90 protein-coding genes (2 of these 90 running past the window's edge) are annotated in these 115,343 nt (G+C 65.3%); 29 read left to right on the plus strand and 61 right to left on the minus strand.

What is annotated here, in order from left to right; genetic code table 11:
* Nucleotides 1–619: the 5' end (the start) of an efflux RND transporter permease subunit gene (locus V2L18_RS12040; protein ID WP_336178501.1), read on the minus strand. The gene continues 2,618 nt to the left of window position 1, outside the view; only the first 619 of its 3,237 coding nucleotides appear in the window; its start codon is at nucleotides 617–619; its stop codon lies off the left edge, out of view.
* Complete coding sequence (locus V2L18_RS12045; protein ID WP_336178502.1) at nucleotides 616–1,641, minus strand: efflux RND transporter periplasmic adaptor subunit; 1,026 nt, start codon at nucleotides 1,639–1,641, stop codon at nucleotides 616–618. The genes V2L18_RS12040 and V2L18_RS12045 overlap by 4 nt, the downstream gene beginning before the upstream one ends.
* 685 nt (nucleotides 1,642–2,326) lie before the next feature.
* Here V2L18_RS12045 and V2L18_RS12050 point away from each other — a divergent pair.
* Nucleotides 2,327–3,289 carry a cation diffusion facilitator family transporter gene (locus V2L18_RS12050; protein WP_336178503.1) on the plus strand — a complete coding sequence of 321 codons (963 nt, stop codon included), beginning with the start codon at nucleotides 2,327–2,329 and terminating at the stop codon, nucleotides 3,287–3,289.
* 263 nt (nucleotides 3,290–3,552) lie between these two features.
* On the opposite strand, the gene V2L18_RS12055 is transcribed toward V2L18_RS12050, so the two are convergent.
* On the minus strand, nucleotides 3,553–4,614 hold the full coding sequence (locus V2L18_RS12055; RefSeq protein ID WP_336178504.1) for a polysaccharide deacetylase family protein: 1,062 nt from the start codon (nucleotides 4,612–4,614) through the stop codon (nucleotides 3,553–3,555).
* Between the two features lie 103 nt (nucleotides 4,615–4,717).
* On the opposite strand from V2L18_RS12055, the gene V2L18_RS12060 reads away from it, so the two are divergent.
* Nucleotides 4,718–5,917, plus strand: coding sequence for a GNAT family N-acetyltransferase (locus V2L18_RS12060; protein ID WP_336178505.1), 1,200 nt, complete (start codon nucleotides 4,718–4,720; stop codon nucleotides 5,915–5,917).
* Nucleotides 5,918–6,131: 214 nt separating this feature from the next.
* Here the strand turns inward: V2L18_RS12060 and V2L18_RS12065 are convergent, their stop codons facing one another.
* Nucleotides 6,132–7,253 carry an anhydro-N-acetylmuramic acid kinase gene (locus V2L18_RS12065; RefSeq protein ID WP_336178506.1) on the minus strand — a complete coding sequence of 374 codons (1,122 nt, stop codon included), beginning with the start codon at nucleotides 7,251–7,253 and terminating at the stop codon, nucleotides 6,132–6,134.
* Nucleotides 7,254–7,350: 97 nt separating this feature from the next.
* Between V2L18_RS12065 and tyrS the strand changes: the two genes are divergently transcribed.
* Nucleotides 7,351–8,604 carry a tyrosine--tRNA ligase gene (tyrS, locus tag V2L18_RS12070; RefSeq protein ID WP_336178507.1) on the plus strand — a complete coding sequence of 418 codons (1,254 nt, stop codon included), beginning with the start codon at nucleotides 7,351–7,353 and terminating at the stop codon, nucleotides 8,602–8,604.
* A 348-nt stretch (nucleotides 8,605–8,952) separates the two neighbouring features.
* Here the strand turns inward: tyrS and V2L18_RS12075 are convergent, their stop codons facing one another.
* Nucleotides 8,953–12,270 carry an AsmA-like C-terminal domain-containing protein gene (locus V2L18_RS12075; RefSeq protein WP_336178508.1) on the minus strand — a complete coding sequence of 1,106 codons (3,318 nt, stop codon included), beginning with the start codon at nucleotides 12,268–12,270 and terminating at the stop codon, nucleotides 8,953–8,955.
* A gap of 259 nt (nucleotides 12,271–12,529) precedes the next feature.
* Between V2L18_RS12075 and bcp the strand changes: the two genes are divergently transcribed.
* Nucleotides 12,530–13,000, plus strand: a complete 471-nt coding sequence (bcp, locus tag V2L18_RS12080; RefSeq protein WP_336178509.1) for a thioredoxin-dependent thiol peroxidase — start codon at nucleotides 12,530–12,532, stop codon at nucleotides 12,998–13,000.
* A 278-nt stretch (nucleotides 13,001–13,278) separates the two neighbouring features.
* On the plus strand, nucleotides 13,279–14,661 hold the full coding sequence (locus V2L18_RS12085) for a peptidoglycan DD-metalloendopeptidase family protein (protein ID WP_336178510.1): 1,383 nt from the start codon (nucleotides 13,279–13,281) through the stop codon (nucleotides 14,659–14,661).
* 229 nt (nucleotides 14,662–14,890) lie between these two features.
* Here the strand turns inward: V2L18_RS12085 and V2L18_RS12090 are convergent, their stop codons facing one another.
* The 8 genes from V2L18_RS12090 to V2L18_RS12125 all read right to left on the minus strand — a co-directional run bounded on the left by V2L18_RS12090 (nucleotide 14,891) and on the right by V2L18_RS12125 (nucleotide 25,129).
* Nucleotides 14,891–15,727 carry a tetratricopeptide repeat protein gene (locus V2L18_RS12090; RefSeq protein ID WP_336178511.1) on the minus strand — a complete coding sequence of 279 codons (837 nt, stop codon included), beginning with the start codon at nucleotides 15,725–15,727 and terminating at the stop codon, nucleotides 14,891–14,893.
* 480 nt (nucleotides 15,728–16,207) lie between these two features.
* Nucleotides 16,208–16,471: a hypothetical protein gene (locus V2L18_RS12095; protein WP_336178512.1), complete on the minus strand. Its 264-nt coding sequence runs from the start codon at nucleotides 16,469–16,471 to the stop codon at nucleotides 16,208–16,210.
* Nucleotides 16,472–16,919: 448 nt separating this feature from the next.
* Complete coding sequence (recJ, locus tag V2L18_RS12100) at nucleotides 16,920–18,764, minus strand: single-stranded-DNA-specific exonuclease RecJ (RefSeq protein WP_336178513.1); 1,845 nt, start codon at nucleotides 18,762–18,764, stop codon at nucleotides 16,920–16,922.
* Nucleotides 18,765–19,063: 299 nt separating this feature from the next.
* Nucleotides 19,064–20,008 (minus strand): alcohol dehydrogenase, encoded by a 945-nt coding sequence (locus V2L18_RS12105; RefSeq protein ID WP_336178514.1) that lies wholly within the window; start codon nucleotides 20,006–20,008, stop codon nucleotides 19,064–19,066.
* Between the two features lie 337 nt (nucleotides 20,009–20,345).
* Entirely contained in the window at nucleotides 20,346–21,341 is a 996-nt protein-coding gene (gene glpX, locus V2L18_RS12110) for a class II fructose-bisphosphatase (RefSeq protein WP_336178515.1), read from the minus strand.
* A gap of 5 nt (nucleotides 21,342–21,346) precedes the next feature.
* Nucleotides 21,347–22,705, minus strand: a complete 1,359-nt coding sequence (locus V2L18_RS12115) for a homoserine dehydrogenase (protein ID WP_336178516.1) — start codon at nucleotides 22,703–22,705, stop codon at nucleotides 21,347–21,349.
* A 23-nt stretch (nucleotides 22,706–22,728) separates the two neighbouring features.
* The gene (locus V2L18_RS12120; RefSeq protein ID WP_336178517.1) at nucleotides 22,729–23,943 is read right to left on the minus strand and encodes an LL-diaminopimelate aminotransferase; all 1,215 of its coding nucleotides are present in this window, start codon (nucleotides 23,941–23,943) and stop codon (nucleotides 22,729–22,731) included.
* Between the two features lie 700 nt (nucleotides 23,944–24,643).
* Nucleotides 24,644–25,129: a hypothetical protein gene (locus tag V2L18_RS12125; RefSeq protein WP_336178518.1), complete on the minus strand. Its 486-nt coding sequence runs from the start codon at nucleotides 25,127–25,129 to the stop codon at nucleotides 24,644–24,646.
* A 683-nt stretch (nucleotides 25,130–25,812) separates the two neighbouring features.
* Between V2L18_RS12125 and phaC the strand changes: the two genes are divergently transcribed.
* Nucleotides 25,813–27,621: a class I poly(R)-hydroxyalkanoic acid synthase gene (phaC, locus tag V2L18_RS12130; protein ID WP_336178519.1), complete on the plus strand. Its 1,809-nt coding sequence runs from the start codon at nucleotides 25,813–25,815 to the stop codon at nucleotides 27,619–27,621.
* Nucleotides 27,622–28,030: 409 nt separating this feature from the next.
* Here the strand turns inward: phaC and speB are convergent, their stop codons facing one another.
* Nucleotides 28,031–28,993: an agmatinase gene (speB, locus tag V2L18_RS12135; protein ID WP_336178520.1), complete on the minus strand. Its 963-nt coding sequence runs from the start codon at nucleotides 28,991–28,993 to the stop codon at nucleotides 28,031–28,033.
* A 210-nt stretch (nucleotides 28,994–29,203) separates the two neighbouring features.
* On the opposite strand from speB, the gene V2L18_RS12140 reads away from it, so the two are divergent.
* Entirely contained in the window at nucleotides 29,204–29,851 is a 648-nt protein-coding gene (locus V2L18_RS12140; RefSeq protein ID WP_336178521.1) for a DUF922 domain-containing protein, read from the plus strand.
* A gap of 10 nt (nucleotides 29,852–29,861) precedes the next feature.
* Here V2L18_RS12140 and V2L18_RS12145 read toward each other — a convergent pair whose 3' ends face one another.
* The 3 genes from V2L18_RS12145 to rplM form a co-directional block, all read right to left on the minus strand.
* A complete protein-coding gene (locus tag V2L18_RS12145; RefSeq protein WP_336178522.1) occupies nucleotides 29,862–30,419 on the minus strand; it encodes a peroxiredoxin in 558 nt (185 codons plus the stop codon).
* Nucleotides 30,420–30,992: 573 nt separating this feature from the next.
* On the minus strand, nucleotides 30,993–31,472 hold the full coding sequence (gene rpsI, locus V2L18_RS12150) for a 30S ribosomal protein S9 (protein ID WP_336178523.1): 480 nt from the start codon (nucleotides 31,470–31,472) through the stop codon (nucleotides 30,993–30,995).
* Between the two features lie 2 nt (nucleotides 31,473–31,474).
* The gene (gene rplM, locus V2L18_RS12155; protein ID WP_336178524.1) at nucleotides 31,475–31,939 is read right to left on the minus strand and encodes a 50S ribosomal protein L13; all 465 of its coding nucleotides are present in this window, start codon (nucleotides 31,937–31,939) and stop codon (nucleotides 31,475–31,477) included.
* A gap of 503 nt (nucleotides 31,940–32,442) precedes the next feature.
* Between rplM and V2L18_RS12160 the strand changes: the two genes are divergently transcribed.
* Nucleotides 32,443–33,492, plus strand: a complete 1,050-nt coding sequence (locus V2L18_RS12160; RefSeq protein ID WP_336178525.1) for a cytochrome-c peroxidase — start codon at nucleotides 32,443–32,445, stop codon at nucleotides 33,490–33,492.
* A gap of 235 nt (nucleotides 33,493–33,727) precedes the next feature.
* On the opposite strand, the gene V2L18_RS12165 is transcribed toward V2L18_RS12160, so the two are convergent.
* Entirely contained in the window at nucleotides 33,728–34,264 is a 537-nt protein-coding gene (locus tag V2L18_RS12165) for a single-stranded DNA-binding protein (RefSeq protein ID WP_336178526.1), read from the minus strand.
* A gap of 722 nt (nucleotides 34,265–34,986) precedes the next feature.
* Here V2L18_RS12165 and V2L18_RS12170 point away from each other — a divergent pair.
* The gene (locus V2L18_RS12170; protein WP_336178527.1) at nucleotides 34,987–35,538 is read left to right on the plus strand and encodes an invasion associated locus B family protein; all 552 of its coding nucleotides are present in this window, start codon (nucleotides 34,987–34,989) and stop codon (nucleotides 35,536–35,538) included.
* Between the two features lie 129 nt (nucleotides 35,539–35,667).
* On the opposite strand, the gene V2L18_RS12175 is transcribed toward V2L18_RS12170, so the two are convergent.
* Nucleotides 35,668–36,477 (minus strand): SapC family protein, encoded by an 810-nt coding sequence (locus tag V2L18_RS12175; RefSeq protein ID WP_336178528.1) that lies wholly within the window; start codon nucleotides 36,475–36,477, stop codon nucleotides 35,668–35,670.
* A gap of 250 nt (nucleotides 36,478–36,727) precedes the next feature.
* Between V2L18_RS12175 and V2L18_RS12180 the strand changes: the two genes are divergently transcribed.
* Nucleotides 36,728–37,120 carry a hypothetical protein gene (locus V2L18_RS12180; RefSeq protein WP_336178529.1) on the plus strand — a complete coding sequence of 131 codons (393 nt, stop codon included), beginning with the start codon at nucleotides 36,728–36,730 and terminating at the stop codon, nucleotides 37,118–37,120.
* 154 nt (nucleotides 37,121–37,274) lie between these two features.
* Entirely contained in the window at nucleotides 37,275–37,568 is a 294-nt protein-coding gene (locus tag V2L18_RS12185; RefSeq protein WP_336178530.1) for a hypothetical protein, read from the plus strand.
* A gap of 114 nt (nucleotides 37,569–37,682) precedes the next feature.
* Here the strand turns inward: V2L18_RS12185 and V2L18_RS12190 are convergent, their stop codons facing one another.
* The 6 genes from V2L18_RS12190 to V2L18_RS12215 all read right to left on the minus strand — a co-directional run bounded on the left by V2L18_RS12190 (nucleotide 37,683) and on the right by V2L18_RS12215 (nucleotide 52,120).
* On the minus strand, nucleotides 37,683–38,240 hold the full coding sequence (locus tag V2L18_RS12190; protein ID WP_336178531.1) for a GNAT family N-acetyltransferase: 558 nt from the start codon (nucleotides 38,238–38,240) through the stop codon (nucleotides 37,683–37,685).
* Between the two features lie 169 nt (nucleotides 38,241–38,409).
* Nucleotides 38,410–39,750, minus strand: a complete 1,341-nt coding sequence (locus V2L18_RS12195; RefSeq protein WP_336178532.1) for a hypothetical protein — start codon at nucleotides 39,748–39,750, stop codon at nucleotides 38,410–38,412.
* A gap of 107 nt (nucleotides 39,751–39,857) precedes the next feature.
* Nucleotides 39,858–40,382, minus strand: coding sequence for a tail fiber protein (locus tag V2L18_RS12200; RefSeq protein ID WP_336178533.1), 525 nt, complete (start codon nucleotides 40,380–40,382; stop codon nucleotides 39,858–39,860).
* Between the two features lie 10 nt (nucleotides 40,383–40,392).
* Complete coding sequence (locus V2L18_RS12205; RefSeq protein WP_336178534.1) at nucleotides 40,393–40,917, minus strand: tail fiber protein; 525 nt, start codon at nucleotides 40,915–40,917, stop codon at nucleotides 40,393–40,395.
* Between the two features lie 10 nt (nucleotides 40,918–40,927).
* Nucleotides 40,928–41,428, minus strand: coding sequence for a tail fiber protein (locus V2L18_RS12210; RefSeq protein WP_336178535.1), 501 nt, complete (start codon nucleotides 41,426–41,428; stop codon nucleotides 40,928–40,930).
* Between the two features lie 153 nt (nucleotides 41,429–41,581).
* Nucleotides 41,582–52,120, minus strand: a complete 10,539-nt coding sequence (locus V2L18_RS12215) for a right-handed parallel beta-helix repeat-containing protein (protein WP_336178536.1) — start codon at nucleotides 52,118–52,120, stop codon at nucleotides 41,582–41,584.
* Nucleotides 52,121–52,640: 520 nt separating this feature from the next.
* Between V2L18_RS12215 and uvrA the strand changes: the two genes are divergently transcribed.
* The 3 genes from uvrA to V2L18_RS12230 all read left to right on the plus strand — a co-directional run bounded on the left by uvrA (nucleotide 52,641) and on the right by V2L18_RS12230 (nucleotide 57,706).
* Nucleotides 52,641–55,577: an excinuclease ABC subunit UvrA gene (uvrA, locus tag V2L18_RS12220; RefSeq protein WP_336178537.1), complete on the plus strand. Its 2,937-nt coding sequence runs from the start codon at nucleotides 52,641–52,643 to the stop codon at nucleotides 55,575–55,577.
* A gap of 708 nt (nucleotides 55,578–56,285) precedes the next feature.
* Nucleotides 56,286–56,435 (plus strand): DUF1127 domain-containing protein, encoded by a 150-nt coding sequence (locus V2L18_RS12225; RefSeq protein ID WP_107990360.1) that lies wholly within the window; start codon nucleotides 56,286–56,288, stop codon nucleotides 56,433–56,435.
* 1,121 nt (nucleotides 56,436–57,556) lie between these two features.
* Entirely contained in the window at nucleotides 57,557–57,706 is a 150-nt protein-coding gene (locus V2L18_RS12230) for a DUF1127 domain-containing protein (RefSeq protein ID WP_336178538.1), read from the plus strand.
* Between the two features lie 248 nt (nucleotides 57,707–57,954).
* Here the strand turns inward: V2L18_RS12230 and V2L18_RS12235 are convergent, their stop codons facing one another.
* On the minus strand, nucleotides 57,955–58,596 hold the full coding sequence (locus V2L18_RS12235) for a hypothetical protein (RefSeq protein WP_336178539.1): 642 nt from the start codon (nucleotides 58,594–58,596) through the stop codon (nucleotides 57,955–57,957).
* Between the two features lie 290 nt (nucleotides 58,597–58,886).
* Between V2L18_RS12235 and trmFO the strand changes: the two genes are divergently transcribed.
* A complete protein-coding gene (gene trmFO / locus V2L18_RS12240; protein WP_336178540.1) occupies nucleotides 58,887–60,290 on the plus strand; it encodes a methylenetetrahydrofolate--tRNA-(uracil(54)-C(5))-methyltransferase (FADH(2)-oxidizing) TrmFO in 1,404 nt (467 codons plus the stop codon).
* Nucleotides 60,291–60,707: 417 nt separating this feature from the next.
* Here the strand turns inward: trmFO and V2L18_RS12245 are convergent, their stop codons facing one another.
* From V2L18_RS12245 to yajC, 5 genes are all read right to left on the minus strand, one after another.
* Nucleotides 60,708–61,565 carry a phytoene/squalene synthase family protein gene (locus tag V2L18_RS12245; protein WP_336178541.1) on the minus strand — a complete coding sequence of 286 codons (858 nt, stop codon included), beginning with the start codon at nucleotides 61,563–61,565 and terminating at the stop codon, nucleotides 60,708–60,710.
* A 91-nt stretch (nucleotides 61,566–61,656) separates the two neighbouring features.
* The gene (locus tag V2L18_RS12250; RefSeq protein WP_336178731.1) at nucleotides 61,657–62,079 is read right to left on the minus strand and encodes an Mth938-like domain-containing protein; all 423 of its coding nucleotides are present in this window, start codon (nucleotides 62,077–62,079) and stop codon (nucleotides 61,657–61,659) included.
* Nucleotides 62,080–62,086: 7 nt separating this feature from the next.
* Nucleotides 62,087–63,031, minus strand: coding sequence for a protein translocase subunit SecF (gene secF, locus V2L18_RS12255; protein WP_336178542.1), 945 nt, complete (start codon nucleotides 63,029–63,031; stop codon nucleotides 62,087–62,089).
* A 19-nt stretch (nucleotides 63,032–63,050) separates the two neighbouring features.
* Complete coding sequence (gene secD, locus V2L18_RS12260) at nucleotides 63,051–64,667, minus strand: protein translocase subunit SecD (RefSeq protein ID WP_336178732.1); 1,617 nt, start codon at nucleotides 64,665–64,667, stop codon at nucleotides 63,051–63,053.
* Nucleotides 64,668–64,724: 57 nt separating this feature from the next.
* Nucleotides 64,725–65,060, minus strand: a complete 336-nt coding sequence (gene yajC / locus V2L18_RS12265) for a preprotein translocase subunit YajC (RefSeq protein ID WP_336178543.1) — start codon at nucleotides 65,058–65,060, stop codon at nucleotides 64,725–64,727.
* A gap of 327 nt (nucleotides 65,061–65,387) precedes the next feature.
* On the opposite strand from yajC, the gene V2L18_RS12270 reads away from it, so the two are divergent.
* Nucleotides 65,388–66,269 carry an ATP-binding protein gene (locus V2L18_RS12270; protein ID WP_336178544.1) on the plus strand — a complete coding sequence of 294 codons (882 nt, stop codon included), beginning with the start codon at nucleotides 65,388–65,390 and terminating at the stop codon, nucleotides 66,267–66,269.
* Between the two features lie 107 nt (nucleotides 66,270–66,376).
* Here the strand turns inward: V2L18_RS12270 and V2L18_RS12275 are convergent, their stop codons facing one another.
* The 14 genes from V2L18_RS12275 to V2L18_RS12340 all read right to left on the minus strand — a co-directional run bounded on the left by V2L18_RS12275 (nucleotide 66,377) and on the right by V2L18_RS12340 (nucleotide 82,935).
* A complete protein-coding gene (locus tag V2L18_RS12275) occupies nucleotides 66,377–67,762 on the minus strand; it encodes a peptidoglycan DD-metalloendopeptidase family protein (RefSeq protein WP_336178545.1) in 1,386 nt (461 codons plus the stop codon).
* A 293-nt stretch (nucleotides 67,763–68,055) separates the two neighbouring features.
* Complete coding sequence (locus tag V2L18_RS12280) at nucleotides 68,056–68,727, minus strand: protein-L-isoaspartate(D-aspartate) O-methyltransferase (RefSeq protein ID WP_336178546.1); 672 nt, start codon at nucleotides 68,725–68,727, stop codon at nucleotides 68,056–68,058.
* A gap of 108 nt (nucleotides 68,728–68,835) precedes the next feature.
* Nucleotides 68,836–69,594 carry a 5'/3'-nucleotidase SurE gene (surE, locus tag V2L18_RS12285; RefSeq protein WP_336178547.1) on the minus strand — a complete coding sequence of 253 codons (759 nt, stop codon included), beginning with the start codon at nucleotides 69,592–69,594 and terminating at the stop codon, nucleotides 68,836–68,838.
* A 34-nt stretch (nucleotides 69,595–69,628) separates the two neighbouring features.
* Complete coding sequence (gene serS / locus V2L18_RS12290; RefSeq protein WP_336178548.1) at nucleotides 69,629–70,909, minus strand: serine--tRNA ligase; 1,281 nt, start codon at nucleotides 70,907–70,909, stop codon at nucleotides 69,629–69,631.
* A gap of 104 nt (nucleotides 70,910–71,013) precedes the next feature.
* Nucleotides 71,014–71,811 (minus strand): twin-arginine translocase subunit TatC, encoded by a 798-nt coding sequence (tatC, locus tag V2L18_RS12295; protein WP_336178549.1) that lies wholly within the window; start codon nucleotides 71,809–71,811, stop codon nucleotides 71,014–71,016.
* Nucleotides 71,808–72,611: a Sec-independent protein translocase protein TatB gene (gene tatB / locus V2L18_RS12300; protein WP_336178550.1), complete on the minus strand. Its 804-nt coding sequence runs from the start codon at nucleotides 72,609–72,611 to the stop codon at nucleotides 71,808–71,810. The genes tatC and tatB overlap by 4 nt, the downstream gene beginning before the upstream one ends.
* Nucleotides 72,612–72,782: 171 nt before the next feature.
* Nucleotides 72,783–73,019 (minus strand): twin-arginine translocase TatA/TatE family subunit, encoded by a 237-nt coding sequence (locus tag V2L18_RS12305; RefSeq protein WP_336178551.1) that lies wholly within the window; start codon nucleotides 73,017–73,019, stop codon nucleotides 72,783–72,785.
* A gap of 180 nt (nucleotides 73,020–73,199) precedes the next feature.
* The gene (locus tag V2L18_RS12310) at nucleotides 73,200–74,390 is read right to left on the minus strand and encodes an ABC transporter ATP-binding protein (protein WP_336178552.1); all 1,191 of its coding nucleotides are present in this window, start codon (nucleotides 74,388–74,390) and stop codon (nucleotides 73,200–73,202) included.
* A 49-nt stretch (nucleotides 74,391–74,439) separates the two neighbouring features.
* Nucleotides 74,440–75,093, minus strand: a complete 654-nt coding sequence (gene scpB / locus V2L18_RS12315; protein WP_336178733.1) for an SMC-Scp complex subunit ScpB — start codon at nucleotides 75,091–75,093, stop codon at nucleotides 74,440–74,442.
* Nucleotides 75,094–75,184: 91 nt separating this feature from the next.
* A complete protein-coding gene (locus V2L18_RS12320) occupies nucleotides 75,185–76,039 on the minus strand; it encodes a ScpA family protein (RefSeq protein WP_336178553.1) in 855 nt (284 codons plus the stop codon).
* A 42-nt stretch (nucleotides 76,040–76,081) separates the two neighbouring features.
* On the minus strand, nucleotides 76,082–77,104 hold the full coding sequence (nagZ, locus tag V2L18_RS12325) for a beta-N-acetylhexosaminidase (RefSeq protein WP_336178554.1): 1,023 nt from the start codon (nucleotides 77,102–77,104) through the stop codon (nucleotides 76,082–76,084).
* 103 nt (nucleotides 77,105–77,207) lie between these two features.
* Nucleotides 77,208–79,619 (minus strand): SPOR domain-containing protein, encoded by a 2,412-nt coding sequence (locus V2L18_RS12330; RefSeq protein WP_336178555.1) that lies wholly within the window; start codon nucleotides 79,617–79,619, stop codon nucleotides 77,208–77,210.
* 217 nt (nucleotides 79,620–79,836) lie between these two features.
* Nucleotides 79,837–81,603, minus strand: coding sequence for an arginine--tRNA ligase (gene argS, locus V2L18_RS12335; RefSeq protein ID WP_336178556.1), 1,767 nt, complete (start codon nucleotides 81,601–81,603; stop codon nucleotides 79,837–79,839).
* A 99-nt stretch (nucleotides 81,604–81,702) separates the two neighbouring features.
* Nucleotides 81,703–82,935 carry a deoxyguanosinetriphosphate triphosphohydrolase gene (locus V2L18_RS12340; RefSeq protein ID WP_336178557.1) on the minus strand — a complete coding sequence of 411 codons (1,233 nt, stop codon included), beginning with the start codon at nucleotides 82,933–82,935 and terminating at the stop codon, nucleotides 81,703–81,705.
* Between the two features lie 313 nt (nucleotides 82,936–83,248).
* On the opposite strand from V2L18_RS12340, the gene erpA reads away from it, so the two are divergent.
* The 3 genes from erpA (at nucleotide 83,249) to V2L18_RS12355 (ending at nucleotide 85,799) form a co-directional block, all read left to right on the plus strand.
* On the plus strand, nucleotides 83,249–83,608 hold the full coding sequence (gene erpA / locus V2L18_RS12345; protein ID WP_336178558.1) for an iron-sulfur cluster insertion protein ErpA: 360 nt from the start codon (nucleotides 83,249–83,251) through the stop codon (nucleotides 83,606–83,608).
* 104 nt (nucleotides 83,609–83,712) lie between these two features.
* Complete coding sequence (gene xth, locus V2L18_RS12350; RefSeq protein ID WP_336178559.1) at nucleotides 83,713–84,501, plus strand: exodeoxyribonuclease III; 789 nt, start codon at nucleotides 83,713–83,715, stop codon at nucleotides 84,499–84,501.
* Between the two features lie 488 nt (nucleotides 84,502–84,989).
* On the plus strand, nucleotides 84,990–85,799 hold the full coding sequence (locus tag V2L18_RS12355; RefSeq protein WP_336178560.1) for a crotonase/enoyl-CoA hydratase family protein: 810 nt from the start codon (nucleotides 84,990–84,992) through the stop codon (nucleotides 85,797–85,799).
* 91 nt (nucleotides 85,800–85,890) lie between these two features.
* Here V2L18_RS12355 and V2L18_RS12360 read toward each other — a convergent pair whose 3' ends face one another.
* The 3 genes from V2L18_RS12360 to V2L18_RS12370 form a co-directional block, all read right to left on the minus strand.
* A complete protein-coding gene (locus V2L18_RS12360) occupies nucleotides 85,891–86,565 on the minus strand; it encodes a DnaA/Hda family protein (RefSeq protein ID WP_336178561.1) in 675 nt (224 codons plus the stop codon).
* Between the two features lie 70 nt (nucleotides 86,566–86,635).
* Nucleotides 86,636–87,733, minus strand: a complete 1,098-nt coding sequence (locus V2L18_RS12365; protein ID WP_336178562.1) for an AI-2E family transporter — start codon at nucleotides 87,731–87,733, stop codon at nucleotides 86,636–86,638.
* Complete coding sequence (locus tag V2L18_RS12370; RefSeq protein WP_336178563.1) at nucleotides 87,730–88,335, minus strand: CDP-alcohol phosphatidyltransferase family protein; 606 nt, start codon at nucleotides 88,333–88,335, stop codon at nucleotides 87,730–87,732. Before V2L18_RS12370 ends, V2L18_RS12365 begins: the two co-directional genes overlap by 4 nt.
* A gap of 233 nt (nucleotides 88,336–88,568) precedes the next feature.
* On the opposite strand from V2L18_RS12370, the gene purM reads away from it, so the two are divergent.
* Together purM and purN are read left to right on the plus strand one after the other, a co-directional pair.
* Entirely contained in the window at nucleotides 88,569–89,642 is a 1,074-nt protein-coding gene (gene purM / locus V2L18_RS12375) for a phosphoribosylformylglycinamidine cyclo-ligase (RefSeq protein WP_336178564.1), read from the plus strand.
* Nucleotides 89,639–90,295, plus strand: a complete 657-nt coding sequence (gene purN, locus V2L18_RS12380; RefSeq protein ID WP_336178565.1) for a phosphoribosylglycinamide formyltransferase — start codon at nucleotides 89,639–89,641, stop codon at nucleotides 90,293–90,295. The genes purM and purN overlap by 4 nt, the downstream gene beginning before the upstream one ends.
* 52 nt (nucleotides 90,296–90,347) lie before the next feature.
* Here purN and V2L18_RS12385 read toward each other — a convergent pair whose 3' ends face one another.
* Together V2L18_RS12385 and V2L18_RS12390 are read right to left on the minus strand one after the other, a co-directional pair.
* Entirely contained in the window at nucleotides 90,348–91,595 is a 1,248-nt protein-coding gene (locus V2L18_RS12385; protein ID WP_336178566.1) for a glycosyltransferase, read from the minus strand.
* Nucleotides 91,596–91,707: 112 nt separating this feature from the next.
* Nucleotides 91,708–93,795, minus strand: a complete 2,088-nt coding sequence (locus tag V2L18_RS12390) for a molybdopterin oxidoreductase family protein (RefSeq protein WP_336178567.1) — start codon at nucleotides 93,793–93,795, stop codon at nucleotides 91,708–91,710.
* A 188-nt stretch (nucleotides 93,796–93,983) separates the two neighbouring features.
* On the opposite strand from V2L18_RS12390, the gene V2L18_RS12395 reads away from it, so the two are divergent.
* Complete coding sequence (locus tag V2L18_RS12395) at nucleotides 93,984–94,538, plus strand: DUF3291 domain-containing protein (protein WP_336178568.1); 555 nt, start codon at nucleotides 93,984–93,986, stop codon at nucleotides 94,536–94,538.
* 43 nt (nucleotides 94,539–94,581) lie between these two features.
* Here the strand turns inward: V2L18_RS12395 and ndk are convergent, their stop codons facing one another.
* Together ndk and V2L18_RS12405 are read right to left on the minus strand one after the other, a co-directional pair.
* Complete coding sequence (gene ndk, locus V2L18_RS12400; RefSeq protein WP_336178569.1) at nucleotides 94,582–95,004, minus strand: nucleoside-diphosphate kinase; 423 nt, start codon at nucleotides 95,002–95,004, stop codon at nucleotides 94,582–94,584.
* Nucleotides 95,005–95,164: 160 nt separating this feature from the next.
* Nucleotides 95,165–95,857 carry a glutathione S-transferase family protein gene (locus V2L18_RS12405; RefSeq protein WP_336178570.1) on the minus strand — a complete coding sequence of 231 codons (693 nt, stop codon included), beginning with the start codon at nucleotides 95,855–95,857 and terminating at the stop codon, nucleotides 95,165–95,167.
* A 101-nt stretch (nucleotides 95,858–95,958) separates the two neighbouring features.
* Here V2L18_RS12405 and V2L18_RS12410 point away from each other — a divergent pair, with 101 nt between their 5' ends.
* Nucleotides 95,959–96,453 carry a DinB family protein gene (locus tag V2L18_RS12410; RefSeq protein ID WP_336178571.1) on the plus strand — a complete coding sequence of 165 codons (495 nt, stop codon included), beginning with the start codon at nucleotides 95,959–95,961 and terminating at the stop codon, nucleotides 96,451–96,453.
* Between the two features lie 9 nt (nucleotides 96,454–96,462).
* Here the strand turns inward: V2L18_RS12410 and V2L18_RS12415 are convergent, their stop codons facing one another.
* Both V2L18_RS12415 and V2L18_RS12420 read right to left on the minus strand, forming a co-directional pair.
* The gene (locus V2L18_RS12415; protein ID WP_336178572.1) at nucleotides 96,463–97,092 is read right to left on the minus strand and encodes a glutathione S-transferase; all 630 of its coding nucleotides are present in this window, start codon (nucleotides 97,090–97,092) and stop codon (nucleotides 96,463–96,465) included.
* Nucleotides 97,089–97,490: a DUF971 domain-containing protein gene (locus V2L18_RS12420; protein WP_336178573.1), complete on the minus strand. Its 402-nt coding sequence runs from the start codon at nucleotides 97,488–97,490 to the stop codon at nucleotides 97,089–97,091. The genes V2L18_RS12415 and V2L18_RS12420 overlap by 4 nt, the downstream gene beginning before the upstream one ends.
* A gap of 192 nt (nucleotides 97,491–97,682) precedes the next feature.
* Here V2L18_RS12420 and moaA point away from each other — a divergent pair, with 192 nt between their 5' ends.
* Together moaA and V2L18_RS12430 are read left to right on the plus strand one after the other, a co-directional pair.
* A complete protein-coding gene (gene moaA, locus V2L18_RS12425) occupies nucleotides 97,683–98,711 on the plus strand; it encodes a GTP 3',8-cyclase MoaA (RefSeq protein ID WP_336178574.1) in 1,029 nt (342 codons plus the stop codon).
* Nucleotides 98,712–98,735: 24 nt separating this feature from the next.
* Entirely contained in the window at nucleotides 98,736–99,029 is a 294-nt protein-coding gene (locus V2L18_RS12430; protein ID WP_336178575.1) for a hypothetical protein, read from the plus strand.
* Nucleotides 99,030–99,057: 28 nt separating this feature from the next.
* On the opposite strand, the gene V2L18_RS12435 is transcribed toward V2L18_RS12430, so the two are convergent.
* A complete protein-coding gene (locus V2L18_RS12435) occupies nucleotides 99,058–99,882 on the minus strand; it encodes a cyclase family protein (RefSeq protein WP_336178576.1) in 825 nt (274 codons plus the stop codon).
* A gap of 225 nt (nucleotides 99,883–100,107) precedes the next feature.
* On the opposite strand from V2L18_RS12435, the gene V2L18_RS12440 reads away from it, so the two are divergent.
* Nucleotides 100,108–101,985, plus strand: coding sequence for an ABC-F family ATP-binding cassette domain-containing protein (locus V2L18_RS12440; RefSeq protein WP_336178577.1), 1,878 nt, complete (start codon nucleotides 100,108–100,110; stop codon nucleotides 101,983–101,985).
* 199 nt (nucleotides 101,986–102,184) lie between these two features.
* Here the strand turns inward: V2L18_RS12440 and mfd are convergent, their stop codons facing one another.
* Together mfd and V2L18_RS12450 are read right to left on the minus strand one after the other, a co-directional pair.
* Nucleotides 102,185–105,706 carry a transcription-repair coupling factor gene (mfd, locus tag V2L18_RS12445; RefSeq protein WP_336178578.1) on the minus strand — a complete coding sequence of 1,174 codons (3,522 nt, stop codon included), beginning with the start codon at nucleotides 105,704–105,706 and terminating at the stop codon, nucleotides 102,185–102,187.
* A gap of 45 nt (nucleotides 105,707–105,751) precedes the next feature.
* Complete coding sequence (locus V2L18_RS12450) at nucleotides 105,752–106,045, minus strand: succinate dehydrogenase assembly factor 2 (RefSeq protein WP_336178579.1); 294 nt, start codon at nucleotides 106,043–106,045, stop codon at nucleotides 105,752–105,754.
* 201 nt (nucleotides 106,046–106,246) lie between these two features.
* Here V2L18_RS12450 and recG point away from each other — a divergent pair, with 201 nt between their 5' ends.
* Nucleotides 106,247–108,346, plus strand: a complete 2,100-nt coding sequence (recG, locus tag V2L18_RS12455) for an ATP-dependent DNA helicase RecG (protein ID WP_336178580.1) — start codon at nucleotides 106,247–106,249, stop codon at nucleotides 108,344–108,346.
* 85 nt (nucleotides 108,347–108,431) lie between these two features.
* On the opposite strand, the gene V2L18_RS12460 is transcribed toward recG, so the two are convergent.
* From V2L18_RS12460 to glmU, 3 genes are all read right to left on the minus strand, one after another.
* Nucleotides 108,432–109,118: a DUF502 domain-containing protein gene (locus V2L18_RS12460; RefSeq protein WP_336178581.1), complete on the minus strand. Its 687-nt coding sequence runs from the start codon at nucleotides 109,116–109,118 to the stop codon at nucleotides 108,432–108,434.
* A 269-nt stretch (nucleotides 109,119–109,387) separates the two neighbouring features.
* Nucleotides 109,388–111,214, minus strand: coding sequence for a glutamine--fructose-6-phosphate transaminase (isomerizing) (gene glmS / locus V2L18_RS12465; protein ID WP_336178582.1), 1,827 nt, complete (start codon nucleotides 111,212–111,214; stop codon nucleotides 109,388–109,390).
* 214 nt (nucleotides 111,215–111,428) lie between these two features.
* Entirely contained in the window at nucleotides 111,429–112,787 is a 1,359-nt protein-coding gene (gene glmU / locus V2L18_RS12470) for a bifunctional UDP-N-acetylglucosamine diphosphorylase/glucosamine-1-phosphate N-acetyltransferase GlmU (protein WP_336178583.1), read from the minus strand.
* Between the two features lie 204 nt (nucleotides 112,788–112,991).
* Here glmU and V2L18_RS12475 point away from each other — a divergent pair, with 204 nt between their 5' ends.
* A complete protein-coding gene (locus V2L18_RS12475; RefSeq protein WP_336178584.1) occupies nucleotides 112,992–113,819 on the plus strand; it encodes a hypothetical protein in 828 nt (275 codons plus the stop codon).
* Between the two features lie 74 nt (nucleotides 113,820–113,893).
* On the opposite strand, the gene V2L18_RS12480 is transcribed toward V2L18_RS12475, so the two are convergent.
* Nucleotides 113,894–114,640 carry a cytochrome c biogenesis protein CcdA gene (locus V2L18_RS12480; RefSeq protein WP_336178734.1) on the minus strand — a complete coding sequence of 249 codons (747 nt, stop codon included), beginning with the start codon at nucleotides 114,638–114,640 and terminating at the stop codon, nucleotides 113,894–113,896.
* Nucleotides 114,641–115,016: 376 nt separating this feature from the next.
* Here V2L18_RS12480 and V2L18_RS12485 point away from each other — a divergent pair, with 376 nt between their 5' ends.
* A protein-coding gene (locus V2L18_RS12485; RefSeq protein WP_336178585.1) for a metalloregulator ArsR/SmtB family transcription factor crosses the window boundary here: on the plus strand, nucleotides 115,017–115,343 show its 5' portion. It continues 21 nt past the right edge of the window; 327 of the gene's 348 nt are visible here — the first part of the coding sequence; its start codon is at nucleotides 115,017–115,019; the stop codon falls past the right edge of the window.

The raw sequence follows: 115,343 nt of genomic DNA on the forward strand, positions 1-115,343 counted from the left end.
CGCCGTAGAGCGACAGCTTTTCCGGGTCCGGCTCCACGCGGATCTGGTTCGCCGCCCCGCCTACCACGTAGGTGAGGCCGACATTGTCGAGCCGCGACAGCTCGATGCGCAATTCGTCGGCGAGATCGTAGAGCTCGTTGGCGCGCCAGCGGTCGGCGGCCTCGGGCTTCGGCGTCAGCGTGGCGACGACGATGGCGACGTCGTTGATGCCGCGCCCCACCACCAGCGGTTCCGGAATCCCGGTCGGGATGCGGTCCATGTTGGCGCGGATCTTTTCGTGAACCCTCAGGATCGCGTCATCCGCGTTGGTGCCCACATAGAAGCGCGCGGTGACCATGACATGGTCGTCGACGGTCTGGCTGTAGACGTGTTCCACCCCGTCGATGGCCTTGACGATGGTCTCCAGCGGCTCGGTGACGAGCTTGACCGCATCCGGCGCCTTCAGCCCGTCCGCCTGCACGATGATATCGACCATCGGCACGGAGATCTGCGGCTCCTCCTCGCGCGGCAGCGTCACGAGCGAGATCGCACCCAGCACCAGCGCGGCAAACAGCAGCAGCGGCGTCAGCGGGGAACCGATGAATCCGCGGGTCAGGTTTCCCGAAAGCCCGAGCTTCATGGCATCACCAGTTCGTCGCCGGCTTTCAGCCCGGTCAGGATCTCCACGCCCGGTTCCCGCCCCATCTCCCCGTCGATTTCATGCCGCTCGCCGAGCTGGACGACGATGTCGAGCGGCTCGCCGCCTTTGCGCGCAAGACGCACGAAATCGAGACCGAACCGGGTGCTGACGTATTTCAGCGGAATGATGATCGCCTGACGCGTGCCGACGGAAATCAGCACCTGCGTGCGCTCGCCGACGAAGAAATCGCCGAGGCCCGGCACCTTGGCGTCGGCGACCACGCGGCCTTGGGTGATCTCGGGATAGATTTTGACGATCTCGCCCGCGCGCGCACTCCCGTCATCGCCCAGCTCATCAGCGCCCAGGCGCACCGGATCGCCCACCTTCATGAAGCGGGCGTGGCGCTCGGGCACCTCGATGCGCAGCAGAAACCCGTCGACGGCGACCTTGGCGACCACCTCGCCGGCCATGATCACGGAGCCTTGCGTCACCGGCACTTGCAGCACGCGGCCCGTCGTCGGCGCCAGAACATCGCCCTCCGCCTTCTGCTGTTCGACGACGCCGCGGTCGGCCTCGTTGGCCTTCAGCGTGTTCTGCGCCACGGTCAGCGCGGTCTGGAGCTGGTCGATATTCGATTTGGAGACGGTGCCGCGCTTGAACAGTTCCTCCGCACGCTGGTAGTCGAGTGTCGCCTTGGTGACCTGCGAGCGGGCCGCCTCGATCCGGGCTTCCAGCGCCTTGGCCTGCAGCGACAACTTCTCGTCGACCACATGGGCGACCACCTCACCCTTTTGCACGAAGCTGCCCTCGTCGACGGAGAGCGTCTCCAGCGTACCGGAAATCCGGGCGCGCGCCGGCACTTCCACGGTTGCCTGGACCGTGCCGTAGACACGCTTGATGTCCTCGACCTGGCTGGATTTCACGGTGAAGACTTGCGCGAGCGCGGCCGCCGGCAGAAGTGCGAGACATGCGGCGAGCGCCAGCACGCGTACCGGACCGGACGCACCGCGCCGGCCCCGCATCCCGCCATCGGCTTCGCGAGCCGGCTCGGCCGGCCCAACCGGCCCGTGCCCGGTCCGCGCGGGAGAGGCATGGGAAACCATTCTGTCACCCCGTACATTAGTATATTCGAATATACATATATTATGAAATGAGTGGGATTCATACCCCTTCTTTTTTACCGCATCCGCGTCTTGGGGAAATTGATCATTCGCAGCGGATGGGAGCGGGAAAAGGTGGCTGTGCCCTGCTTCATTCGCCGTCCCCCTACAGCGTCATCCCGGACGCGACGCGGTGCGGCCGAGGATGATGTCCGAAGAGATCGGATGGGGGAGAGTGTCTGCTGCCGCCCCGTCGTCACCCGCCTCCTTGCCTCAACCTCTCCACCGTCATTGCCCGGACTTGCGCCGGGCAATGACGGTGGAGGGATTGAATGATCCCGCACCTCTCCGTTTGTCATTCCGGCGCAGGCGGGAATGACAAACGGAGAGTGTCGCCGTCTGACGTGCAAGGTATTTTCCGGAAAGCTCGTCTCCTCCGTGCGGTTCCTTCGTGCGTCCGATCCCCTTCCCCCATGGAACGCTCCCGCCGGACAATCGTTGTCAACGCGGCATTTCCATCCTGCCGTTCCCGGCTATAGTCGCCGCAGAGTGTCGCTCCGGCATTCCGGCTCCACCCCGAACCACACTCCCACGAGGCGCTTCCCGAATGGCCCATGGCTCGAAAAAGGTGATCTATGCGGCGCTTGCCGGCAACACGCTGATCGCCATCACCAAATTTGCCGCCGCGACCTTCACCGGTTCCTCGGCGATGCTGTCGGAAGGCATCCACTCCCTCGTCGACACCGGCAACCAGGGCCTGCTGCTCTACGGCATGAAGCGCTCCGCGCGAAAGGCCGACAGCGAACACCCGTTCGGCTACGGCGTGGAGCTCTATTTCTGGGCCTTCGTCGTCGCCATCCTGATCTTCGCGGTGGGCGCCGGCGTCTCCATCTACGAAGGCATCCAGAAGCTTCTGGAGCCGCATCCGGTCAGCGACCCGCTCGTCAACTTCATCGTTCTCGGCCTCGCCTTCGTCTTCGAGGCGGCGGCCTGGGTGATCGCGCTCAGGGAATTTTCCCGCGCCAAGGGCCGGCGCAGCTACATCGCCGCCGTGCGCCAGTCGAAGGACCCTACCGTCTTCACCGTCCTGTTTGAGGACAGCGCCGCGATGCTCGGCCTTCTCATTGCCTTCGCCGGCCTGCTGGCGGCCGAGATCACGGGCATCGAATGGTTCGACGGCGCGGCCTCCGTCGCCATCGGCGTCGTGCTCGGCGGCACCGCGATCCTGCTCGCCTACGAGACCAAGGGCCTGCTCATCGGCGAGGCGGCTGCGCCGGAACTCGTCGCCACCGTGGAGCGGATGGTTTCCGCCGACCATGCGGTCACCGGCATCAACGAGATGCGCACCATGCACCTGGGCCCGCACGACGTGCTGATGGTCCTGTCGCTCGATTTCAACGACATGCTGAGCGCGGGCGAAGTGGAGGAGACGACATCGGATCTGGAGGCGGCGATCAAGAGCCGGTATCCGGATGTCCGCCGCGTGTTCATCGAGGCGCAGAGCCGGCGCCGGCATCGCCAGGAGCAGGAGCGCGAGGCGCGCATGCTGGCCGAAAACGGCGAAGCCTGACGCCGGGACGAGACCGAAAGACGGGCCCCGGCGCGCCTGCCCTCAAGGTCCGACCCGGAAATGGTATCGGGTGGTGTGCGTTCGACCTCTCCCCTTCATCTCCCGCCGCCGTCATTGCCCGGCTCTGTCCGGGCAATCCACTGCCGGCCACGGCATTTGGCGCGCGCGCTGGATCACCCGGACAGAGCCGGGTGATGACGATGGAGGGGCATGAAGAGGGAAGATTCGGCGTGAAGGGCCCGCTGCCGTTTCCGAGCCGGCGCTCAGGCCACGTCCAGCCGTCGAAAACCGTTGTAGAGCGCAAACGGCGCGCCGCCGCGCAACAGCTCAACGTAGCGCCGCTTCTGGTAGAGCCCGTTCAGCGAGACGCGCGGCAGCGCCGTCAGGTGTTCGCGGTGGCAGGGAAAGATCTGGCCCGGGCGCGTGGTCACCGCGAGCTTGAAGCCGAGATCGGCCGCAATCGCGAAGTCCCGCGCCCCGGCCGCCTGCTTGCCGCCATAGGGATAGGCGAAAAACTGCGGCCGCTCGCCCAGCTCCGCTTCGTGCCGCGCGACGTCTTCGGCCATCTGCGCGCGCGCCTCCGCCTCGCTCATCCGCGCCACGGCATGATGGCCGACCGTGTGCGCGCCGACGGTTGCCAGCGGCTCCGCCTTGAGCCGGCGCAGGCCGTCCCAGTCCATCGCCAGCGATCGACACAGCGCGCGAAGATCAAGCCCGGCGTCCCGTGCCAGGGCGCGGATCGCGCGGCGCTGCGCATGCTCGTCGAGTTCGTAGCCGATCCAGTGGCAGAGCTGCACATAGGCGGCGTCCTTTTCCGCCGTCGTGCCGGCTTGCACAGTCTTTCTCTGGTCCTCGAAATCGATGCGAACCGCGCTGTTTTCCGCGATGATCCGTTCCAGTGCGAGCCACCACAACTCGCAGGAACCGTCGGCGATCCCGCTCGACGCGAAGACCGTGAAGGGCACCCGGTGACGGCGGAACACCGGAAGGGCGACGTCGAGATTGTCCTGGTAGCCGTCGTCAAGCGTCATGACCGCGAAGCGGCCGGCGAAATCGCCCTCGACGAGCCGGCGGTGCGCCTCGGTGATGGAGACGAACTCCACCCCCGCCGCCCTGGTATCGACGATGACCTCTTCGAGAAATTCGGGCGTGACCTCCAGAAAGGCATTGGGCTGGAAAGCCTCGTCGCGCGCCGGCGTCACCCTGTGCAGCATGTAGAGAAGGCCGCAGCCGCGCGTCAGCGGCGCCAGCATCCGATGGACGCCAGAGAAATAGAGCACGTCCATTGCCGTGCGGTACCCCAGCGTCTTCCAGAAATTGGTCACGTGAACGTCCCGACGATAAGCCCAGAATGTGTCCGATCGTAACCACCCTTTCTTTAGAACTCCTTGCTAGGAGTACGGAGGGGAATATGGCAGGGAGTTTCGGATGGCGAGGGCGAATTCGATGCCGGATGCGGGGGACGCGGCGGCCGGTCCCGGCCATGCGGCCGCACTCGATCTGCGGATCATCGACACGTTCGAAGAGATTGAACCGCTGTGGCGCACCTTCGAGGCCGAAGCCGTCATGTCGGTCTACCAGGGGTTCCGCTGGCTTCAGCTCTGGCATCGCCACGTCGGCCGCGCAACCGCCGACCGGCTGGCGCTGGTTGTCGGCGAGCGCGCGGGCGCGCCCGTCTTCATCTGGCCCCTCGGCATCTGGCGCACCGGGCCGCTGAAGGTCGCGCGCTGGCTCGGCGGGAAGTACAACAACTACAATCTCGGCCTGTGGTGTCCTTCCGAGATCACCGCGATCACCGAGGACGAGATGCGTCGCGCCCTGGGCGATATCGCCCGGCAGGCCGGCATCGACACGTTCGAACTCGTCAACCAGCCCGCCTCCTGGCACGGCCACGCCAATCCCTTTGCCGCCATCTGCGCGCAGCCGAGCCCAAGCAATTCCTACGTTCTCGATCTGGAGCCGGATTTCGACGCGCTCTACACCCGCCTGCGCTCCGCCCGCAGCCGCCGCACCCTGCGCCGCAAGCGCGAGACCATGGCCGAGGCCGGCGAGATCCGGTTTCTTCATGCCCGCGACGAGGCCTCGGTGCTCAGGATCGTGGAGGCCTTGATCGAACAGCGCAACGACCGGGCGGCGCAGGCGGGAATCCCTTCGGTCTTCGCGGAAGCCGGCGCGGCGGAAATGACCCGCGACATCCTCCTCGATGGGATGACGCCCGGCGACGGACCGGTCATGGAGGCGCACGCGCTGGAGGTCGGCGGCATCATCCGCGCGACCTATGTCGGCGGCGTCCATCGCGGGCGCTATTCCTGCTTCCTCAATTCCTTCCGCGACGACGAGCTGACCGCAACGAGCCCCGGCGACCAGCTTCTGCATGATGTGGTGGAATACTGCTGCCAGGCCGGAATGAGCCAGCTCGACCTCGGCATCGGCGAGGCCCGCTACAAGGATGCGTGGTGCGCGCCGGACCCGCTGTTCGACAGCTTCGTCGCCATGTCGGCCGCCGGCCGCATCCACGCCGGCTTTTACGAACTGCGCCAGTCGGTCAAGCGGGCGATCAAGGCGAACCCGGTGCTGTGGGGTGCGGTAAAGAAGGCCCGCCAGATCCGCAGCCGCGCAAAGCTGTAGGCGGGTGCGGTTCGAGATCTTTTGGGGGATGTGGCCCATCCTTCGAGACGGCGCTGACGCGCCTCCTCAGGATGACGTTATCGTGTTGTTATTCCTCTAAAACCAACAACAAACACAACGTCATCCTGAGGAGGCCGCAACGCGGCCGTCTCGAAGGATAGGCCACGCGTCGGCCACAACGCATGCCCGTCCCCGACACCCCATCTTCCGCGCCCTACGCCCCCACAAGCCGCCCGCCCGTCAGCGGAGCGGACACGCCCGTCGTTCCGGGAAACGTCAGCGGCAGCCCTTCCAGGCTGCGCACAGCAAGAAAGGCGAAGGCCTCGGCCTCCACGAATTCCGGCGACCAGCCGATCGCATCGCCGGTGGAAACCGCAAGCCCGCTCAGCCGCGCCAGATGATCAAGCAGCGTCGGATTGCGCGCCCCGCCGCCGACGACGACGAGCATCGAGGGCATCTGCGGCACGAGCGCCAGCCCGCGGGTGATCGTCGCGGCGGTGAACGCGGCGAGCGTGGCGAGCCCGTCTTCGGTCGCCAGATCCTCCAGCCCCTCGCAGGCAAAGGCGTCGCGGTCGAGCGACTTGGGCGGACGACGGGCGAAATAGGGATCGTCCAGCCAGCGCGCAAGCAGCGCCTCGTCCACCGTGCCCTTCGCCGCCAGCACGCCGCCCGCATCCATCGCGGCCCCCGTGCGGCGATGGACGAAATCGTCCATCAGCGCGTTGCCGGGGCCGGTGTCGAAGGCGATGAGGTCGTCCTCGCCCGCACCGATCCAGGTCGCGTTCGCGACCCCGCCGATGTTGACCACCGCCACCGGCCGGGCAAGCCCGGCGCCCGAAACCAGCGCCCGGTGATAGACCGGCACCAGCGGCGCTCCCTCCCCGCCGGCCGCGACATCGGCAACCCGCATGTCGGTGACGACCGGAATGGACAGCGCGGATGCGAGCGCGTCCGCATCCCCGATCTGCACCGTCAGGCCGCGCTCGGGCGCATGAAACACCGTCTGGCCGTGAAAGCCGATCACGGCGATATCCTGCGGCTGAAGGCCGCTCTCGGCGAGAAAGCTACGCACCAGTTCCTCGTGCGCGCGGGTGATGGCGGCCTCGGCCGCCGCCATCGCGGGCGTGCGTTCGGCCCGGTCCCGCACGATCCGGGCCTCCTGTAGGCTTGTCCGGATGAGCGCGCGTTCCATGTCGGTATAGGGCCTGAATGCGGCCCTGCGGGCCCCGCCGATCGTTTCGCCGACAGTCTCGCCGTCCGTCTCCACCAGAGCCAGATCGATACCGTCCATCGACGTGCCGCTCATCATGCCGATCGCCCGTTTTGGTGCCGACATCGCCGCTCCCTTTTTTAACCGTGAAATCCTTGCCGATATCCGCTATGACCCAGCCCGCGCCCGCCGGAGGGTGCCTTTTCAATCAAGGAAAAACGCCATGACTGTCTACAAATCGGATTTCATGAGGACCCTATCCGAGCGGGGCTTCATCTACCAGTGCTCCGACGCGGATGCGCTGGACAGGCTCTTCCTGTCCGAGACGGTCACGGGCTATATCGGCTTCGACTGCACGGCGAAAAGCCTGCATGTCGGCTCCCTCGTGCAGATCATGATGCTGCACTGGATGCAGGAAACCGGACATCGCCCGATCGCGCTGATGGGCGGCGGCACGACCCGCGTCGGCGATCCCAGCGGCAAGGACGAGGCCCGCAAGCTGCTTACGGGCGAGGAGATCGAGGCGAACAAGGCCGGCATCCACAAGGTCTTCGAAAGCTTCCTCACCTTCGGCGACGGGCCGAAGGACGCGATCATGGCCGATAACGCCGACTGGCTTCTCGGGCTGCAATACGTCGATTTCCTGCGCGACATCGGGCGCCATATCTCGGTCAACCAGATGCTCCAGCGCGACAGCGTGAAGCTCAGGCTCGAACGCGAGCAGCACCTGTCGTTCTTGGAATTCAACTACATGCTGTTGCAGGCCTACGATTACGTGGAGCTGACGCGGCGCTACGGCTGCCGGCTGCAGATGGGTGGCTCCGACCAGTGGGGCAACATCCTCTCGGGCGTCGATCTCGGTCGCCGGCTGACGGATACCGAGCTTTTCGCGCTCACCACGCCGCTTCTGACCACCGCGTCGGGGGCCAAGATGGGCAAGACGGCGGACGGCGCGGTCTGGCTCAACCCCGAGATGCGCTCGCCCTACGACTACTGGCAGTTCTGGCGCAACACCGAGGACGCCGACGTCGGCCGCTTCCTCAAGCTCTTCACCAAGCTGCCGCTCGACGAGATCGCGAAGCTCGCGGCACTTGAGGGCGTGGAGCTCAACGAGGCGAAGAAGATCCTCGCCAACGAGACGACCCGGCTGATGCACGGCGAGGCCGCGGCTGCGGAAGCGGCGGAGACGGCGCGCAAGACCTTCGAGGAAGGCGCGCTCGCGGAATCGCTGCCCTCGATCGAGGTGCCGCAGGCCGATCTCGCCGCCGGCATCGGGCTCCTGGCGGTCTATGTGCAGGCGGGCCTTTGTGCGTCCAACGGCGATGCCCGGCGTAACGTCAAGGGCGGCGCGGTACGCGTCAACGACGAGGCGGTCACCGATGAGCGCCGCATGCTCACCGAGGCGGACCTGACCGCCGACGGCGTGATCAAGCTGTCGCTCGGCAAGAAGAAGCACATCCTCCTGCGCCCGGTCTGAGGCGCGGGCGGCTCGTCCGCAAGATGAACCGCAACCATTGACAGGCCGCCGGCACCCGTTGCCGGCGGCTTTTCGTATTGGCCCGACCTGAGGCGAAAACGGCAAGAGTTTCCCCTCCCATGGGAGAGGTGAAGCCGGAGAACGGTCGCCATGTCGTTCTCGGTTGTCATCACCGCGAAGGCGGGGATCCAGCAACCACAGGATCGCGCTACAGTGCGAGACCGCAAACGCCTCTGGAATGCTGGATTCCCGTCTGCGCTGGAATGACAAGCGGACAGATCTCACAAAGAGCCGCAAGAAGACGACAAGCGGTCCGCACCGATGAGCGGAAACCGCAATGCCTCGCCCCTATTCGAAGATCTTCCTGAAAATCCCCGGCGCGATCGCCGACATCGGGTTCACGGACACCACGGGCGTGTCGAGTGCGCCGGTCACGCGGAAATTCACGCCCAGAAGGCCGCCATTGCGGCCGCCGACGAGTTGGCCCAGCACAGGGATCTGGCCGAACAGGTTGTTGACCGCATAGGCCGGCACCAGAGTGCCCTTCATGTTCACCTGCTGCGTGCTGAGGTTTATCGTGCCCTCCATCGCGCCGCCCAGAACCGAACCGCGCAGCGCGCCGGAATCGATCGTCAGCACCGGCCCCACCTTGTGGAAGCGTACGTCGAGCTTCTGGAACGACATCTCGCCGTTGGCCAGCACGCGACGGCGCGAGATCGGGCGGGAATCGGCGCCCAGCAGGGCCGGGTCCGCACTGACGATCTTCTTCAGCGCCGGGTCGTCGGTGATCGCCAGATCGGAGACAACCAGCCGACCGACCGCGCGACCGTTCGCCGGCAGGGCGACCGTGATCGTCGCATCGCCGCCCAGAAGCCGTTCGTAGAAATCGACGAAACGGAAAAGCCCGCCCGCATCGTCGGTATCGACCCGGAGCTGGCGCTGCGCGCCCGCGCCGGTCAGCGCCGCGGTCACGTCGCTGCGTCCGTTGACCAGACCGCTCGCCGCCATGTCGACGATGGTGCCGTCCGCGGAGTTGAGGTCGAGCGAGAAGTTGGTGATCGCGGTGTCGTGAAAGCCGAGCAGCCGGTCGGCGCGCATCTTCACGGTCAGCGTCCGCCCCTTCGCGCCGAATGCATCGTCTTCCCCGGAGGACCGCCGCAACTTCGAGATCAGCCCGCGTCCGTCGAAGCTCTTGGCGTCGTGCTCGACGGCGTAGCCGGATTTCGTGCGGGTGATGGAAAGCGATCCGTTGTCGGTCGTGCGCAGCGCGAATTTCGAGAAGTTGGCGTCCAGAAGCTCGCCGTCCTTGTCGAGACGCAAGCCGCCTTCCACATCGACCCCGTCCGAGGTCAGGCGGAAATCGTCGACGATCTGGATGCCCTTGCTCTCGTGCACGGTGAAGCGCGCCCTCGCCGGCACGCCCGCGCCCTTTGTCCAGCCGATTTCGGGAAGGCGCAGCTCGCTCTGGGTCAGGTCGGCGACAACGCTTCGCTCGCCGTCCTCGCTCGTCTGCATCGTGAGCCGCAGCTTGCCGTCGATGATCCCTCCGAGGTCGATGCCGCGCTCGCGCAGATCGCCCGCATCGAAGTCGAGAACGACGTCCTGGTTGCGGTCGCTGGGGCTGCCCTCCAGCGGCTGGTCGAGATTGATCTCCACCGGCAAGCCGTTCAGCACCCCGCGCCCGTGCACCTCCGCCGCCGCCGGATTGGCCTTCACCTGCAGGTCCGCGTTGCGCACCGTCTGGCCGCCGATCGGCTCGGAACTCGAAAAATCCTTCAGCTCCGCAGCCACCTTCCATGAAACCTCGCTGGCGGCGACGGGCTCGTCGTCGCGGCGCAGCGGGAAGGACGTGGAGATCGTGACCGTCGCCTTGCCCGACAGGCTGTCGGGACTGATGTCGAGCCGGCTGCGACCGTTGACCGGGTCCTGTGAGGCGATGCGCGCGATGTCGCCCGCCTCCCCCTTCAGCGTCAGGTCCAGCTTGCCGAGCTTCTCGTCCGGCCGCAGGTCGGGAATGGAGAACACCCCGCCCGCGACATCGACCTGACCGCCGCCGGGCGCCACCGTCTTCGCACTCTCGACATTCAGCGAAAAGCCGCCATTGCGGATCGTTCCCGTTGCCTTGATATCGGTCAGATCCGGCAGGTCTCCGATCGTCCGGAGCGCGCCGCCCTCGAGTGAAAAGTCAAGCCGCAGACCCTCGTCGGTCCAGCCGATGGTGTCGGGATCGCCGTCAAAGCCCAGCGGGTCGAGCGCCACGATGAAGCGGGCATCGCGGAACCGCCCCGACACCGCGTGGCGGATGAACCAATCGCGCGCCTCCGGCACCATCATGGCCGGCCACAGCCGCTTCAGGCTTGCGACCGTCAGCTCCGGCGAGGAGACGGCCACGGCCGCCAGCGGTCCGTCGGGACCGAATTCCACGCTGCCGGCCGCCGTCACGCTGATGGGACCCGCGCGCAGGTTGAATGTGTCGATGTCGATCAGCATGCGCGCGGGATCGAAGCTGCCGAAGGCGAGCCCGCGGTCGAGCGTCAGCGGCCGGCCGGGAACGTCACGCGGCTTGAGCCGGGCCTGCGGCGTCTCGATGGCGAACTGCCACTTGTCGCGCGTGGCATCCGGCGGGCGGATCTCGCCGTGGAAAACGATCCGCGTGTCGCCGAAGGCCGCAAAGGAGGGTTCCAGCACGATATTCGGCCGGTCCGGCGTCCATGACAGCCCCAGCAGCATCTCGTCGATCAGGATCGCGTCGTCGTTGTGCAGGCTGATGTAGCCGGCGCCGACGCCGAGCCGCATCTCGCCGCGCTTGAGCTTGCCGTCCGCATCCAGATGGAACATCGCCTGGGGAAACAGCGGCAGCCCGAGCCCGCGCCCGGCGCGCACCGGATAGTCGGCCGGCAACAGGTCGGCGATGGTGACGTCCGAGGCCGCGATGGAGAACCAGCGCCCGCCTCCCTTCTCCTCCTGCCCGTTGCGGAACCGGATGTTCCAGCGCCCGGCACGTCCCGCGACCGAGGCGTCGATCTGCATCATATGGCCGGTCTCATCCGGCGCGATCCGCATGTCGATGGTCTGGAAGCGGCGGTCGAGCGCGCCGGTAAGATCGACCTCGGCGTCGTCCACCTCGATGCTCTCGATGCCGAAGGTGGCGAAATCGGCAACCGCCGCGCCGAGCGTCGCATCCACGTCGCCGGCAAGTTCGGCGGCGGAGGGAAATGCAGTCGACGCCCCCTCGCCCCGATCGATCTGCACGGTCGGGCGCACGAGCTTGATCCTGCCGATGCTGAAATCGCCCAGAAAGAGCCCGGAGAGCGACCGGTCCACGCGGACCTCCGGCACCTCGGCGGAGATCGCGCCATCCTGGGAGCGGACGGTCATATCGAGCAGCGTCAGGGGCGCGGCGGCCGTGCCGGAAAGATCGATGCGCACCGCCTCCACGGAAACGGGCGCGCCGCGGCTGCGCTCGGAAAGCTGGGCGGAGACGAGCTGGCCCAGCCACACGCTGTCATAGGGCGCGGAGGCGAGCCGGGCCGCGACGAGGATCAGGAACGCGAGTACGACGAGGGCCGCCAGAGTGCGCAGGCGCGGAATCCGGCGCCGCGCCCGCCTCTTTTGGTTTTCCGCGGCGGCGGGTCCTGCGTGCCGACGAAATCGTGGCCGTTTCACAGGCGCTCTTTCCCCTTGATCCGGTATGCCGGGCCTGTACCCTCGGCCCGTTCAGCCCGCCGTCTCTCCGGCTCGGTTTGCGGTCGCGTCGCGCACCGTCTCACCCGCCGTTTCAAAGCCCCGTTAGGGCCTAACTTCTGACACGGATTCCGGCCGGGCGCACGTTCAAAACTGCCGTTTGCGTCAGTTGCGCACAGGTGCCCCGACCAGCGGCTCCGTTTGTTCTTTATGCGGCGAAAGCCGACGAAAGGAAGGCATCATGAGCGAATTGAGCGAAGGAAACCCGGCTCCCGACTTCACATTACCGACAGACAGCGGTGAAACCGTCCGGCTCGGCGATCTGAAGGGGCGCAAGGTCGTGGTCTATTTCTATCCCAAGGCCGACACGCCGGGCTGCACCACCGAGGCGCTCGACTTCACCGCCCGCAAGGCCGAATTCGAGGCCGCCGGCGCGACCGTCATAGCACTGTCGCCGGATGCTTGCGCAAAGCATGCGAAATTCCGCGCCAAGCACGATCTGGATGTGATCCTCGCCTCCGACGAGGACCATGCGGTGGCCGATCTCTTTGGCGTGTGGGTGGAAAAGAAGAATTACGGCCGCACCTACATGGGGATCGAGCGCTCCACCTTTCTCATCGACGCCGACGGCCGCATCGCGCGCATCTGGCGCAAGGTGAAGGTCAAGGACCACGCCGAGACCGTGCTCGCCGCCGTGCGCGAACTCGGCTGAACGACGCCTCGGCCCGGCGCCTATGCCGGGCCGGACCGGCTGGGCCATCGCCCCCGCATCGTCGGACCGCCCTCGCCCCATTCCCACCTTTCCGCCAGCCCGCGACCTGCATGAAAAGCCTTTGTTAACCATACTGATCTCTAATTCCGGATGGGTCGGGGGAACGCTCGTGCTCGCGGCAAGGCGAAGCAGTTCGCCGGGCCTTGCGAAGTTCGGCGCACGGCCGGTCAAGGCCGCCTCCCGACAGGAATTTTCCGGTTTCCCACGCGGTCAGTATCATGCGGCACTCATCCTCCTCCGGTCGAACGTCAGACAGGGAGCGGCTGCGAATCATTCTCGCGCACGGCGACCGGGCCACCGCCTTCACCGTACGGCCCGCGCTCGCCGTCTCCCTGCTTGCCGGCTGTGCACTGCTGATGGCCGGCTATGTCGGCGCCGCCGGTTATCTCATGTTGCGCGACGACGGCCCCGCCCGCCCCTCGGTCGCGCAATTGCGCCAGGCCCGCGCCTATGAGGACCGCATCGCGGACTTGCGCGCCCGCATCGACCGCATCACCAGCCGCAGCCTCGTCGCCCAGCACACCTACGAACAGCAGATCGAGGCACTGACGAAGCGCCAGGGCGAAATCGATGCCCGCCATGCCCGCGTCGCCGATGTGCTTGCGCGCGCCGCCGAAACGGGTCTCAGCATCGCCGCCGCCGGCCCCCTGCCGCCGGAAAAGCCGCGCTCCCCGCTCGGGCCCGCGATGGAAGCTGCCGCGACCGCGGGTCTGCCCGAAAGCCTGGAGACCGCGCCGGTCGATGCCAGCCCCACCGATTTCGCCCCCGTCGATTTCGCCCTGCGCGGCTCGATGGAGACGCCGGCGCGCAAGGCCAACCGCATGCCGGTCACCCGACCCGTGGCGGACACGCCTGCCGCAGACAATCCCCCGCTCCAGCCCGCCCCCGCGACCGACCCGGCGCGTTCCGACAAGATGGTCATGAACCGGATCGGCAACGCGCTGGAGGTGATGGACCGGCAGTCGGAGACGGCGCTCGACCTCATCGCGGTCACCGCCGAACGCCACATCGCCCGCATCGAGCGCGTGACGCGCTCGCTCGGCCTCAAGGTCGACGATACCGGAAACGATGCGGTGGGCGGTCCGTTCGAGCCGCTGGCGAGCGACACCAGTTTCGACGACCGGCTGGCGCGTGCCGAGCGCGCCGTGGCGCGGCTGTCGGCCTTGCGCGACGGCATCCGCTCGCTTCCGCTCGCCGCCCCGATCGACGGACCGCTGTCGGTCAGCAGCGAATACGGCGCACGGCTCGATCCGTTCCTGGGAACGCCGGCGATGCACACCGGCGTCGACCTGCGCGCGGCCTACGGCGCGCCGGTACATGCCACGGCAGCTGGAAAGGTCGTGTCGGCGGGGCCGAACGGCGGCTACGGGCTGATGGTCGAGATCGACCACGGCAACGGGATTTCCACCCGCTACGGCCACATGAGCCGCGTGCTCGTCACGCCTGGAGAACATGTCGCGGCCGGCGCCGTCATCGGCGAGGCCGGCAGCACGGGCCGCTCGACCGGCACCCACGTGCATTACGAAACGCGGCTGAGGTCCGGTCCCGTCGATCCGGAGACGTTCCTCGGCGCCGGCGAGAAGCTCGCCGGAATTCTGTAAGCCGTTTCAAGGCTTGAAAGAGAGCGATCGCCGGGGTTTCGGCTCGCGGCTCATCCTTCGGGACAGCGCTGACGCGCCTTCTCAGGATGACGTTGTATTTGTTGACGTAATTGAGGAAATTACAACACGGAGAACGTCATCCTGAGGAGGCCTGACAAGGCCGTCTCGAAGGACGGGCGACGAGTATCCGTGCAACCGTCGCCGGCTTCCGAACGCCCGGAGGGACGGGTCACCGCGAGGCGATGTCCTTCTGGTTCCAGTTCTGGGCGAGCTTCATCGCGCGGCGGCGTTCGGCTTCGCTGGCCAGCGAGAAGGCGCGCTCCTGGGTCTCTACGATCCAGGCGTCCTTCTTGCCATGCGCATGGGGCAGCGCGACCGTCAGCCACATCAGGCCGCGCACGCGGTTCTGGCCGACGGCATCATCGAAGAACAGCAGCTTGCCCAGGGTCGCCTGCGCCTCGTAATGGTCCTTCAGCGCGGCGAGCTTCAGCCAGCGCGCGGCCATGTGCGGGTCGGGCTTTTCGTTGGCGGACCCCGCCAGATAGAGCCGGCCGAGATTGTACTGGGCATCGGCGTTGCCGAAATAGGAGGCGGCGTAGGTGAAGATCTCGCGCGCCCGGCGCACGTTCGGCTTGATCGCGGTGTTCTGGATGCCGGTCAGGTAATAGGAGCCGAGCGCCACGAACGCGCTGGCGACATAGGGCGCCTGCTCCGAACCCGGCGAATCGTCGGCGTGCTGATCGGCGATGCGGGAGAAATACTTGAAGGCCTTGAGATCGTCCTCGGCCACGCCGTCGCCGTCGGCATACATGCGCCCGAGCTTCCACTGCGCCGCCGGAACGCCGTTTTCCGCGGCAAAGGACAGCGCGTCGACCGCCTTCTGCTTGTTGCCGGCGAAATAGGCCTGCGCGCCCTGGCGGAAGGCCTCCACCGGCGTCGTCTGCACGTTGGCCGCCGGCGCGGCGCCCGGGTCGAATGCGAAGCTCGCGTTGATCGGGCACATCGCCAGCACGCCGCCCAGACCAAGCACACCAGCCAGACAATGGATCGCGTTGGTATTCCGCATGATCATTTTCTGTTCGTTACTCCGCGAAAGCCCGCAGCGAAGGTGATGCCGGTCCGTGCCCTGCCCGCCGTCGGCGCGCCCATATGCCCGTGTGGCAGGCTCGCTCTTCCGGCAGCCGGGGTCGGCGTACCTTCCCTTGCGCGGCGGCTTCTTCCGCCACAGCAGCGACCGTGCCCCGCAAGGGGTAAACGTCGCGTATCGATATCGGCGTTATCGGACCTTGATGCAGGCTTCCGGAGGTTTCCAGGATCTGGATCAAGGTCTGCTGGATCAATGTCCACGCCGCTCCCTGTCGACACGGTACATGCTCGCAGAAACGTGGCCGAAAGGGGGCGCACGCCGCGTCACGGATTGTTAGCCGATACATTCACGAAGGTGTGTTGCGCGCCGGGCACATTGGCCGAAAAACAGCCGCCCGAAGGCCCGATTCGCGCCAGAGTGGCGCCCATATCCCGCCGTTTTCGCAGGTTCCGCGACCGATCATGCGTTGCCGCCGGTGGCGTGGTCCCGGTCGGCCGCAGCCTCTGTGTCATGGCCCGCGTCCGCGCGGGGCACGAAGATCGCGGAGACGGTGGCCGAGACGGTCGCCGGCAACGCCGCCAGCGCAAGTGTCGCCAGCATGCCGGGCGGCGGCATGAAGCGCGGATCGCGACGGAGCTGGACCTTGGAGAGCGCGGCCTCGGCGCGTTCTGCGCTCGTGCGTAGCTCGGCCAGCACCGCATGAAGTTCGGAGTGCGCGTCCATTCTGGACCTCCAGTTCATGGGAGGCCGCAACACTAGGCGCGAGACGGTTTCGCCTTGGTTAATGAGATATGACGCGGAGGAATATGTTCTGCTTAGGAGCCGTTCGGAGTCGGGCGGGAACGTGTGGCGCATCCTTCGAGACGGCGCGGGCGCACCTCCTTAGTGTCTGGCCCGAAATGCGCGCGGCTTGCTCCTGACTGTCATCCCCGCGCAGGCGGGGATCCAGCACTCCGTGAGGGTAGCTGTTCAATTCGATAAGAAAACCTTGTGGTTACTGGATCCCCGCCTGCGCGGGGATGACAATGGTGCTTGTGGTTCTCTACAGGGACAAACGCCTGTGTTACAGAACACACGTATTATAATACCATTCCCGGGCCAGCCTCTGAGGAGGCCGCGTGAGCGTCCGTCCGAAGGATGGCCCCCGACCGGAACGCCCGCAATCAGCCCCCTAGCGCTGGCCGAGCTTCGGCTCCGCCGCGTCGAGCACGCGCAGCTGCACCTTGGGCGTTCCCTGCCAGTGATCGAGCGACAGGCATCCCGCCACGTGCAGCATGTGGCCGCGCGCGCCCAGAAGCGCCTTGCCCAGCGGCTGGTCGGCGCAGCGGAAGGCGATCGCCTTGATCGACGTACGGTCCGATCCCGCCAGTGACAAGCGCACATGGCCATTGCCGACCGTATCGGCGAAGGTGACCCGATGGGAGGGCAGCGCGAAGATCGGCTCCGAATGGCCCGCACCAAAGGGGCCGGCCTTTTCCAGAAGCGCCATCAGCTCCAGCGTCGCGCCCGACGCCGTCACCGCGCCGTCGATCTTCAGGACATGGTCCTCGCGCGAGGCGGCGACAGCGGCCGACAGGCGCTCCTCCATGAAGGCCTTCAGGTCCTCCACCCGGTTGCGGTCCACCGTGAGGCCGGCCGCCATGGCATGCCCGCCGCCCTTGACGATGACGCCCGCGTCGACCGCCGCGCGAACGGCCGCGCCGAGATCCACCCCCGGTACGGAGCGCCCCGAGGCCGTGCCCCGTCCGTCCGCATCGAAGGCGATGGCGAAGGCGGGGCGGCGGTGGCGTTCCTTCAGGCGCGAAGCGATGAGCCCGACCACGCCCGGGTGCCAGGTATCGGAGCCTGTCACCAGAACCGACGGCCCCTCGCCGTCCAGCATCACGGCGGTCGCCTGCGCCTCGCCCTCTTCCAGCATGGCGGCTTCCATGGTCTGGCGTTCGGTGTTCAGCCGGTCGAGCTGCGCGGCGATCTGGCTTGCCGCCTGCGCGTCGTCGCACGACAGGAGCCGCGCGCCCAGCGCCGCATCGCCGATCCGCCCGCCGGCATTGATCCGAGGGCCAAGCAGGAAGCCGAGGTGGTAGGGCGTCAACGGCCCGTTCACACGCGAGACATCCGCCAGCGCCGCCAGCCCGGCGTTGCCGCGCCGGTGCATGGCGAAAAGGCCCTTGGTCACATAGGCCCGGTTGAGCCCCTGAAGCGGCACCACATCGCACACGGTGCCGAGCGCGACGAGATCGAGCCACGAGAGCAAATCCGGTGATTTGCCAGCGAAGTAACCACGTTTCTTCAACTCTCGCATGAGGGCGACGAGGACAAGGAACGTCACGCCCACGGCGGCCAGATGGCCCTGGCCGGAAAGATCGTCCTGCCGGTTCGGGTTGACCAGCGCCGCGCATGGCGGACGTTCCACGCCCATCTGGTGATGGTCGGCGACGACCACGTCGAGCCCGATACGCTCCGCCTCCTCCAGCGCTTCGAAGGAGACCGAACCGCAATCGAGCGTCAAGACCAGGCTCGCGCCGCCGGCCTTCAGGTCGCGCATGGCCGCGGGGTTGGGGCCGTAACCCTCGATGATGCGGTCTGGAATGTAGATGCGCGGATCGAGGCCGAGGCTGCGCAGGCCGCGCGCCATCAGCGCCGACGACGTGGCGCCATCCACGTCGTAGTCGCCGAAGATGGCGACGCCCTCGCCACGCTCCACCGCGTCCGCCAGCCGGCTGGCGGCTGCGTCCATGTCGACAAGCGTCGAGGGATCGGGCATCAGCGCGCGAATGGACGGTTCGAGGAATTCCGCCGCGCCCTGCACATCGACACCGCGCCCGGCGAGCACGCGGGCGACGACGTCGGGAATGCCGTTCTGCTGGGCGATGGCCTGCGCCTGGATCGCGCTTGCCGCATCGAGCCGCTCCCGCCAGGCCCGCCCCGTCGCGGAGCGCGAGACGCCGAGAAAGGCGCGCGTTTCCGGATCTTCGCGAAAACCGTCATGGCGGAGGGAGGCGGGCTTTGGCAGCAAGGGGGGCTCGTCCGTTCGTTGGAGTTTAACCGCGACTATACCGCGAGTCGGGCGAGGATGCGGCGGCGGGAGAAGAGGAAGGGATTAGGCGCGGCTTCGCCGCTGCTTGTTGCGCTGGATTCCGGATCAGCGCTCGGCCCAGTTCTGAATTGGGGCCTCTCTTGTCCGGAATGAGGGAGGGTGTGGGAAGCTTCAAGCCAGCCACACGCCCTCATTCCGGGCGGTCTGCACCGCAGGCGCATGGCCAGACCCGGAATCCAGCGCAACAAGCGCGCCGCAGGCGCACCTTGTCCCTTCCCCTACCCCGCCCGGAAATCGATCAGCGGCTTCGCGCCTCCCGGAACATGGAAGGCCGCAATCGCCTCGCGCCAGCGTTCCAGCGGAAAAACCTCGGCCTTCGGGAACGTCACCTGCCGCAACAGTGGCCACAGCCGATCGAACTCCCCCTGCCAGTCGGCCGCGCTCATCACCGCGAGATCGTCGCGCAGATGGAAGCGCTCGAAGGCCGCGCGCGGGAAACCATCGGGGGTGACCGGTTCGCCGCTCAACAGCCCGTAGCCGGCGAAGACCGAGCCTTCCCGCATCGCGTTCACTATGAGAGAGCCGAGTGGCCCGCCGACCGCATCGAAGGTCACATCCGCCTTGCGAGCCACCTCCAGAACAGCCTCGACGTCGCCTTCATGCAGCGGCGTGATACCAAGGCCGCGCATGCGCTCCAGCCGCGCCTGGGAGCGATAGAGGCCCACGACCTCGCGCGCGCCCTGGAGCCGTGCCCAGTGGCCGAGAAGCGTCGCGCAGCTCGAGCCGGCGGCGGTGAGCAGCACGCGTTTTCCGGCAACCGGCCAGCGCGTCAGCATGCGCAGGGCTGCCAGCGGATTGATGTAGCCGCGCGCGGCGGCCGGATCGTCGACGTCGTCCGGCACCGGCACGGCGAGCGTGGGGTCGCAATCGACGAAGCGCTGCCAGGTGCCGGGCCCGCGCAGCGGCAGCACGCGCCGGCCGACAAGCGCGGCATCGTCCGCCTCCACCACCCGGCCCACGCCCTCGTAGCCGGCGACCACCGGCGGCGTGATCAGATGCGAATAGGCGCCGGTGACCGGGATCAGGTCGGAGGGATTGACGGGGACGAGCGCCATTTCCACGCGGAGCGTGCCGGGCGCGCGCGGGGCGAGATCGACGGTTTCGAGCCGGAGGGCCTGAAGCGGATCGCCGAAGGCGCGGTAGATGAGGGCCTGGTTTTTCATACGTTTGCGGTTGCGGCTGCGGATTTAAGGGCAGGATGAAGAAGGAAGGAAGGATAAAGGAGCGCGCATGCGCGCGCTGATTTGCTGGATTCCGGATCAGCGCTCGGCTACCGCCTCACTTGTCCGGAATGAGGGCGCGAGTGGGAAGCTTCAAGCCAGCCACAACCTCTCTCATTCCGGGCGGTCTGCGCCAAAGGCGCATGGCCAGACCCGGAACCCAGCGCAACAAGCGCGGCGAAGCCGCACCATACCTACTCTCCCCCTCCCCTTCCTCTGAACGCAAAACGGCGCCGCACGAATGCAGCGCCGTTTCGCCTGGCGAGAACCTATCCGGACCTCAGTCCAGATAGAACTTCTTGAAATCGGTGTGTTCGCCCTCGATCCAGCGCACCGTGCCGGTGGTGGAGCGCATCACGCAGGTATGCGTCAGGATGCGGTTCTTCTCGAACTTCACGCCCTGAAGGAAGTTGCCGTCCGTCACGCCGGTCGCGGAGAAGTAGACGTCGCCGGAGGCGAGCTCCTCCATCTTGTACTTGCGGTTGAGATCGGAAATGCCCATGCGCTCGGCGCGCTCGTACTGGTCGTCGCGCGCGATCACCAGACGGCCCTGCATCTGGCCGCCGACGCAGCGAAGGGCCGCCGCCGCCAGCACGCCCTCAGGCGCACCGCCGACACCCATATAGATGTCGATGCCGGTTTCATCCGGCGTCGTCGTATGGATCACGCCTGCGATGTCGCCGTCGCCGATGAGGCGCAGCGCGCAGCCGATCTCGCGGATGTCGGCGATCAGCTTGTCGTGGCGCGGACGGTCGAGAACGCAGACGTTGATCTCTTCCGGCTTCACGCCCTTGGCCTTGGCCAGCGCGTTGATGTTTTCCGCAACCGGCGCATCCAGATCGACGATGCCTTCGGGATAGCCCGGGCCGATCGCGATCTTGTTCATGTAGCAGTCCGGCGCGTTCAGCAGGCCGCCGTCCTCGGCGAGCGCCAGAACGGCGAGCGAGTTCGGCAGGTTCTTGGCGCACACGGTCGTGCATTCCAGCGGATCGAGCGCGATGTCGACCTTGGGACCGTGCTTGGTGCCGACCTTCTCGCCGATATAGAGCATCGGCGCCTCGTCGCGCTCGCCCTCGCCGATCACGACGGTGCCGTCGATCGGCAGCCGGTTCAGTTCGCGCCGCATGGCGTCGACGGCGGCCTGGTCGGCGGCCTTCTCGTCGCCGCGCCCGCGCATCCGGGCGGCGGAAACGGCCGCGCGTTCGGTCACGCGGGCGACCTCCAGGGTCAGCAGGCGGTCGAGCTTGTACTTCGATGTATCATCGTCAGAAGACATAAGTGTCATCCTTGCGCTGTGGCAGCGTCCGGTTTGCGTTCGATGCGGATCATGCGCGGCTTGCCGGCGATGACGTTTTCACGGCCAATCGCCTCAAGCGCGGCCTGAATGTCCGCCTCGGTCGTTTCATAGGTGATCATGATGACCGGCTGGGGCGCCGCCGTGCGAGGGGCCTCGACCGATTGCTCGGGCGCCTCGCTCCTGGGCGCGCGTCGGCGCTGCACGATCGATTCAAGAGAGATGTTCTTCTCCGCCATGCAACGTGCGATCGTCGCAAAGGCGCCCGGACGGTCGAAAACCGACAGCCGGATGAAGTAGCCGCCCTCATGCCTGCGCATGCGGGCCCGCGTGTAGGGCTTCAGCTCTGCAGCCGGAACGCCCAGCGTCGGCATCAGGTCGCCGCGGGCAATGTCCGCGATATCGGCGACCACGGAGGACGCCGTGGCATTGCCGCCGGCACCCGGGCCGACCAGCACCACCTCGCCCAGGTAATCGGTTTCCACCGCCACCGCGTTCAGCACCCCGTCGATGCGCGCGATGGAGGAGGATTTCGGCACCATGGTCGGGTGGACGCGCTGCTCGATGCCGCTGTCGGTGCGCTGCGCGATGCCCAGAAGCTTGATGCGGTAGCCGAGCTCGTCCGCCGCCTCGATATCGGCGGTGGTGATCTCGGTGATGCCTTCCAGATAAATGGAATCGACCGATGTCTCGCAGCCGAAGGCGAGGCTCGTGAGAAGCGCCAGCTTGTGGGCGGTGTCGTTGCCCTCGACATCGAAGGTCGGATCCGCCTCGGCATAGCCCAGCCGCTGCGCCTCCTTCAGGCATTCCTCGAACGACAGGCCCTCACGCTCCATCCGGGTCAGGATGTAGTTGCAGGTGCCGTTGAGAATGCCGGAGACGCGGGTCACCGCATTGCCGGCAAGCGACTCGCGCAAGGCCTTGACGATCGGGATGCCGCCGGCGATCGCCGCCTCGAAATTCAGGCTGACGCCGTTGGCCTCGGCGAGCTTGGCGAGTTCCACGCCGTGCCTGGCGAGAAGCGCCTTGTTGGCGGTGACCACATGCTTGCCGGAGGAAAGCGCGGCGCGCACGGCCGTCTCCGCCGGCCCGCTCTCGCCGCCGATCAGCTCGACGAAGACATCGATGCTGTTGGAGCGCGCCAGTTGCTCGGCGTCCTCGTGCCAGACATAGCCGGCAAGGTCCACGCCGCGGTCGCGGCTCCGGTCGCGGGCCGCGATCGCGACCACCTCGATCGGCCGGCCGCAGCGCACGGCCAGATGCTCTCCATGCTCTTGGACGAGACGGAGGACGGACGCGCCGACCGTTCCAAGGCCGGCAACGCCAAGTCTCAACGCATCTTGCATTAATTAGTGATCCAGTTTCCAGGTTAGCGGCGGGCGCCCATCGGGATCACGTTGTGCAATGTTTCGTCGGCGGTTTCAAGGAAACGCCGTATGTTTCGCGCGGCCTGACGAATCCGCTGTTCATTCTCCACAAGCGCGATGCGGACGTAATCGTCGCCGTACTCGCCGAAACCGATGCCGGGCGCGACGGCCACATCGGCCTTCTCGATCAGCAGCTTGGAGAATTCGACCGAGCCAAGGTGCCGGAATTTCTCCGGAATCGGCGCCCACGCAAACATCGAGGCCTTCGGCGAGGGCACCGGGAAACCGGCATTGGCGAAGCTCTCCACCAGCACGTCGCGCCGCTTCTTGTAGACCTGGCGGACTTCCTCGATGCATTCGTCAGGGCCGTTGAGCGCGGCGGTCGCGGCCACCTGAATCGGCGTGAAGGCGCCGTAGTCGAGATAGGACTTCACCCGCGCCAGCGCGTTGATCAGCCGCTCGTTGCCCACCGCAAAGCCCATGCGCCAGCCCGGCATGGAGAAGGTCTTGGACATCGAGGTGAACTCCACCGCAACATCCATCGCGCCGGGAACCTGAAGGACCGACGGCGGCGGCGTGCCCTCGAAATAGATCTCCGAATAGGCGAGATCGGAGAGCACGAAAATCTCGTGCTTCTTCGCAAATGCCACCACATCCCGGTAGAATTCGAGGTCGGCGACATTGGCTGTCGGATTCGAGGGATAGCACAGGATCACCGCGATGGGCTTGGGCACCGAGTGAATGACGGCGCGCTCCAGCGCGTGGAAGAATTCCGCGTTCGGCTCCGCCGGCATGTAGCGCAGCGCCGCGCCCGCCATCAGGAAGCCGAAGGCGTGGATCGGATAGCTCGGGTTCGGCACCAGCACCACGTCACCCGGCGCGGAGATCGCCTGCGCCATGTTGGCGAAGCCTTCCTTGGAGCCCAGCGTCGCGACCACCTGGGTGTCGGGATCGAGCTTCACGCCGAAACGGCGGCCGTAGTAGCCGGCCTGGGCCTTGCGCAGGCCCTTGATGCCCTTTGAGGCGGAGTAGCGATGGGTGCGCGGGTCCTGGATCGTCTCGGTCAGCTTCTCGACGATGTGCTGCGGCGTCGGCAGATCGGGATTGCCCATGCCGAGATCGATGATGTCTGCGCCTGCGGCCCGGGCCTTTGCCTTCAGCTTGTTCACTTCTTCAAACACATACGGCGGCAGCCGGCGTGTCTTGTGAAACTCCATGGCTCTGGCCCTTCTCCTGATAACGCGCCGCGGACCTTATCCGGTCGGGTTCCGCAACGGGCGCATGATGAATGCGGCGGATGGATACTCCATCGCCGGACGCGACTCTAGCTAAATCGCAATAGAGGCGAAATTCGCATAATCTTGCTTACAAAAGCGATATGAATTTCATTTTCGCAGATAATTTCAATGTTCCGTCGCGATCATCGCGTCGATTGCATATTTGCGTCGATATTTTTCGCAGATTCAGAGCGTGTTCGCGGGCCCTTCGCGCCGGCGCGCCCAGCCAGGTTTTTGGAACATGCGTCGCCCGGAACCGATCCCTCCACCGTCATCCCCCAGCTCTGTCCGGGCGATCCAGCCCGTCCCGCACGGCGCCGTGGCCGGCAATGGATTGCCCGGAAAAAGCCGGGCAATGACGGACGAGAGATTGCCGGAAAGGCCTATAACGCAGAAGGCGCCGCTTTCTGAAGCGGGACGGGTCGCCGCCGAGGGGACACTCCTGCCCCATTCACAAGGCATTCCAGAGTCACCCCGGACGCGATGCGGCGCAAAGCGCCGCTTCGCAGATCCGGGATCAGCCCTCGGTCCGCGCCGCTCCAGATCCCGGGTCTGCGCGGCAACGCTGCACGTTGCAGCGCGTCCGGGATGACGCTGGAGAGGGCAGTCGATACGGATTCGGATGGTCTCTCTCGGACGCCTACTTGTCGTCGTCCTCTTCGATCTTCCTGATCGCGTCGTCGATGTGGTGGTCGCGCTTGTTCAGGAGATCCTGGATCTTGGTGTTCCAGAGCCCTCGGCCGCTGCCGGAGGAATTGCGCTGGGCGAGCTGGCGCAGCTCCGTCTCCGTCTTGTTGACGGCTGCCGTATCCTTCAGCGGGGCGTTGGAATGCGCCGTCGCCGCATAGCCGATCGGCTTGACCGTCTCTTCCGCCGCGCCGGCGCGCGAGGCGATCTTGTTGGGGCTGTCGGGATCGTAGAGATAGTCCGGGGTTTCGGGTTCGGCCGGCGCCGCCCCCGGCACGGTACGCGGCGTGTAGCCGGGCACGGCGGGTTTCGCCTGCGCGACGCCGGGGCGCACGCCCGCCGGCACGCCCTTGGGCGGAACCAGCACCACGCCCAGAAGCGTTGCATCGGGTTCGCCGGCGCAGCCGGCAAGCAGAAGCGACAGGGCCGTGGCGACCATCAGTGGCGAGGTCGCCCACACGCCTCGTCGCGTCCGTTGTCGCGCCCCCTCCGCCGTCTCATACGGCGTTTTCACCTTAGACCGTCGCACCGCTTCATCCTTCAAGCAGGCCCCTCCGTCGGGAGGCCCCATCGTCCGCACGCAGCGTCCCGCGGCATGATCCGCCAACACGCCGCAACGCACAAGCACTTCCCGCTACCACAAGACGCGCGGTTGCGCGAGTCAGCCCCGCCCGGAGCGGATCCATTGCCGGAGGAAAGAATCGCGGGCAGGCCGAGGAGAGATAGGATTTCCGATATCCGGCGCAAGTGCGGCGAACTGCTTGAACCGGCGCGCCGACTTCCCATCTGGGCGATAATGCCGCAAGGTTAGGCGTATTGCCTGCAACTTAGCTCATCATTTGTGCAAGCTATTGTTGCATAGCGATTTTTTGCTGCAGCGCAGCGGCGAAATGCGTGTGTAGGATCTTGTCAGAATACGGTTGCAGAAGCCTATTATGACGGAAAGCGGCCGATGAAGGTTCGCGGGAGGTCGAAGGGATCGAGGTGGGAAGATCGCAGCGGCGGGGAGAATGCCGCCGCCGCGCCATGCGCCCCGCCGCGAGCACGACCCGGCCGTGACCAGGAGGTCCGGAAGATGCGTTTTTGCGCGCGCCGGACGGCCGGATGCCAGGGAGGCTAGTCATGTCCGAAGCCCACGATAACAGCCCGATGCTGCGCTACATCGTGGAAAATCCGGAAGCCTTTGCGCAAAATCTCGCGCGTGTGGTGGAGGAAGGCGGCAAGGCGCTGGCGGCCTATGTGCGTCCGCGCGAAACCGGCGAGGCGCAGGACGCCATGGCCGACCAGATCACGGAAGTGGTCAAGACGCTGTCGCGCGTCGGCGAATACTGGATGAAGGACCCCCAGCGCACGATCGATGCGCAGACCCGGCTGATGAACGGCTACATGGACCTGTGGAACGGCACCCTGAAACGGATGTCGGGCGAGGAGGTGAAGCCGACCGTCGAACCCGATCCGCGCGACAAGCGCTTCCGGGACGACGACTGGACGGAAAACCGCTTCTTCGACTTTCTCAAGCAGCTCTACCTGATCACGACCCGGTGGGCGGAGATGATGGTGGCGGAAGCGGCCGAGATCGACGAGCACACCCGCCACAAGGCCGATTTCTATGTCCGGCAGATCACCAACGCACTGTCGCCGTCGAACTTCCTTCTGACCAATCCGGAACTCTTGCGCGAGACGCTGGGCTGCAACGCGCAGAACCTGGTGCGCGGCATGCAGATGCTGGCGGAGGACATCGAGGCGGGCCGCGGCGATCTGCGCATCCGCCAGTCCGACGGCACGCAGTTCAAGGTCGGAGAGAACCTCGCCACCACGCCCGGCAAGGTGATCATGCAGAACGACGTCTGCCAGCTCATCCAGTACGAGCCGACGACCGAAAAGGTGCTGAAGCGGCCGCTGCTGATCGTGCCGCCGTGGATCAACAAGTTCTACATTCTGGATCTCAACCCGGAAAAGTCGTTCATCCGGTGGGCGGTGGAGCACGGCCACACGGTCTTCGTCATTTCCTGGGTGAACCCGGACGAATGCCAGGCCCGCAAGAGCTTCGAGCACTACATGCGCGAGGGCATCTTCGAGAGCCTCGACAAGATCAGGCGGGCGACGCAGGTCGAGGAGGTCAACGCCATCGGCTATTGCGTCGGCGGCACGCTGCTGGCCGTGGCACTCGCCTGGATGGCGGCGCACGGCGACGAGCGGATCAAGACCGCAACCTTCTTTACGGCCCAGGTCGATTTTCGGCATGCCGGCGATCTCAAGGTCTTCGTCGACGAGGAACAGATCGCGGCACTCGAAAAGCAGATGCAGCAGAAGGGTTATCTCGACGGGCGCAAGATGGCGGCGGCCTTCAACATGCTGCGCTCCAACGACCTGATCTGGCCCTATGTGATCAACAACTACCTGCGCGGCAAGGACCCCTTCCCGTTCGATCTCCTGTACTGGAATTCCGACTCGACGCGGATGCCGGCGGCCAACCATTCCTTCTATCTGCGCAATTGCTATCTGGAGAACCGGCTGACCGCCGGCACGATGGAGATAGCAGGCGAAAAGCTCGATCTTTCAAAGGTCAAGATCCCGGTCTTCAACCTCGCCACGCGCGAGGACCACATCGCGCCGGCGCTGTCGGTATTCGAGGGATCGAAGTATTTCGGCGGCGACGTTCATTACGTGCTCGCCGGCTCCGGTCACATCGCCGGCGTCGTCAATCCGCCTGAGAAGAAAAAGTACCAGTACTGGACCGGCGGCAAGGCCGAGGGCGCCTTCCAGGACTGGCTGGCCCACGCCACCGAGACGCCGGGCTCCTGGTGGCAGCACTGGGACGACTGGATCCGGGCGCAGGACAGCACCGAGGTGAAGGCGAGAAAGCCCGGCGCCCGCCGCGTGAAGATCATCGAGGACGCCCCCGGCGCCTACGTGAAGATGCAAGCCTGAGCGGGGATAAGGGGGAACGGAGGGCGCAAGAAGATGGAGCGGCGCTGCCGCCTCTTTTTGCGCTGGATCCCGGATCGGCGGTCGGCTTCGCCTCCCTTGTCCGGGATGAGGGAGGGGGGAGCTTCAAGCCTGCCACATACGCCCTCATCCTGGGCGGTCTGCGGCGAAGCCGCATGGCCAGACCCGGGATCCAGCGCAAGAAGAGGCGGCAGAGCCGCTCCGCACCCCTTGCTTCTTCCCACGCACTTAATCCCCGGCCCTGCCAGCCCGGACCGCCGTCGCGGCTCCCCCGACTTATCCCCGCCGCCGCGTCGTTCGCAGGTTTTCGCATGAACCTGCCATTTGCGATGAAATTCGACGAAATTCGAACCAAATATTAATCGACGACGAAAACGCCCATTTGAACGCCTCAGCCGCCCGCCTTTCGCCGCTCGTCGAGCAGGCCGAGATAGTATTGCGCGACGCTGGAGGCCGCGATTGCGGTGATGTCGGCGTGGTCGTAGGCCGGCGCCACCTCCACCACGTCGCCGCCGACGAAGGCAAGCCCCGACAGCCCGCGCAGGATCATCAGCGCCTCGCGCGACGACAGCCCGCCCGACACCGGCGTGCCGGTTCCAGGCGCGAAGGCGGGATCGAGGCAATCGATGTCGAAGGTCATGTAGGCCGGGCCGCCGCCGACCCGCTCCTTGATCTTGCCGACCACGCCATCGACGCCGAGGCGATGTACATCTTCGCCGTAGATGATTGAAACACCGAACGTATCCGGCGCATGCGTGCGGATGCCGATCTGGATGGAGCGCTCCGGATCGATCAGCCCCTCGCGCACGGCGCGGCCGACGAAGGTGCCGTGGTCGATGCGGTCGCCGGCGTCGTCCCAGGTGTCCTGATGGGCATCGAACATGACGAGCGCCAGCGGTCCGAACTCCGCCGCATGAGCCTTCAACAGCGGATAGGTGACGAAATGGTCGCCGCCGATGGAGAAGAGGTGGGCGCCGGATTTCAGGATTTCGGAGGCCTGCACCTCGATCAGCCCGGGCGCGCGGTCGTTGTGGCCATAGTCGAGCGAGCAGTCGCCGTAATCGACAACCACCATGTTTTCAAAGGGATCGGCATGGAACGGGTATTGCGGATCGCCGCACAGGATGGCCGACGCCCGGCGAACCGCCTGCGGCCCGAAGCGGGCGCCGGGCCGGTTGGAGACCGAGGCATCGAACGGAATGCCCCAGACCACGGCGTCGACCCCCTCCAGATTGCGCGAAAAACGGCGGCGCATGAAGGAGGTGACGCCGGAAAAGGCCGGCTCCGAGGAGCCGCCGGTCAGGCTCTGGCCGAAAACGGCATCGTCGGTGGGATAGGGACGGATCTCGGACATGACACCTCCGGGGCTCGACAGCACTTCGGCGCGACCATGCACCGAAATCGAAAAAGATGAAATGGGTTAGCCGACGCCTTCGGCAACATGCACTTCGACGTCGCCCCCTGACGGCTGCTGCGGCGGGTACGCTAACCACCCTTGCCCTTTGGCGCCGGGATCGGGACAATGGCGGCAGCAGGAGGAGAACACGGCCATGAGAACACTGGCATGAGAACGGCCGCCACGTCGATCCTGACGCTGACCGCCCTCATCTGCCTCGCGCTGCCGCTGCCGGCCGCCAAGGCGGAGGTGATTTCGAAGACCCGCTACAAGCGGCACGCCGTCCATGGCACGACGCCGGCAGCCGTCGTCGCGTCCATGGCGCGCTTTCCGATTCCCCAACCCGGCAGCGAGGTGGTGATGGGGCTTCTGGAGATGGAGCAGCGGTTCTCCTATGTTCCGGACACGCGTTCGACCGGGTGCCGGGTCGGCTCGCTGAAGACCCGGCTCGACTTCACGATCACCCTGCCCCACGCCCAGAACGAACGCCGCATGGATGCGGGCACGAAGCGGCTTTGGACCCGGTTCGTCGCCACCGTGAAGCACCACGAACTGACGCACCGGCGCTATTTTCTCGACTATGCCGCCCGCTACGAGGCGCGCGCCAGGCGGGTGAGCGCGAAAACCTGCGCCGGGGTGGATGCGGCACTGGCAGGTATCGCGGAGGAGGAATACGCCCGCGCCCAGCGCCAGAACGACGCGCTCGACCGGCACGACGGCGCCGAAATCGACGCGCTGCCGCTGTTCGTTGCCGCGAGGCGCGGGATGCAGCCTGAGCGGGCTGACGGGCAGCAAGTGGCCCTCACCCGCCCCTGAGCTTCTTCGTTCAGGCCTTTGCGCCGAGCTTTCCGGCGACCCAGGCCACGTCCGCATCGCTTGGAAAGACCGGATAGAGAACGGCCTCGATCACGCCATCGCGGGCAATGAAGGTTAGCCGTTTCAGAAGCGTCATGCCGGCCGCCTCGAAGGTGGGAAGCTCCAGCGCCCGACGGAAGTCGCCGCCGGCATCCGACAGAACGGCGAACGGCAGGTGCAGCCGCTCCACCATCTCGCGCTGATAGTCGCTCGACTGGGTGGACAGACCGAAAACCTCCGCCCCCAGCGCCTTCAGCTCCGCGTAATGATCGCGCCAGGAACAGCTTTGCGGCGTGCAGCCCCGCGCCCCGGGAATGGTGTCCCAGCCATCCGGCAGGGCGACGTCCGGGCGACCGGTCATCGGATAGCAGTAGACGACGATGCGACCGGGGATGGCGGCGAGATCGATAGTGCCGCCCGCGGTGGAGGCAAGCGACAGGCGCGGCAGGCGTCGGCCCGGCAGATGGTCGGCGGCCCCATCATCGACGGGCCGCGGCAGACCGGACGGCGGGGCGTGCAAATCGGTCATCGGTGCTCCTTCGTCTTCGCAGCGATAGTTTGGAACAATTCACGCGCGGAGCAAAGCAAGCCGCCCATCCTCCGCGACGGCGCTGACGCGCCTCCTCAGGATGAGGGCTTCTATGTTGTTGTTTCTGTGAAACCAAAAGCAAACACAACGCCATCCTGGGAGTCTGGCCCGAAAATGGTAGTCAGTTGTTCGTCCCGAATTCCACGCGCCTTCACAACCCTCCATCGTCATCACCCGGCTCTGTCCGGGTGATCCAGCGCGTGCCCCAAATGCCGCGGCTGCGATGGATTGCCCGGACTTCGCCGGGCAATGACGGTGGAGGGGCATGAGCGGGAATAACCGAAAGCGCACAGCCCGATACCATTTTCGGGCCGGTTCTCAGAATGACGTTATCGGGTTGATGGATTCTTCGAAAAACATCAACACTCTCAACGTCATCCAGAGGAGACCCGAAGGGTCGTCGCAAAGGATGGCCGCAGCAGAAATATCCGTACGTCCGTTCCGACAAAACGAAAAAACCCGCCGGGAGCAAATCCCGGCGGGTTTCTCGATACCGGCGAACCGGTAAAGCGATTAGCGCTTGGAGAACTGGAAGGACCGGCGGGCCTTGGCCTTGCCGTACTTCTTGCGTTCCACCACGCGGCTGTCGCGGGTCAGGAAGCCGCCCTTCTTCAGGACAGCGCGCAGCTCCGGCTCGTAGTAGGTGAGCGCCTTGGAGATGCCGTGGCGGATCGCGCCCGCCTGGCCGGACAGGCCGCCGCCGGAAACGGTGGCGACGATGTCGTACTGGCCGTCACGATCGGCGGTGACGATCGGCTGGCGGACGATCATCTGAAGGACGGGACGACCGAAATAGGCCGTGAAGTCCTTCTTGTTGATGGTGATCTTGCCGGTACCCGGCTTCACCCAGACGCGGGCGACCGCGTCCTTGCGCTTGCCGGTCGCGTAGGAACGGCCCTGCGCGTCGACCTTCTTCTCGTGGACCGGAGCAGCGGCCTCAGCGGTCGTGCCGATGGCTTCGCCCAGTTCCTCAAGGGATTGCACTTCAGCCATGCTCAGCCCCTCTTCGCATTCTTGGCATTGAAGGAAGCAACGTCGATCTGCTCGGGCTGCTGGGCTTCATGCGGGTGTTCGGAACCGGAGTAGATCCGGAGGTTCTTGAGCTGAGTGCGGGTCAGCGGGCCGCCGGGCATCATGCGCTGCACGGCCTTCTCCAGCACACGCTCCGGGAAACGACCCTCAAGGATGCCGCGCGCGGTGCGCTCCTTGATGCCGCCGGGGAAACCGGTGTGCCAGTAATACTTCTTGTCGGTGTACTTCTTGCCCGTAAGCACGACCTTGCCGGCGTTGATGACGACGATATTGTCGCCACAGTCGACATGCGGCGTGAACGTGGCCTTGTGCTTGCCACGCAGGCGCATGGCGATCAGCGAGGCGAGGCGGCCGACGACAAGCCCTTCGGCGTCGATCAGAATCCACTTCTTCTCGATGTCCGCCGGTTTGGCAGAAAAGGTCTTCATGACTCGCATCCGAGATGACGGTGTCCGACTTCCGAAAGACCGGAAAGGCCTTCCAGCGACCGGACAATTGCTGTTTGGGCGTCGGCGCGAATTGCCGCAGGCGACAAGACCCGGCCGACGCGGGATCGGTGGAGGTAATATAGAGAGGCGGCCGACGCGTCAAGCGGAATGTTTCTGAAAAAACCAATCAAAACAATATCTTGTAAAAAAGGTATTTTATTACCACATAATTTTGCCGGGAAAGCTCTCCTCCGAAATGCCCGCCCCTATGGGCCTTCTGAAAAGACTTGGATTTTCGCTCACCTTAGAATTTCTCGATTTAAAGTTTTTAGTTGATTCACGTCAAAGAGACGGCCCCTTTCGCGATGCTCTGCTGGGCCTGCCAAGGGCCGGCGCCGCAACGTCACCCTCCCTTTTTCGAAACCGCGTTGCACCGCCGGCGGCACATCCTGTCCGGCCGTGCCTCGTGCCGGTGCGGACGCTCCAGAAAGGGGGCCCTTTCCATGAAACGCCTACTCGCGTCGTTGACGGTCGTCCTGATGACTTCGGCCGCACCGGCCATTGCCCAGGATCAGCTTCTGGAAGATGCCAAATCGTATTTCGAGCCGATACCAACGGTGGTACCGGCGCCGAAGGACAATGCGATCACGCATGACAAGGTGCATCTCGGCAAGATGCTGTTCTTCGATCCGCGGCTGTCGTCGTCCCACCTTCTTTCCTGCAACACCTGCCACAATGTCGGCCTGGCCGGCGCCGACGGACTTTCGACCTCGGTCGGTCACGGCTGGCAGAAGGGACCGCGCAACGCCCCCACCGTGCTGAACGCACTCTTCAACGTCGCCCAGTTCTGGGACGGCCGCGCGGAGGACCTGAAGGCCCAGGCGAAGGGGCCGATCCAGGCCGGCGTGGAAATGAACTCCAAGCCGGAGCGCGTTGTGGAGGTGCTCAAGAGCATTCCCGACTACGTCGAGACCTTCAAGGCCGCGTTCCCCGGCGAAGAGGATCCTGTCACCTTCGACAATGTCGCCAAGGCCATCGAGGCCTTCGAGACGACGCTGATCACGCCGGCCTCCCGCTTCGACCAGTATCTGGAAGGCAACACCACGGTGCTGACGGCGGACGAAAAGGACGGCCTGAAGCTGTTCATGGACAAGGGGTGCGTCGCCTGCCACAACGGCGTGAACATCGGCGGCAACGACTACTATCCCTTCGGCGTCGTCGAACAGCCGGGAGCGGACATCCTGCCGCGCGCCGACAAGGGGCGCTTTGCGGTGACCGACACGGCGAGCGATGAATACGTCTTCCGTGCGCCGCCGCTGCGCAACGTGGCGCTGACCGCGCCCTATTTCCATTCCGGCAATGTCTGGCACCTGAAGCAGGCCGTTGCCGTGATGGGGACCGCACAGCTCGGCGAGGAGCTGAACGAGGGCGAGATCGAGGCCATCGTCGCCTTCCTCAACACGCTCACCGGCGAGCAGCCGCAGGTCGAATATCCGCTGCTGCCGGCGTCAACCGACACCACGCCGCTGCCGGAGCTGATGGTCGCGAAATAACAGAGCGCTCGCCCCAGAGCGACGACTGGCCCGGCTCCGCATGGACCCGGGCCTTTTTAGTCGGCGCAGGGCGGAGCGAAGGCAGAGAAAGGGCTGCTCCATCGCCCGCCGGCCGATGGCGCCCCTCCCTGCCCCGTCGTCTGCCGGAATCTGCCTGAAACGGCAAGAGCCGGCTCCGTTGCCGGGCCGGCCCTTGCGCGCGAAACGTCTCTGTTCCGATCGAAACTGGCGTCGATCAGAACGGGATGTCGTCATCCATGTCGTCGGCCATCGGGCGTGCTCCGCCCTGAGCACCGCCCTGGCCGCCACCGTAGCCGCCGCCCTGGCCGCCGTAGCCCGGATCGGCCGGGCGCGAGCGACCGAAGTCGGAGCCGCCGCTCTGACCGCCGCCAAAACCACCGCCCTGGCCGCCGCCCTCGCCGCGTCCGTCAAGCATGGTCAGCGCGGAGTTGAAGCCCTGCAGCACGACCTCGGTCGAGTACTTGTCCTGGCCGTTCTGGTCCTGCCACTTGCGGGTCTGGAGCTGGCCCTCGATGTAGACCTTCGAGCCCTTCTTCAGATACTGCTCGGCGATCTTGCACAGGCCCTCGTTGAAGATCACGACGCGGTGCCATTCGGTGCGCTCGCGCCGCTCGCCACTGTTGCGGTCGCGCCAGCTTTCCGATGTCGCGACGCTCAGATTGGCGATCGGCCGGCCGTCCTGTGTGCGGCGGATTTCCGGATCGGCTCCGAGATTGCCGACCAGAATGACCTTGTTGACGCTTCCAGCCATGATGTCTCCATTCCACTCGCTGACGCTTGCCGCGCGCCGGGCCTCCGGCGGCGCTGGCTGCGTTCGTCGCTTCAAATTCGTCGTTCCCGGCGCCGCCCCGGCGGTTCCGCCGCCTCAACCGCCCGCATTGACCATCCCTCGCCGCGCCTTGCGGGTGCAAACGAGAGCAGCCCCTTAAGCCAAGGCTTCCGGCTTGAAGGCATCGCTGCCGCGCGGCGGCCCGATCCTTTATGCGGGCCCCACCTTTTTGAGGTGGCGACGGCAAACGATCCGGCCTCGCGCACGCAGTACGCGACCGGCAGCCGCAACGCAACCCGGCCCCACCCCCGCAGCAATCGGGCAAACACGCTCTTCTTGAGACTTATGCCGCTGCTGCCGTTGGGTCGAAGTCATCTCCTCACCCTAAACGCTCACGGCAGGCAGCGCTCGGCCGCCACCGCGTTTTCCACAAGCGCCTGGGGTCGCCCCGACATGCGCATTTCGAATGTTCTTATTTTGTTCCATTTTCCCTCCAAGTCAAGCGACGAGCAGGGCCGCATCCGCGCCGCCGCCCGCCACCACGCGCCCGTCCCTCGCGCGTCCTGCCCCGGGATCCGTTCCGCCCCGTTGACCGGCCAAGGACATGTGGTCTTTTCGCCCGGCCGCATTCCATCGCGACACGGGTTGCTTTAGGCTGGCAAAAATTGACCATCCGTCGAACCGTTGGCACTGGAGACATTTGAATGCCTTCTCACTTTCCGCTTCGCATTGGCCTTGCGGCCGCGATCCTGACGGCCGGCATCGCCCTTGCCGGCGCGCCCGCCGCCCTTGCCCAGAGCGCGCCGCAGGGAAAGCCCGCCGAGTCGGCGGCAGAGAGCACCGCGCGACTGTGGTCGGTTTCTTGTGCCGACACGGCCGATGGCGGCCAGTGCCAGATGGTGCAGACACTTGCGATGAAGGACACCGGGAAGCGGCTGCTCACGATCGCCGTACAGAAGCAGGAAAAGGAAAAGCACCCGCGCATCATCGTCGGCCTGCCGCATGGGGTGTATTTCCCGGCGGGCGTGAACGTCGCCGTCGATGACGGCGCGAAGACGAAGGTCACGGTGGAAACGAGCGACGCCAATGGCGCCTATGCCGTCGCCGAGATCGAAGACAAGCTGCTGGACGCGCTGCGCAAGGGCACGCAGCTGAAGGTGAGCTTCGAAAGCAGCAAGCGCCAGGAACTGGTCGTGCCCGTCTCGCTCAAGGGCTTCGCCGACGCCTATCAGCGCGTGGCAAGCTTCGGCGGATAAGCGACTTTTCGATCGGATCCATGCGATCCGGGCGGAGCGAGCGGCCCATCCTTCGAGACGCGCTCTTGCGAGCGCGCCTCAGCGCCGTTTCGAAAAATGAGCCGCCTGTTCCGGTCAGGCCGTGGCGTTCTACGCTTCGGCCTGGGCGCGGCGGGCGAGATCTGACCAGCACTGCGATGAAATCAGCTGGCAATAGATGCCCGCGATGACGCCGTCGCGCCGCAGGGCCAGGAACGCGTCGTCCGGCAGCGTCTGGAGCTTGCGCTCGTCGATTACCAGATAGTCCGCGATCCGCACCGTATCGCCGTTCCTGAGCGTGAACTGGGCCTGGTTCGGCACAAGCAGCTCATGCTCCTGCAACCGCTTGACGAAGGCCTCCGTCGCCCCCGCCTGACGCTGGAAGGCGGCGCAGAATTCAAGCGCCTTTTCCGTCCATTCCGAGGGCTTGCCATCCACGAAAAGCGGCATCTCGCCGCCTTCGCGCAGCCGCGGGCTCGCCCGGTCGACGCAGAGCGCGAAATTCTCGCCGGTGTTCTCGCGAACCAGAATGTACGGGTAACGGCGCACGTAGCCGGGCACATAGGCGCCGTCCGTCCAGCGCCCGTCCGCCTCGACGAACAGGTTCTCGTGCTGGTGCAGGCCGACGATCGCCACCGGCTGCGGCGTACCGGAGCCGACGAAGACGATCGGATAGGTGCGGCAGGCGGCGGGGAACTCCGCAAGCGTGATGGGCACGGCCTGGGTCTTGGCCGCGAAGCCCACATCCTCACCCGGATCGAGCCCCAGTCCGGCGTGGCGCTCCGGGCTCAGCGCCTCCGGCGCGGAATAGAAGAGCGGCAGAATGCCCTTCGACGCATCCGCTCCCGAATCCGGGGCCGCGCCGTTTCCGCCCTTGCCCTCGCGCGCCTTCGCGCCCTCGATCGTCGTCTCGTCCGTCATGAGATCTGGTCCTGAACCGCAAATTCCACGTCAAACAATCATCCGCCCCGAATCGCACGGGCCCGGCGGCATCGGGGCCACAGGCGCATTCTCGCGGGGGCTCTACCCCGTCACCGCGCGGGGCACGGCCTTGAATATGCCTTGCGTTCACGACCTGTTGCGGGCGCCGCGCGGATATGATCCGCTGGCCCCCTCGACGTTCGCCAGGAACGTTCGGACGGAACACGCCGCAGTCTATTGGAGCCAACGGGTGAACGAAACCCAAAAGACGATTTCAGGCAGGCACTTCGTCAACGAAACGATGGTGATGGACGGCCGAAGCCTCGACAATTGCAGCTTTCGCGACTGCCGGCTGGTCTATCGCGGCGGCGAGCCGCCGAAGATCCGCGATTGCCGGTTCGAGGCCTGCCACTGGGAATTCGACGATGCCGCCGCCCGGACGCTTCAGTTTCTCGCCGGGCTCTACCATGGCGGGTTCGACGGCGTGGTGGAAAACACCTTCGCCGCGATACGCGACATGGCGCCCGAAGCCCCCGCGCCCGAGACGCCCCGGGCCAATGCCCGCATGACCGATCTCGCCCGCCGGCTTGCGGATTTTCCGCCGGTGCGGATCATAAAACGCCCCAAGCCGAAGGGCGGCTGAGAGCGCGCAAAACGCCTTGGCGGCAGGAATCGATTGCCGTAAGGTCATCAGGCTGAAGCGTTTTCTTTTCAAATTCGACTGCCGGGTGACCGCCGTCGAAGGCGGAACGTGCGTCGCCCGTCATCCGACGACGCGACCAACGACAGGGCCATCCATGACCGACCTCGCCACCCTCGAACTGCCGACCTTCACCCCGCTGATCGGCGAGACCTTCAAGATCGGCACCGACGCGGGGGAAATCGACCTTGTGCTGCGCGAGGCGAGCGCGCTGGGAAAGGCGGTGCGCCAGGGTGGTGCGTTTTCGCTCCTGTTCCAGGGACCGCAGGACCCGGCATTGCCGCAGGGGCTCTATCCGATCCGGCACGAGGCCATCGGCGAACTTCCGCTCTTCCTGGTCCCCGTCGGATCGCTCGGCGAGGACAAGGGCTACGAGGCGATCTTCACCTGATCGTGCTTCACCTGATCGGCCGCGGACGGCGATCGCGGTGGGTCCATCGCCCGCCTGTACGCGCGTTTGCATCGGCACGCCCCACGCATTGCCGCAGATTTCAGACAGAAAACGTCAATTCACATGGTCTTGCGCGACTTGCGGCAACGGCATGATGGCGTGCGCGCCTCTTTCCGGATGCCACTCCAATAGATCATAGATCTGCTTGTCCTCAATGACCCGGTAGCCCAGGCGCGCATAGAGACGCCGTGCGGGATTGGTCTTTTCGACATGGGCGCGCACCGCCTTGCCGCGGTCGGCTGCGGCCCCCATCACGTCGCACAGCATGGCGGTCCCCAGGCCTTTGCCGCGATGCTCCGGCATCAGCGCAATGTCGATCAGGCGCAACTCGTCCTCCATTTCGCCCAGATAAAGCCGACCGGCTGGGACATCGTCGCGTTCAATCACCCAGAAATCGGCATCGCTGTAATGGCGTTGATAATGGGCGTGCTGGGCCTCGAACTGCATGCTGAGGAAATGCGCCTGCTGCTCTTGCGGCCAGGGCACCTGCGCCATTTCTTCCGCCCGGGTGCTGGAATAGAGCGCACGCAGGAACTCGTGATCCATGGGCTGGATCGAACGAAACCTCAGGCCGTGGGCCTTTGCCCTCGGCAGGTCGATTCTGCTCCCCAAGATCGCGTTCCCTTTTCGAATGTCTGCTCGCGGGCAAGCCCTCGCTCGCCGCGATTTATCGGGCGCACCGCCAGGTCCGGCTCCAACTCCGGCTCAAACACCGTCTGTGGCACCGGCTGCGGCACCGGCTCCCGCCCGCAACCCGCCTTCTGATCCAGAACCCGGCGGATCAGCCGGCCGGCAGGCGCAGATCGCGGGCGACCGACATGGCGACGGCGCCTTTCAGGATCGGCGTGGTCGTCGCGCTCCATTCCGTCGAGCCCGGGGCCGCCTGGGTGATCATCCAGATCGTCCCGTCCTCCAAATCGGGAGGTGTCAGCCCAAACAGCGACAGGGCCTCGTCGGCGGAATACTCGAATTCCAGCGCAACGGACGCCGGCACGCGGGCGCTCGGCTGCCATCCGCTCCACGTGCGGTCCGCGGCAAACACTTCCCGGTTCGTCCAGGCAATCCCCTCTGCCGACACCGCCCCGAGGACCACGTTGCCCGAGGTACCGAAGCCGGCTGCGATCACTCCGAAGCCGGCAAGGCCAAGGCCCGGATGGGTATACTCTGTCCATTCCCGCGCACCGGCGCGGGTCTGTCGCGCGTGCGAGACTTCCTTCTGGGAATCCACCGCGAAAACACTCACCGCACCGCTGTCATCCGGCAAGGCAACAATGTGCGAGAAGGGAGCCAGACCGCGGTTGCCGACAGGTTCCCAGCCATACCAATCCGTCGGATGGGTTGCATTCATCACCCGCGGCTCATTGAAGACGATATCGCCACCGGCATTGCCTTCAGTGATCGCCAGCAACAGGATGCGACCGTCGATGTTGTTTGCCAGCGCGAGATTGGCCACGACGGCGCCGGCAAGCTTCTGCCAGTCGCTGAAGGGCGGATCGGCGGGACGCTGCTCGCCCACCGTGACAGTGATCGGGTTGCTCGCCCCCGGCGGGGTGACTGTCACTTCCGTCTCAACGATCCGCGGCGGGTTCTTGCGGAGCCACCAGACGTCGCCTGTCTGGGAAACGCCGAAGACGCTGATCAGCCCCTGCGCATCCAGCCCCAGGCAAAGCGCCTTGAAGGCGACATCGGCGGGGCGGCCGAGATCAAGCGCGTCGGCCCATTCCGCGCCGGGCGAACTCGGGTGCGTCGGCCCGGAGACGGACTCGCCGGATTCCTGAAGGATGAAGTCGACGCCCTTGTCGTCGGCACGCACCGCGACCATGGCGATCCGCCCGTCCTTCGCCGTTGCGGTCGCAAGGATCGGCTCATAGGCGACGTCGTTGACCGGCTCTCCGGCACCCGGCGGGGGAAAGGGGCCGTTGGCGCGCTCCTGATCGACGGTCACCAGCCTGCAGGGCGCACCGTCCTGGCCGACCATCGCCGCCACAAGAATGCGCAAATCCGGGAACGCGGCGGACGCGACGACCGCATCCGGATCGTTCGACGGCGGCACCGCGACATCATCTTCCAGCAGCGCCAAGCCTTCGCCCGCGCCGGCCACTGCGGCAGCCTCTTCGACCATGTTCGATCCCTCCGCTTTGTAAGGGCCGGTTCCCCGACCGCCCCATTCGCCTCAGCCCCGCTCCGGCGCATATCCGCGCCCCGCCCCGCCCTGGCGCATATCCGCGCTCAGCTCCGCGAGGGGTAAAGCCCCACCAATGCAATAATGAAATTCAATACGAGATACGGTTGCATGTTCTCGTGCGACTGGGTGCCTCCGACGTAGGACAGAATATTGCTTTCCATATAGGTCAGGTTGGCTTCCGTCTCGGTTTGGTAGATGGGGCTCGAGGAGCGCGCCAGCGCCATCGTGTCTGCGGGCACAAACTCGCCTGCGCGAGACGTCGTGCCGCGAACAGAATGCCTGTGGTTCGGCATTGTGGCCTCGGTGAGCGTCACCCGCTCACTTCCCGTCTTCTCTCCCAATCTCCGGCTGGTCAAACCCGGCCCGCGCCCCGGGTGCATTGGCGAACGCCCCATCATGTTCGGAAGGGCCATCGTCGTGCTGCCGTCGCCGCCATAAGTGGTTCCGATCAGCGAAAACAGCGCCGTATTCTGAGAAATCGGCAGCAGCTGGCCGTTGCAGAAAGCCCAGCCGCGCGGAGCGAAATTGCCGGCGAAGATGCGGATTTCCGCAATGAATGGTTCGGACATGCGGTTCTCCTCAGGTGCGGCTGGGAAAGACACCAAAAAGCGCGACGATGAAGTTCACGCAGAGTGCCGGCATGAGATTTCCGTGCGAGCGCGATCCACCGACGCTGGTCATCGCGGAAGTGGCAAGGCTCACCGTCTGCATCTCAGCGGCCAGATACTCGTTGAAGCCCTCCGTGTTCGCCACCGAGCGCTCGACCAGCGAGCCATCCGGCTCCCCCGGCAGCGTCGTGGCGTAGAAGGTATGGGTGTGCGACGGCATCTGATTGACCGTCAGCGTCTCATTTTCCCCGCCCCCCTTTGAACCGAGCCGGCGCTCGCTCAAGCCCGGCCCATGCCCCTGATGGAGAGGTATGCGCCCGCGCAAGTCCGGAAGGCCGAACGTCGTGCGCCCGTCGCCGCCGTAGATCGTGCCGAACAGGGAAAACAGGGCATCGTTCTGGCTGATGGCAAGGAGTTGCCCATCGCAAAACGCCCAGCCGCGCGGCGCGAAATTGCCCGCAAACATGCGGATTTCGCCGACAAATGGTTCAGACATGAATGCCCCCTCAGTTTCGCGACGGAAACAGTCCCTGAATGGCGATACAGAATGCGAGCGTCTGATAGGGCTGCATGTTGTTGTGCGCCTGGCTGCCGCCGACATTCAGAACCGTACCGCTGCGCAGCGCGACGGAACCGGAAACGCGCTCGGCATAAACCATGGGAGACTTGGCGAACACGGTTTGATCCGGTGAGCGCTGATTGGCCTCCGTGACGGACCCCGTGACGAAATGCGAATGCTCGGGCATCTCGGAGACAGTCAGCGTGACCGTTTCCTCTCCGCCCTTCTCGCCAAGCGCGTAGCTTTCCCCCCTGTGGACGGGCGTGCGGCTGCGCAGATCCGGCAGGGCGAAGGTCGTCCGCCCGTCGCCGCCATACGTCGTTCCGAGAAGCGAATAGAGCGACTGGTTCTGATTGATCGGCAGGATCTGACCGTCACAAAAGGCCCACCCGCGCGGCGCGAAATTGAACCCGATGATCTTGATTTCGGCAAGGAACGGTTCGGCCATGAAGTAACGCCTCCTCCCAAAGACGAAAAACTGAAATCAACAAAAACGTCTGCAATACGTTTTTTCCATTATCCCTACGCATCAAATTACCGCAAGGGCACTTATCGGCTTTAACAAAATAAATATCGAAAAACCGTCCCGGTGTACGCTTCCTCAGGGAAGCGTACACGTCCCGCTGGAGGCGGTCGCACCGCTGTCGAGGAATACATCCGCGGAATTGACCGTCGCCGTGTTGTTGCCATCAAGGAAGCTGCGAATGTTCGCCTCGCTCGTGGAGCCGCCCGCGTAGCCCGGCAGGATCAGGGACGTCGACGGGTACGTGTCGAAATAGATCGAATTGCCCGAGGAGCCGCTGGTGAGCGTGTTGCCGGTCACGTCGGCGCAGATCGTCGGGGCGGTGGAGTTGCCGACGAAGAACAGGATGCCGTTGGAGACCACGTCCAGCGGCGAGTTCACCGTGTTGTTCGTGATCGTCGCATCCGCGCGGCCGTTGCCCTCCTGATCCACGAAGACGCCGTTGCGGGTATTGGAGATGATGTTGGTATCGATATCGACCGTGGTCTGGCTGGCAAAACCGGAATTCTGGTGGATGTAGATACCGTAATGACCGCCGCTGATCGTGTTGTTGGAGACCGTTCCGCTCATCACGCCCGAGGTGGAGGTCGCGGAGCTTTCGATCGTGACGCCGGCGTGATCGTTCAGGGTGGTTCCGGTCGTGATCGTGTTGTTGTCGATCGTGAAAGTGGTGGTGAACGTGGTGCCCGCCGTATGCGTGAGATAGACGCCGTGGCCGGAACCGGAATGGGTGAGCATTGAATTGTTGACCTGGAGCGAGCCGTTGATCTGGGCACCGCGCACCACGGCGGAGGTGGACGAGGATGAGGTGTTGGTCGCGCGGATGCCGTCCACCACGCTGCCGCCGGCGGCGTTGAGATTGACGGTGGCGGAACCCGACGAGGTGATCGTCGCGTCCACGGTGTCGATCGTACCGGTGTTCGGGGCCGCGATGGCGCTGGAATAGCTGCCGGAAAACTGGAAGGCCGCCGGCGCGCCCACGGCCAGCCCGTATGCCGTCGGATCGAAGCTCTCGCCGGCCACGAGCCCGACCAGAATCTGGTCCTGATCCAGATCGAAGGCGCCGGAGCCGAGATCGAGCGTCGTGGAGGAACCGTCGACCGTGGTGTCGATCACGACGATCACATCGACGTTCGCCGCCTCCGCACCCGCCACCGTACCCGGATCGGCAAACGTGCCGGTGCCACCGGAGTTGGCCGTATCGACCACGTAATAACTGGCGCCCGAAAGCGCGGAGGTGTCGCCCGTCAGCGTCGCATCGAGGAAGTTGTAGCTGCCGCCAGACGGCAGTCCCGAGCCGTCGTCGTCCACAGGCGTTACCGCCGTGATGGAGGAGCCGGTATCGGTTGCGCTCTCGCCGTCGCCGAAGACGAAGGTGACGTTCGTCGTGGAGGAGAAGAGAACGCCCGTCGTCGGGCCGCCGGTATTGCCGACAGTGCCAGCGATGGTCGCATCCCCGCCACCTACGGCCGTGTCACCGAGCTGGATGGTGCCGGTGCCCGTCGTCCCTCCGAGATCGATACCGGTGGTTCCCGTCGCGCTGCTGCTCGTCAGGTCGAAATCGCCGGCGGTGATGTCGGCATTGATCGTCGCGCCGGAGAGGTCGATGCCGATGGAATTGTCGCTTTGAAGAGCGATGTTGAGATCCGCGAAGGTGACGTCCGCGCCGAGCGTGCCGGAAACCAGCACCGCAGCCGCGCCGGGATCGGTGATCGACGTGGTGCCCGTGACCGAGATCGAGCCTGGGCCCGAGACATTGTTGAGGACAATCGCGTTCGAGGTGACCGTTCCGGTCGCCGTCAGCGTGTCGAAGGTGACGCCGCCGGCGGCGATGGTCGTGCCCGACAGCGAGAGGATCTGCCCCGAAGAGGTGGAAACGGAGGTGTTCGTGCCGGTGATGGACAGCGTGCCGCCGGTCATAGAGAAGCCCGAGCCGCTGGAGGTCGTGAGGTCGAGATCGCCGGTGAAGTTGAATGTGCCGGTGGAGGCGATCGTTATGGCGTCCGCAGTGTCGGTGTTCGCGGTGATATCCGCGGAAATGTTGTGAATGCCACCTGTCGCGCTGGAGATGTTGATCGCCGAGCTTGTGCCCGTCTGGGTGATCGAACCGCCGAAGGTCAGCGCAGAGACATTGGCGTTGAAGATGACAAGGCCGGCGTCGGTCGATGTCGTGATGTTGGTGTTTGAGAAGGTGAACGCCGCATCCGAACCGTTGAAAATATCGATGCCCGCACCGCCGCCGTTGAGCGTCACAGCCCCGTTGAAGGCATAGCTGGTGCCGTCGGCGTTGTTGAATTGCAGTCCCGTGCCGTTCGTGGCGTTGATCGAACCGGAATAGGTCAGGCTGCCGGTGTGCCCGCCCAAGACCTGCACCGCAGCCCCTGCTCCGGTCTGCGTGAGCGAGGATCCGGCCCCGAAACTCACGTCGGCGCTGCCGCCGTTGATTTCCAAGCCAATCGACGTGGCGCTGTTGATGGTGGCATTGCCCAGCGAGAAGCTGCCGGAGGAATCCTGGACCAGCACGCTTTGCAGCGTCGCACCCGAAATGTTCAGCGTCGTGATGGTCACCGCGTTGGAGCCGGTACCGATGCCGGTCACACCGTCGAAGGTGACCCCGGTATCGGAAGCGCCCGTGGAGGACACGGTGTTGAACGTCAGATCCGCCGACAGCGGATCGAGGAACATCGCCGTGCCGTTGGTGGTGTCGACGTTGCTGGTGGCGACCGAATTGGTCAGCGTGAAGGTCGTACCGTTGGTCTTGGTATCGACATAGAGGCCGGTGCCGGCATCGTTGTAGATGTCGAGATCGCCGAGGTCGAGCCTGCCTTCCGGCGCATCGAAGCGCAGCCCATCGCCCGCAACCCGGTTCGAGGCATCCTGGCCGATCTGGACCGCGCCCGAAGCGGTGACGGCCGTGCCCGAAAGCGCCGTGCCGCTGGCGTCGAAGGTCACCTGGTCGAACAGAACGCCGCCGCCGGTGCCGTTGCCGGTGACGGTCAATCCGCCAAGCGCGGAGAGGATCGTGGAATTGGCCGCGCCGCCAGTGATCGAGACCGTCGCCCCGCTGGAGCCTCGCTCGAATGTGTTGGCGGAGGAAGAGCCGAGATCGAGCACGAGCTGGCCGGCCGTGCCGCCGTCCGTCGTGACGAGGGCGGCGCCGGTGGATGCCAGATTGGCGCCCTGCACCGACAGCGTCAGCGTGCCCGCGCCGGTGGAGGATGCGGAAATGCCCGCTCCGGAAATCGCGGTCGTCGCGCCGCTCGAAAGAGAGGTCAGCGTGACGGTGCGCGCCGTCGCGTCCGTATTGGAAACAGCCACGGCGTTGCCGCCAATGGCGGTCGTTCCGCCAAAGGTGACGCCGGTGACCGAGGCCGCCGTGTCGGTGATGGTGATGCCGTTGCCGGTGGTGCCGTCGATCGTGCCTCCGGCGATCGAAACGGTCGCGGCGTTGCCCGAAAGGACCACCCCTGCCCCGCCCGAGCCGTCGATGTCGATGGTGCCGAGCGACAGCGCGCCGCCGGTCGCGTTCTGGACGGAGACGCCGTCGCCCGACGCCCCGCTCGACGCAAGCGAGGTGAAGGTGATGCCGCCGGCGTCGATCGTCGTGCCCGACAGAGAAAGCGCCGTGCCGCCGGTCGCCGAAATCGTCGACGTTCCGTTGATATCGAGCGTGATGCCGCCGGCGCTGAGGCCGCCGCCTGCCGCGGTGACGATATCGAGATCGGCGAACGTGACCGTGCCGCCCGAGCCGGCGAGGCTCACCGCCGTGTTGCCGGAATTGTTGAAGGCCGTCGTGGAGCCAATATTGACCGCGCCGAAGGTAAGCGTGCCGCCGCTCTGACCGCTGACCGCAATGACCGAGGCCCCGGTTGCGCCGGTGCCGTCATAGGAGATCGCGCCAAAGCTGATTGCGCCGCCGGACTGGCCGGTAAGGGCGATGGCCTCGCGAACAGCCCCCGTCAGCGTGATATCGACCGCATCCGCATCGATGTTGCGCGCACCGGCGCCGATCTCGAAGATCGTCGCGGTGTTGCCCGTGGAGAAGGCCGACGTCGCGTCGAAGGTGATCGCGCCGGTCGAACCGCCCGTGCCGGTATCGATATCGAAGATCGCGTTGGCGCCGGTGTGGTTGGTCGCCGAAAGCCCCGTGAAATCGATGGTCGCGTCGTTGTCGTCGGCAACGAGCGCGGAGCCTGTGCCTTGCGAACTCAGCCCCGTGGCGGTGACGCTGCCGCCCGTGGTGCCGGAGACATCGAGCAGCGTCGCCGAGCCGGTGACCGACAGGAAGCCCGCCGCACTCGTCGTGGCGATGGTGCCGGCATCGAAGGTGTAGGTGGCCGTGCCGCCGGAGATCTGGAACAGGGTTCCCTGGCTGATCGTGACCTGGCTGTCCTGAACGAAGACACCGCCGGTCAGGCCGGTGAAGGAGAACATGGCCGAGCTTGCGGCAAGGTTCGTCGCCTCGACTTCCTCGACCGTCACCGCCCCGCCGTGGCTGGACGCGGTGATCGCATCGCCCGTCAGCGAGGACGCATCGACCGTGACATAGCTCAGCCGGTTGTTGCCCTGCAGATCGAAGACGGTGGCGTTGCCGGTGTTGCTGAATTCCTGACTGCCGGAACCGGTGATCGTGCCGCCGAGGCCCGAGCCGAAATCGCCGATGATATTGGCCGGCTGGTTGACGCCGTAGGTGACCTCGTTCGCAAAGGCGAGGCCCTGCGCGGTCTGGTCGCCGGAAAGCGTGAAGGCGTTGCCGCCGTTCAGCGTCGCGAAATCGTAGACGCCGTCGAGGAACACAAAGCTCGCGGTGCTCGTGAGGATCGCATCCGCATCCGACACCGAATAGGGATTGGCATAGCTGCCGTCACCCGTTCCGTTCGTCGCCGTCGCGCTGACGAAGATATAGCTGGTCGCCGACGGGAAGTTCGGATCGCCGGTGAACGTGACGTCGGAGAAATCGAAGGTCGAGGCGCCCAGCGTGCCGGAGCCGGCATCGATCGTAAAGCCGCCCGTGACGACGGAAATGACGCTCGCCACATCGGACGTGCTCTCGCCGTCGCCGAAGGCGAACTGCACGGCGGCGGTGTTGTCGATGAGAACGCCGGTTTCCAGGTTGACGATGGAGGCCGAGGGGCCGGAGGCGGGCGTGGCGTGGCTGCCCAGATAGACGATCTGGTTACCGAGGACGCCGGTGAGATTGACGCCGATGGAATTCTCGACATCGGTTGCGGTGGAGGATACGCCCTGGATGGCGATGGAATTGACCAGCAGCGCGCCGGTCAGCGTCGCGCCCGACAGATCGAGGCCGGTGTCGTCGTCGCCAAGCCCGGTGATCGAGACATTGCCGAAGGCGATCGCGGCATTGGTGCCCTCGACATCGATGCCGACGCCGCTGCTTACGCCGTTCGGATTGGAAATCGAGACCGCATTGAAGGTGACCGTGCCTGAATTGTCGGTGAGCGCGATGCCGTCGCCATTGGGACTCGTGACCGTGGTCGTGCCCTGGATCTGGACGGTTGCGGACGAATTGGAAATATCGACGCCGTTGCCCGTCGCGCCATTCACGGTAACATCGCCGGTCACCGTGAAGCTGCCGCCGATCGCATCGAGCACCAGCCCCTGACCGCCGTTCGAGGTGATCGAGGTCAAGGTCACGTTAGCCGTGAACGGATCGAAATAAACGCCTGATCCGGTTGAGGAGCTGATCGCGCCGGAGGTGGTCGCCAACTGGAAGCCGGTGCCAGCACCCGCATTCAGCGCGCCGGTGCCGGTGACCGTGAAGGCATTGCCGACGGACGAAATGTCGACTGCGCCGAATGAGACGTCGCCCGAGACGTTGGCGAAGCTGACGCCCGCGCCGGCAACGCTGCCGCCCTGCCCGACCTGCAGCGTGCCGCCGTTGACGGTATCGCCGGTGAAATCCGCATCGCCGCCGCCGGCCGTGCCGCCATCGGCATCGAAGGTGACGGTGTCGAGCGAGACGCCCACGCCGCCCGCCGTGGCGACGGAGTTGTTGGCAAACGCATCAATTGTGATCGAGCCGCCGCCGGACCCGTCGATATCGATGCCCGCACCGGTCGCATCGACGACAGACACGCCCGTCAACCCGGCGACGATGCTCTGGCCGCCGTCGTCTACGGCGACGCCGGCGCCGCCAACGGCGGTGGTTCCGCCGATGGTAAGGCCGGACAGCGAGACGTTGGCGCCGGTGGACGAAACACCGCCAAGCCCGGTTCCGTCGATGGTGTTGGTGCCGGCAATCGTGACCAGGCCGATGCCGTCATCGTCGCTGACGTTCAAACCGTAGCCGCCGGCACCCGAGATCGCGACATTGGTCAGGGTGACGTTCGCATCGGAATTGAGATAGCCGATGCCGTCGGCGGCCGCGGAACCGGATGTGACATCGATCTGCGACGTGACGCCAGCGTTACCGACAGCGAAAGTGCCGGTGCTGTTCGCCGCAAAAACAAGAGCATCGCCGCCGATCGCCGTCGTTGCGCCCAGTTGCAGACCGCCCGCGCCGGTGCCCAGATTGACGGCGGCATGAGAGCCCTCGAACGAAAGACCGAGAAGTCCTCCATCCACGGAAAGGCCGCCGGCGGTCGATCCTAGATTGATTTCCGCGGTATGCCCGCCCACGCTCCTGACGCCGTAGGATCCCGCGTTGTCAATCGTGAGGGAACCGATCGTGAAGGCGCCGGTGGTCGTGATGTCCTGCAGGTAAACTCCTGCGGAATAGGCATCGCTCAGAGTGGCGCTTGCGATGGTGAGTGCCCCTGAGCCGGACAATCCGGAGACATAGATCCCTTCATTGTCGTTGATGCCGGAGCCGATGCCTCCGCTCGAAACCAAGGAAAGGGTTATACCGCCGGACGTGCTCACCGTATCGAGGATCAGGCCACCGGCCGACGATGACGCCAGCGTGTTCGAGGCTCCCGCGATGTTGAGTTCGATGCCGCTCGCATAGAGCGCGAATCCTTCGTCGGTCTGAACCGAAAGGCCGCCGTTGAAGGAGACCGCCCCTCCGGTGTTGCTGAGCAGAACACCTTCGTTTGCCCCGTCGCTGACGATATCGACGGTATTCTGGAACACGAAGGAAGAGTTGGTATTGGAATTGATGTCGATGCCGCGATCGACACCGTCGGTTTCATCAATCGTTCCGGTATAGGTGACCGTTCCGCCGGTACGGTTGCCGATCAGCAGGCCGGTATCGGCGGAAGAACTGAGATCGATGCCGAGCGTCATGTTCTGGCTGCCGCCGTCGATCAGAATGCCCGAGCCGCCGCTGCCGCTCACCGTGGAATTGCTGGCCGCGACCGTACCCGTAACGTTGGTGAGCTGGAGGCCGGTGCCGGCTGCGCCCGTCACGTTGACATCCGCCAGCGAGATCGCGCCGGAGGCGCCGGTAAGCACGATGCCGTCGCCGGTCGAATTCGCAATCGTGGTTCCGGAGATCGTGACGCCCGCGATGCCGTTGCCCGAAATCGCCGCCGCCCCCGCGCCGCCGCCGTTCGTCAGGTTTACGCCGGAGACGAGGTTGCCGTCGCCGAGCGTCAGCGTGTCGGCGCCCACCGTCACCGTGGTCAGTGTCGGCGCGAGGCCCGTGTAGGGATTGATGATGTCCGTCGACACGCCGTAGAGCAGCACGTTCACCGGCGCGCTGCCCGCAAGCGAGATCGTGTCGCCGGTGGCGAAGCTCATCAGGTCCTGACCGGCATCGAGTGTCAGCGTTCCGTCGCCGCCGAGCGTGATGGTGTCGGCGCTCGTACCGTTGGAATTCACAAGGATGATGACATCGGCGCCGGAGGCCTCCGCATCCGCGATCGATCCGGTATCGTTGATCGTGGCGCCGGTGCCGGTGCCGTTCGCGTCGGCATAGAAGACCGTCTGGCTGGAGATCAGCCCGGACGTGTCGCCGACGAGGTTCACGTCGTTGAAATTGTAGGTGCCGCTGGCACCGCTGAGACCGGCAACGACCAGCGGGGTCGTGGCATCGATGGTGGAGGCCGCGCCGTCGCCGTCGAGGTTGGAGCCGTCGCCGAACTGGAAGAGACCGGTGATCGCGGCGTTGGTCATGTCGACGCCGATGTCGAGCCCGGTGATCGTGCCGGTTCCGGTGGTTCCCACATTGCCGGAATTGGTGGAGCCGGTCATATCGATGCCGGTGCCACCGGTGCCCGAAATATTGAGCGAACCGATGATGACATTGGCCGTCGTGGTCGTTCCGCCGTCGGTGAGATCGATGCCGGTGGTGCCGCCCGTCAGCCCGTTGATCGTCAGGCTGCCGAACACGGTCTGCCCGGTATTGGCATCCTCGAAATCGACGCCGACGGAGCCGGGCGTGCCGATGGTGACGTTGCCGAAGACGATGTCGCCGGAATTGCCGGACTGGTACATGCCGCCGGTGCCCGGCGTGTCGATATCGACGTCACCGAAGGTGATGTCGCCGTCCGAGTTCTCGATCCGGATGCCCCAGCCGCCGGCGTTGGTGATCGTCGTCTGGCCGACCACGTTGAAGGCACCGGAGACGCGGTCGAGGATGATGGCGTCGCCGTCGGCATTGGTGGAGGTGATGGACGACAACGTGACGTTGGTCGTCACCGGGTCGATCTTGACCGCCGTGCCGCCGACGGAATCGATAGAGCCGCCGGTGGTGGAGAAGTTGAAGCCGGAACCCGCGTCCTGGATGAACAGGCCGTAATCGCCCGCCCCGCCGGAATTGGCGATGTTCAGGTTCCCGAACGCAATGCCGCCATCGACATTGTTGAGAACGAGGCCGGAGCCGCTGATCCGGTCGGTCGTGGTGCCGATGGTCGTATCGCCGCCCGCCGCATCGCCGCCGCCCGATGCCTGGAAGGTCGCGGTATCGACGACGATACCGCCGTCCTCGCCGTTGCCGCCAAGCACGGTGTTGCCGGAAAGCGAGGTGATGGTGAGCGTACCGGCGCCAGTGGATCCGTTCGCATCGACCACCGCGACACCGCCCGTGGTGGCGAGCGTGGAGGTATCGATCGCAAGCTCGGTGTTGTTCGCGCCGGTGTCCACGTCGATGGCCGAACCGGCCGCACCGCCGGTGATGGTGGAGCCGGAAATGGCGAGACTTTCGACATTCGAGGCGGAGATACCGTCGGTGCCGACCTCGTCGCCCGCCCCGGTCAGCCCGCCGATGGTGCTGTTGGCAATCGTGATATCACCGGTGGTGTCGGAGAAATCCATGCCATTGCCGGTCGAACTGCTGACCGTGACCCCGGAAATCGTCGCACCGTCGATGCCGGAGCCGGACACGCCGGTGCCGCCATCGGTGATGGAGAAATCCTGCAGCGTGTTGTTGTTGGCGAGCGTGAAGACGGCCCCGACGCCGGTGCCCTGGACGGTGGCGTTGGTGCCGCCGAAGCCGAAGGAAACGATGGAGCCGTTCGACAGGAGGACACCGATCGAGCTCCCGGCGCCCACGACCGTCTGATCGTCCTGCAGCGTCACGCCTGCCGTCGTGATCGTGCCCGCGCCACCGTCGAGAACGACGATGCCCCCCGTCGTCGTGCCGCCGACGGCGGTCGCATTCGTGATCGCGTCGTCGATCGAGGTCGGGTCGGCCGCCGTGCCCGCGCCGGCGGTGCCATTGCCGTCGGCGTAATAGATGTAGCCGTATTCCGTGCCGGTTCCGTCCTGCGCGAACCGCGTCACGGATCCGCCGCCGCCGACCCGCTCCTCGCCGAGCCGGATATCGAGATCGCGGCGCACGCGCGCTGTCATCCGCTCTTCCAGCGGCGAGAGCACGGGCCGTTCGCCTTCCCCGCCGAAAACCGTCTGCAACGGCACGCGCAGGCGGATTTCTCCCGTGAGCGCCGCATGGTCGACATTGTCGTAAGACAGCGTGCCGCCGAGCGACAGGGTCGAACCGTCGATGCCGAAGACGTCGTTCAGGCTGTATTCCAGCGTGCCGCGCCCACCGGTGACGTTGCGCACGTCATCCGCCCAGTAATGGTAGGCGCCGGCATAGAGCCGAAGATCATCGCCAGCGGTGAGCGACACGGGCAGCTTGACGCCGACCTCCGTGTCGAACCCCCACATCGGCTTGTCACGCAGCAGGGTATCAAGCGTTTCCTCCACGAGCCTGTGATCAATGATGGAAAGCGTCGTGGAATTGCTGCCGCTACTGGTCTTCGCCTTCGAAATCGGAACGTGGAAGTTGAAGCGCGCATCGAAGTTCGGCGTCATCGCCTCCACGCCCAGCGTGGTGGCGAAGAAGCTGTTGCCGTCCTTCAAGGTGGCGTCGGAATAGACGTAGCCGCCGAGAATCAGGTTGGGGCTGAAAATCTGCCGGACGCCGAGACCCCAGTTGCCGTAGATATCGACCAGATCGGATGCGCCCTGGCGGGCATCGAGGAAAAACAGCGAGTCTTCATCCTGGCCGAGGGGGATGAAAGCCTCCAGCGAGCCGCCGATCCGGTTCGTGCCCGGCCGGAAGACGCTTTCCGCGTGTCCCTGCCACTTGTCGCCGTCTGCAGCATGCGCAAAGCCCGGAACGACGCTCAGCGCCGCCGCGGCGACGCACGAGGAGGTCATCAGGCGACAGCGCAACGTGCCGGCACCTGCGGAATGAATCGACGACGACACATTGGCCTCACAAAAGCGGGATCGAAACAATCAGAAAGACTCAAGCCACAAACAGACGCAATCACGTTAAGCGCTTGCTTTTCTGCGCTTCAACCACATTCCCGCCTCCATTATTCCCATACGTCACTTTCCAGACGCCTGTTGCCGTTTTGCAATATGGCAACATCGGGAAAACAATCAGCTCCCTGCGCGCGCAGAGAACTGCATTTTCGGCTTGTTCTCTTTTTGTCCATGACTAGAATGGGCGGCAGGCGGCGTTGAAAATGCCGTAAAACCTCCCACTTGATGCGACGGAGCGGAGCGGGCATTGCTTCGCTCGTTTCAAATACGGCCGCCGGCGGGACGAAAGCCGGGCGCGCCGACCATCTGAAGCAGCGTTCGATCGAACGAACGAATGATGCTCCAACGCCTTGAAAACGAACAATTCCTCCGCACTTGCGCCGCTCGCGCCCAAATGCGGAGTGCTCCCGAGACACAGACTTGCGCGGCGGGATCGCCTGCGGCGCGGAAGGACGCCTTCATGCCGGATCACAAATCCGAGGCCACCCGGTCCATCTCCATTCGCGGCGCGCGCGAACACAATCTGAAGAATGTCGATGTCGACATACCGCGCGACGAACTGGTGGTGATGACCGGGCTTTCCGGCTCCGGCAAATCGTCGCTCGCCTTCGACACGATCTATGCGGAGGGCCAGCGGCGCTACGTGGAGAGCCTTTCGGCCTATGCGCGCCAGTTCCTGGAGATGATGCAGAAGCCGGACGTGGACCAGATCGACGGGCTGTCGCCGGCCATTTCCATCGAGCAGAAGACGACCTCGCGCAACCCGCGCTCAACGGTTGGCACCGTCACCGAGATCTACGACTACATGCGCCTTCTGTTCGCGCGCGTGGGCGTGCCTTATTCGCCGGCGACAGGACTGCCGATCGAGAGCCAGACAGTCAGCCAGATGGTGGACCGGGTGCTGGAGCTGGAGGAAGGAACCCGGCTCTACCTGCTCGCCCCGATCGTGCGCGGACGCAAGGGCGAGTACCGCAAGGAACTTGCGGAGCTGATGAAGAAGGGCTTCCAGCGGGTCAAGATCGACGGCGAATTCCACGAGATCGCCGAGGCGCCGGCGCTCGACAAGAAGCTCAAGCACGACATCGACGTGGTGGTGGACCGCATCGTCGTGCGCGCGGACATCGCCAACCGGCTGGCCGACAGTCTGGAGACCGCGCTGCAGCTTGCCGACGGCATCGCGATCGCGGAATTCGCCGACCGGCCGAAGGAGCCGGCGGAGGCGGGCGCAGTGCTGCAGAACCGCAACGAGACGCACGAGCGCATGGTCTTTTCGGAAAAGTTCGCCTGCCCCGTCTCCGGCTTCACAATTCCGGAGATCGAACCGCGGCTCTTCTCCTTCAACAACCCCTTCGGCGCCTGTCCCTCCTGCGACGGCCTCGGCACCACGCTCTCCTTCGAGGGCGCGCTGGTGGTGCCGGACGGATCGCTGACGCTGCGCGGCGGCGCGGTGGCGCCCTGGGCCAAGACGGGCTCCTCCTCGCCCTATTACGCCCAGACGCTCGAAGCCATCTGCCGACACTACAAGGTGTCGATGAACGATCCGTGGGATGATCTGCCGCAAAAGGTGCGCGACGTGATCCTCTACGGGTCGGGCGAAGAGGCGATCACCTTCGTCTATGACGACGGCGCGCGACGCTACGAGCGCCAGAAACCGTTCGAGGGCGTGGTGCGCAATATCGAGCGGCGCTGGCGGGAGACCGAATCCAACTGGGTGCGCGAGGAACTGTCGCGCTACCAGTCGGACCACCCTTGCGAGGCCTGTAATGGTTACCGGCTGAAGCCGGAGGCGCTGGCGGTCAAGATCGGCGGATGCCATATCGGCGAGGTGACGGCGCTGTCCATCCGAAAGGCGGCGGAGTGGTTCGAGGCCCTGCCGGCCAAGCTCAACGCCAAGCAGAGCGAGATCGCCCCGCGCATCCTCAAGGAGATTCGCGAGCGGCTGACCTTCCTAAACGACGTGGGGCTGGAATACCTGACGCTTTCGCGCAATTCCGGCACGCTTTCGGGCGGCGAGAGCCAGCGCATCCGCCTCGCCTCGCAGATCGGATCGGGGCTCACCGGCGTGCTCTACGTGCTGGACGAGCCCTCCATCGGCCTGCACCAGCGCGACAACGAGCGTCTTCTGGAAACGCTGAAGCGGCTGCGCGACCTCGGCAACACGGTAATCGTGGTGGAACACGACGAGGACGCGATCCTGACCGCAGACCACGTTATCGACGTGGGGCCCGGCGCGGGCGTCCATGGCGGACAGATCATCGCGGCCGGCACGCCCGGCGACATCATGGCGAACCCGAATTCGCTGACCGGACGCTATCTGACCGGCGAACTGGAAGTGCCGCTGCCGAGCGAACGGCGCAAGATCTCCAAAAAGCGGCAGCTCAAGGTCGTCGGCGCCACCGGCAACAACCTCAAGAATGTCTCCGCCGCAATCCCGCTCGGCACGTTTACCTGCGTCACCGGCGTTTCCGGCGGCGGCAAGTCGACGCTGCTTCTCGACACCATCTACAAGGCGGTGGCCCGCCGCCTGAACGGCGCGCGCGAGCACCCCGCCCCGCACGAGCGGCTGGAAGGGCTGGAATTTCTCGACAAGGTCATCGACATCGACCAGTCGCCGATCGGCCGCACGCCGCGCTCCAATCCGGCGACCTACACCGGCGCCTTTACGCCGATCCGCGACTGGTTCGCGGGGCTGCCGGAGGCGAAGGCGCGCGGCTATGCGCCGGGACGCTTCTCGTTCAACGTCAAGGGCGGGCGCTGCGAGGCCTGCCAGGGCGACGGCGTGATCAAGATCGAGATGCACTTTCTGCCGGACGTCTTCGTCACCTGCGACGTGTGCAAGGGCAAGCGCTACAATCGCGAGACGCTGGAAGTGCAGTTCAAGGGCAAGTCGATCGCCGACGTGCTGGACATGACGGTGGAGGAAGGCGCGGAGTTCTTCTCCGCCGTGCCCTCGATCCGCGACAAGCTGACGACGCTCTCGGAGGTCGGGCTCGACTACATCAAGATCGGTCAGCAGGCGACGACGCTGTCGGGCGGCGAGGCGCAGCGCGTGAAGCTTGCCAAGGAGCTTTCCAAGCGCGCTACCGGCCGCACGCTCTATATCCTCGACGAGCCGACCACGGGCCTGCATTTCCACGACGTGGCCAAGCTTCTGGAAGTGCTGCACTCGCTGGTCGACCAGGGCAACACCGTGGTGGTGATCGAGCACAATCTGGAGGTCATCAAGACCGCGGACTGGCTGATCGACCTTGGACCGGAAGGCGGCGACGGGGGCGGCACGATCGTTGCCGAGGGGCGGCCGGAGGATCTGGTGAAGGTCGAGGCGAGCTACACCGGGCGTTTCCTCAAGGAATTGCTCGAACGCCGGCCGAAGAAGAAGCGCGAGGCGGCGGAGTAGCGCCAGAGGAACGCTGTCGGCGGCCTGTCGCCGGCCGTGCGCCTTATGAAAGTCCCGGCGGCTCTCGCATCGCCGGGGTACGCTGGCACGTCCCGTGTACCGCCCGGCCGTGAGGCCGGGCGCAACAATGCGACGACGCCGCAGGCGAACGGGACACCCGCCGGTCAAGTCCGCGCAAGCGCCCAGCATCATTCACCGGCATCATTCACCGGCATCATTCACGGGCATCCTTCATGGGCGCTTGCAGTGCAGCCCCATTCAATCACCCCATGCCCCTCGCCGTCATTCGTCGCGCCCCGCTTACTGACCTTGCCCACGAGATCTCTGCCAGCCATGCGTTTTCGTCAACGTTACACGCGGGGCCGGGCCGCTGCCGGCCCCGCGATGCGCCCCGCCCAGGCTCCCCGACCGCGATTCAGGCAGATAACTTTTTTGCACCGCACCATCTCTCGAAGCACCAGACGCCACCGGGCATTTCCGGCCTCGCGAAGGCCGGCGCAGCATAGCCTGGGGGTGCGCGAATCCGCGCAGGGACCCAAGACCTTGCGAAAGACGTTACGTCATTTTGCTGCTTTGCACAAAATGCAGAGCTGCTATGCGGGCACCCCCCTCGCGGCTCAAACGTGATTGGCTTAGGTAGAGATCATCAACGACGCGCTGCACCGCAACAAACGGGCAGCCGGAGCGAGCTGGACCAGGAGGTGCATGATGCTCGACACGATTACGCACCGCTTCCGCAGCTGGCGGAAATATCGGGACACCTACGACGAACTGTCGAAGCTGTCCAATCGCGAACTTCACGATCTCGGGATCGGCCGCACGGACATCGAGTTCATCGCTCGTCGCGCCTCCCGCTAAGAAGTTCGCGCCATAGGGTTTTGCGTCCCTGAGGCTACCTCCTCCCAGGCTTCAGGAACGTTCCGAAGGGGCTACCTCCTCCCAGGCCCCACGGAGAAAAAGCGCCCGCCGGTACCTCCTCCCACCGGCGGGCGTTTTTCCCGACAAGCCGAAAGGCGCCCTTCCGGATCGGTGATCCGCGGCGACATCGGCCAGGAGGAAACAGAGTTTGCGTCCCTGAAGCTACCTCCTCCCAGGCTTCAAGGACGTTCCGAAGGGGCCACCCTCCTCCCAGGCCCCAAGGAAAAAAGGCGCTCGCCGGTACCTCCTCCCACCGGCGAGCGCTTTTCCCGGCACCGAAACGGCCGCCAATGCGGGAACTTCGGATCGGGTTTCAGAGTTTGCGTGCCTGAAGCTACCTCCTCCCAGGCTTCAGGGACGTTCCGAAGGGGCCATCCTCCTCCCAGGCCCCAAGGAAAAAAGGCGCTCGCCGGTACCTCCTCCCACCGGCGAGCGCTTTTCCCGGCACCGAAACGGCCGCCAATGCGGGAACTTCGGATCGGGTTTCAGAGTTTGCGTACCTGAAGCTACCTCCTCCCAGGCTTCAGGGACGTTCCGATGGGGCTACCTCCTCCCAGGCCCCGCGGATATAAAGCGCCCGCCGGTACCTCCTCCCACCGGCGGGCGTTTTCGTCAGGCGCCGGCGTACGAATGACCGGGGCGCGAAAGAAGGTCGCATGGACCTCGCGCGGAACGTCTGGCATAGAGAAGAAAAGTTTGCGTCCCTGAGGCTACCTCCTCCCAGGCTTCAAGGACGTTCCGAAGGGGCCACCCTCCTCCCAGGCCCCACGGTAAAGAAACGCTCGCCGGTACCTCCTCCCACCGGCGAGCGTTTTTTTGTGTCTTCTTTCCCAAAATGACCAAAAGTAAGCGGCTTTTGTTGCGTGCACATTTTTTTTGCATGCTGCACAGTAACCGCTCGTTAATTCCGGTCTTCATCTCTTGCAAGGCTGCTATGCAGTCACCTGACTGCCTGCATAGCGCGCAATCGCCTAGATAGTGGTCATAGAGTTTACCGCGGTGCCTAGCCAACCAGATGCGAAAGCAGGCAGCCCCGGTCTAGAGCCCCGATGGAGACCACAATGTTCAACACTTTCGCCCGCAAGTATCGCTCCTGGAAAAACTATCACCGGACTGTTTCCGAGCTGTCCCGCCTGTCGGACCACGAGCTGCACGATCTGGGCATCGGCCGCGGCGACATCGAGTACGTCGCCCGTCGTTCGGTCCACTAAGTTGCTGATTTTGCCTTGGGATTTCCTCCCAATTTCAAGGCACGGAGCGGGGCTTCTGTTCCCTCTCTCCCCGCTCAAGTAAAACGCCTGCCGGTCTCCTCCCCCGGCAGGCGTTTTTCTTTGTGCGTTCGGATGCGCCACGCGCGCGACTGACGGCGTTCAAGGCCGGAATCGCAAGCGCACCGGTTGCTGCCCAAGCTCCTGAAAGCTGGCATCGGACCGGTCCGGTCAGGCGGCGGCGACCTCTCCTAATCGTGCGAATATTGAGCGAACCAGCGCTCCAGCGGCATCACGTCGGGCAGTTCGCCGTTGTCATGGGTCCAGGAATCGATGGCGAACGTGCGTCCGCCCTTCTTCTCCGCCACGACGGCGGTTGCGTGCGGATAGCGGCCGTCGAGGAAAAAGCCGCGCGCGACCGGCGTTCTGACCCGGTGGTGCCGGAGATAGCCGTGACGCTCGGCGATCAGCAGAAGGCTCGTCGTATTCGTCGCCTCGTCGATGCAATCCATCTGCCCGGGAACGCCGGAATCGAAGGTAAAGCCGCCCTTGTCGTTGGCGGAGCCGACAGTAGGGGCGACGCGGCGCTCCTGCCATTGCACGGCGCGCGCGATGGCCTTGCGTTCCGCCCGCGGCGATTTGGCACCCCTGGCGAGAATCGCCTTCAGCGCCTTGAGATCTTCGGCCGAAAAGGCGACGGGCGTGCGCAAGGCGCAGCCGAATCCGTGACAGATGACAACCTTGTCCCCGCGCGGCGCGACGGATTTGTGCTGAGCGTACCAGCTCGCCGGGCTGTTCGCCGCCTGCCCGGCACAACCCGCCAGCCCCGCGGCCACTCCACCCAGGGCGAGGAGGAGGAGCGCACCGTGAACGCGCGGTCTTTGCTGCTTCATCGGGTCTCCATTCCGGCTTCGCGCCGAATCTCTGCTGGCGCGCCGCGCCATCGGTGCGTCAGACTTACGCACAAACGTTGCACGTGCCAAGCCGACGGGCTATCAGCACGGCCAAGACAAATGTGAGGGCCCGCGGGGCGCTTCCTGCTTCCGACAGGGCGCCCGCAAACGCGCGCGAAGCCGGCAGATCAGGAACGGACCTGCCGCTCATGCCCCGCCGCATGCAGGCGCAGCGCGTTTTGCCGCGACGGCCCAATGACCATGAACACAGCAGAACGGAACGACATCACATGAACCCGATCCACGTCATCGGCGGCGGCCTTGCCGGTTCCGAAGCCTCCTGGCAGATCGCCCAGGCCGGAGTTCCCGTCGTCCTGCACGAAATGCGACCGCATCGCGGCACCGAGGCGCACGTGAGCGAGGGGCTGGCGGAACTCGTCTGCTCCAACTCGTTCCGCTCCGATGACGCGGAACTGAACGCGGTGGGTCTGCTGCATGCCGAACTGAGGCGCGCCGGCTCGCTGATCATGGCGTGCGGCGACGCCAACCAGGTGCCCGCCGGCGGCGCGCTTGCCGTCGACCGGCACGGCTTTTCCGCCGCCGTGACGAAGGCGCTGGAAGAGCACCCGCTCGTCACAATCGCACGCGAGGAGATCGACGGTCTGCCGCCGGAAGACTGGGACCGCGTCGTCATCGCGACCGGTCCGCTGACCTCCCCGGCGCTCAGCCAGGCGATCCTCTCCATCACCGACGAGGACGCGCTCGCCTTCTTCGACGCAATTGCGCCGATCGTTCATTTCGACAGCATCGACATGAGCATCGCCTGGTTCCAGTCGCGCTACGACAAGGTCGGCCCCGGCGGCACGGGCGCGGACTACATCAACTGCCCGATGAACCGCGAGCAGTACGAGGCGTTCGTCGATGCGCTGATCGCCGGCGAGAAGACCGAATTCAAGGAATGGGAGACAACGCCGTATTTCGACGGCTGCCTGCCGATCGAGGTGATGGCGGAGCGCGGCCGCGAAACTCTTCGCCACGGCCCGATGAAGCCGATGGGACTGACCAACGCCCACAAGCCGACAGAGAAGGCCTATGCGGTCGTTCAGCTTCGCCAGGACAATGCGCTGGGCACGCTCTACAACATGGTCGGTTTTCAGACGAAGCTGAAATACGGCGTGCAGACCGAGATCTTCCGCATGATCCCGGGCCTTGAGAACGCCCAGTTCGCCCGGCTCGGCGGCCTGCACCGCAACACCTTCCTCAATTCGCCGAAGCTTCTGGACGGCTTCCTGCGCCTGAAGGCCCAGCCGCGGCTACGCTTCGCCGGTCAGATAACGGGCTGCGAGGGCTATGTGGAATCGGCGTCGGTCGGCTGCATGGCCGGCCGCTTCGCCGCTGCCGAAAAGCTCGGCCGCGAGATCGCGCCGCCTCCGGTCACCACCGCCATGGGCGCGCTGCTCAACCACATCACCGTCGGCCATCTGGAGGACGAGGAACCGGGCAAGCGGTCGTTCCAGCCAATGAATGTCAATTTCGGGCTGTTTCCGCCGGTGGAATTTTCCAAGAAGTCGGAAGACGGCAAGCGCATGAAGGGTCCGGACAAGGCGAAGGCCAAGAAGCGCGCGCTCACCGCCCGCGCCATGGCCGATTTCGATGCATGGCTCGCCGGTACGGAATTGGCGGCCGCGGAGTAGCGCGGCACGTCGCGAAAGCGAGGAGCCGTGGCGCATCCTTCGAGACGGTGCTCGTACGCCTCCTCAGGATGACGTTGTGTGTTTCTACTGCAATATAAGACCATCAACAAACACAACGTCATCCTGAGAGTCTGGCCTGAAATGCGCGCGGCTTGCTCCTGAGTGTCATCCCCGCGCAGGCGGGGATCCAGCACTCCGCGAGGGTAGCTGTTCAATTCAATAAGAAAATTTTGTGGTTACTGGATCCCCGCCTTCGCGGGGATGACAATCGTGCCTGTGGTTCTCGACAGAGATAAACCCCTATATTGCAGTACTTACATATTATAATACCGTTTCGGGCCAGGTTCTGAGGAGGCGCTCGAGCGCCGTCTTGAAGGATGGGCCACAGGCCCCATGCCATCCGCGCTGCTGTTCTCCTCAGCACGCCTGCGACTTCGTCGCCTGGCGGCTGGCACGCCACAGGATCCACTGGCGGCGCCATTGCGGGATCTCGATCACGTCGTTCAGCGGATCGTAATCGGGCCGCTCCATGCGCTCCAGATAGCTTTCCACCAGCGCCACGGGCAGCAGCGCCGGGCCGCAACCCTTGCCGAGGCCGTTGATGTGCAAGCGTGTTTCGGACAGATGCCCGCGCACGATGGCGCGCATGTCCGCCAGGCAGGCCTTCAGTTCCGGCGTCGTCTCGCCGGAGAAGATCGCCTCGCTGTCGACGCCGAAGCTGTCGAGCAGATCGCCCGGCAGATACATCTGCCGCCGCCGCGCATGCCACGGCAGCGCCCGCAAAAGGCCCGTCATCGCATAGGCGACGCCGCCGTGGCCCGAGGCGTCGCAGACGCTGCGGGCCGGATCTCCTGTCAGGATCATCGAGGCGAGCTGGATCGGCACCGACGCCGTTTCCCCCGCATAGCCTTCCAGATCGGCGAGCGTGGGCATCGGGTCCTCATAGAGATCGAAGACCCGGGCTTCCAGCAGGTTGAAGAACGGCTCGCGCGGCAGGCTGTAGGTCTCGATCGCTCGCAAAAGCTCCGCTGCGACCGGATGGGCGATCACGTCGCCATGGCCCTCCCCGCCAAGCACGTCCCGCCACCATTGCAGACGCACCTCGCCGGGAAGCGCGTCGGAAACCTTGTCGCGGATGCTGGCGACCTCGGCATTGAAGGCATAAAGCGCGAAAACGGCCGGACGCTTGTCCGCGGGCGCGAACAGCGTGGCGAGGTAGCGGTCCATGTCGAGATCGCGGACCAGTTGCTGGCAATAGGCGGTGGTATCGGTCATTGCTGACAAAGATAGGCGCGCACGGCGATCGTTCCACCGTTCAAGTGCCGCACGTCGAGAACTGCCGGGAGCCCGGCGCCGCTCGCCATGGCTATTCCACGGCAATCAGGGCGGCGGCGACCGCCCTGTTTTCGGCAAGAAGCACGTTGAGCGTGCGCACCGCCGCCCCGGTAGACATGACATCGGCCATGATGCCGGCATCCCGGAAACGCTGACGCAGGGCCTCGTCGAGGCGAACCAGCTCCGGGCCGCAGCCGATCAGCAGGATCTCGATGTCCTTCGCCTGCTCGAAGACGGGGGCGAAGACCTCGGGCCCGAACTGTTCGGGCGAAACGACGTCCCAGCCGTGGATACCGCTCGGCAAAACCATGAGCGAGCCTCGGTGCGACATTTCCGCGAACCGGAAGCCGCCGTCCCCATAGGCGTCGATCGGGGCCCGGCCGGGGAAATGGGCCTCGCGGATGACGAGGCCCGATCCCTGCCCCGGCCAGAAGCCTCTGGGACGTTGCGACATCATGCGGTCAGGCGGTTTCCGCCTGCCCCTTTTCCGCCTTGCCGTCCGACGCGTCGGACCCGCGGCGCAGGTTGAGGAAATTGAGGACCGGGGCCGCCACGAAGATCGACGAGTAGGTGCCGACCACGACGCCCCAGATCATCGCAAAGGTGAAGGAGCGGATGACCTCGCCGCCGAATGTGTAGAGCGACACCAGCGCCAGCAGCGTGGTGAAGGAGGTCATCGTGGTGCGCGACAGGGTCTGGTTGATGGCCCGGTCGAGGAGCTCCAGAAGCGGCATCTTCTTGTATTTGCGCATGTCCTCGCGGATGCGGTCGTAGACGACGACCGTGTCGTTGAGCGAATAGCCGACGATGGTCAGGATCGCGGCAATACTCGACAGCGTGAAGTCGAGGCGCAAAACGGCGAACATGCCGATGGTCAGGATCACGTCGTGCACCGTCGCGATGACGGCGCCAAGCGCGAACTGCCATTCGAACCGGAACCAGATGTAGACCAGAACCGCGAACAGCGAGACCAGCACCGCCAGCGTGCCGGCCTGCGCCAGTTCGCCGGAAACGCGCGGGCCGACGACCTCAACGCGGCGGAAGTCGACCGTGTCGCCGAAGGTGTCGCGGATCAGCCCGATCGCCTTCTGCTGGGCCTCCTCGCCGCCCTGCTGACGTTCGATGCGGATCAGCACGTCGTTGGGCGCGCCGAACTCCTGCACCTGCACGTCGCCGAGCCGGAGCTCGCTCAGCTCGGAGCGGATGTCGCCGATATTCGCCGGACCGTTCTTGGTGGCGATCTCGATGACGGTACCGCCCTTGAAGTCGATGCCGTAGTTCAGGCCCATCACCAGAAAGAGGATGATGGACAGAACGGAGAGCGTGCCGGACAGCGTGAAGCTGATGAACCGGTTCTTCATGAACCCGAAGTGCGTGTTCTCCGGGACAATCCTCAGTAAGCGCATGTCTTTTCCCTTCCGGCTCTCAGATCGGCAGTTTCGAAGGGCGGCGTCCGCGCAGCCACATCGAGACCAGGAACCGGGTGAAGGTGAAGGCCGAGAACACGGTGGTGACGATACCGATGGCAAGCGTCACGGCGAAGCCGCGGATCGGGCCGGAGCCGAGATAGAACAGGATCACGGCGGCGATCAGCGTGGTGATGTTGGCATCCAGAATGGTGCCGAGCGCCCTTGAGAAGCCCGCATCGAGCGCCGAGACGACCGACCTGCCGTTCCTCACTTCCTCGCGGATGCGCTCATAGATCAGCACGTTCGCATCCACCGCCATGCCGACGGTGAGCACGATGCCGGCGATGCCGGGAAGCGTGAGCGTGGCGCCGAGGAACGACAGCGCGCCGAAGATCAGGATCATGTTCACCAGCAGCGCCACGTCGGCGAGAATGCCGAAGAGGCCGTAGGCGAGGATCATGAAGATGGCGACCGCGGCGATGCCGACGAGCGAGGCGACCTTGCCGGCCTCGATGCTGTCGGCGCCGAGGCCGGGACCGACGGTACGCTCTTCCACGATGGTGAGCTGCGCCGGCAGAGCGCCGGCCCGCAGCAGGATCGCGAGATCGTTCGCGCTCTGCACCGTAAAGTTGCCCGAGATCTGGCCCGAGCCGCCCAGAATGGGCTCGCGGATGACCGGAGCCGAGATCACCTCGTTGTCGAGAACGATGGCGAAGGGGCGGCCGACATTCTGCTGGGTCACCCGGGCGAACTTGCGCGCGCCGGCGGTGTTGAAGCGGAAGGTGACCACCGGCTCGTTGGAGCGCTGATCGAAGGTGGCCTGGGAATCGTCCAGATCCTCGCCGGTCAGAAGCGGCGTTTCCTCCACCAGGTAGGGCACCGGGGGATCGTCGGTGGAATAGACAAGCATGTCACCGGCCGGCGGACGCGTCTGGATCGCCTGCTGGACGTTGGCGTTGACGTCGACCAGATGGAAGGTCATCTGGGCCGTCTGGCCGATCAGCGTCTTCAGGCGTTCCGGATCGTCGAGGCCGGGGGCCTCTACCAGGATGCGGTCTTCGCCCTGGCGCTGGATCGACGGCTCGGTGGTGCCGAGCTGGTCGACGCGGCGGCGGATGACCTCGATCGACTGGTTGACCACCGAGCGGATGCGCTGGGAAAGCCCCTCCTCGGTGAAGGTGAACCGGACGAGGCCGTCATCGGAGATGTCGAAGGCGAACTCGTTGACCTGGCTGCCCGCAAAGAGGCTCGCATCCAGCGGATTGACGAGATCCTTGAGGCGGTTGCGTGCCTCCTCGATACGGCCGGTATCGCGCAGTCGGAATTCGACGCTGTTGTCTTTCTTGACGCCGAGACCGGTGTAGCCGATGCGCGGCTCGCTCTGGCGCAACGCGGTGCGGATGTCGCCGACGAGCGTCTGGAGACGCTTCTGCTCGTAGGAGCTCTTGTCAACTTCGTAGAGCAGGTAGGCGCCGCCCTGCAGATCGAGACCGAGCACGAGCTGGCGACCGGGAACCCATGAGGGCCAGGAGGCGACCTGCTCGCGTGTGAAGAAGTTGGGAATCGAGCAGACGATGCCGGCGAGAACCACCAGCAGGATCAGAACGACTTTCCAGCGTGCGAAATAAAGCATCATACGGCGCCCGTGCTGTGCCGTCCGGCGGACCGGACGGTTTTGCGTGTCAAGAGATTACCCGTTTTCCTTGGCGGGCTCGCCCTTGGAACGGACGTCCTGGATCATGGAGCGGACCACCTTGACCTTGACGCCTTCGGCGATCTCGATCTGGGCTTCGGCATCGTCAAGAACCTTGACGACCTTGCCGACGATGCCGCCGGAGGTCACGATCGTGTCACCGCGACGCAGGCTGTTGACCATCTCCTGATGCTGCTTCATCCGCTGGCGCTGGGGCCGGATGATCAGGAAGTACATGATCGCGAAAATGAGAATGAACGGCAGGATATTGAGCAGCAACTCGCCGCCGCCGGCGGCCGCACCGGTCTGGGCATAGGCCGGGGTCACGAACATGGGCCTCTCCTTAGGTGTTTCTTTCCAAGCCCCTGCCGGCGCCTCGGGCGCATGCTGGTGGCGGCAATCCAGATGGTCAGCCGGCCGGGGGTACGCAAGTGGCGCGGACTATAAACGCCAGTGGCATCTTTGCAAGCGAAGCCGGCATGCCGATACGCCTTCGTTTCAAGGGGCCGCCGCGTACCGCTTTCGGCCCTGCCGGCCTTTTGCCCCTCACCGCGCCGTGATAGAGCGCAAGAGCTGCCGCACTCGCATATCCGACGCAGGAAAAGCCGCGCGACAGCCCGAGAAATCGGCGACATGGGACAGGAGGCTTGCGTTCAGGTCATGGCTGACAAATCCGACATCGCCCTCATCGGCGACAAGCTCGACCGGCTGATCGAGCTGATCGCCAGGGCCGTACCGGGCGAGACGCCGCCGCCGGATTTCGATGCGGCCGACGCCTTCATCTGGGTGGCGGGTGAGAGGCGGCTCGAATCGGTGCCCCACGTCAACCGCGTCGCCATGACCCTGCTGCAGGCGGTCGGGCGCATGCGCGACACGCTGGTCGCCAATACAGAGCGCTTCGCCCGGGGCCTTCCGGCCAACAACGTGCTTCTGTGGGGCGCGCGCGGCATGGGCAAGTCCTCGCTGGTGAAGGCCTCCCACGCCCATGTGAACGCCGAGCTTGCAAAGGCCGGCGGCCGGCCGCTCAAGCTCATCGAGATCCATCGCGAGGACATAGAGAGCCTGCCGGCGCTGATGAGCCTGCTGCGGCCGGCGGATCACCGTTTCATCATCTTCTGCGACGATCTCTCCTTCGACGGCAACGACGCGTCCTACAAGTCGCTCAAGGCGGTGCTGGAGGGCGGCATTGAGGGACGGCCGGCGAACGTGCTGTTCTACGCGACATCCAACCGCCGCCACCTGCTGCCGCGCGACATGATGGAAAACGAGCGCTCCACCGCGATCAATCCGGGCGAGGCGGTGGAGGAGAAGGTTTCGCTTTCTGACCGCTTCGGCCTGTGGATCGGCTTCCACAAGTGCAGCCAGGACGACTATCTGGAAATGGTTCAGGGCTATGTCGACCATTACGGCCTGACCATCGATGCCGACACGCTGCGTGCCGAGGCGGTCGAATGGGCGACGACGCGCGGCGCCCGCTCCGGCCGCGTCGCCTGGCAATACATCCAGGATCTCGCCGGCCGCCAGGGCGTGCCGCTCGACTGAAGCCTGCGCCATTGACCAGAAGTCGAGGAAACCACCGCCGCATATGAAAAGGCTCCCCTCACAGCCGCGAGGGGAGCCTTTTCAGCATCGCCGGAGCCGAATGCGCCTTACGAGGCCTTCGGCAGGAACTGCATCGGATCGACAGGCTTGTTGCCGCGCCGAAGCTCGAAGTGCAGCTGAGGCTGGTTCACCGTGCCGGTCGAGCCGGCCTTGGCGACCACCTCGCCGCGCCGGACCGTATCGCCACGGCGGACCTCAAGTTCGGAATTGTGAGCGTAAGCCGAGACCCAGCCGTCGTCGTGGCGGATGAGCACGAGATTGCCGTAGCCCTTCAGCTCGTTGCCCGCATAGATGACCGTGCCGCTTTCCACTGCCCGCACCGCCGTGCCTTCCGGCACCGCGAGATTGATGCCGTCGTTGCGGGTTCCGCCCGGCTTGGAGCCGAAGCTGGAGATGATGCGACCGCGCACCGGCCAGCGGAAGCGGTTGGTGCCGTCATCGGCCACATCCGCCGGGCTCTCGTCGCGCTGGATGGAGGCCGTTGTGATCGGCTTGTCCGGCGCCGTTTCCCGCTTCACTTCGGTATCCGGCTGAGACGCGGTTTCGCGCTGCGGCTCTGGCTCGCTGCGCGCAACCGCCAAACGCGGCCCGGCGCTTGCGCCGGAGGCAACGGCGGGTTTGCGCAGCGGGCGCGCATCGACCGCTACGGGCGCCGTGCGGGGCTCCGATACGGCAGGTGCCGCCGAGGCGACATGCGTTGCGCGCCGCGGCTTGGAATTCGGTACGACATCATCGCTGGAAGCGACGCGGACGGGTGTCGTCCGCGATGCGGCGGGCGCCGGATACGGCGAAGGCACCGGGGACGGAACCGGCTGGGCCGAGGCCACCCGACGCTCCGGACGGATCACCTTGTGGCCGTTGTAGACATAGGTCGGAATGACGATCTGCGAGCCGGCGCGAACCTCGTTCGGGTCGTTGAGCCCGTTCACCGCCACGATGGCTTCCGGCGGAACGCCGTAGCGGCGCGCGGCCGTGTTCACCGTCTCGCCCGGCTCAAGCGTCACGACCGTGCCGCCGGCGGACGTCCAGCCACCATAGGTGCGGCTCTGACGGGTCTGCGCATTGGCGGCGATCGGCGCGGGCATGGGCGGCTGCGCCGGCTGTGCGACGGGTTCGCTCCTGGGAATGGAGGCGGTGTAAAGCGGCTTTTCCTGACGGGTCTGGCCGACGGGCGGAAGTGGCGCGGAGGCCACGACCGGCTGGCGCCGCTGCGCGGGCGGGCTGACCGGACCGCTTCCGGCGATCTCGTCATAGGACGGCTGACGCTGCGAGCCGCCGAGAATGGCGCGCTGATTCGCGGTTCCGCCGGTATAGACCGGATCGCCGAACCGTTCCACGGACCCGCTGCAACCGGCCGCGAGCCCGGAAAGGAGCGCCACGGCGGCTACCCGGGTCAGCAAACGTGAGGTCGACGGCAATCGTTTTGCGGACATGGCTCAACTCGATCAGGAACTCGGCACGAACTCTCGCGAAACATCGCGTTGTGAAGAGTTAAGCCCGGTAACGTTGATAAAGACTTAAGCCCGCCCCAATTCGGCACATCACAAAGATAAACGCTCAAGCATAGCGTCGAATTCCCTCGCGCCGCGTGGAACCCGCCGAGCGTTGGCGCCTCCCGCCGTCAAGCGGTACGCCGCTACTGCGCGGACACGATCTATTGTTCGCAAGAGTTTCATGATGTTCGCCCCCTGCCCTTCGGGCATCGCGCAGCGGCGCGCGAAGGGGCTCACAGACGCGTGGCGAGACCTTCGGCAAGGGGCACGACGCGCAACGAGCCGAGATCGGCCTGCTTGCCATCGCGCGAGAAGCGCACGAGCCGCTGCTCCTCGCCGACCGGCCCGACCGGAGCAACCAACCGGCCACCGTCGGCGAGATTGTCCATCAGCGGGCGCGGCAATGTCGCGACGGAGCCGGACAGGAGGATCCGGTCGAACGGCTCATCCTCGTCCGACAGGCCCGCCAGACCGTCGGCGTGACGGATATCGACATTCGTGAGCTTCAGCGTGACGAGGCGCTGGCGGGCAAGTTCGACAAGCGTGCGATAGCGTTCCAGCGTGACGACCTGCGCCACCATCTGGCCGAGGATCGCCGCCTGATAGCCCGAACCGGTGCCGACGTGGAGAACACGGTGCTCGGGCTTCAGCTCCAGCGCCTCGATCATCCGCGCCATGACGGAGGGCGCGGGCGTCGTCTGCCCGCATTCGATGGGAAGCTGGGTATCGACATAGGCCAGCATGTGCTGACGGGCGGACAGGAACAGCCGGCGCGGCACCCGCTCGATCGCGCTCAACAGGCGGGTGTCGCGCACGCCGCGCGAGCGCAGGTCGAGGATCAGCCCGAGACAGGCCTCGCGCTCGTTTGCGCCGCGAACCGGAGCATCGTCGTCGGCATCGCCCATGGAGTGCGCCCGTTTTCGCCGGCGGCCCGCCAAGGCCACACGATCCGATATACACGAAAGACCGCGCCCGACAGAATCACCGCGCCGGGCCGCAGCGTCATGACGCCATTATGCAAGATATTCGCTGAGTTCGCTCATGCTTGCGTGATCGGTGAGATCGAGCCCCAGCGGGGTCACGGAAATCTTGCCTTCATAGATCGCATGAAGATCCGTGCCGGCCTCCGGCTCGGAGCGCATGCGACGGAAGGCGACCCAGAAGTAAGGGATGCCGCGCCCGTCGGCGCGCTCGTCGACATAGAGCTGCTCGGCATTGCGCCGGCCCTGCACGGTGACTTCGATGCCGGCGACATCCTCGGGCGCGCAGTCGGGGAAATTGATGTTGTAGAACTTGCCGACCGGGTGCGGCCGCTCCAGCAGGCGGCGCAGCAGCTCCGGCGCATGGTGCTCCGCGGTCTCGAAGGGCGTCCGATCCTTGTTCACGATGCCGTAGGTCTGCGACAGCGCGACGGAGCGGATGCCCAACAGCGTGCCTTCCATGGCGCCGGCGACGGTGCCCGAATAGGTCACGTCGTCGGCCAGGTTCTGGCCGCGGTTGACGCCGGAGATCACCAGATCCGGCGCGCCCGGCAGGATGTGCTTCACGCCCATGATCACGCAATCGGTCGGCGTGCCACGCACCGCGTAGCGCTTGGCGCCAAGTTCGCGCAGGCGCAGCGGATCGCTGAGGGAAAGAGAGTGCGCGACGCCGCTCTGGTCGGTCTCCGGCGCCACGACCCAGACATCGTCGCTGAGAGTGCGCGCGATGCTTTCGGCCACCTTCAGGCCCGGAGCGTGGATGCCGTCGTCGTTGGTGACCAGTATGCGCATTTTCTCTTTCCCGTAGCGTTCGCCCTGCGAAGACTTACTTCTTTCCGATCACCTCGACACCACCCATCAGCGGACGCAGCACCTCTGGGATCGTCACCGAGCCGTCGGCGTTCTGATAGTTCTCCACGACCGCGATCAGCGCGCGACCAACCGCGAGGCCGGAGCCGTTGAGCGTGTGGACGAACTGCACGCCCTTTTCGCCCGCGGGCCGGTAGCGGGCATTCATCCGCCGGGCCTGGAAATCGCCGCAGACCGAACAGGACGAGATTTCTCGGTACATGTTCTGCCCCGGCAGCCAGACCTCGATGTCATAGGTCTTGCGCGCTCCGAAGCCCATGTCGCCGGTGCACAGCGTGACGACGCGATAGTGCAGGCCGAGGCGCTTCAGAACCTCTTCGGCGCAGGCGAGCATGCGCTCGTGCTCGGCGATCGATTCGTCGGGCTTCGTGATGGAAACCAGTTCGCACTTCTGGAACTGGTGCTGGCGCAGGATACCGCGCACGTCACGCCCGGCCGCGCCTGCCTCGGAGCGGAAACAGTAGGTGAGTGCGGTGACGCGCATCGGCAGCGCGGCCTCGTCGAGGATTTCCTCGCGCACCAGATTGGTGAGCGGCACCTCGGCCGTCGGGATCAGCCAGCGCCCGTCCGTGGTCTTGAACAAGTCTTCCGCGAACTTCGGCAGCTGCGCCGTCCCGTAGAGCGGATCGTCGCGCACCAAGAGCGGCGGCGAAACTTCCTCGTAGCCGTTCTCACGGGTGTGCAGGTTGATCATGAACTGGCCGAGCGCGCGTTCCAGCGCGGCCAGTTCGCCTCGAAGAACGGCGAAGCGGGCGCCAGACAGCTTTGCGGCGCGCTCCAAATCGAACTCGTCGGCAAGCCCGGCGATGTCGAAGTGTTCCTTCGGCTCGAAATCGAAGGACGGCTTTTCTCCGTGGACGTGGTGGACGACGTTGTCGTTCTCGTCCGCGCCCACCGGCACATCTTCGAGCGGCACGTTCGGGATGACGGCGAGCGCGCTCTCAAGCGCCTCGTCGAGACGGCGCGCCTCGTCCTCGCCCGACTGCACGAAGCTCTTGAGCTCGGCGATCTCGTCGATGAGCGCCTTGGCCTTTTCCTCGTCGCCCGAGGCCTTGGCCTTGCCAATTTCCTTGGAGGCGGCGTTGCGGCGCTCCTGGGCTTCCTGCAGGCGGGTGACATGGGTGCGGCGGGCGTCGTCGAGGCCGATCAGGCGAGCGGCGGCGGGCTCGGCGCCTCGGGTCTGGAGCGCACGGTCGAGCGCTTCCGGATTGGCGCGGATCCACTTGATATCGAGCATAGGTCTTGTCCGGGGTCAGTTCCGGTTGAGGGAGGCCGGCAAGTCCGGTCGATGCACGCAAGGCGCGGGCCGCGAAGGAAAACGAGGCCTGCGGGGTGAACCCGTCAGGCCGCGTCGCGCTCCGCCCGAGCCTGCTCGCGCCGACGTTCGACGAACTTCACGGCGAGAATGGAGAACTCGTAGAGGAGCAGGGTCGGTATCGCAAGGCCGATCTGGCTGATCGGATCCGGAGGGGTCAGGACCGCGGCCATGATAAACGTGATCACGATCGCCCACTTGCGCTTTTCCTTCAGCGTCTGCGAGCTGATGAGATCGACGCGGGCCAGCAGCGTCAGGACGACCGGAAGCTGGAAGACCAGTCCGAATGCGAAGATCAGAACCATGATGAGGCCGAGATATTCGCTGACCTTCGGCAGGTGCTTGATCGCGGCCTGTGTCGCGGTGCCGGCCTGTTCCATCGACAGGAAGAAGGTCATGGCCATGGGCATGACAAGGAAATAGACGAGGCAGGCACCGATGGCGAAGAGGATCGGGGTGGCGAAGAGATACGGCAGGAAGGCGCCGCGTTCGTTCTTGTAGAGGCCGGGGGCGACGAACATGTAGATCTGCGTCGCGATGACCGGGAACGCCAGGAACATCGCGCCGAACAGCGCAAGCTTCAGCTGGGTGAAGAAATATTCCTGCGGCGCCGTGTAGATCAGTTCCAGCGGATGCTGCGGCCCGGCCGCCCACTCGTAGGGACGGATCAGGATGTTGAAGATGTCGGATGCGAAATAGATGCAGATGAAGAAGGCGATCAAGACAGCGATCACCGACTTGATCAGCCGCGAGCGCAGCTCGATCAGATGCTCGATCAGCGGGGCCTTGGAAGCCTCGACCTCGTCGATGTCTTCCTGGTTCATGAGGTGCTCCCGGCATCAGACGTATCGCCGCCGGCAGCGGGCGCGGCGGGCTTCGCCTTTGTCGTTTTCGTCCTGGCAGCCCCGGCCGCCGGTTTCTTCGCGCTGGTGGCCTTCGCGGACTTCGCAGCAGGCGCCTTGGAGGCGGAGGCCTTGGAGCCCGCCGCTTTCGGGGTCGCAGCCTTCGACGCCGAGGACTTCGTCGCGGATGATTTTGTCGCGGAAGACTTTGTGGCCGACGACTTCGCCGCGGCGGACTTTGCCGCGGCCTTCTTCGCAGCCGGTGCCGCCTTGGCTGGCTTTGCTTCGGCAGCGGCAGGCTTTTGCGATGTCTCGGGCGTTCCGGCATCCGCCTCGGTGGGCCGAGGCGTCGCCGCAGGCTGTTCGTTGGCGGGGGATGCTGCGGGCGGCTCGGTAACCGCCGTCGTGTCCGGCGCGGGCGTTGTCTCGTTCGCCGCCGCCTCGGCGGGCTTGGCGGGGCTGCCCGTATCGATGCGCTTGCCCACGTCCTTGGCCAGATCGTCGCCGGCCTTCTTCAGCGGCTCCACCGATTTCTTGATGTCGCCCAGCGGATCGAAGTTGCCGACGCTCTCCACCTGCTTGCGCATCTCGTCGATGTCGGCCTGCTTCTCGGCCTCGCGCAGCGCGTCGTTGAAGGTGGACTGGAATTCGTTCGCCATGCGACGGAGCTTGCCGACGGTCTGGCCGAAGGTGCGCAACATGCGCGGCAGGTCTTTCGGCCCCACCACGATGATCGCAATACAGGCGACAACCAGAAGTTCAGTCCAGCCGATATCGAACATAGACGGTTATTCCTGCCGGAATCCGGTCACAAGAGGCACGCAAACCCGCAAGGAACTCCGGTTCGGAGCCGTCGGCGGCGCGCGCCCGGTTACGAGCCCGCGCCTTGCGGGGCAATGCGGCAGCACGAGACGGCGGACAGCACCGCCCGCCGACGCTTCACAAGGCTCGCGTCAGCCCGCGGTCTTGGACTGGTCTTCGGTCTGCTTCGGCGAGACCGTATCCGAGGCCTGATGGTCAATGGTCTTGTTGACCGACTTCGTATCCTCGTCGTCGTCCTCGGCCATGCCCTTCTTGAAGCTCTTGATTCCCTTCGCCACGTCCCCCATCAGATCGGAGATCCTGCCCCGACCGAACAAGAGGATCGCCACCACGGCGATGATCAGAATCTGCCAGACACTCAAACCCATCTCACAACTCCCGCTGGTACGGCGGTCTCGCCTTCCCCCGAAAGAGGACCACCTGTGCTCCCACAGCACTTAAGGCGTCAAGCGTAAGACCGCAACCGATTTCAACCGCTCCCCGGGCGCGAATTCGGCCCCCCGCGAACCATTGCCGCACATTGCCTGACCCATTCGTCCAGGGCGCGCTCAATCGGCCCTGTCAGGAAACACGAGGGCAGCGCCGGGAGCCACGCTCACCATGACATCGAGGCCTGCGCGCAAACCCTGCCCGGCCATCGTCCGCGCCTTGAGCGGCCACGCAAGGCCATCAACGGCGATATCGAGCTGATCGACCTCGCCCAGAAAATGGCGATTGACGATCCGCCCGGCAATCCCTTCCGCCCCGCCAATTTCCGCCCGGTCCTTTTCCGCCGACACGCCAAGCGCCTGCGGCCGTAGGCAGACGATCGCGGCCTCCCCGTCCGGATGTCCGGGGGCTGCGAAGCGGCCGAGCGCCGTGTCGATACAGCCCGCCTTGACCGTTCCCCTCAGTTCGTTCAGTTCGGAAAAGAACCGCGCCGCGAAGATATCGACCGGGTGATTGTAGAGCGCGTCGGAGGTCCCTAGCTGGATCAGCCTCCCGCCCCGCATGAGGGCAATACGGTCGCCCATGCGCAGGGCCTCTTCCGGATCGTGGGTGACGATGATGCAGGTCGCGCGCGTCTCGCGCAGCACCGCCATGGTCTCGTCGCGCACGCTGTCGCGCATGCGCCGGTCGAGCCCTGAAAACGGCTCGTCCATCAACAGGACGGACGGCCGCGGCGCGATCGCGCGCGCCAGCGCCACGCGCTGTTGCTCGCCGCCCGACAGCGCATGCGGATAGTCGCGCGCATAATTCTTCAGGCCCACCCGCTCCAGCGCATGCAGCGCCTCGGCTTCCGCCTCGCCGGCTGGCAGCGCCGTCAGTCCGAAGCGGACATTGTCGAGGATGGAGAGATGGGGGAAGAGCGCGTAATCCTGGAACATCAGCCCGATGCCGCGCCGCTCCGGCGGCAGGAAGACCGACGGCCCGGCGATTTCCCGCCCATTGATGAGAACACGGCCGGATCGCTGGCGCTCCACGCCCGCCGCGATCCGCAGGAGGGTCGTCTTGCCGCAGCCGGAATGGCCGAGCAGGCACAACACCTCGCCCGGGTCGACCGTCAGCGAGACCTCGCGGACCGACGCCGCGCCGTCATAGGCATGCGACACGGCCTCGAAGGCCAGGCGCGCGGCGATCGCGGCGCCCGCCGTTCCCCGTTCGCCCCATTGATCGGAGCGGCATCCGGCTCGGGATTCGCTTGTTCGCGCGTCCTGGCGCGCGTGTTCGGGGTCTTCCGCGGTCAAACTCACATCCATGCCCGTATTGCTGCCCGTCCTGCTCTTGTTTCTGGCAGTTGCCCGCATTTCACCTTTCGGGATCGTCGTCTCCGTCCGCCCTATCGCCGGCATGCTCTTCCTCTTCGAGGGCTGCGAACATATCGCCGGTCTCCAGCGGATCCTCGTCCTCCTTCAGATCCTCGCTGTCGTCCGGCGAAGGCACGAGAAAATCGATCGGCACGGCGCTGTCGAGCAGGCCCGCTCCGCGAAGTTCCTCAAGCCCCGGCAGATCGCGCACCTCGTCGAGGCCGAAATGGTCGAGGAAGGCGTCAGTCGTGCCATAGGTGACCGGCCTGCCCGGCGTGCGCCGGCGTCCGCGCATGCGAATCCAGCCGGTTTCCAGAAGAACGTCGAGCGTGCCCTTGGAGGTCGTGACGCCCCTCACCTCCTCGATCTCCGCGCGCGTCACCGGCTGGTGATAGGCGATGATCGCCAGCGTTTCCAGCGCGGCTCGCGAAAGCTTCTTCTGTTCCGTCGCCTCCCGGCGCAGCAGGAAGGCGAGATCGTCGGCCGTGCGGAAGGCCCACTTGCCGGCCACGCGTACCAGGTTGACCCCCCGCCCCGCATAGGCCTGCTGAAGCTCCGACAACAAGGACGCGATATCGACACGTTCCGGCAGGCGGGCTTCGATCTCGTCCTCGCTCAAGGGATCGGCACTCGCAAACAGCAGCGCCTCCAGCATGCGCAGCTCGTAGCGGTGCGAGGCTGATGGCAGGCTCGTGACATTGCCGGGACGGCCCTGCGCGCCGGAGCCGCCATACTGATCTTCGGTTTCACTCATCGTCCTGTTCCGTATCGGGACGGGCCTCGTCCGTCGCGTCCACCTCGGCCACCTCTTCCGCCTCCACACACGCGCGCCACCGGATATAGAGCGGCGCGAAGGGATTGGACTGCCGCAATTCCACCTTGCCCTCGCGCACCAGTTCCAGACTGGCGGAGAACGCGCTGGCAAGCACGCTGACGCGCTCTTCCGGCTTTGCCATGTAGGCAACGAGATAGCTGTCGATCGGCGCCCAGTCGGCGGCGGCGCCCACCAGCCGGGTCAGGATCGTACGGGCATCGGCCAGCGACCAAACGGTGCGCTTTCCCACCTGCACCGAGGTGACGGAATTGCGCTGACGCTGCGAGGCATAGGCCATCAGCAGATCGTAGATCGTCGCATCCCATTCGCTGCGGCGCACGACGGCGACCGTCTCCGGTGCACCACGGGGAAAGACGTCGCGGCCAAGCCTGTTGCGGTTCATCAGCCGGGCGGAGACCTCGCGCATCGCCTCGAGCCGGCGCAGCCGGAAAGCGAGTGCGGCAGCCAGTTCCTCGCCCGTGGGCTCGTCGTCGTCCTTCTGTTCGGGCAGCAGCAGGCGCGACTTCAGATAGGCGAGCCAGGCCGCCATCACCAGATAGTCGGCCGCAAGTTCGAGCCGCAGCTTGCGCGCCTCGTGGACGAAAGCGAGATACTGCTCGGCCAGCGCGAGGATGGAAATGCGGGTGAGATCGACCTTCTGGTTGCGCGCAAGCGTCAACAGCAGGTCGAGCGGCCCCTCGTAGCCGTCGACATCGACGACGAGTGCCGGCCCCTGCGGTTCAGGGGTGTCGTGCAGCGGAAGCTCGAACGGCTCGTCGTCGGCCATCGTCTCTCCCTCGCCCCCTGTCTGCCGCCCCCGCGCGTCGCCCTAGACGGCCCCCACCGGGGCGAGCAACGCCTTGAATTCCTCGCGCGCCGCCTGCTCGTCCAGCGACCCCGGATCGCGCCTGGCGTCCAGCGCGGCTTCGGTGCGCCGCGCGGCCTCGCCGGCAAGCTCCGGCGTGTTCGCCGCGACATCCACCATCTCGGCCATATCGCCATTGCAATGCAAGGCAAGATCGCAGCCGGCGGCAAACGCCGCACGCGCCCGCTCGCCGAGCGCCCCGGCGAGCGCCTGCATGGAAAGATCGTCGCTCATCAGGCAGCCATCGTACCCGATCGCACCGCGAATGACCTCGGCGATCACCGTCTTCGAGGTCGTTGCCGGGTTCACCTCGTCGAAGGCGGTGTAGACGACATGGGCCGTCATCGCCAACGGCAGCGCGGAAAGCCGGCGGAAGGGTTCGAAATCGAGTTCCCGCAGATCGGCGGCGGAGGCCAGCACGCGGGGAAGTTCCAGATGACTGTCGGCGGCGGCCCGTCCGTGGCCGGGGACATGCTTGGCGACCGGCAGGACACCGCCGGACATCAGACCGTCGGCAGCGGCGGAGGCCAGCGTCACCACCGTGTCCACATCCTCGCCGTAGGCCCTGTCGCCGATCACCGCGTGACCGGCCGCACTCGGCACGTCGAGAACGGGCAGGCAATCGACATCGATGCCGAGACGGTGGAGATCGTGGGCGATCAGCCGCGCGCCGAGCCAGGCGGCGCGCTCGCCGGCCTCGCGGTCACCGGCGAAAAGACGACCGTAATGGCGTCCAGGAGGGTAATCCGGCCAGTGCGGCGGCTTGAGACGCTGAACGCGCCCGCCCTCCTGATCGATCAGCACCGGCGCATCCGCCCGCCCAACGGCCTCGCGGAAGGCGGCAACCAGATCGGCGACCTGCGCCGGCTCGGACACGTTGCGGCGAAAGAGGATCAGCCCCCATGGCCGCTCGGCCTCGAAGAAGGCGCGCTCATCCTCGTTCAGACGCAGATCCGCGCATCCGCAAATGAAAGCCTTGGTCATCACTCGTCTCTGAAAGTACCGACCTCCGACGCTTTCGCGCCGAAGGTCGGGAAATCAAGCCGTTCCGGCACCATCCACGCCGCCGAATGGGCGGCGCTCGCCGGATCTACTCGCTGCGGCGCACGAAACAGTCGCCGCCAGCGGCCTTGAGCTGCGAGCACAGGTCGTTTGCTTCCGCCTGTCCACCCGCCACGATCCGCACCCGGTAGAAGGTTCCCCTGTCGCCGAGATCGACACTCGGATAGACCGCCTGGACATTGCCCAGAACGGAAGGGAAGCGGCGCTGCATGGACGCGTAGGCCTGTTCGGCCTGCTCCAGGGTGCGCTGCGAAGAGACCTGGACCACGTAGGAACCGGACGGAATGTTCGCCGAAGACGTGGCGGCCGCCGCGCGCGGCGTGTTCGTCGGCTGGGCGATATTGCCGCCCGTCAGATCAAGCGGACCGGACCGCTGGATCGGCGCATTGCCGGCCGGCTCGGCCGACGCAACGCGGGTCTCGGGCGCCTCTGGCTTGGGACGCGGCATCAGGGTTTCCCCCGCAGCAGCGCCCGCCGCCGACGACAGCGGCGTGCTCGGCACACGGGCCTCGCCGTTGCTGTCCATCACGGAATTGCCCGCAGCCTCGGCCATGCTGTCGACCGGGCGCGCATTCACGGTGCGGATATTCGCATTCGCGCCCGGCGCCGCCTGCGGCGTCGTGTCGAGCGTCGGGGCTGCGTCGGCCTTCGGCGGCTCAACCGAGGCGGACGCGCCAGGAAGATCGGGCGCGGCGATGATGGTGCCGTCCGGACGCACGACGACGGTGCGCACCCGTTTCGGCCGGGCCGGCGTATCCGGCTCCTGAATATTGCCGCCAACCGTGCGCAGGTCATCGCCGCCCGTGGTGGGAACGGCCGAAATCGGCTCTTCCTCGCGGGGCACAAGCTGCTCGTCGCGGGGCTGCACGCCGGCGACGCGGTCATAGATCGCCTTGCTCGGAGACGGCTCGGCCGACGCCTTGGTCGCCTCCGGGAAGACCTTGAAGGGCCCCTTCTCGGCCGCGATGCGCACCGGCGGCCCGCTTGCACCGTCGCCGCCGAACAGACCGCTCAGCAGGAAGGCACCGCCGCCGAGCACCACGATCGCGCCGACGGCGGCCGCAGCCACCAGGCCGCGCCGCTTCGGCTCCGCCCGCGGCGCCGCGCGCTTTTCGGCCTTGGGATGTTCGGGCAGAACACCTTTCGAAAGACGCTGCGGGGCAGCTGTTTCCTCGGCCTCGAAGATATCGTCGAGCTCGAAATCGTCGTCCTGCCGCTGTCCACCAAGGCGCTGATCATCGTCGAAACGCGGCTCGCCGTAACCGGGCACGCCACCCTGGCCTTCAGCAACGGGCCACTGCATGTCGTCGACATCGAAGCGCGGCTCGACCGGGGCAGCTGCCTGCGGTTCTGCGAAAGCCGGCGTATCAACCGCAGGCGCGCGGCGTTCCGTCGCGCGCAGCTCGGCATCGGAATAACCGGCATCATGTGAAAAAGCGGGCGCGTCGGAGAACACCGGCTCCTGCGGAGCGAAGGCCGCCGGCTCGCCCGGATAGGCGTCCTGACCGTACGACTGCGCATAGTCCCGATCGAAGGAACCGCGCAGCTCGCCGGCCTGGGCAGAGGCATACAATGCCTCGGGCTCGACGGGTTCATAGGCCTGCGGCGCCGCAACCTCGGGCGCATACTCGGGCTCGGCCCGGATCGGCTCGGGCGCCTGCACAAAGGGTTCCTGCTGCACAGGCTCGGGAGCAACAGGCTGCGGCTCGTAGCGGAAGGGCTCGGCCTCGTAGCCGGCGGGGGCGTCGGCGACGTAGCCCGCAAGACGCAGCTCTTCCTGAACGGCCGCCTCCAGAGCCTCGATCGCCGCATCCGTGTAGCGCGACGAATCATCGACCGGCTGCGATTGGGGCTGAGCCTGGGACTGAGACTGGGGCGTCGTATAGGCGGACGGATCGAAGAACGGCTCCGTCTCATAACCGGGAATGCCCGCGTAGCCGAAGCCCTGCGCCGGCTCGGCGGCACGCTCCTCGATCCGGGACGCCTGCGCGGCGCGACGCGCCTCGGAGGCCGGAATGGAATGGGCGGCCTGTTCGCCGGCCGGCACGCGCGGTGTTGCGCGTGGCAACGGATGGATCACCCGCGGCGGCTCTGCGCGGCGCGCTTCCGGTTGGACGCCGGCCGCTGGTGGGGCCACCTGCGGGGTGGACTGGGGCGCAGGCTCACCGGCCGGCTGCGGCTCGGGCGTGTAGACCGGAGCGAGTTCCGCCATCAGTTCCGCTTCGAGATCGGAGCCGAAATCGTCCGGAAGACTGTATTCCTGCGCAGCGGCCGGAGCGGCGGGCGCGACAGGTGTCGCGGCCTCGCCGGAATACGGCTCGCCTTCGTATGCGACGTTCGCGGGAGAGGTGTGCGCGGACTCGCTGACGATCCGGGCAAGCTCGATGAGCGGATCCTCGGCATAAGCCGACTGGGCTGCGGAAGGAATACCAGCCTGCACGCCGGAAGACGCACCGGGGCGCACTCCGGGAGGCACTCCGGGCCGTTGGCCGGCCCGGGCCGGATCCGCATAATGTTCGTCCGCGTCATCGCGGTTGAACCTGGGCGTTTTTCTGTCGGACATGGACGAGCGCTAGACTTTCGTTACCCGCAAGGCACTCTACACTTGCCGGGAGTGACTCACCATCGCTGGATCCGGCGCCGGCCGATGCCGAACATCAGCGCATTTCGTCCGGTGCATCCACACCGAGAACTGACAGACCCGAAGCCAAAACCATCGCCACCGAACGCACGAGCGCCAAGCGCGACAGGGACAACTGTGAGTCTTCAGCGTTAATAAAGCGTAATTTAGGCAAATCCTTGCCTCTGTTCCAATGCGCGTGCAGGGCGCTTGCCAGTTCATAGAGATAGAAGGCGAGCCGATGAGGCTCGTGCGCTTCGGAAGCCGCCTCGACGATTCGCGGCCACTCGGCCATCTTGACGATCAGGTCGAGCTCTCCGCGGTCGTCGAGCTTCGAGAAATCGGCCTGCATCAGCGCCGCTTCCGACAGATCGACACCCGGCAACTCCTCCGCCGCCTGACGGAAGACCGACGCACAGCGCGCGTGCGCGTACTGGACGTAGAAGACCGGGTTGTCCTTCGACTGCTCGGTGACCTTGGCGAAATCGAAGTCGAGCGGCGCGTCGTTCTTGCGGTAGAGCATCATGAAGCGAACCGGATCGCGGCCGACCTCGTCGACCACATCGCGCAACGTGATGAAGTCGCCGGAGCGCTTGGACATGCGCACGGGCTCGCCGCCGCGGAAGAGCTTCACCAGTTGGCAAAGCCTGACGATCACTTCCGCATCGCCCTCCGAAACGGCCCGGCCGACGGCCTCCAGCCGCTTGACGTAGCCGCCATGATCCGCGCCGAGCACATAGATCATCTGCTTGAAGCCGCGCAGGTACTTGGAGCGGAAATAGGCAACGTCCGCCGCGAAATAGGTGTAGGCGCCGTCAGACTTCTTCAAGGGACGGTCGATGTCGTCACCATAGGCGGTGGCGCGGAACAACGTCTGCTCGCGATCCTCCCAGTCCTCCGGCAATTGGCCCTTGGGCGGCGGCAGGCTGCCCTGGTAGACGAGGTCGCGGTTGCGCAGTTCCTCCAGCATCTCGTCGATCTCCGACGCGGCGCCGTCCTTGCGGGCATGCAGGGTGCGCTCGGAGAAAAAGACGTCATGACGGACGTTCAGGGTTTCCAGATCGTCGCGGATCAGCGCCATCATCATCTCGATGGCCGTATCACGCACGATCGGCAGCCACTCCGCCTCGTCCATCTTCAGCAGCGCATCGCCATGGGCGTCCGCCAGCGCCTTGCCGACGGGGACGAGATAGTCGCCCGGATAGAGGCCCGCCGGGACTTCGCCGATCTCCTCGCCCAGCGCCTCGCGGTAGCGCAGGAAGGCGGAGCGGGCGAGCACGTCGATCTGAACGCCGGCGTCGTTGATGTAGTATTCGCGGGTGACGTCATAGCCGGAGAAGGCCAGCAAACTCGCCAGCGCATCGCCGACGACGGCGCCGCGACAATGCCCCACATGCATCGGGCCGGTCGGATTGGCCGAGACGTATTCGACGTTGACCTTGACCCCGCCGCCAAGCGTACTGCGTCCGAAATCCGTTCCGTTTTTCAGAATCTGACCGAGAATCCCCGTCCAGTATTCTGATTTCAAACGAATATTTACGAAACCCGGACCGGCAATCTCGACGCTTTCCACGTCGCCATCGGCCTTCAACCCCTCGACGATCTTCTCCGCCAGGTCGCGCGGCTTCATGCGGGCGGGCTTGGCGAGCACGAGCGCGGCGTTGGTCGCGAGATCGCCGTGATCGGGATCGCGTGGCGGCTCCACCACGACGCGTGCGAGATCGGCGTCTGCAAGATCGGAGGAGATATCGAGGCCGCGCACGATGGCGCGCACGCGTTCGGCGAATTCGGCAAAGACGTTCATCGGACCAACTGCTGTTGTGTTGCCACGCGCCAGACGGCGTGGGCGCCGGATCTCGCGCGTTCCGAAAAACGGAAGTCCGAGTGTTCCGGCCGGGCTCGCCTAACGCAATTCCGGGGTATCGTCAAACAGGCGACGGTGCTCGTCGATGGCATAACGGTCAGTCATGCCGGCTATATAGTCGCAAACGCGGCGATGAACCGTCGTCGTGGACGCCTCGTCGAGATCGCAGGCCCACTCCTGCGGCATCTCGTGCGGGTGGGCGATGAAACCGTCGAAAAGATCGCGCACCACCTTGGCCACAAGCCTGCGCACGCACAGCACATCCTCGTGGCGATACATGTGCTCGAACAGGAATGTCTTGATGCCCGCCTCCGCCGCCGCCATGGCGGGCGAGAAGCCGATCATCGCCCTGCCCGCCTTGCGGATATCGTCTGCCGAAAGCGGCCCCTGCGCCTGCAGGCGGCCTTGCGCTTCCGCGATCACGTCCTCGACCATGCGGGTGATGACCCGGCGGACGAGTTCGTGAATGCGCCGGGGCGTCTCGAGCCCGGGATACCGACGATCGACCTCGGCGAGCAGATCGCCGACGAGCGGCACGCCCTTCAGATGTTCAAGCCGGAAGAGGCCGGCACGCAGCCCGTCATCGAGATCGTGGGCGTCGTAGGCGATGTCGTCGGCGATCGCAGCAGCCTGGGCCTCGGCCGACGGCCATGACCACAGCATCAGGTCGTCATGGGCGGGATAGTCGAGAATGGCATGCGGCAAGGCATGGCCAGCGAGCTTGCCGATGCAGGCGCCGTCGCGGTCGGTGAGCGGGCCGTTGTGCTTGACGAGCCCCTCCAGCGTCTCCCAGGCGAGGTTCAGGCCATCAAACTCGGCGTAGCGACGCTCCAGCGCGGTGACGATCCTCAGGCTCTGGGCATTGTGGTCGAAGCCGCCGTATTCCTTCATGCAGGCGTCCAGCACGTCCTCGCCCTCGTGGCCGAAGGGCGTGTGCCCGAGATCGTGGGCAAGCGCGAGCGCTTCCGCGAGATCCTCATCGAGCCTGAGCGCGCGGGAAATCGAGCGCGCGATCTGGGAGACCTCGATGGAGTGGGTCAGCCGGGTGCGATAGTGGTCGCCTTCGTGATAGACGAAGACCTGGGTCTTGTGCTTCAGGCGGCGGAAGGCGGTGGAATGGATGATCCGGTCGCGGTCGCGCTGGTAGGGAGTGCGGGTCGGACTGTCCGGCTCCGGGATCAATCGCCCCCGGCTTCGAGCCGGATCGACGGCATAGGGTGCGCGCTCCTGGGAGCCGAACCCGAGTTCCGCATGCGCTAGACGCGCCGTCATCGCACTTCTCCATCGTCAGGGCTGGCCCCTTGCGGCTCCATGGCGCCGGACTTTGCTGAAATCCGGGCCTGCCCTATATTGTCCTGCAACTGGACCCTGTCCGCCCTTCGCACCGGCGCAAGAATGACCGGAGGGCCGGGTGTCGGACCGCACGACCGCGATCCGGCAGGTTTCCCGGCACGCTTCCTAGCACGCCGGCCGCATGCTGCGTAAGGCCAAGCCGCATGTGCCCGGACCGCGAAAGGCCCGCTCATGTGCTGCCCGGCAAAGGCCGACAGGATCAAGGCGCGAAACATTTGCACGGATTGATGACATGACTGTTGCCGCCGATATCGCCCGCCCCGACACCGCCCCTGTGAGCCTCAGCGACAGCGCCGCACGGCGCATCGCCAAGATCCTTTCCAAGGAGAGCGACGGCACGATGCTGCGCGTCTCCGTGGAAGGCGGCGGCTGCTCGGGCTTCCAATATACCTACGAACTCGTCACCTCGCGCGCCGACGACGATCTCGTCCTTGAAAAGGACGGGGCGACGGTGCTGATCGATTCGGTCTCCCTGCCCTACATGGAAGGCTCGGTCATCGATTTCGTCGACGACCTGATGGGCCAGGCCTTCAAGATCGAAAACCCCAACGCCACCGCGTCCTGCGGCTGCGGAACCAGCTTCTCGATGTAGTCGGCGTCTCGATATAGAGTGGCGGGGGTGCACGATGCTCCCGCCCTGCCTCCCCGAATCCGTTCGCGCGTGCTAAGTCCGTCGGGAACAGCGGATGGATACCCATGAAGATCGCCACCTGGAACATCAACGGCGTCAAGGCGCGCATCGACACGGCTCTGGCCTGGCTCAAGGAAGCCGAGCCCGATGTCGCCTGCCTGCAGGAGATCAAGTCGGTCGACGATAACTTCCCGAGGGAGCCCTTCGAGGAGCTCGGCTACAATGTCGAGACCCACGGCCAGAAGGGCTTCAACGGCGTGGCGCTCCTGTCCAAGCATCCTTTCGATGAGGTCACCTCCCGCCTTCCCGGCGACGACGAGGACGAACAGGCCCGCTATCTCGAAGGCGTCATCTCCGTTCCCTGCGGCGTCGTGCGCATCGCAAGCCTCTACCTGCCGAACGGCAATCCGGTCGACGGGCCGAAATTCGACTACAAGCTCGCCTGGATGGAGCGGCTGGAACGGCGTGCCCGCAAGCTTATGGCGGAGGAAGAGCCCTTCGTGCTCGCCGGCGACTACAACGTCATCCCGGAACCCGAAGATGCCCGTCACCCGGAGGCCTGGGTGGAGGACGCGCTGTTCCGCCCGGAGAGCCGCCGGGCCTTCCGCGCGCTGAAGAACCTCGGCCTGACCGATGCCCTGCGCGCCTGCCACCCGGAAGGCGACCGCTACACCTTCTGGGACTATCAGGCCGGCGCCTGGCAGAAGAACAACGGCATCCGCATCGACCATCTGCTGCTGTCGCCGCAGGCCGCCGACAGACTGCGCGCCTGCGAAATCGATTCCCATGTGCGCGGCTGGGAAAAACCCTCCGACCACGTGCCCGTCTGGATCGATCTCGACGTGGAGGCCTGAGGCGAGGCACGCCGACCGTTCAGTCTTTCGACAAGCCGCCGATCATCTGTTATGATTAATAATCATGGGATGATCAGGCACCTTTCATGCGGCGGCCTCGTGCTAGCCGCATTCGCCGGGTCGCTGGCCCAGAGCTGGGCGGCCAGGGATTGTTCGTGCCTGCTCAACGGTGCGCGCTTCGAACTTGGCGCTGTCGCCTGCATCCATGGCCCCGACGGCGACCAGCTGGCGCAGTGCCAGATGAACCTCAACAACACCAGTTGGAAGGTACTGTCGAAGGGGTGCCCGACGGCGATGCTCGTTGAGCCGGCTCCTCTGCTCGCGTCCCCTGGCTCTGCTTCGTCCAGTCCCATGACGCCTCCCGCTCAGCGGCGCTGACAGACGCGCCCGACAAAGAGCGACCATTCGTCCCTCCGGAATGACCTGTTCCGTTTCCCTCCCATCGCGTTAAGCTTCCCTCCTGACCCAATATTCCGAGGGGGGAATTCATGACGGTTCGTATCGACAAGACCGGCGCGGTCACCACCATCACCATCGACAGGCCGGAGGCGCGCAACGCGGTCGATCCGGCGACAGCCGACGCGCTTTACGACGCTTTCATTGCCTTCGAGGACGACGCGGAGGCACGCGTTGCGGTGCTCACGGGAGCCAACGGCACGTTCTGCTCCGGCTTCGACCTGAAGACGGCGAGCGGGCTTGCGGCGGAGCGCCGGCCGCTCGGGGAATTCGACATTCCGCCGGGCTGGAACGGAAAACGCGAGACGGCGCCGCGCGGCCCGATGGGACCGAGCCGGCTCTTTCTGGAAAAGCCGCTGATTGCGGCGATCGCCGGACCGGCCGTCGCCGGGGGCATGGAGCTGGCCCTACTGGCGGACATGCGGGTGATGGAAGAGACCGCCTACATGGGCGTCTATTGCCGGCGCTGGGGCGTTCCGCTGATCGACGGCGGCACGGTCCGTCTGCCGCGTCTCGTCGGCATGGGCCGGGCGATGGACCTGATGCTGACCGGCCGCAAGGTGGAGGCCGCCGAATGCGCGAGCATCGGCCTTGCCGAGCGGGTGGTGGCGGAGGGCACCGCGCTTGAGACCGCACAGGCGCTGGCTGCGGACATCGCCCGCTTCCCGCCCGAATGCGTGCGCGCCGACCGCCGCGCGGCCTATCTGGGCTGGGGACAGCCGATCCACACCGCGTTGCAATACGAATGGAGGAGCCGGCAGGTGCTGGAGCGCGAAGGGATCGCCGGCGCAACTCAGTTTGCCGAAGGCGCCGGGCGCAGCGGGGCGTTCGCGGAGAATTAGCCGACGACCGCCGGAAGCCCGGTTCGAGACGGGATTGGGGGTGGGATTGGGATGGCCACCCCCGCCCCACTTGCCCGCCACCGCCGCTCGCCTATCCGTCCTGCTCCAGCACGGCGGCGGCCATCGGCCGGGTGATGCGGCGGCGCGCGGCAAGCGCTTCGCGGTCGAGCGTCGCGACGATGCGGTTGGCCGCCTCCAGCGAACGCTCCATGCGCACGACGAGATACTCGATTACCGGAAGATCGACGGAAAGCTGGCGGTCGGCGAAAAGCTTCACCAGCACGCGGCGCAGCAGATCGTCGTCGGGCTCGGCCACCTCGACAGGGGTCGCGAGCCTGAGCCGCGATGCAAGATCGGGCAGCGTCAGATTCCAGGCGGCCGGCCAGCTGCGCGAGGTGATCAGAACCTGGCGGGAGGCGTCGCGGGCGGCGTTCAGCAGATGGAACAGGGCCTCCTCGTCGATGCCGCCGTGGGCATCCTCGACCGCGACCGGCCCCTTGCGGGTGAGCGCCAGTACATCCTGCCGGCCAAGGCTCGCCGCGGGGACGACTTCGGCGCCCGAAGCCTGCTGCCAGATGGAGACGAGATGCGTCTTGCCGGCCCCCACCGGCCCCGCGAGAAGAACGAAATCGGACGGCCAGTCTGGCCAGGCGGTGATCAGGTCGAACGCCGCACGGTTGCAGTCGCCGACCAGATAATCGTCACGTCCGAGCGCAGCCTCGTGCGGCAGCTCCAGCGGCAACTGGCGCGGCGTTTCCTCGCTCATTGCACATCCTCTAAATTTTCCCTGCCCAAGCCCTTCGCGACGGGTATGCATCCCATGCGATCGCGCGGCCTCAGCCATCCCCGTCCCGGCTTTCCGGCCCTTCGTGCGGACCGGCACCGTAGTAGAGCGGGCTCGTGAGATACTGCTCCAGCGCGAAACGGGCAAGCACGCCGATTGCCGCCGAGACCGGTACCGCCACCAGCATGCCGACGAAACCGAACAGATAGCCGAAGGCGAACAGCGCGAACATCAGCCAGACCGGATGAAGTCCGACGCGTTCGCCAACGAGCTTTGGCTGAAGAATATTGCCTTCAAGGAACTGACCGATGGCGAAAACCGCCAGCACGGCGACGATCATGTGCCACTCGGGCCAGAACTGCACAAGAGCAACGCCCAGCGACAGGATGAAGCCGGTGGTGGCGCCGATATAGGGGATGAAGCTGATGAGCCCGGCGCCGATGCCGATCAGCAGACCGAACTTGAGCCCGAGAACGGCGAGACCGACCGCATAGAACGTTCCCAGTATCAGGCAGACGCTGACCTGACCGCGCACGAAGCCGGCCACGGCCAGATCGATTTCGTGCGCCAGCTTGTGGACGAGATCGCGGTGTTCGCGCGGCAACCAGCTGTCGACCTTGGCGGTCATCCGGTCCCAGTCGAGCAGCAGGTAGAAGGCGACGACAGGCGTGACGACGAAAAGGGCGATGATGGACATCAGCGCCTGTCCGCCGCTCCAGATCGACTTCAGCAGATTACCGAGCCAACTGGCCCCCTGGGACATGAGATTGCCGAGCGAGTTCTTCACCTCATTGCCGCCGAACCCGGAGATGCGGCGGAGTTTCTCGCCGAAATTGTCCATGATCACGGCCTGGAGCTGCGAGACATAGTCGGGCAACGCCGCGATCAGGCTGGCAAGCTGATTGCCGAGCACCGGTAAAAGCAAAACCAGGAACAGGACAAAGATGAGCAGAAACAGAATCAGGATGGTGATCGTCGCCCAGAGACGGCTCATGCCGATGGCTTCGAGCCTGTCGGCGACCGGATCGAGCAGGTAGGCGAGCGCCATGCCTGCGACGAAGGGCAGCAGGATCGGCGAGAACACCCAGAGAAACAGGATCGTCACCGCAAGGGCGATCATCCAGAACGTGATCCGTCGCTGCAGGGTCATTCGTCGTTTCCTTTTGGCGTTTCGCTTTCGGCGCGCCGCATCGCGTCCGGATCAGGCTCGCCCGCCGCCTCTTCTCCCGCCATGAATCGCAGCCATTCCACGAGATAGGCGGCGGTGGAAATCGCGGTGAAGCCGGCGACCACGTATACCAATAAGGGACGCACACCCCCGATGGAGAGTTCCAACCCGGCTTCCGCGAGCACCATGGCCGCCAGCGTGATCTGCGCGGTGGTGTTGATCTTGGATACCATCAGCGGGTGCATTTCCAGCGTCTTGCCCATCACCCAGGACAGGATGACCGCGCCGACGATGAGGATATCCCGGCTGATCACAAGAATCACGAGCCACGCCGGCAAGGCCCCGGTGAGACCGAGGCTCAGGTAAATGGTGACCAGCAGCGCCTTGTCGGCGATCGGATCGAGATAGGCGCCGAGTTCGGAAAAGAGCCCGAAACGGCGCGCGATGATGCCGTCGGCCGCATCGCTCAGGCCGGCCAGGACGAACACCCAGAAGGCGGCCAGATCGTCGCCGGAAATGATCAGCGTGACGATGACCGGCACCAGCAGCAGGCGCAGCACCGAGATCAGGTTCGGCAGGGTCATGTCGTCTTGCTCCAAACGGCACGCGGACTTCGCAGTTAGGATCACCGGGAGAGACTGGCAAGCATTTTCCACCATGCGCCTTCTATAAAGGCCTTGCGAGGAACCGGCCCGGCGAACGCGGGGATTCGACGTTTCCCCCGCAGCAGCCTCCCTCGCCCCCTCTTCCCGTTTGACTTCGCGGCTGCCAACTGGTTTGAAGACGGCCGAAAGTTCCAAATCCGGAAGCTGTATCCATGAGCGACACATCGTCCGCCGGCGGCGGGCTGACCTATGCGGGCGCGGGCGTCGATATCGATGCGGGCAACGCGCTGGTGAAACGCATCAAGCCGATGGTCAAGGCAACGGCGCGAACGGGCGCCGACAGCGACATCGGCGGTTTCGGCGGCCTGTTCGACCTGAAGGCGGCCGGCTTCACCGATCCGGTGCTGGTCGCTGCCAATGACGGCGTCGGCACCAAGCTGAAGATCGCCATCGACACCGGCATTCACGACACGGTCGGCATCGATCTCGTCGCCATGTGCGTCAACGATCTGGTCGTGCAGGGCGCCGAACCGCTGTTTTTCCTCGACTATTTCGCAACCGGCGCGCTCGACGTGGAGGCGGCGGCAACCGTTATCGGTGGCATCGCGGAGGGCTGCCGGATCGCCGGCGCCGCGCTGATCGGCGGCGAGACGGCGGAAATGCCGGGCATGTACGCCAAGGGTGACTACGATCTCGCGGGCTTCGCGGTCGGCGCGGTGGAGCGGGACGCGATCCTGCCCAAGCCCGACGTGAAACCCGGCGACGTGGTGCTGGGGCTCACCTCCGCCGGTGTCCATTCCAACGGCTTCTCGCTGGTGCGCCGTATCGTGGAGCGGTCCGGCCTCGACTGGGATGCGCCGGCCCCGTTCGATACCAGCCTCACGCTCGGCCGTGCGCTGCTGGCGCCGACGCGGATCTACGTCAAGCCGCTGCTCGCCGCCCTGAAGGAAACGAAGGGCATCAAGGCGCTCGCGCACATCACCGGCGGCGGACTGCCGGAAAACCTGCCGCGCGTGCTGCCCGACACCTGCGCGGCGCATATCGATCTGTCCGCCGTGCCCGCCCTGCCCGTCTTCGACTGGCTGGCGAAGACCGGCGGCGTGGAACAGGCGGAAATGCTGCGCACCTTCAACTGCGGCATCGGCATGGTCGTCGTGGTGGCGCAGGAGGATGCCGACAGCGTCACCGAGGTCCTCACCCGCCAGGGCGAGACCGTCGCACGGCTCGGGTTCATCGAGCAAAGGCTTGCCGACTATGTCGTTTTCGACGGCACGCTTTCGGCATGAGCACGCCGCGCAAACGGGTCGGCGTGCTGATCTCCGGGCGCGGCTCCAACATGGCCGCGCTCATTAAGGCTGCGAAGGACGACGACTATCCCGCTGAAATCGCGCTGGTTCTTTCAAACCGGCCGGATGCGGCCGGGCTCGACCATGCTGGCGAGGCCGGGATTGCGACGGCTGTCGTCGACCACAAGCCTTTCGGCAAGGATCGAGAAGCTTTTGAGCGCGCGCTCGATGCCACCTTGCGGGCGCACGATATCGAGATCGTGTGCCTTGCCGGCTTCATGCGGCTGCTGACGCCGTGGTTCGTCGAGACCTGGGCAGGCCGGATGATCAACATCCACCCGGCCCTGCTGCCCTCGTTCAAGGGGCTCGATACCCATGCCCGGGCGATCGAGTCCGGCGTGAAGCTGCACGGGGCCACCGTTCATTACGTTACGAGCGACATGGATGCCGGGCCGATCATCATGCAGGGTGCAGTGCCGGTTCTCTCCACCGACGACGAGAACGCACTTGCGGCGCGCGTTCTTGGCGTGGAGCATCAACTCTACCCGCAGGCGCTGGCCCTGATCGCCTCCGGCCGCACCCGGATCGAGGACGGGCGCGTGGTTGTGAGCGAGACGACGGAAACGCCGGCTGCGCTGATCTGGCCGGTTTGAGAAAGAGAGCCTGCTGCGCGTGCCAGGCCTGTCGCGCCTCGCTTCCGCTCCGCTACCCCTTTATGACCCCTTCCAGCACGTCGGCGGCGCGTTCGGCACCGGCTTCCGCGCGGATCAGGCGGCCAAGTTCCTCCGCACGCGCACAAACGGCATCCGACAGGGCGACCTCCAGCCTCTGCGCCAAGCGTTCGGCTGTGAACCGTTTCATCGGCAGGGGCGCGGAGCCTCCACCCGCCTCCGCCACCCGGCGCGCCCAGAACGGCTGATCACCGAAAATCGGACAAACGACGGACGCGCGCCCCCAGCGCAAGGCCTGGTGGGTGGTGCCCGTTCCGCCATGATGGACAATCGCCGCACATCGCGGGAAAAGCCAGGCATGCGGCGCACCGGAGATCACGTGAATGTCGTCGCCGGCGACTTCGGCGTCCAGACCGCCCCAGCCCGTAGCCAGCACCCCGCGCCGGCCGGCGCGCCGCAGCCCTTCGACAGCATCACGCGCCGTCTTGCGCGCATCGATCGATGGCATCGACCCGAAACCGACATAGACCGGTGGCGGCCCCGACTGGAGGAAGCGCGCAAGATCGGCCGGCGGCGTCCAGTCCGGCTCGCCATTGTCGCGGAACCAGTAGCCGGTGATCGTCTCGCCCTCAGGCCAGTCGTCAGGCCGGGGCACCAGATGGCGGCTGTAGGCGTGAAGGCGCGGCACGGCCCGCCCGCCGGGCGCGTAGCCGATCAGTTCATCAAGGCCGGCCGACAGCTTCACATCCGTCCGACTTGCCGCCAGCGCCTTGAAATTGCGCCCGTTCAGCAGATGGGCCAGACCGGTTGCCAGGCGATGCGACAGCCTGTTCCCAACCCGGCTCAGGCTCCGTGATGACATCATCATGAACGGAAATTCGCCGGTGGGCGCCAGCACCGGCTGCAGTACCGCCGGCACCGCCACGGCCCGCAACTCGTGCGCAACGTGCGGCGCCATCGGCGCCTTCGGATTGTAGACGATGAGATCCGGCCGGATCGCCTTGGCCAGATCCCATTGCTCCTCCAGCTCCTTGCGCAGCCAGTCGCGGGATTGACGCAGCACGCGGAGCTTTCCCGACAGCGAGTGCATGGCTGCCTGCATATCGGGCTGCTGCAGCAGGCTCTGGTAGTCGATGAAAAAGGGCGCGGCGGTCAGTCCGGCACTCTCGATCATCGCCTCGAAGCCGGCACCGGTGGAAACGGTCACCTGCGCGCCACGGCGCTTCAGGGCCGCGCCCAGCGCCACGAATGGCTGCACGTCGCCGCGCGTTCCAAGACTCATGAGAAGAATGCGCAAAAGCGGATGGCCTCTTGTGCTGATCCGTTGTCACCAGCCCGCAGCATACCGAAACACGTTCGGTCGGCCAGTGCCAGCCCCCGACGCCGACCGATCGTCAGCCCCGCCGCAGCCATACCCGATTGTCGTGGAACGCGGCACCGCCGTAGGGGGCGACCGGATCGGCGCCGGTGAGCGTGTTGATGCCCCTGCCGTCAACGAAGGCACCGTTCGGCCAGATGCCTTCCGAGATTACCGTGCCGCGCGTCACGCCGTCGAACAGGCGCACATGCAGGCGGATCTCTCCGCGCGCATTGCCCATGGCGACAAGCGCCCCCGCCTCGATGCCGAGTTTCGACGCGTCTTCCGGATGGAGCATCACCTCCGGCCGGCCTTCCTTCTTTCGCGATCCCGGCGTCTCGTTGAAGCTGGAATTGAGGAAGGACCGTGCCGGTGCGGTCACGAGGCGGAACGGATGTTCGTCATTCGGCGTCTCGACCACGGCCCAGTAATCGGGAAGTTCCGGCATGGCCGACCAGGGCCCCATGGCACCGTCATTGTCGGCCGGCGTCGCCGTCCAGTCGGGCCTGAAGTGATATTTGCCGTCGGCGTGGGCGAAGCCGGAGAGAAAATGCGCGGTCTCGAAAGCCGGCTGGATATCGATCCAGCGGTCGCGTTCCAGCGTCTCCAGATCGCCGAAGCCGGAGGACTTCAGCATCCAGTCGATGTGCTCGCGCGCGCTCATGTGGTTGCCGGGATGATCGACGCCGAGCCTCTTCATCAGTTCGTTGAGAACGAAAAGGTTCTCGCGCGCCTCGCCCGGCGCATCGATCAACTTGGGACCGAGCACGATGTACTGGTGCCCGCCGCCCTTGTAGACGTCGTCATGCTCCAGAAATGTCGTCGCCGGCAGCACGATGTCCGCCATCGCCGCCGTTTCGGTCATGAATTGCTCATGGACGCAGGTGAAGAGATCCTCGCGCGCGAACCCGGCGCGCACCTTGTCCTGTTCCGGGCAGACCGACATCGGGTTGGTGTTCTGGATGATCATGGCCGTGACCTCCGGCCCGCCGAGAAGCGCATCCTTCTCGCCCGTCAGCACCGCACCGATGCGGGACTGGTCGAGCCGGCGCGTTGCCGGATCCACCACGTCGCGGCCCTCGATCATGGTCTTGTCGAACGTGTAGATGCCGCTGTTGGACAGCAGCGCACCGCCGCCCTCATATTGCCACGCGCCCGTCACGGCCGGAATGGAGGTGACGGCGTGCATGGACACGGTGCCGTTGCGGCTGCGCGCAAAACCGTAACCGATGCGGAAATAGGTGCGCTTCGTCTCGCCAACCAGCCGGGCGAAGGCTTCGATTTCCTCCACGCCGAGGCCGGTGATTTCGGCGGCCCATTGCGGTGTCCGCGACGCCAGATGCGCCTCAAGGTCGGCCGGGCAATCGGTGTATTTTTCCATGTAGGCGCGATCCGCATGACCGTCGCGGAAGGCGACGTGCATGACCGCGCAGGCGAGCGCGGCATCCGTGCCGGGGCGCAGCACGAGACCGAGATCGGCCTGACGAACCGTTTCATTGCGATAAACGTCGACAGCGACGATCTTCGCCCCGCGTTCCTTGCGCGCCTTCACCGCGTGGGTCATCACGTTGACCTGCGTCGCCACCGCGTTGGTGCCCCAGATGACAATGCAATCCGACTTTTCGATATCACGCGGATCGGAGCCGCGCAGGTGCCCGGTACCGGCGATGTAACCGGTCCAGGCGGCGTTGGTGCAAATGGTGTCGAACTGGCGCGAATAACCCTTCACATGGCGCAGGCGGTGGATGCTGTCGCGCTGCACCTGCCCCATCGTGCCGGCATAGTGATAGGGCCAGACCGTCTGGGCGCCGAGCCGCTGCTCCGCCTTCACGAAGGCCTCGGCCACCTCGTCGAGCGCGTCGTCCCAGGAGATTTCCGCGAACTCGCCCTGGCCCTTTGCGCCGGTGCGCCGCAATGGTTTCAAGAGGCGATCGGGATGGTGCACGCGCTCTGCATAGCGTGCGACCTTGGCGCAGATCACGCCGTCCGTGTAGTCGTTGTCTGACGCCCCGCGAATGCGCCCGATGCGATCCGGCCCCAACACCTCGACCTCCAGCGCGCAGGTCGACGGACAGTCGTGCGGGCATGCGGATGCACGGGTGAGGATCTCGACAGGCTTGTTCATGGCTGGGGCTCTCCTTGGGGAGCCCATGTTCGCGGGCGTGAGGCGCAAGTCAAGGCGGAGTTCGGGGCAACGTCGCCGCCAAGGCGAAATAATCTTGCGCGACCGGCCGCTCTGGGCTTTGCTTGGGTAATTCTGCCAAGCCCTCTCCCCTCACCCCTAACCGACCGGTTCCAGAGGAAACTGCATTCATGCCCGCACGCCTTGCGCTCTTCACGTTCGGCCAGTTCCGGATGCCGGCTGAAGATCCGGCCAACGACGGCTTTCACGAGCGCAACGACCCGATCCTTGCGGCGGCAGACACGGCCGAGGGCTTCATCGCACGGTCGGGTTATGCCGACGAACCGGGCCCGGAATGCTGGGGCGAGCAAGTCTATCCGCGCTTCCATCGCGACAATGGCGACGACTGGGCGCCCGCGACCCTGTCGTTGTGGCGCGATGCGGAGAGCGTGATGGCCTTCACCTATTCCGACATCCACAACGAGGCGATGCGCCATGCGCGCGACTGGTTCGACAAGCCGGGCTGGCCGCCGCTGGTGCTTTGGTGGGTGGCGGACGATCACACGCCCGATTGGGCAGAGGCGGTGGTGCGGCACGAACATCTGGCCGATCACGGGCCGACACCGCACGCCTTCACGTTCAAGGCATTCTTCGACGCGGTAGGAGCCCCGCAAAGTGTGGATCAGGACCGGGTCCGGGACCTGATCCGGCAAAGGGCTGTCCGAAAAACAGAAAAGCCGGCCTGATGGCCGGCTTTCCCGAAGTTCCAGATCGCAGGATCCGCCAGCCTCAGCCGACGATCTCGGTCTCGGAGAACCAGTAGGCGATCTCGCGCTTTGCGGTCTCCAGAGCATCGGAGCCGTGGACCGAATTCTCGCCGATGGAGAGCGCGAAGTCCTTGCGGATGGTGCCTTCGGCGGCGTCGGCCGGGTTGGTGGCGCCCATGATCTCGCGGTTCTTGGCAACCGCGTTCTCACCTTCCAGCACCTGCACGATGGTCGGGCCCGACGACATGAACTCGGTCAGTTCGCCGAAGAACGGACGGGCCTTGTGCTCGGCGTAGAAGCCTTCCGCCTCGCGCAGCGACATCCACACGCGCTTCTGCGCGACGACGCGCAGACCGGCGCTTTCCAGACGGTCGATGATCTTGCCGGTGACGTTGCGCTTGGTGGCGTCCGGCTTGATCATCGAGAAGGTACGTTCGATGGCCATATTCGTTTCCCCGTGATTTTCGGTGTTTGGATGCGAAAGCGGCGCCCGGTTCTAAGGGGCGCCGAAACTGTCGCGGTCCGTATACAGGGGGCCAGACGGAGCCGCAAGTGAAAGCCTTGCGACAGCCGTGCGGACGGGACGCGATAGGCCCTTCAAATCCTCAGGCGGCGGCCGGCTGGCTGCGGCCAAGGTGGTTATGCAGATCGAGACAGCGTTCGAACCAGTCGGTGACCGCGTCGCCGGCCTCCAGAAGCTGGAAATTGCTCGCCACGCGCGGCCATTGCAGCGTGCCGAAGAGAATGTAGTCGGCATAAAGCGGACCGGCACCGCCGATGAAGGGCTGCGACTTCAGCATCTGGCGCATCGGCTGGAGCGACAGGCGGAACGCCTCCAGCCGCTCGTGCCGGGTCTCGTGAAGCTCCTCCAGCGTGTGGCCGAGCCGTTTTTCGCGGGTCTCGCGGAAATAGGCCTGATCCGGCGGAGACAAAATGTCGTGGATGTCCTTGACCACCAGATGCACCAGCTTGGTGTTGACGCTGGTGTTCACCCAGCTTTCCACGAACCGCGACAGCGCGCGCCCCGCCTCCCCGCCGAAAAGCGTCGGCCGGTCGGGATATGTTTCCTCCAGATAGCTGACGATGTCCCAGCTGTCGGAAATGGTGCGCTCCTCGTCCTCGATCACGGGGACAGTTGCGGAGATGCCACCGGCGACCTCGCGGACCTTCGTGAACGGGGTGGGGCGTTCCTCCCAGCTGAGCCCCTTGTGGGCAAGCGCCATCTTCACCCGCCAGCAATAGGGGGAAAACCGCTGGAACTCTTCGGCGCCGCAGAGATCATAGAGAATGACCGGCATGAGGTTTTCCTTGCAAAAATCCGGGACCCGGTAACACCCTCGACGGGAAAATCCAGGAACATAACCAAAAGGCAGCGAACCCGATGAAAGCGATGTTTGCAATGATGGCCGGTTACAATCAATGGGCCAATGCGCGCCTCTACCGGGCGGCGGCGGTGCTGACGGACGAGCAGCACCGTGAGAACCGCGGCGCTTTCTTCGGTTCGCTCAACGGAACGCTGAACCACCTGCTTGTGGCAGACAGGGTGTGGATGCGACGTTTTACCGGTGAAGGACCGCTGCCGCGGTCGCTCGACGAGATCCTCTTTAACACCCTTGGCGATCTTGCCCGCGCCAGACAGGCGGAGGATCAGCGGATCATCGCCTATGTCGATGGCCTGACCAAGGAAGCTCTCGCGGCGCCGATCAGCTACCGCAAGATGTCAGGCCCGGGAGAGGCGGTCACCCAGCCGCTGGCACCGGCGCTGATGCATTTCTTCAACCACCAGACGCACCACCGCGGACAGGCCCACTGCCTGCTGACCCAAATCACCGGCGACGCCCCGAGCTTCGACCTGCTTCTCTTTCAGCGCGACAGCGGCATGGGCATGAACTGAACCGCTGCCCTACCCCCGCATGGGGCGGTGCCGCGTCTTCTGCATGGAAACGCCCATGTCGTAGACTTCGAACCAGCCGGCGAGGCGCGGCCGGCGTGTCCGCCAGTCGCGTTGGGGCCAGCGGAAATCGAGATAGCCGCAAAAAACGGCTACGCAGATGTCGCCGATCGTCGGCTCGGCAAAGGCAAGGTCGCGCGTTTCCAGATCATCGAGCGCGGCATCGATTGCCGCCGTGAAGCGCGCGATCATCGCAACGCTGCGCTCCTCATTGCGTTTCTGCTCCTCGGCGAAGAGCCGGCCGGCCGCCGTCAGCGCGCCATCGCACAATCCCTGAAGCACAAGCGCACGCCAGCGGGCATGCCCGCTTTCGGGAAAAAGCCGACGTTCGCTCCCCAGCGCGTCGAGATAGTCGCAGATCACGCCCGACTCGTAGAGCACAAGCCTGTCGTCAACCCCGTCGTCAGCGACGAGTGTCGGCACCTTGCACAAGGGATTGACCGCACGCAGACCGCCATCGTCCCGCCACGGGTTTGTTTCGTGCAGACGAATGCGGCTGGAAAGGCCCAGTTCCTCCGCCGCGACCCGCACCTTGCGGGCGAAGGGCGAGGTCGTCGAATACCAGAGCTCCATCGCGCTCATTTCTCGCGTGTGAGCCCTTTCGCCTCAAGTTCGGAGAGATAGTCAGCCCACAGGTTCTCTCGCTCGCGTCCGAGCTTCATCAGGTAGTCCCAGGAATAGATGCCGGTGTCGTGCATGTCGTCGAACACGATCTTCACCGCGTAGTTTCCCATCGGCACAATCTGCATGATCTCCACGCGACGCTTGCCGTGCATGGTCTTTTTCTGGTCGGGCGAGTGGCCCTGCACTTCGGCCGACGGCGAGAGAACGCGCAGGTATTCCGCGGCAAGCTCGAACCGCTCGCCGGAGGTGAAACTCACCGTCAGTGTCTTCCGGTCCTTGGAGACCCGCAATTCGCTGGGCCAGGCTTTGGCGTTCAAGATCGTGTCTCCTGCTGCTTGCCTTACACCCGGGACCATAGGCCAGCGCGGGCTGCTGGCAAGAGCCCGGATATGTCGCCGGCCTCCGCATCCCCTCGCATTGACGTTTAGTCTCCATCGTCTACCTTTGAGGAGATGACAGGTGCGCGCACGTTCCCGATGCGGAACGCGCCGGCAAGAGGGGGCCGGGGGCGCGACCGCAAATAACAATTCCCCCAAGGATCAGGACCCATGGACGATGCGACGGCCCAGGATGCACGGCGCCCCGTGCTGACGGATCCCTTCGGCCGAGACGTCACATACCTGCGCGTTTCGGTGACCGACCGCTGCGATTTCCGCTGTGTCTACTGCATGGCGGAGGACATGACGTTCTTGCCGAAGAAAGACGTCCTGAGCCTGGAAGAACTCGACCGCCTGTGCTCCGCCTTCGTTGCCAAGGGCGTGCGCAAGCTTCGGCTGACCGGCGGCGAACCGCTGGTGCGCAAGAACATCATGAGCCTGTTCCGCTCGCTGTCGCGCCACTTGCAGTCCGGTGCACTCGACGAGATCACCGTGACGACGAACGGTTCGCAGCTCCACCGCTTCGCCGACGAGCTTTTTGACGTGGGCGTGCGTCGCATCAACGTCTCCATCGACACGCTCGATCCCGACAAGTTCAAGACGATCACGCGCTGGGGCGATCTATCGAAGGTCATGGCCGGTCTTGAGGCGGCAAAGCGCGCCGGGCTAGAGGTCAAGATCAATGCCGTGGCGCTCAAGGGCGTCAACGAGGACGAAATCCCGACGATGATCGAATGGGCGCATGGCGAAGGGCATGACCTGACGCTCATCGAGACGATGCCGCTTGGCGACATCGAGGGCGACCGGACCGACCAGTACCTGCCGCTCTCGCAGGTCCGTGCCGCGCTGATGGATCACTACACGCTGACCGACATCCCCTACAAGACCGGCGGACCGGCGCGCTACGTGATGGTGGAGGAAACCGGCGGCCGGCTCGGCTTCATCACGCCGATGACCCACAATTTCTGCGAAAGCTGCAACCGGGTGCGGATCACCTGCACGGGTCAGCTCTACATGTGCCTAGGACAGGACGACAACGCCGACCTGCGTGCAGCGCTCAGGGCATCTGAGGGCGATGAGATCCTCAACCGGGCGATCGACGAGGCAATCGGGCGCAAGCCCAAGGGCCACGACTTCATCATCGACCGGGACCGCAAGGCGCCCGCCGTCTCGCGCCACATGAGCGTAACCGGCGGGTAGGCTCGCATCGGGGAGGTTCAAGCGATGGCATCGGCGGCAGAGCGCTCCTTTCTCGACCGACCGGCGGCGCGGCTTCTGGCACTGATAGTGGCAGCCCTGGCGGCTACCGCCCTCGCCTGGATCAACCGGGATGCGTTTGTGTCGGCCCCCGTCGGCACGACGGCTACGGCCGGCAACCCGGACCTGGCCGCCTGTCTTGCCGAACGGGGCGGCGCCGTCGATCGGATGAAGCAGGACGGCGTGATCGACGCGCGCCAATACAACCAGTTTCGCGCTCGGGCGGAGGCCTTCTGCGCCGCGCAATATCCGGCGCAGTGAAAATCCGGCTCGCGCAGGCGCCCTGCCCTCACACCAGCGCGAAAAGCCGGCTCGGGCCGCCGGATGCGCCGACGATCTTCGGCGCACCGACAACGAGCGTCGCACCGGCGGCGGGAACGTCATCGAGATTGGCGACCGCTTCCATGCCCCACCGGCCCGACGGCAGCCAGGCGTAATGCGTGGCGAAATCCGTCGACAGACCGTAATCGAGTGACAGCGTGTCTACGGCGAGCCCGACGAGACCGCGCTCCATCGCCATCTTCGTCGCCTCGATACCAAAACCGGGAAAGTGCATCTTTCCGTCAGCGTCGGCATTGCGGAACTTGTCGGAGGTCGCGTACTGGCCCCAGCCGGAATTCATCGCGATGCATCCGCCCTGTGGCAGCTTCCCGTTGGCCGCTTCCCACGCCTCCAGATCGGCCGGGGTGACCTGATAATCCGGGTTTTCCGCCGCCTGCGTCTTCACGTCGATGACAGCGAGCGGAACCACGAGTTGATCGGTCGGAACATCCGCCGCGGAATTGCCGTCCCTGGAGAAATGCAGCGGCGCATCCATATGCGTGCCGGTGTGCTCCACGAGGTGCCATCTGTTGACGTTGAAGCCGTCCTTCTCGAAACCGTACATCTTTTCGATCTCGAGCTGATTGGTTCCGAAGAATGTTGGAAAATCCTCCACGATCGGATGTGTCAGGTCCACCACCCCGGAGAAACGCATCGGCTCCGCCTGCGCAGGTCTCGGCGGAGCGAAAGCCTGGAAGCTCGCAAGTCCGACGGCTGCCGCCCCTGCCCCCTTGAAAAAGCCACGCCGGGACAAACGTCGGGCGACCGTCTCCATACATCCTGGAACGCACATGGAAATACCCCCTTTTGATGCGGCGTGCCTTTGCCGGCCCGCCTGTCATCGCATCAGAATATGGGATATTTCCGTAACGGAATAGACTTGAGGGACCTCCGGACCCACGCCACGCATTTCGCCCGGCTCGGACCATCCTTTCCCGACGCGCAGGCGAATTCGATCCGCTCCGGTCAACCTTCCCCCTTGCATCCGGCGCCGTCCTTCGCCAAACGTTCCCCCACCATGCTGCATGTCAACGATCTCACCTATCGCATCGCCGGGCGCACGCTGCTCGATCACGCCACCGCCGTCATCCCCGACGGGGCGAAGGTCGGGCTCGTGGGGCGCAACGGCTCGGGCAAGACCACGCTGTTCAAGCTGATCACCGGCGATCTCGCGCCCGAATCCGGCTCGATCACCATTCGCCGGCAGGCCCGCATCGGGCAGGTCGCACAGGAGGCACCGGGCTCGGAGACGAGCCTGATGGATGTGGTACTCGCCGGCGACACCGAACGGGCGGCCCTGCTGGCCGAAGCCGAGACCGCCACCGATCCGCACCGCATCGCGGAGATCCACACCCGACTTGCCGATATCGATGCCCATTCGGCCGAAGCGCGCGCCGGTGCGATCCTCTATGGCCTCGGCTTCAGCGCGGAGGCTCAGCAACGGCCCTGCTCGGCCTTTTCCGGCGGCTGGCGGATGCGCGTGGCGCTGGCAGCGGTGCTGTTTTCGGAGCCCGATCTGCTGCTCCTCGACGAGCCGACGAACTATCTCGATCTAGAAGGCACGCTTTGGCTGGAAAACTATGTCTCGCGCTATCCGCACACCGTTCTGCTGATCTCGCATGACCGAGATCTGCTGAACAAGGCTGTCGATACAATCGTGCATCTGGAGGCAAAAAAACTCACCAGCTATCGCGGCGGCTACGACAGTTTCGAGCGGCAAAGGCGCGAACAGATCCTGCTGCAGGAAAAGCAGCGCGAGAAGCAGGAAGCCCAGCGCAAGCACATGCAGGCCTTCGTCGACCGCTTCCGTGCCAAGGCGACCAAGGCGCGCCAGGCGCAGTCGCGTCTGAAGATGCTGGAACGCATGCAGCCGATCACGGCCATCGTGGAGGACACGAGCCTTCCGCTCTCCTTCCCCGATCCGAGGAGCCAGGCCGCACCGCCGCTGCTCTCCATTGAAGGCGGCTCAGTCGGCTATGACGGCAAGGCGGTGCTGCGCAATCTGAACCTGCGGCTCGATCCGGACGACCGCATCGCGCTTCTGGGCGCCAACGGCAACGGCAAGTCGACCTTCGCCAAGCTCATCGCCGACCGGCTGAAGCCGCTTTCGGGCCACGTGGTGCGCGCCAACAGGATCGACGTCGCCTATTTCGCCCAGCACCAGCTTGATGAACTGGTGCCGGCAAATTCGGCGGTCGCGCATGTGCGGGCGCTGATGGTGGGCGAGCCGGAAGCGAAGGTTCGCGCCCGCGTCGCGCGCTTCGGCCTGCCGACCGACCGCATGGACACGCCGGCCAAGGATCTCTCCGGCGGTGAGAAGGCGCGGCTTTTGCTAGGACTTGCGACCTTCCACGGGCCGAACCTGCTGATCCTTGACGAACCGACCAACCACCTCGACATCGACAGCCGCGAGGCGCTGGTTCTGGCGCTTAACGAGTTCGCCGGCGCGGTGGTGCTGATCTCGCACGACCGGCATCTGGTGGAGGCTTGCGCCGACCGGCTGTGGCTCGTCGCAGACGGTACGGTGTCGCCCTATGACGGCGACATGGAGGACTACCGCCGGCTCATTCTGCAGACCGGCAAGGAGGACCGCGCCGCCGCCAAGGAGGCTGAAAAGCAGGTTTCGGCGCAGGACCGGCGCCGGGAATCGGCCGAAAAGCGCGCCCAGCTCGCCCCCTTGCGCAAGAGGATCCGCGAAGCCGAACGCCAGATGGAGAAGCTTCAGGGCGATCTGAAACGCGTCGACGGCCTGTTGGCGGATCCCGATCTCTATGTGAAGGATCCTTCCAAGGCGACCCAGCTTGCCAAGAAGCGGTCGGACACGGAAAAGGCTTTGGAGAAGGCCGAGGAAGCGTGGCTGGCGCTGTCGGGCGAATACGAGGCGGCTTCGGCGTGAAAAGGGCAATAACCCGATCTCTCCACCGTCATCACCCGGCGAAGTCCGGGTGATCCAGCGCTCGCCCATACGCCGCTGCCGGCAATGGATTGCCCGGACTTCGCCGGGCAATGACGAATGAGAGGCCCCGACGGAAGCCAGGCGCACGCCGATGCCGGGAGCGAGACGCTACGGGCCGTCCCCACGGTTCTCTCCCCGCTCAGGCGGCCGCCTGCCCCGCTTCGGCCAGTCGCACCAGCTTCGTCAGCACGACCGCGACACCCTTCAAACGCTCCTGCGCATCGGCCCAGTCGCGCACCAGAACGATCTTCTGGTCGGGACGGATCTTGGCCAGCACGCCCTGCTCCGTGATGTAACCGACGAGCCCGGCCGGGTTCGCGAACTCGTTGTTGCGGAAGCCGATGACGACGCCCTTCGGGCCCGCATCGATCTTTTCCACGTTGGCCTGACGGCAAAGCCCCTTGATGAAAACGATCTTCAGCAAGTGCTCCACTTCGTCCGGCAGCGGGCCGAAGCGATCGATCATTTCCGCGCCGAAGGAATCGATTTCCTGCGGATCGGAAAGATCGGCAAGCCGGCGGTAGAGATCCAGGCGGAGCTGAAGGTCGCCGACGTAGCTTTCCGGGATCAGCACCGGCGTACCGACATTGATCTGCGGCGACCAGTGATCATCGCCGGGAACGCCGTCGCCGTCCTGAAGCTGGGCGACCGCCTCCTCCAGCATCTGCTGGTAAAGCTCGAAGCCTACTTCCTTGATGTGGCCTGACTGCTCCTCGCCCAGAAGATTTCCGGCGCCGCGAATATCGAGATCGTGGCTGGCAAGCTGGAAACCGGCACCAAGCGATTCAAGCGATTGCAGAACCTTCAGCCGTCGTTCGGCCTGGGCCGTCAGCGTCTTATTGGCAGGCACAGTGAAGAGCGCGTAGGCGCGCGTCTTCGACCGGCCGACGCGGCCGCGGATCTGGTAGAGTTGGGCGAGGCCGAACATGTCGGCACGGTGCACGATCAGCGTGTTCGCGGTCGGAATGTCGAGACCGGATTCCACGATCGTGGTCGACAGCAGGACGTCGTACTTGCCGTCGTAGAAGGCGTTCATGATGTCGTCGAGCTCGCCCGGCGGCATCTGGCCGTGGGCGACGGCGACCTTCACTTCCGGCACCGTGTCGGCAAGGAATTCACGCCGTTCGGCGAGATCCGAGACACGCGGCACGACATAGAACGACTGGCCGCCGCGATAGTGCTCGCGCAGCAGCGTCTCGCGCACGATCAGCGGATCGAAGGGCGAGACGAACGTTCTGACGGCAAGCCGGTCCACCGGCGGCGTGGCGATCAGCGACAGGCCGCGCACCCCCGTCAACGCCATCTGCATGGTGCGCGGAATGGGGGTCGCCGACAGCGTCAGCACATGGACGTCGGATTTCAGCTCCTTCAGTCGCTCCTTGTGCTTGACGCCGAAATGCTGTTCCTCGTCGATGATCAGCAGGCCCAGATCCTTGAACGAGATGCCCTTGCCGAGAAGCGCGTGGGTGCCGACGACGATGTCGACCGTGCCGTCGGCAACTTCCTTCTTGGTCTGCGCAAGCGCCTTGGGGCCGACCATGCGGGAGGCCTGGGCGACGCGCACCGGCAGGCCATGGAAGCGCTCGGCAAAGGTCTTGTAGTGCTGGCGGGCGAGAAGCGTCGTGGGCACGACAACCGCCACCTGACGGCCCGACATGGCGACGAGGAAGGCGGCCCTCAACGCGACTTCCGTCTTGCCGAAGCCGACATCACCGCACACCAGCCGGTCCATCGGCCTGCCGGAGCCCAGATCCTCGAACACCGCCTCGATGGAGTTGAGCTGATCCTCGGTCTCCTCATAGGGAAAACGGGCGGCGAATTCGTCGTAGAGGCCTTCGGGGATCTCGATCGCAGGGGCTGTGCGCAACGCGCGGGCGGCGGCGGTCTTGATCAGGCCATCGGCGATCTCCCGGATGCGCTGCTTCATGCGCGCCTTGCGCGCCTGCCAGGCACCGCCGCCCAGCCGGTCGAGCTGGGCATCCATGTCTTCCGAGCCGTAGCGGGTCAGAAGTTCGAGATTTTCGACCGGCAGGTAGAGCTTGTCGCCGCCGTGATACTGAAGTTCCAGACAATCGTGCGGAGCACCGGCCGCATCAATGGTCTTGAGGCCGACGAACCGGCCGATGCCGTGATCGACGTGGACGACCAGATCGCCCTCCGACAGGCTGGAGAGCTCGGTCAGGAAGTCCGACGCCTTTTTCGTGCGCTTGCGCTGGCGCACGAGGCGGTCGCCGAGGATGTCCTGCTCGCCTATGAAGGCGAACTTGTCGATCTCGAAGCCGGTTTCCAGTCCCAGCACGGCGAGGCCGACCATGCCCTGCGGCAGCACGGTGACGCCGCCAAGCGACTCGATCGTCGTGGCACGCTCCAGCCCGTGATCGGCGAGCACCTGGGCGAGACGATCGCGCGAGCCTTCGCTCCAGCAGGCGATGACCACCCGCTTGCTGTCCTTGCGCAGCGCGGAAACATGCTGGATCAGCGCATCGAAGACGTTGACGTCGCCGGCCGCGCGTTCCGCTGCAAAGGTCCGGCCCTGCCGGCCGCCGAGATCGACCGTCTCGCCCTGTCCCTCAGGCACGGCGAAGGGGTTGAAACGCGCCGTGGTGTGAGCTGAGACGGCTTCCTTCCAGCCGTTCTGGGTGAGGTACAGCGTGCGCGGGGCGACAGGCTTGTAGGGCACGGCGCCGGACCCCGCATCCCGCTCCATCGCGCTGCGGCGGGCCTCGTAATGATCGCGAATCTGGTCGAGGCGTTCGGAGACAGCGTCCTCCACAAGCGGATCGAAGACGACCGGTGCCGTGCCGACATAATCGAACAGCGTCTCGGTCGTCTCGTGGAAGAGCGGCAGCCAGTGCTCCATACCGGCGTAGCGGCGGCCTTCGGAGACGGACTGATAGAGCGCGTCGTCGCGCGGCGCGGCGCCGAATTCGGCGACGTAATTGCGCCGGAAGCGCGAGATCGTTTCCTCCGAAAGCACGATCTCGCTCATCGGCACCATTTCCAGCCGCTTCATCTGGGCGACGGTGCGTTGGGTCTCGGGATCGAAGGTGCGGATGGATTCCAGCGTGTCGCCGAAGAAATCGAGGCGGACGGGAAGGTCCGTGCCCGGCGCAAACAGATCGAGAATGCCACCGCGCACGGCATATTCGCCCGTATCGCGCACGGTGGGCGTGCGCATGTAGCCGTTGAGTTCCAGCGATTGGACAAGCTGGCTCATGTCGAGCCGGTTGCCGGGCGCGGCGGCCCAGGCGTGCGCCGCCATCCACTCGCGCGAGGGCACGCGCTGAATGGCAGCGTTGACGGTCGTCATCAGGATGACCGGCTTGTCGTGCTTGCCCGCGCTGGCGAGCTTTGCCAGCACATTGAGCCTGCGGGCGACGACACCCGCATTGGGCGAGACGCGGTCGTAGGGCAGACAGTCCCATGCGGGGAGCTGCAGGACCTCCACGTCGGGCGCAAAGAAGGCGAGCCCGTCGGCCGCCATCTGCATGCGCTGACCGTCACGTGCGACATAGACGAGTGCGGGAATACCATCGCCGCCGGGCCCAGACCGGCGCTCGCGCGCCAGATCGGCCAGCACCATGGCTTCCGCGCCATCCGGCGTCGATGACAGCGTCACCGCATCGTGGGTGGCGAAAAGCCGCTTCAGCGCCTTCAACATCGCGATCTCAATTCCCTGGTCGTCAAATCGGTTCGTGCGGTCGGGTCAGTTGGGAGCCTTGTCGGGGCTGTGAAAATCAGAGACGGCGCGAAAGATGTCCGTGTCGTATTCGGCGGGCACCGGCTTGCGGCCCGTCAGCCAGTCCAGAAGATCGGCATCCTCAGCGTTCATCAGATGCTCCAGCCGGTCCAGTTCGGCGTCGGCCAGATCGGCGATCCACGCCTCGACAAATCCGCCGAGCAGCAGGTCCATCTCCTTCGTGCCGCGATGCCAGCTGCGAAACAGGATGCGTTTGCGGCGCGGATCCAATCCGTCGCTCGACCGGTTCAATCCGGACATGGGACTACCTCTTCCTCTCAACGGGCCGAAGGCCTGCGCCATGCGCGAGTGGCGGCATGACAGGCCGCCTGTATAGCGAGCCGGACGGGCGCTGTCAGCGTCCGCAGCGTACGCGATGACAATGCGTCTCCACGGCATTGCCCTTCGACTATCCGCCATGCCAAATGAACACATTGATCCGTATGACCCGACCGGAAAGCCATGCGCCCGCCCCTGCTCGATCCCCTTTTCGCCGCCGCAACCGATCTGCCCGGGGTCGGACCGAAGGTGGAGAAGCTTCTGAAAGGGCTTCTGGGCGTCTCCGAGCGCGACACGCGGATCGGCGACTTGCTGTTTCATCTGCCGCATTCGGTCATCGACCGGCGCCGCCAGCCGGGAATCGCCAACTCCCCCGAAGGCGCCATCGTCACGCTGAAGGTTCGGATCGACCGTCATCAGGCCGCGCCCGCCTCCTCGCGAGCGCCCTACAAGGTGTTCGGCCACGACGATACCGGCGAGATCCAGCTCGTGTTCTTCCATGCGCGGCGCGACTGGCTGGAAAAGACCCTTCCCGTCGGCGAGACGCGCTATGTAAGCGGCAAGGTCGAATGGTTCAACGGCCGGCCGCAGATGGTCCACCCCGACCACATGGTGGACGAGGAATCATTCGCCGACATGCCGCTGATCGAGCCCGTCTATCCCATGACGGCGGGGCTTTCGCCCAAGACGCTGCAAAAGGCGATCGCGGCGGCGCTCGAGATGCTGCCGCGAATGCCGGAATGGCTGGACGAGGCGCATATCGCGCGCGAGCACTGGCCGGATTTCGACACCGCGCTCAAGACCGTGCATCGGCCGGAAGAACCGGCGGACATCGACCCGGCCGGCCCGACCGTGATGCGGCTTGCCTATGACGAGTATCTCGCAAGCCAGCTCGCGCTCGCCATGGTGCGTTCGCACATGCGCAAGACCGCAGGCGTCGGACGCAGTTCGGCCGGAAAGCTCAAGGCGAAGATCCTCGCCGCCCTGCCCTTCGAGCTCACCCCCGGCCAGACGCAGGCGATCGCGGACATTGAGGGCGATCTGGCCGCGCCGACCCGCATGCTCCGGCTCGTTCAGGGCGACGTGGGCGCGGGCAAGACGGTCGTCGCGCTGATCGCGATGGCGGATGTGGTGGAGGCCGGCGGCCAGGCGACCATGATGGCTCCGACCGAACTCCTCGCCCGCCAGCACCTGCGCGCCATCGAACCCTTGTGCGAGGCGGCGGGTATCAAGGCGGCACTTCTCACCGGCAAGGCCAAACCGGCGGAACGGCGTGCAATCCTTTCGGGCCTCGCGTCCGGAGAAATCGACATTCTCGTCGGCACGCACGCGCTCTTTCAGGCCGGCATCGAGTTCAAGGATCTCGGGCTCGCCGTTGTTGACGAGCAGCACCGCTTCGGCGTTCACCAGCGCCTCGCGCTGCAAGGCAAGGGGCGCGGCGTCGATGTGCTGGTGATGACCGCGACGCCGATCCCGCGCACGCTTGTCCTGACCTATTTCGGCGATATGGAGGTCTCCCAGCTTCCGGACAAGCCCGCGGGTCGCAAGCCGATCGAGACGCGCTCGGTCTCGCTCGACCGGCTGTCGGACGTGGTGGAAGGGCTGAAACGGGCGCTGGCGGACGGGCAGAAGGTTTACTGGGTCTGTCCGCTCGTTGAGGAATCGGAGGTTCTCGACGTCACCGCCGCCGAAGAGCGCTACGCGACACTGCGCCAGGTGTTCGGCGAGGAAGTGAGCCTCGTGCACGGGCGTATGAGTGCGGCGGAGAAGGACGCGGTGATGGCCGACTTCAAGGACGGACGGGCGCGCATTCTGGTAGCGACCACCGTGATCGAGGTCGGCGTCGACGTCTCGGATGCAACGATCATCGTGATCGAGCATGCGGAGCGGTTCGGCCTTGCCCAGCTCCACCAGCTGCGCGGCCGTGTGGGGCGCGGCGACAGGCAGTCGACCTGCCTGCTTCTCTACAAGGGGCCGCTCGGCGAGACGGCGAAGGCCCGGCTCAACATCATGCGCGAGACAAATGACGGGTTTCTGATCGCGGAGGAAGACCTGCGCCTGCGCGGCGAAGGCGAGATCCTCGGCACCCGCCAGAGCGGCCTGCCGGGCTTTCGGATCGCGCAGATCGAGGCGCATGGCGGCCTGATGGAGACGGCGCGCGCTGACGCGCGGCTGATCCTTGCGAACGATCCGGACCTGACCGGCCCGCGCGGCCAGGCGCTGCGGCTGCTGCTCTACATTTTCGGGCGCGACGAGGCGATCCGGCTGCTGCGGGCGGGATGAGCTTAAGCGCCGCGAGCTGCCGGCGTGCTAGTGAGGATCGGGGGAACGGATATGCGGCCCATCCTTCCGGACGGCTGCCCCGAGCCTACCCTTCGATGTCGGCCGGTTCCTTGGGCGCGGCCGCCTTTTTCGAGGCCTTCGGCAGGGCCTTGTCCTTTTCCGGCGGATAGGGCGGCGTGACGAGGCCGGCGGAGATGACGAGCTTGGCGGCTTCTTCCACCGTCATGTCCAGCAGGATGACTTCGCGCCGCGGCACGAAGAGCAGGAAGCCGGAGGTCGGATTGGGTGTCGTGGGCAGGAAGACCGAGATCATCTCGTCATGGTGATCGAGCCTCACCGCCACCTCGCCCTTCGTGTCGGTCGCGAGGAACACGATCGCCCAAAGGCCCTTGCGCGGATACTCGATGATTCCGGCGCGCTTGAAGCTCGACCCGCTTTCCGACAGCACCGTCTCGAAGATCTGCTTCAGGCCGCTGTAGAGATTGCGCACCAGCGGCATGCGGCCAAGAATCCGCTCGCCAAACGAAATAAGCGAGCGGCCGGCGATGTTGGCGGTCAGAAAGCCCACCATGATCAGCACGCAGACGGAGACGATCAGCCCGACGCCCGGCACCGGGAACGGCAGATAGGTATCCGGGTTGTAGTGCACCGGCAGAAGCGGCTTCACCCAGCCGTCGATCCACTGGATGAGCGACCAGCTCAGATAGAGCGTGATGCCGATCGGACCCGCAATGACGAGACCGGTAAGGAAGTAAGTGCGCAGCCTGGTCATAGGGCGCGTCGCCTTCGGTTGGATCGCACCCGCTGGGTCCGGATCCGGATTGCCTGAGATGAATGTCCGTCGTCCCGCGCTTGCCTCCGCCGAGCCCGTGGGGAGGAAACGGGATGGCGGCAAGCGACGTTCGATTTCACGTGATCATAGCGGTTTCGACGAACCGATACAGGAGAATAACTTCTGAGCGTCCGGCCCGTTTCATCGACAAGCTGCAAAAGAAGGAGGCCGCAACCGCACGCGCGCCCCGTCACCTATCCGCCGGGTGGCTATTCCACCGTCACCGACTTCGCCAGATTGCGCGGCTGATCCACATCGGTGCCCATGAAAACGGCGGTGTGATAGGCAAGAAGCTGGATGGGGATCGAATAGACCATCGGCGCGATCGTGGCCGGCACATCCGGCATCACCAGCGTCTCCATGGTCTCCACGCCGGCCGCGGCCGCGCCCTTCTGGTCCGTGATCAGGATGATGCGGCCCCCGCGCGCCGCCACCTCCTGCATGTTGGAGACGGTCTTCTCGAAGACCTTGTCGTGTGGCGCGATGACGATGACGGGCATGGTCTCGTCGATCAGCGCGATCGGACCGTGCTTCAGCTCGCCCGCCGCATAGCCCTCGGCGTGGATATAGGAGATCTCCTTGAGCTTCAGCGCGCCCTCCATCGCCAGCGGATAGGACGAGCCGCGGCCGAGATAGAGGATGTCGCTCGCCTTGGCGAGCGTGCGCGCGAGCCGTTCGATCTGCGGCTCCAGCTTCAGCGCTTCCACCATGAAGCGCGGCGTTTCGGTGAGCGCGCGCACGAGCCGGGTTTCGTCTTCCGCGGACAGGATGCCGCGCTGGCGGCCGGCCGCGACCGCCATGCTGGAGAGAACCGAGAGCTGGCAGGTGAAGGCCTTGGTCGAGGCCACACCGATTTCGGGGCCGGCAATCGTCGGGAATATCACGTCGGATTCGCGCGCGATCGTGGATTCCTTCACATTGACCACAGCGCCGATGTGCTGCTTTTCCGCCTTGCAGTAGCGCAGCGAAGCGAGCGTATCGGCCGTCTCGCCGGACTGCGAGATGAAGAGCGCCAGTCCACCCGCATCGAGCGGCGTCTCGCGATAACGGAATTCGGAGGCCACATCGATATCGACCGGCAGGCGGGCGAGCCGCTCGAACCAGTACTTGGCGACGAGCCCGGCATAGAACGCCGTGCCGCAGGCCGTGATCACAACGCGCTGGAGCTTGGCGAAATCGAACGGCAGGCCCTCCGGCACTTTCGTCGTCATGGCGTTGAGATCGAGGTAATGGGCGAATGTGCGGGCCACGACGTCCGGCTGTTCGTGGATTTCCTTCGCCATGAAGTGGCGATAGTTGCCTTTGTCGACCATTGCTGCGGAGGCGGAGGACGTCTGGATCGCGCGTTCGGCCACCATTCCGGCCTCATCGCGGATCGTGGCACCTGACCGCGTCAGCACGACCCAGTCGCCATCGTCGAGATAGGCGATGCGGCTTGTGAAGGGCGCAAGCGCGATGGCGTCGGAGCCGAGATACATCTCGCCCTCGCCGTAGCCGATCGCCAGCGGGCTGCCGCGACGCGCGCCGATCATCAGGTCGTCCTCGCCCTCGAACAGGATGGCGAGCGCGAATGCCCCCTCAAGCCGACCGAGCGTCTGGGCCACCGCATCGACGGGCGCAACGCCCTTTTCGAGATAGGCGCCGATCATCTGACAAACGACTTCGGTGTCCGTGTCGGTCGTGAATGCGGCGCCCTCGCCCGTCAGCTCGGCGCGCAGTTCGCGGAAATTCTCGATGATGCCATTGTGGACGACGGCGACACCGGGACCGACATGGGGATGGGCGTTGGCCTCCGTCGGCGCACCGTGGGTCGCCCAGCGGGTGTGGCCAATGCCGGAATGGCCGGAAAGCGGCTCGGCTTCCAGCCGTCCTTCCAGATTGCGCAGCTTGCCTTCGGCGCGACGACGGGTCAGCACGCCGTCTTCCAGCGTGGCGACGCCGGCAGAATCATAACCGCGGTATTCGAGCCGCTTCAGTCCATCGACCAGCAGCGGAGCCACCGGCTCCCGGCCCAGAATTCCGATAATGCCGCACATAGACCATCCTCACGCGTCAGCGCCCACCCGGCCATCCGTGTAGCGGATGACCGCATTGCAATAGAAATCAAATGCTATTTCAGACAATCCTGAAAGTTGAATTGACAGTGCAGCGCCAAAGCCAGCGCGAAAATGACACGCGGCGTTGAATTCACACCCGATTTGCCTTGAAGTTCGACAGGCGTGCTGAGGCGCGGCGGTAATGATGCCCAGATCACCCCTCCCGGCTCGTCTTCGCCTTTTCCTTGATGGCCCTAATTGTAGCGGCACGGCCTTCCTTCACCACCTGCTGGCCGCGGGCAACAGCGAGCGCATCCGCCGGGACATCCCGCACGATGACGCTTCCCGCGGCCACGAGCGCGCCGTCGCCGACCGCAACGGGCGCAACCAGCGCCGTGTTGGAGCCGATAAAGGCGCCTGCGCCGATGTCGGTGAAGAACTTGTTGTAACCGTCATAGTTGCAGGTGATGGTGCCAGCGCCGATGTTGGCTTTCGCCCCCACGCGCGCATCGCCGATGTAGCTCAGGTGGTTGACCTTGGCTCCGGCCTCCACCGTCGCCTTCTTGATCTCAACGAAATTGCCGACCTTCGATCCCTTTCCAAGCTCCGCCCCCGGCCGCAACCGGGCATAGGGACCAACATTTGCGCCCTCGTCAACGAAAGCACCTTCAAGGTGCGAAAAGGCATGCACGACGGTGCCTGCAGACACCGTGACGCCCGGACCGAACACGACATTGGGCTCAACGACCACATCGGCCTCCAGCTTCGTGTCGTGGGAGAAGAAAACGGTCTCCGGCGCTATCAGCGTAACGCCCGACAGCATTGCCGAACGCCGCATGCGATCTTGAAAAATCGCTTCGCATTCAGAGAGTTGAACGCGATTGTTGACGCCGAGCACATCTTCGGCGGGCCCGGTTTGCGCAACGACCGTCAGCCCGCGCCGTGAGGCGATCTCGACAGCATCGGTCAGATAGAACTCGCCCTTGGCATTGTTCGAACCGATCGCATCGAGGAGCTCGGGCAGCAGCGCGCCCCGAAAACCGATGATACCGGAATTGCAGAACGTAACCGAACGTTCCGCCTCGCTTGCATCCTTGTCCTCGCGGATGGCAACGAGACGTCCGCCTTCGACCAGCAGCCGCCCGTACCCGGTCGGATCCGTCGCCTCGAAGCCGAGCACGGCGACGTCGGCGCCATCGCCAAGAGCGCGGCGCACCAATCCAATCGCCTCGGGCGTGATCAACGGCGTATCGCCGTAAAGGACGATCACGTCATCGACGGGGCGCTTGAGCGCCGGCCGAGCCGCCAGCACGGCGTGCGCCGTTCCCTTGCGCTCGCACTGGATGAAGCATTCGGCAGAGGATGTCGCACCGGCGACGAGTGTTTCTACCGCCGTCATGTCCGGGCCGATCACCGCGGCGATCCGGTCGCAGCCGGCACGCGCTGCCGTCTCCAGAACATGCGCCAGCATCGGCCGGCCGCCTATCGGGTGCATGACCTTCGGCAATGCGGATTTCATGCGGGTGCCAAGGCCTGCGGCAAGAATGACAGCCAGGCAGGATCGGTCGGTCATCGGGTTCCTCGAAGGTCTAGCGGTTTGCGGCACGCGCCCGTCGCGCGAGGACGTAGCAGATTGCCCCGGCAAGGGAAATAGTCGAACCATTGCCGTAGACTGTTACATCTACAGTGTCTTCCCGGCTTGTTAGGGTTAATGAAACCTTCTTAGATGGAAACTGGTGCGCGCCGGAGATTCGGCTGACGCGAACGGAACAGATTTGTGCTGAAGAATTCGCCCATCATTCAGAAGCTCGTGAAGGGTGATGCCCGCGTGCGCTCGGGCATCCTTCTTCTGGGATGGGGTTTTTCGGCCACCATGTCGCTTCTGATTGCGGTCAGCGCCTATCAGAACCGGACCCCCGATCCGTTCGCACAGCATTATGCCGCTCTTGCGCTGCCGGATGCCGTGGATGTGGATACGACCGCCTCTATCGGCAATGGCGGCAGGCGTCCGACCGAATTCAGCGTCTTCTCCGATCCTGCGCCCGTCGCATCCATAAGGCCCGGTCGGTTCGAGGCCGAAATCGAGACGCTTCGCCACGAGATCATCGCCCTGCGCCGCTCCGCAGAGTCCCTCAGGCGCCAGAACGACATCATGTCGGACAGGCTCGCCATGATCGAAGGTGGCGGGAACGCGGCTCCCCGGCAGGCCCCCTCCTACCCGGCGCCAACCCGTTATGCGGCGAACACGCGGCAGCAGGCCAGCGATCCGCTGATTACCGGCAGCATCCGCAAGCAGTCGAAAACCGCGACCGCTGCGCCAAGCGTGCCGCGCTCCAAATTCGGGATCGACCTTGGCGCCTATGCCTCGCTGGAGGAAGTCGCCCGCGCCTGGCGCGCGATGCAGGCGACGGAAGAACGGGTCGTCGGCAACCTCCTGCCGATCGCTTCGATCGTCCAGGACGGGCAGCAAAAGATGGTCGCCCATCTGGTTGCCGGACCGTTCGACAATGCGGCCGATGCGGCCGCGACCTGCGCCAGGCTGGAAAAGCGGTTGATCGACTGCAAGCCGACGCTGTTTGCCGGCCAGCCGCTGCCTGCGCGCTGATTAAGGCGAAGTCCCCTTCCCGCAGGCTGCTTTTCCGGTCATGGGCAAAGCCATGTGACGGCGATCTGCCGACCTCAGCCGACGCTTTGCAAGGCCGGAAAGGTTTCCAGAAGCCAGAATGAGAACGTTGCCATCTGCCCCGTCAGAAAGGCGACGCCGGTAATCACGAGGAAAAGGCCCATGACTTTTTCCACCATCCCCAGATGACGGCGGAAACCCGCCATGAAGCGCATGAAGGGACCGGCAAAAGCCGCAGCGATCATGAAAGGCACACCGATACCAAGCGCGTAGGCCGACAACAGCAGCGCACCGCGTGCGACCGTATCCTCCGCGCCGGCAACGAACAGGATCGCCGCCAGAATCGGCCCCACGCACGGCGTCCAGCCGAATGCGAATGCCAGACCGATGACATATGCCCCAAGCGGGCCGGCGGGCTTGCGCTCCACATGGACACGCGCTTCGCGATAGAGCAACGCGATGCGGAAGACGCCAAGGAAATGCAGCCCCATGATGATGATCAGGACGCCGCCGACATAACCGAGGATGCGAATGTTGGCAGCCACGAACTGGCCGAGAAAGGACGCACTCGCACCCAGCAGCACGAACACGGTGGAGAAGCCGAGGACGAAGGCAAACGCCGTCATCATGACCCGTCGGCCGTCGGCGGCACGCGCCTCGCCCGTCTGCCCCTCGCCGGTCAGCTGATCGAGCGACACGCCCGCGAGAAACGCCAGATAGGGCGGGACCAGAGGCAGCACGCACGGAGAGACGAAGGACAGCAGCCCCGCAAGAAAGGCTCCCAGAATAGTTACATCGTGCATCGGATCCCCTTCGGATAAATGCTCGCGCCCCGGCTCGTCGGTCCGTCTGGCGACGATCCCACGCACACGCTTGTAGCCGACATGGGAAACGATGACACCCCGCTCATGCGAACGCATCCCTCACGCACCTTCATATTTTGCTGAGATCCCCTTTGTCTTGGGCCGCCACGATGACAGGTCAGCCGCTCTTGCACGGCCCCGCGTTGCAACTGCGGTTCGCGCGCAGAAGGTTCTCTTTGGGAGGTTTTTCCTGCAAGACCGCGGAAAAGCGGACCAAATCGGCCTTCCGGGGTCGATTTTTTAAGCCCTTCGGACTAGATGCTTGCATGAGGGCGCAACCCGCGCTTGCGGTCTTTGCGGAAAGAGGGAAAGAAGCGTGCCGGCAACAGTCATTGAGGAACCGGTCGGTTCCGTCGACATGAACCAGATGCAGGAGAAGGCCAAGCAGGCCAGCGACTATCTCAAGGCGCTGGCCCACGAGAACCGCTTGCTGATCCTGTGCATCCTGAGCGAGGGCGAGAAGTCGGTCACGGAACTGGAGGGAATGCTGTCGCTTCGCCAACCCACCGTTTCCCAGCAGCTTGCGCGGTTGCGGGCGGAACACCTCGTCACCACGCGCCGCGACGGCAAGACGATCTATTACAGCCTCGGCGACGAGAACGTCCGGCGGATCCTTGCAACGGTCTACGACATGTTCTGCGGC

This window comes from Breoghania sp. JC706 (genome assembly GCF_037026715.1).
Taxonomy (GTDB): domain Bacteria; phylum Pseudomonadota; class Alphaproteobacteria; order Rhizobiales; family Stappiaceae; genus Breoghania.

Coding starts and splice junctions, on each gene's coding strand:
- V2L18_RS12095 (WP_336178512.1), bottom strand. CDS start 16,471: ATGGACGCGCACTCCGAACTTCATGCGGTGCTGGCCGAGCTACGCACG.
- V2L18_RS12105 (WP_336178514.1), bottom strand. CDS start 20,008: ATGAAAAACCAGGCCCTCATCTACCGCGCCTTCGGCGATCCGCTTCAG.
- moaA (WP_336178574.1), top strand. CDS start 97,683: ATGGACGATGCGACGGCCCAGGATGCACGGCGCCCCGTGCTGACGGAT.
- rplM (WP_336178524.1), bottom strand. CDS start 31,939: ATGAAGACCTTTTCTGCCAAACCGGCGGACATCGAGAAGAAGTGGATT.
- scpB (WP_336178733.1), bottom strand. CDS start 75,093: ATGCTGGAGGCGCTGCTGTTTGCGAGTGCCGATCCCTTGAGCGAGGAC.
- V2L18_RS12320 (WP_336178553.1), bottom strand. CDS start 76,039: ATGGCCGACGACGAGCCGTTCGAGCTTCCGCTGCACGACACCCCTGAA.
- V2L18_RS12225 (WP_107990360.1), top strand. CDS start 56,286: ATGCTCGACACGATTACGCACCGCTTCCGCAGCTGGCGGAAATATCGG.
- V2L18_RS12365 (WP_336178562.1), bottom strand. CDS start 87,733: ATGACCCTGCAGCGACGGATCACGTTCTGGATGATCGCCCTTGCGGTG.
- argS (WP_336178556.1), bottom strand. CDS start 81,603: ATGAACGTCTTTGCCGAATTCGCCGAACGCGTGCGCGCCATCGTGCGC.
- V2L18_RS12140 (WP_336178521.1), top strand. CDS start 29,204: ATGAGAACGGCCGCCACGTCGATCCTGACGCTGACCGCCCTCATCTGC.
- V2L18_RS12305 (WP_336178551.1), bottom strand. CDS start 73,019: ATGGGTTTGAGTGTCTGGCAGATTCTGATCATCGCCGTGGTGGCGATC.
- ndk (WP_336178569.1), bottom strand. CDS start 95,004: ATGGCCATCGAACGTACCTTCTCGATGATCAAGCCGGACGCCACCAAG.
- tatB (WP_336178550.1), bottom strand. CDS start 72,611: ATGTTCGATATCGGCTGGACTGAACTTCTGGTTGTCGCCTGTATTGCG.
- bcp (WP_336178509.1), top strand. CDS start 12,530: ATGAGCGAATTGAGCGAAGGAAACCCGGCTCCCGACTTCACATTACCG.
- V2L18_RS12090 (WP_336178511.1), bottom strand. CDS start 15,727: ATGCGGAATACCAACGCGATCCATTGTCTGGCTGGTGTGCTTGGTCTG.
- V2L18_RS12360 (WP_336178561.1), bottom strand. CDS start 86,565: ATGAGCGAGGAAACGCCGCGCCAGTTGCCGCTGGAGCTGCCGCACGAG.
- tatC (WP_336178549.1), bottom strand. CDS start 71,811: ATGAACCAGGAAGACATCGACGAGGTCGAGGCTTCCAAGGCCCCGCTG.
- phaC (WP_336178519.1), top strand. CDS start 25,813: ATGTCCGAAGCCCACGATAACAGCCCGATGCTGCGCTACATCGTGGAA.
- V2L18_RS12065 (WP_336178506.1), bottom strand. CDS start 7,253: ATGTCGGCACCAAAACGGGCGATCGGCATGATGAGCGGCACGTCGATG.
- trmFO (WP_336178540.1), top strand. CDS start 58,887: ATGAACCCGATCCACGTCATCGGCGGCGGCCTTGCCGGTTCCGAAGCC.
- erpA (WP_336178558.1), top strand. CDS start 83,249: ATGACTGTTGCCGCCGATATCGCCCGCCCCGACACCGCCCCTGTGAGC.
- V2L18_RS12440 (WP_336178577.1), top strand. CDS start 100,108: ATGCTGCATGTCAACGATCTCACCTATCGCATCGCCGGGCGCACGCTG.
- yajC (WP_336178543.1), bottom strand. CDS start 65,060: ATGTTCGTGACCCCGGCCTATGCCCAGACCGGTGCGGCCGCCGGCGGC.
- V2L18_RS12435 (WP_336178576.1), bottom strand. CDS start 99,882: ATGTGCGTTCCAGGATGTATGGAGACGGTCGCCCGACGTTTGTCCCGG.
- V2L18_RS12050 (WP_336178503.1), top strand. CDS start 2,327: ATGGCCCATGGCTCGAAAAAGGTGATCTATGCGGCGCTTGCCGGCAAC.
- V2L18_RS12270 (WP_336178544.1), top strand. CDS start 65,388: ATGGCTGACAAATCCGACATCGCCCTCATCGGCGACAAGCTCGACCGG.
- xth (WP_336178559.1), top strand. CDS start 83,713: ATGAAGATCGCCACCTGGAACATCAACGGCGTCAAGGCGCGCATCGAC.
- V2L18_RS12405 (WP_336178570.1), bottom strand. CDS start 95,857: ATGCCGGTCATTCTCTATGATCTCTGCGGCGCCGAAGAGTTCCAGCGG.
- V2L18_RS12395 (WP_336178568.1), top strand. CDS start 93,984: ATGCCCGCACGCCTTGCGCTCTTCACGTTCGGCCAGTTCCGGATGCCG.
- tyrS (WP_336178507.1), top strand. CDS start 7,351: ATGACTGTCTACAAATCGGATTTCATGAGGACCCTATCCGAGCGGGGC.
- purM (WP_336178564.1), top strand. CDS start 88,569: ATGAGCGACACATCGTCCGCCGGCGGCGGGCTGACCTATGCGGGCGCG.
- glmU (WP_336178583.1), bottom strand. CDS start 112,787: ATGACCGACCGATCCTGCCTGGCTGTCATTCTTGCCGCAGGCCTTGGC.
- V2L18_RS12165 (WP_336178526.1), bottom strand. CDS start 34,264: ATGGCTGGAAGCGTCAACAAGGTCATTCTGGTCGGCAATCTCGGAGCC.
- V2L18_RS12185 (WP_336178530.1), top strand. CDS start 37,275: ATGACCGACCTCGCCACCCTCGAACTGCCGACCTTCACCCCGCTGATC.
- V2L18_RS12410 (WP_336178571.1), top strand. CDS start 95,959: ATGATGGCCGGTTACAATCAATGGGCCAATGCGCGCCTCTACCGGGCG.
- V2L18_RS12195 (WP_336178532.1), bottom strand. CDS start 39,750: ATGGTCGAAGAGGCTGCCGCAGTGGCCGGCGCGGGCGAAGGCTTGGCG.
- V2L18_RS12415 (WP_336178572.1), bottom strand. CDS start 97,092: ATGAGCGCGATGGAGCTCTGGTATTCGACGACCTCGCCCTTCGCCCGC.
- V2L18_RS12450 (WP_336178579.1), bottom strand. CDS start 106,045: ATGTCCGGATTGAACCGGTCGAGCGACGGATTGGATCCGCGCCGCAAA.
- V2L18_RS12235 (WP_336178539.1), bottom strand. CDS start 58,596: ATGAAGCAGCAAAGACCGCGCGTTCACGGTGCGCTCCTCCTCCTCGCC.
- V2L18_RS12385 (WP_336178566.1), bottom strand. CDS start 91,595: ATGAGTCTTGGAACGCGCGGCGACGTGCAGCCATTCGTGGCGCTGGGC.
- speB (WP_336178520.1), bottom strand. CDS start 28,993: ATGTCCGAGATCCGTCCCTATCCCACCGACGATGCCGTTTTCGGCCAG.
- V2L18_RS12430 (WP_336178575.1), top strand. CDS start 98,736: ATGGCATCGGCGGCAGAGCGCTCCTTTCTCGACCGACCGGCGGCGCGG.
- V2L18_RS12205 (WP_336178534.1), bottom strand. CDS start 40,917: ATGTCTGAACCATTTGTCGGCGAAATCCGCATGTTTGCGGGCAATTTC.
- surE (WP_336178547.1), bottom strand. CDS start 69,594: ATGCGCATACTGGTCACCAACGACGACGGCATCCACGCTCCGGGCCTG.
- V2L18_RS12170 (WP_336178527.1), top strand. CDS start 34,987: ATGCCTTCTCACTTTCCGCTTCGCATTGGCCTTGCGGCCGCGATCCTG.
- V2L18_RS12460 (WP_336178581.1), bottom strand. CDS start 109,118: ATGACCAGGCTGCGCACTTACTTCCTTACCGGTCTCGTCATTGCGGGT.
- V2L18_RS12370 (WP_336178563.1), bottom strand. CDS start 88,335: ATGACCCTGCCGAACCTGATCTCGGTGCTGCGCCTGCTGCTGGTGCCG.
- V2L18_RS12125 (WP_336178518.1), bottom strand. CDS start 25,129: ATGGTCGCCACGGCCCTGTCGCTTCTGCTTGCCGGCTGCGCCGGCGAA.
- V2L18_RS12280 (WP_336178546.1), bottom strand. CDS start 68,727: ATGGGCGATGCCGACGACGATGCTCCGGTTCGCGGCGCAAACGAGCGC.
- V2L18_RS12210 (WP_336178535.1), bottom strand. CDS start 41,428: ATGGCCGAACCGTTCCTTGCCGAAATCAAGATCATCGGGTTCAATTTC.
- V2L18_RS12120 (WP_336178517.1), bottom strand. CDS start 23,943: ATGGAGTTTCACAAGACACGCCGGCTGCCGCCGTATGTGTTTGAAGAA.
- V2L18_RS12085 (WP_336178510.1), top strand. CDS start 13,279: ATGCGGCACTCATCCTCCTCCGGTCGAACGTCAGACAGGGAGCGGCTG.
- V2L18_RS12310 (WP_336178552.1), bottom strand. CDS start 74,390: ATGGATGTGAGTTTGACCGCGGAAGACCCCGAACACGCGCGCCAGGAC.
- V2L18_RS12145 (WP_336178522.1), bottom strand. CDS start 30,419: ATGACCGATTTGCACGCCCCGCCGTCCGGTCTGCCGCGGCCCGTCGAT.
- V2L18_RS12060 (WP_336178505.1), top strand. CDS start 4,718: ATGGCGAGGGCGAATTCGATGCCGGATGCGGGGGACGCGGCGGCCGGT.
- V2L18_RS12340 (WP_336178557.1), bottom strand. CDS start 82,935: ATGACGGCGCGTCTAGCGCATGCGGAACTCGGGTTCGGCTCCCAGGAG.
- V2L18_RS12355 (WP_336178560.1), top strand. CDS start 84,990: ATGACGGTTCGTATCGACAAGACCGGCGCGGTCACCACCATCACCATC.
- V2L18_RS12480 (WP_336178734.1), bottom strand. CDS start 114,640: ATGCACGATGTAACTATTCTGGGAGCCTTTCTTGCGGGGCTGCTGTCC.
- V2L18_RS12245 (WP_336178541.1), bottom strand. CDS start 61,565: ATGACCGATACCACCGCCTATTGCCAGCAACTGGTCCGCGATCTCGAC.
- rpsI (WP_336178523.1), bottom strand. CDS start 31,472: ATGGCTGAAGTGCAATCCCTTGAGGAACTGGGCGAAGCCATCGGCACG.
- glpX (WP_336178515.1), bottom strand. CDS start 21,341: ATGTCTTCTGACGATGATACATCGAAGTACAAGCTCGACCGCCTGCTG.
- V2L18_RS12175 (WP_336178528.1), bottom strand. CDS start 36,477: ATGACGGACGAGACGACGATCGAGGGCGCGAAGGCGCGCGAGGGCAAG.
- V2L18_RS12390 (WP_336178567.1), bottom strand. CDS start 93,795: ATGAACAAGCCTGTCGAGATCCTCACCCGTGCATCCGCATGCCCGCAC.
- purN (WP_336178565.1), top strand. CDS start 89,639: ATGAGCACGCCGCGCAAACGGGTCGGCGTGCTGATCTCCGGGCGCGGC.
- V2L18_RS12160 (WP_336178525.1), top strand. CDS start 32,443: ATGAAACGCCTACTCGCGTCGTTGACGGTCGTCCTGATGACTTCGGCC.
- V2L18_RS12115 (WP_336178516.1), bottom strand. CDS start 22,705: ATGCAAGATGCGTTGAGACTTGGCGTTGCCGGCCTTGGAACGGTCGGC.
- V2L18_RS12250 (WP_336178731.1), bottom strand. CDS start 62,079: ATGTCGCAACGTCCCAGAGGCTTCTGGCCGGGGCAGGGATCGGGCCTC.
- secD (WP_336178732.1), bottom strand. CDS start 64,667: ATGCTTTATTTCGCACGCTGGAAAGTCGTTCTGATCCTGCTGGTGGTT.
- V2L18_RS12420 (WP_336178573.1), bottom strand. CDS start 97,490: ATGGTCCCGGGTGTAAGGCAAGCAGCAGGAGACACGATCTTGAACGCC.
- mfd (WP_336178578.1), bottom strand. CDS start 105,706: ATGTTGAAGGCGCTGAAGCGGCTTTTCGCCACCCACGATGCGGTGACG.
- V2L18_RS12230 (WP_336178538.1), top strand. CDS start 57,557: ATGTTCAACACTTTCGCCCGCAAGTATCGCTCCTGGAAAAACTATCAC.
- V2L18_RS12275 (WP_336178545.1), bottom strand. CDS start 67,762: ATGTCCGCAAAACGATTGCCGTCGACCTCACGTTTGCTGACCCGGGTA.
- secF (WP_336178542.1), bottom strand. CDS start 63,031: ATGCGCTTACTGAGGATTGTCCCGGAGAACACGCACTTCGGGTTCATG.
- V2L18_RS12200 (WP_336178533.1), bottom strand. CDS start 40,382: ATGTCCGAACCATTCATTGCGGAAATCCGCATCTTCGCCGGCAATTTC.
- uvrA (WP_336178537.1), top strand. CDS start 52,641: ATGCCGGATCACAAATCCGAGGCCACCCGGTCCATCTCCATTCGCGGC.
- recG (WP_336178580.1), top strand. CDS start 106,247: ATGCGCCCGCCCCTGCTCGATCCCCTTTTCGCCGCCGCAACCGATCTG.
- V2L18_RS12045 (WP_336178502.1), bottom strand. CDS start 1,641: ATGCGGGGCCGGCGCGGTGCGTCCGGTCCGGTACGCGTGCTGGCGCTC.
- glmS (WP_336178582.1), bottom strand. CDS start 111,214: ATGTGCGGCATTATCGGAATTCTGGGCCGGGAGCCGGTGGCTCCGCTG.
- serS (WP_336178548.1), bottom strand. CDS start 70,909: ATGCTCGATATCAAGTGGATCCGCGCCAATCCGGAAGCGCTCGACCGT.